The 89,010-nt window shown below is 58.2% G+C and carries 93 protein-coding genes, 1 tRNA gene and 1 riboswitch; of the genes, 35 read left to right on the top strand and 59 right to left on the bottom strand.

Annotated elements, in window-relative coordinates; translation table 11 throughout:
* Positions 1-265: lipid A-modifier LpxR family protein (locus tag Q668_RS10430; protein ID WP_152521777.1), on the top strand; the 265-nt coding region annotated here is incomplete at its 5' end.
* A gap of 227 nt (positions 266-492) precedes the next feature.
* Here the strand turns inward: Q668_RS10430 and Q668_RS10425 are convergent.
* Positions 493-777 (bottom strand): hypothetical protein, encoded by a 285-nt coding sequence (locus Q668_RS10425; protein WP_022989550.1) that lies wholly within the window; start codon positions 775-777, stop codon positions 493-495.
* A gap of 558 nt (positions 778-1,335) precedes the next feature.
* On the opposite strand from Q668_RS10425, the gene dmeF reads away from it, so the two are divergent.
* The 3 genes from dmeF (at position 1,336) to Q668_RS10405 (ending at position 4,664) form a co-directional block, all read left to right on the top strand.
* Complete coding sequence (gene dmeF / locus Q668_RS10420) at positions 1,336-2,301, top strand: CDF family Co(II)/Ni(II) efflux transporter DmeF (protein ID WP_022989549.1); 966 nt, start codon at positions 1,336-1,338, stop codon at positions 2,299-2,301.
* A gap of 51 nt (positions 2,302-2,352) precedes the next feature.
* A riboswitch (yybP-ykoY riboswitch) is annotated at positions 2,353-2,521 on the top strand.
* A gap of 8 nt (positions 2,522-2,529) precedes the next feature.
* A complete protein-coding gene (locus Q668_RS10410; RefSeq protein ID WP_022989547.1) occupies positions 2,530-3,087 on the top strand; it encodes a manganese efflux pump MntP family protein in 558 nt (185 codons plus the stop codon).
* A gap of 887 nt (positions 3,088-3,974) precedes the next feature.
* Positions 3,975-4,664, top strand: coding sequence for a VIT family protein (locus Q668_RS10405; protein WP_022989546.1), 690 nt, complete (start codon positions 3,975-3,977; stop codon positions 4,662-4,664).
* Between the two features lie 1,129 nt (positions 4,665-5,793).
* Here Q668_RS10405 and Q668_RS10400 read toward each other — a convergent pair.
* Complete coding sequence (locus Q668_RS10400) at positions 5,794-6,408, bottom strand: TetR/AcrR family transcriptional regulator (RefSeq protein ID WP_022989544.1); 615 nt, start codon at positions 6,406-6,408, stop codon at positions 5,794-5,796.
* A 143-nt stretch (positions 6,409-6,551) separates the two neighbouring features.
* Here Q668_RS10400 and Q668_RS10395 point away from each other — a divergent pair, with 143 nt between their 5' ends.
* Positions 6,552-6,992 carry a hotdog fold domain-containing protein gene (locus tag Q668_RS10395; protein WP_022989543.1) on the top strand — a complete coding sequence of 147 codons (441 nt, stop codon included), beginning with the start codon at positions 6,552-6,554 and terminating at the stop codon, positions 6,990-6,992.
* A gap of 105 nt (positions 6,993-7,097) precedes the next feature.
* Positions 7,098-7,922 (top strand): MipA/OmpV family protein, encoded by an 825-nt coding sequence (locus Q668_RS10390; RefSeq protein ID WP_022989542.1) that lies wholly within the window; start codon positions 7,098-7,100, stop codon positions 7,920-7,922.
* 107 nt (positions 7,923-8,029) lie between these two features.
* Here Q668_RS10390 and Q668_RS10385 read toward each other — a convergent pair whose 3' ends face one another.
* The 4 genes from Q668_RS10385 to Q668_RS10370 form a co-directional block, all read right to left on the bottom strand.
* Positions 8,030-8,611, bottom strand: coding sequence for a DUF6448 family protein (locus Q668_RS10385; RefSeq protein WP_022989541.1), 582 nt, complete (start codon positions 8,609-8,611; stop codon positions 8,030-8,032).
* Between the two features lie 215 nt (positions 8,612-8,826).
* Entirely contained in the window at positions 8,827-9,966 is a 1,140-nt protein-coding gene (locus Q668_RS10380) for a helix-turn-helix domain-containing protein (protein ID WP_022989540.1), read from the bottom strand.
* Positions 9,957-11,282: an ATP-binding protein gene (locus Q668_RS10375; protein ID WP_011786649.1), complete on the bottom strand. Its 1,326-nt coding sequence runs from the start codon at positions 11,280-11,282 to the stop codon at positions 9,957-9,959. The genes Q668_RS10380 and Q668_RS10375 overlap by 10 nt, the downstream gene beginning before the upstream one ends.
* Positions 11,272-11,937, bottom strand: coding sequence for a response regulator transcription factor (locus tag Q668_RS10370; protein WP_011786648.1), 666 nt, complete (start codon positions 11,935-11,937; stop codon positions 11,272-11,274). Before Q668_RS10370 ends, Q668_RS10375 begins: the two co-directional genes overlap by 11 nt.
* Before the next feature lie 167 nt (positions 11,938-12,104).
* Here Q668_RS10370 and Q668_RS10365 point away from each other — a divergent pair, with 167 nt between their 5' ends.
* From Q668_RS10365 to Q668_RS16880, 6 genes are all read left to right on the top strand, one after another.
* Positions 12,105-13,421, top strand: a complete 1,317-nt coding sequence (locus Q668_RS10365) for a ferric reductase-like transmembrane domain-containing protein (RefSeq protein WP_011784786.1) — start codon at positions 12,105-12,107, stop codon at positions 13,419-13,421.
* A gap of 76 nt (positions 13,422-13,497) precedes the next feature.
* Positions 13,498-13,878: a PepSY domain-containing protein gene (locus Q668_RS10360; RefSeq protein WP_011784787.1), complete on the top strand. Its 381-nt coding sequence runs from the start codon at positions 13,498-13,500 to the stop codon at positions 13,876-13,878.
* A gap of 54 nt (positions 13,879-13,932) precedes the next feature.
* Positions 13,933-14,406 carry a DUF2271 domain-containing protein gene (locus tag Q668_RS10355; protein WP_011784788.1) on the top strand — a complete coding sequence of 158 codons (474 nt, stop codon included), beginning with the start codon at positions 13,933-13,935 and terminating at the stop codon, positions 14,404-14,406.
* 22 nt (positions 14,407-14,428) lie between these two features.
* Positions 14,429-16,645, top strand: a complete 2,217-nt coding sequence (locus Q668_RS10350; protein WP_022989539.1) for a PepSY domain-containing protein — start codon at positions 14,429-14,431, stop codon at positions 16,643-16,645.
* A gap of 75 nt (positions 16,646-16,720) precedes the next feature.
* Complete coding sequence (locus Q668_RS10345; RefSeq protein ID WP_011784790.1) at positions 16,721-17,473, top strand: VIT1/CCC1 transporter family protein; 753 nt, start codon at positions 16,721-16,723, stop codon at positions 17,471-17,473.
* 309 nt (positions 17,474-17,782) lie between these two features.
* Positions 17,783-18,142, top strand: a complete 360-nt coding sequence (locus Q668_RS16880; RefSeq protein ID WP_227498341.1) for a reverse transcriptase domain-containing protein — start codon at positions 17,783-17,785, stop codon at positions 18,140-18,142.
* On the opposite strand, the gene Q668_RS10340 is transcribed toward Q668_RS16880, so the two are convergent.
* Genes Q668_RS10340 through phnC form a run of 5 tightly spaced genes read right to left on the bottom strand, consistent with a single transcriptional unit; the run spans position 18,057 to position 22,477 of the window.
* Complete coding sequence (locus Q668_RS10340; RefSeq protein WP_011783503.1) at positions 18,057-18,917, bottom strand: LysR family transcriptional regulator; 861 nt, start codon at positions 18,915-18,917, stop codon at positions 18,057-18,059. The genes Q668_RS16880 and Q668_RS10340 overlap by 86 nt on opposite strands.
* The gene (locus tag Q668_RS10335; protein ID WP_011783502.1) at positions 18,911-19,921 is read right to left on the bottom strand and encodes a phosphonate dehydrogenase; all 1,011 of its coding nucleotides are present in this window, start codon (positions 19,919-19,921) and stop codon (positions 18,911-18,913) included. The genes Q668_RS10340 and Q668_RS10335 overlap by 7 nt, the downstream gene beginning before the upstream one ends.
* Before the next feature lie 9 nt (positions 19,922-19,930).
* Positions 19,931-20,761, bottom strand: a complete 831-nt coding sequence (gene phnE / locus Q668_RS10330) for a phosphonate ABC transporter, permease protein PhnE (RefSeq protein WP_011784781.1) — start codon at positions 20,759-20,761, stop codon at positions 19,931-19,933.
* A 10-nt stretch (positions 20,762-20,771) separates the two neighbouring features.
* Entirely contained in the window at positions 20,772-21,635 is an 864-nt protein-coding gene (gene phnD / locus Q668_RS10325; protein ID WP_011784780.1) for a phosphate/phosphite/phosphonate ABC transporter substrate-binding protein, read from the bottom strand.
* The gene (phnC, locus tag Q668_RS10320) at positions 21,632-22,477 is read right to left on the bottom strand and encodes a phosphonate ABC transporter ATP-binding protein (RefSeq protein WP_011784779.1); all 846 of its coding nucleotides are present in this window, start codon (positions 22,475-22,477) and stop codon (positions 21,632-21,634) included. Before phnC ends, phnD begins: the two co-directional genes overlap by 4 nt.
* 264 nt (positions 22,478-22,741) lie before the next feature.
* Between phnC and Q668_RS16875 the strand changes: the two genes are divergently transcribed.
* On the top strand, positions 22,742-22,960 hold the full coding sequence (locus Q668_RS16875; protein WP_200861358.1) for a phospholipase D-like domain-containing protein: 219 nt from the start codon (positions 22,742-22,744) through the stop codon (positions 22,958-22,960).
* 173 nt (positions 22,961-23,133) lie between these two features.
* Here Q668_RS16875 and Q668_RS10315 read toward each other — a convergent pair.
* Positions 23,134-23,210: transfer RNA gene (locus Q668_RS10315), tRNA-Arg, on the bottom strand.
* A gap of 90 nt (positions 23,211-23,300) precedes the next feature.
* A complete protein-coding gene (locus tag Q668_RS10310) occupies positions 23,301-23,846 on the bottom strand; it encodes a YaeQ family protein (protein WP_022989537.1) in 546 nt (181 codons plus the stop codon).
* 70 nt (positions 23,847-23,916) lie between these two features.
* On the opposite strand from Q668_RS10310, the gene Q668_RS10305 reads away from it, so the two are divergent.
* The 6 genes from Q668_RS10305 (at position 23,917) to Q668_RS10280 (ending at position 28,543) form a co-directional block, all read left to right on the top strand.
* The gene (locus Q668_RS10305) at positions 23,917-24,282 is read left to right on the top strand and encodes a CidA/LrgA family protein (RefSeq protein WP_022989536.1); all 366 of its coding nucleotides are present in this window, start codon (positions 23,917-23,919) and stop codon (positions 24,280-24,282) included.
* Positions 24,275-24,988, top strand: a complete 714-nt coding sequence (locus Q668_RS10300) for an LrgB family protein (RefSeq protein WP_022989535.1) — start codon at positions 24,275-24,277, stop codon at positions 24,986-24,988. Before Q668_RS10305 ends, Q668_RS10300 begins: the two co-directional genes overlap by 8 nt.
* A 16-nt stretch (positions 24,989-25,004) precedes the next feature.
* Positions 25,005-26,294, top strand: a complete 1,290-nt coding sequence (gene pepQ, locus Q668_RS10295) for a Xaa-Pro dipeptidase (RefSeq protein WP_022989534.1) — start codon at positions 25,005-25,007, stop codon at positions 26,292-26,294.
* Between the two features lie 98 nt (positions 26,295-26,392).
* A complete protein-coding gene (locus tag Q668_RS10290; protein WP_036219702.1) occupies positions 26,393-26,599 on the top strand; it encodes a bacterioferritin-associated ferredoxin in 207 nt (68 codons plus the stop codon).
* 102 nt (positions 26,600-26,701) lie between these two features.
* The gene (bfr, locus tag Q668_RS10285; RefSeq protein WP_022989532.1) at positions 26,702-27,178 is read left to right on the top strand and encodes a bacterioferritin; all 477 of its coding nucleotides are present in this window, start codon (positions 26,702-26,704) and stop codon (positions 27,176-27,178) included.
* Positions 27,179-27,187: 9 nt separating this feature from the next.
* Positions 27,188-28,543, top strand: coding sequence for a phosphomannomutase/phosphoglucomutase (locus tag Q668_RS10280; protein WP_022989531.1), 1,356 nt, complete (start codon positions 27,188-27,190; stop codon positions 28,541-28,543).
* A 219-nt stretch (positions 28,544-28,762) separates the two neighbouring features.
* On the opposite strand, the gene Q668_RS10275 is transcribed toward Q668_RS10280, so the two are convergent.
* Together Q668_RS10275 and Q668_RS10270 are read right to left on the bottom strand one after the other, a co-directional pair.
* Positions 28,763-29,866, bottom strand: a complete 1,104-nt coding sequence (locus Q668_RS10275; RefSeq protein WP_022989530.1) for a phospholipase A — start codon at positions 29,864-29,866, stop codon at positions 28,763-28,765.
* A 9-nt stretch (positions 29,867-29,875) separates the two neighbouring features.
* The gene (locus tag Q668_RS10270) at positions 29,876-30,217 is read right to left on the bottom strand and encodes a hypothetical protein (RefSeq protein WP_022989529.1); all 342 of its coding nucleotides are present in this window, start codon (positions 30,215-30,217) and stop codon (positions 29,876-29,878) included.
* Positions 30,218-30,423: 206 nt separating this feature from the next.
* On the opposite strand from Q668_RS10270, the gene Q668_RS10265 reads away from it, so the two are divergent.
* The gene (locus tag Q668_RS10265; RefSeq protein ID WP_022989528.1) at positions 30,424-30,840 is read left to right on the top strand and encodes a c-type cytochrome; all 417 of its coding nucleotides are present in this window, start codon (positions 30,424-30,426) and stop codon (positions 30,838-30,840) included.
* A gap of 47 nt (positions 30,841-30,887) precedes the next feature.
* Here Q668_RS10265 and rep read toward each other — a convergent pair whose 3' ends face one another.
* Positions 30,888-32,906: a DNA helicase Rep gene (gene rep / locus Q668_RS10260; RefSeq protein WP_022989527.1), complete on the bottom strand. Its 2,019-nt coding sequence runs from the start codon at positions 32,904-32,906 to the stop codon at positions 30,888-30,890.
* 139 nt (positions 32,907-33,045) lie between these two features.
* On the opposite strand from rep, the gene Q668_RS10255 reads away from it, so the two are divergent.
* The 6 genes from Q668_RS10255 to Q668_RS10230 all read left to right on the top strand — a co-directional run bounded on the left by Q668_RS10255 (position 33,046) and on the right by Q668_RS10230 (position 39,588).
* Positions 33,046-35,382 (top strand): Tex family protein, encoded by a 2,337-nt coding sequence (locus Q668_RS10255; RefSeq protein ID WP_022989526.1) that lies wholly within the window; start codon positions 33,046-33,048, stop codon positions 35,380-35,382.
* Positions 35,383-35,446: 64 nt separating this feature from the next.
* Positions 35,447-37,006: a glutamate--cysteine ligase gene (gene gshA / locus Q668_RS10250; RefSeq protein WP_022989525.1), complete on the top strand. Its 1,560-nt coding sequence runs from the start codon at positions 35,447-35,449 to the stop codon at positions 37,004-37,006.
* Between the two features lie 91 nt (positions 37,007-37,097).
* Positions 37,098-37,316 (top strand): ribosome modulation factor, encoded by a 219-nt coding sequence (gene rmf / locus Q668_RS10245; RefSeq protein ID WP_022989524.1) that lies wholly within the window; start codon positions 37,098-37,100, stop codon positions 37,314-37,316.
* A 114-nt stretch (positions 37,317-37,430) separates the two neighbouring features.
* Entirely contained in the window at positions 37,431-37,937 is a 507-nt protein-coding gene (locus Q668_RS10240) for a disulfide bond formation protein B (protein WP_200861357.1), read from the top strand.
* Positions 37,938-38,009: 72 nt separating this feature from the next.
* Positions 38,010-38,489: an Rsd/AlgQ family anti-sigma factor gene (locus tag Q668_RS10235; RefSeq protein WP_022989522.1), complete on the top strand. Its 480-nt coding sequence runs from the start codon at positions 38,010-38,012 to the stop codon at positions 38,487-38,489.
* Between the two features lie 307 nt (positions 38,490-38,796).
* Positions 38,797-39,588, top strand: coding sequence for a hypothetical protein (locus Q668_RS10230; RefSeq protein WP_022989521.1), 792 nt, complete (start codon positions 38,797-38,799; stop codon positions 39,586-39,588).
* Here Q668_RS10230 and Q668_RS10225 read toward each other — a convergent pair.
* The 23 genes from Q668_RS10225 to Q668_RS10115 form a co-directional block, all read right to left on the bottom strand.
* Positions 39,562-39,822, bottom strand: coding sequence for a DUF2274 domain-containing protein (locus Q668_RS10225; RefSeq protein ID WP_022989520.1), 261 nt, complete (start codon positions 39,820-39,822; stop codon positions 39,562-39,564). The two genes, Q668_RS10230 and Q668_RS10225, sit on opposite strands and share 27 nt — an antisense overlap.
* On the bottom strand, positions 39,819-41,108 hold the full coding sequence (locus Q668_RS10220) for a TrbI/VirB10 family protein (RefSeq protein ID WP_036219699.1): 1,290 nt from the start codon (positions 41,106-41,108) through the stop codon (positions 39,819-39,821). Before Q668_RS10220 ends, Q668_RS10225 begins: the two co-directional genes overlap by 4 nt.
* A 2-nt stretch (positions 41,109-41,110) precedes the next feature.
* Positions 41,111-42,103, bottom strand: a complete 993-nt coding sequence (trbG, locus tag Q668_RS10215; protein WP_022989518.1) for a P-type conjugative transfer protein TrbG — start codon at positions 42,101-42,103, stop codon at positions 41,111-41,113.
* Positions 42,100-42,804, bottom strand: coding sequence for a conjugal transfer protein TrbF (gene trbF / locus Q668_RS10210; protein ID WP_022989517.1), 705 nt, complete (start codon positions 42,802-42,804; stop codon positions 42,100-42,102). Before trbF ends, trbG begins: the two co-directional genes overlap by 4 nt.
* 30 nt (positions 42,805-42,834) lie before the next feature.
* Complete coding sequence (gene trbL, locus Q668_RS10205; RefSeq protein WP_022989516.1) at positions 42,835-44,202, bottom strand: P-type conjugative transfer protein TrbL; 1,368 nt, start codon at positions 44,200-44,202, stop codon at positions 42,835-42,837.
* A gap of 12 nt (positions 44,203-44,214) precedes the next feature.
* Positions 44,215-44,958: a P-type conjugative transfer protein TrbJ gene (trbJ, locus tag Q668_RS10200; protein WP_022989515.1), complete on the bottom strand. Its 744-nt coding sequence runs from the start codon at positions 44,956-44,958 to the stop codon at positions 44,215-44,217.
* On the bottom strand, positions 44,955-47,417 hold the full coding sequence (gene trbE, locus Q668_RS10195; protein WP_022989514.1) for a conjugal transfer protein TrbE: 2,463 nt from the start codon (positions 47,415-47,417) through the stop codon (positions 44,955-44,957). Before trbE ends, trbJ begins: the two co-directional genes overlap by 4 nt.
* Positions 47,418-47,429: 12 nt before the next feature.
* Complete coding sequence (locus Q668_RS10190) at positions 47,430-47,714, bottom strand: VirB3 family type IV secretion system protein (protein ID WP_022989513.1); 285 nt, start codon at positions 47,712-47,714, stop codon at positions 47,430-47,432.
* Complete coding sequence (locus tag Q668_RS10185; protein WP_036219698.1) at positions 47,711-48,088, bottom strand: TrbC/VirB2 family protein; 378 nt, start codon at positions 48,086-48,088, stop codon at positions 47,711-47,713. Before Q668_RS10185 ends, Q668_RS10190 begins: the two co-directional genes overlap by 4 nt.
* Entirely contained in the window at positions 48,085-49,101 is a 1,017-nt protein-coding gene (gene trbB, locus Q668_RS10180; RefSeq protein WP_036219696.1) for a P-type conjugative transfer ATPase TrbB, read from the bottom strand. Before trbB ends, Q668_RS10185 begins: the two co-directional genes overlap by 4 nt.
* Positions 49,098-49,574, bottom strand: a complete 477-nt coding sequence (locus tag Q668_RS10175) for a ribbon-helix-helix protein, CopG family (RefSeq protein WP_022989510.1) — start codon at positions 49,572-49,574, stop codon at positions 49,098-49,100. The genes trbB and Q668_RS10175 overlap by 4 nt, the downstream gene beginning before the upstream one ends.
* Positions 49,571-51,580, bottom strand: coding sequence for a conjugal transfer protein TraG (locus Q668_RS10170; RefSeq protein ID WP_022989509.1), 2,010 nt, complete (start codon positions 51,578-51,580; stop codon positions 49,571-49,573). The genes Q668_RS10175 and Q668_RS10170 overlap by 4 nt, the downstream gene beginning before the upstream one ends.
* Positions 51,581-51,811: 231 nt before the next feature.
* Positions 51,812-52,090, bottom strand: coding sequence for a hypothetical protein (locus Q668_RS10165; RefSeq protein WP_036219694.1), 279 nt, complete (start codon positions 52,088-52,090; stop codon positions 51,812-51,814).
* On the bottom strand, positions 52,087-53,031 hold the full coding sequence (locus Q668_RS10160; protein WP_022989507.1) for a LysR family transcriptional regulator: 945 nt from the start codon (positions 53,029-53,031) through the stop codon (positions 52,087-52,089). The genes Q668_RS10165 and Q668_RS10160 overlap by 4 nt, the downstream gene beginning before the upstream one ends.
* A gap of 87 nt (positions 53,032-53,118) precedes the next feature.
* Positions 53,119-54,384 carry a serine hydroxymethyltransferase gene (gene glyA, locus Q668_RS10155; RefSeq protein WP_022989506.1) on the bottom strand — a complete coding sequence of 422 codons (1,266 nt, stop codon included), beginning with the start codon at positions 54,382-54,384 and terminating at the stop codon, positions 53,119-53,121.
* A 10-nt stretch (positions 54,385-54,394) separates the two neighbouring features.
* Positions 54,395-55,252, bottom strand: coding sequence for a tryptophan synthase subunit alpha (trpA, locus tag Q668_RS10150; protein ID WP_022989505.1), 858 nt, complete (start codon positions 55,250-55,252; stop codon positions 54,395-54,397).
* Complete coding sequence (gene trpB, locus Q668_RS10145) at positions 55,249-56,478, bottom strand: tryptophan synthase subunit beta (RefSeq protein ID WP_022989504.1); 1,230 nt, start codon at positions 56,476-56,478, stop codon at positions 55,249-55,251. Before trpB ends, trpA begins: the two co-directional genes overlap by 4 nt.
* A complete protein-coding gene (locus tag Q668_RS10140; protein WP_022989503.1) occupies positions 56,475-57,704 on the bottom strand; it encodes an aspartate aminotransferase family protein in 1,230 nt (409 codons plus the stop codon). Before Q668_RS10140 ends, trpB begins: the two co-directional genes overlap by 4 nt.
* Entirely contained in the window at positions 57,701-58,639 is a 939-nt protein-coding gene (gene pdxK / locus Q668_RS10135; RefSeq protein WP_022989502.1) for a pyridoxine/pyridoxal/pyridoxamine kinase, read from the bottom strand. Before pdxK ends, Q668_RS10140 begins: the two co-directional genes overlap by 4 nt.
* Entirely contained in the window at positions 58,636-59,355 is a 720-nt protein-coding gene (locus tag Q668_RS10130; protein ID WP_022989501.1) for a glutamine amidotransferase, read from the bottom strand. Before Q668_RS10130 ends, pdxK begins: the two co-directional genes overlap by 4 nt.
* Positions 59,352-60,167, bottom strand: a complete 816-nt coding sequence (locus Q668_RS10125) for a YggS family pyridoxal phosphate-dependent enzyme (RefSeq protein WP_022989500.1) — start codon at positions 60,165-60,167, stop codon at positions 59,352-59,354. The genes Q668_RS10130 and Q668_RS10125 overlap by 4 nt, the downstream gene beginning before the upstream one ends.
* Positions 60,167-61,420 (bottom strand): benzoate/H(+) symporter BenE family transporter, encoded by a 1,254-nt coding sequence (locus tag Q668_RS10120; protein WP_022989499.1) that lies wholly within the window; start codon positions 61,418-61,420, stop codon positions 60,167-60,169. The genes Q668_RS10125 and Q668_RS10120 overlap by 1 nt, the downstream gene beginning before the upstream one ends.
* Positions 61,421-61,868: 448 nt before the next feature.
* Positions 61,869-62,612 (bottom strand): sulfite exporter TauE/SafE family protein, encoded by a 744-nt coding sequence (locus Q668_RS10115; protein ID WP_022989498.1) that lies wholly within the window; start codon positions 62,610-62,612, stop codon positions 61,869-61,871.
* Positions 62,613-62,780: 168 nt separating this feature from the next.
* Here Q668_RS10115 and Q668_RS10110 point away from each other — a divergent pair, with 168 nt between their 5' ends.
* From Q668_RS10110 to Q668_RS10095, 4 genes are all read left to right on the top strand, one after another.
* Positions 62,781-64,265 (top strand): PLP-dependent aminotransferase family protein, encoded by a 1,485-nt coding sequence (locus Q668_RS10110; protein WP_022989497.1) that lies wholly within the window; start codon positions 62,781-62,783, stop codon positions 64,263-64,265.
* An 18-nt stretch (positions 64,266-64,283) separates the two neighbouring features.
* The gene (locus tag Q668_RS10105) at positions 64,284-65,483 is read left to right on the top strand and encodes an MFS transporter (protein ID WP_022989496.1); all 1,200 of its coding nucleotides are present in this window, start codon (positions 64,284-64,286) and stop codon (positions 65,481-65,483) included.
* A gap of 31 nt (positions 65,484-65,514) precedes the next feature.
* Positions 65,515-66,348, top strand: coding sequence for an isocitrate lyase/PEP mutase family protein (locus Q668_RS10100; RefSeq protein WP_022989495.1), 834 nt, complete (start codon positions 65,515-65,517; stop codon positions 66,346-66,348).
* Positions 66,349-66,483: 135 nt separating this feature from the next.
* Positions 66,484-66,750, top strand: coding sequence for a hypothetical protein (locus tag Q668_RS10095; protein ID WP_022989494.1), 267 nt, complete (start codon positions 66,484-66,486; stop codon positions 66,748-66,750).
* A gap of 39 nt (positions 66,751-66,789) precedes the next feature.
* Here Q668_RS10095 and Q668_RS10090 read toward each other — a convergent pair whose 3' ends face one another.
* From Q668_RS10090 to Q668_RS10055, 10 genes are all read right to left on the bottom strand, one after another.
* Positions 66,790-67,134 (bottom strand): antibiotic biosynthesis monooxygenase family protein, encoded by a 345-nt coding sequence (locus Q668_RS10090; protein WP_022989493.1) that lies wholly within the window; start codon positions 67,132-67,134, stop codon positions 66,790-66,792.
* Positions 67,135-67,169: 35 nt separating this feature from the next.
* Positions 67,170-67,337, bottom strand: coding sequence for an EamA family transporter (locus Q668_RS17775; protein ID WP_197708354.1), 168 nt, complete (start codon positions 67,335-67,337; stop codon positions 67,170-67,172).
* Positions 67,303-68,022, bottom strand: a complete 720-nt coding sequence (locus Q668_RS10085) for a DMT family transporter (RefSeq protein WP_022989492.1) — start codon at positions 68,020-68,022, stop codon at positions 67,303-67,305. The genes Q668_RS17775 and Q668_RS10085 overlap by 35 nt, the downstream gene beginning before the upstream one ends.
* Positions 68,023-68,100: 78 nt before the next feature.
* Complete coding sequence (locus Q668_RS10080) at positions 68,101-68,547, bottom strand: GNAT family N-acetyltransferase (protein ID WP_022989491.1); 447 nt, start codon at positions 68,545-68,547, stop codon at positions 68,101-68,103.
* Positions 68,548-68,582: 35 nt separating this feature from the next.
* The gene (locus tag Q668_RS10075) at positions 68,583-69,824 is read right to left on the bottom strand and encodes an MFS transporter (protein WP_022989490.1); all 1,242 of its coding nucleotides are present in this window, start codon (positions 69,822-69,824) and stop codon (positions 68,583-68,585) included.
* Between the two features lie 12 nt (positions 69,825-69,836).
* The gene (locus tag Q668_RS10070) at positions 69,837-70,430 is read right to left on the bottom strand and encodes an aminotransferase class I/II-fold pyridoxal phosphate-dependent enzyme (protein WP_022989489.1); all 594 of its coding nucleotides are present in this window, start codon (positions 70,428-70,430) and stop codon (positions 69,837-69,839) included.
* Between the two features lie 2 nt (positions 70,431-70,432).
* A complete protein-coding gene (gene serC, locus Q668_RS10065) occupies positions 70,433-71,554 on the bottom strand; it encodes a 3-phosphoserine/phosphohydroxythreonine transaminase (RefSeq protein ID WP_036219692.1) in 1,122 nt (373 codons plus the stop codon).
* Positions 71,555-71,650: 96 nt separating this feature from the next.
* The gene (locus Q668_RS10060) at positions 71,651-72,370 is read right to left on the bottom strand and encodes a GNAT family N-acetyltransferase (protein ID WP_022989487.1); all 720 of its coding nucleotides are present in this window, start codon (positions 72,368-72,370) and stop codon (positions 71,651-71,653) included.
* 227 nt (positions 72,371-72,597) lie between these two features.
* The gene (locus tag Q668_RS17770) at positions 72,598-72,912 is read right to left on the bottom strand and encodes a DUF1272 domain-containing protein (protein ID WP_081697589.1); all 315 of its coding nucleotides are present in this window, start codon (positions 72,910-72,912) and stop codon (positions 72,598-72,600) included.
* Between the two features lie 73 nt (positions 72,913-72,985).
* A complete protein-coding gene (locus Q668_RS10055) occupies positions 72,986-73,417 on the bottom strand; it encodes a carboxymuconolactone decarboxylase family protein (RefSeq protein WP_022989486.1) in 432 nt (143 codons plus the stop codon).
* A 74-nt stretch (positions 73,418-73,491) separates the two neighbouring features.
* Between Q668_RS10055 and Q668_RS10050 the strand changes: the two genes are divergently transcribed.
* Positions 73,492-74,934: a PLP-dependent aminotransferase family protein gene (locus Q668_RS10050; protein WP_022989485.1), complete on the top strand. Its 1,443-nt coding sequence runs from the start codon at positions 73,492-73,494 to the stop codon at positions 74,932-74,934.
* A gap of 77 nt (positions 74,935-75,011) precedes the next feature.
* Here Q668_RS10050 and Q668_RS10045 read toward each other — a convergent pair whose 3' ends face one another.
* The 9 genes from Q668_RS10045 to Q668_RS10010 all read right to left on the bottom strand — a co-directional run bounded on the left by Q668_RS10045 (position 75,012) and on the right by Q668_RS10010 (position 82,434).
* Positions 75,012-77,003: a relaxase/mobilization nuclease and DUF3363 domain-containing protein gene (locus Q668_RS10045; protein WP_022989484.1), complete on the bottom strand. Its 1,992-nt coding sequence runs from the start codon at positions 77,001-77,003 to the stop codon at positions 75,012-75,014.
* 436 nt (positions 77,004-77,439) lie between these two features.
* Positions 77,440-78,039, bottom strand: a complete 600-nt coding sequence (locus tag Q668_RS16860; protein ID WP_081697587.1) for a S26 family signal peptidase — start codon at positions 78,037-78,039, stop codon at positions 77,440-77,442.
* Entirely contained in the window at positions 78,036-78,569 is a 534-nt protein-coding gene (locus tag Q668_RS10040) for a DUF2840 domain-containing protein (RefSeq protein WP_022989483.1), read from the bottom strand. Before Q668_RS10040 ends, Q668_RS16860 begins: the two co-directional genes overlap by 4 nt.
* Entirely contained in the window at positions 78,566-78,817 is a 252-nt protein-coding gene (locus Q668_RS10035; protein ID WP_022989482.1) for a chromosome partitioning protein ParB, read from the bottom strand. Before Q668_RS10035 ends, Q668_RS10040 begins: the two co-directional genes overlap by 4 nt.
* Entirely contained in the window at positions 78,814-79,452 is a 639-nt protein-coding gene (gene parA / locus Q668_RS10030) for a ParA family partition ATPase (RefSeq protein WP_022989481.1), read from the bottom strand. Before parA ends, Q668_RS10035 begins: the two co-directional genes overlap by 4 nt.
* Before the next feature lie 286 nt (positions 79,453-79,738).
* The gene (locus tag Q668_RS10025; protein ID WP_052009704.1) at positions 79,739-80,593 is read right to left on the bottom strand and encodes a replication initiator protein A; all 855 of its coding nucleotides are present in this window, start codon (positions 80,591-80,593) and stop codon (positions 79,739-79,741) included.
* Positions 80,594-80,619: 26 nt separating this feature from the next.
* On the bottom strand, positions 80,620-80,904 hold the full coding sequence (locus Q668_RS10020) for a helix-turn-helix transcriptional regulator (RefSeq protein ID WP_036219708.1): 285 nt from the start codon (positions 80,902-80,904) through the stop codon (positions 80,620-80,622).
* A gap of 83 nt (positions 80,905-80,987) precedes the next feature.
* Positions 80,988-81,782 carry a DUF7011 domain-containing protein gene (locus Q668_RS10015; RefSeq protein ID WP_022989478.1) on the bottom strand — a complete coding sequence of 265 codons (795 nt, stop codon included), beginning with the start codon at positions 81,780-81,782 and terminating at the stop codon, positions 80,988-80,990.
* 322 nt (positions 81,783-82,104) lie between these two features.
* Positions 82,105-82,434, bottom strand: a complete 330-nt coding sequence (locus Q668_RS10010) for a DUF2958 domain-containing protein (protein ID WP_022989477.1) — start codon at positions 82,432-82,434, stop codon at positions 82,105-82,107.
* 285 nt (positions 82,435-82,719) lie between these two features.
* Between Q668_RS10010 and Q668_RS10005 the strand changes: the two genes are divergently transcribed.
* The 4 genes from Q668_RS10005 (at position 82,720) to Q668_RS09990 (ending at position 87,875) form a co-directional block, all read left to right on the top strand.
* Entirely contained in the window at positions 82,720-83,010 is a 291-nt protein-coding gene (locus tag Q668_RS10005; protein WP_081697592.1) for a helix-turn-helix domain-containing protein, read from the top strand.
* Between the two features lie 100 nt (positions 83,011-83,110).
* Positions 83,111-85,015 carry an ATP-dependent nuclease gene (locus tag Q668_RS10000; RefSeq protein WP_022989475.1) on the top strand — a complete coding sequence of 635 codons (1,905 nt, stop codon included), beginning with the start codon at positions 83,111-83,113 and terminating at the stop codon, positions 85,013-85,015.
* Positions 85,012-86,682, top strand: coding sequence for a UvrD-helicase domain-containing protein (locus tag Q668_RS09995; RefSeq protein ID WP_022989474.1), 1,671 nt, complete (start codon positions 85,012-85,014; stop codon positions 86,680-86,682). The genes Q668_RS10000 and Q668_RS09995 overlap by 4 nt, the downstream gene beginning before the upstream one ends.
* Before the next feature lie 236 nt (positions 86,683-86,918).
* Complete coding sequence (locus Q668_RS09990; protein WP_022989473.1) at positions 86,919-87,875, top strand: hypothetical protein; 957 nt, start codon at positions 86,919-86,921, stop codon at positions 87,873-87,875.
* 168 nt (positions 87,876-88,043) lie between these two features.
* Here Q668_RS09990 and Q668_RS09985 read toward each other — a convergent pair whose 3' ends face one another.
* Entirely contained in the window at positions 88,044-88,358 is a 315-nt protein-coding gene (locus Q668_RS09985) for a DUF736 domain-containing protein (RefSeq protein ID WP_022989472.1), read from the bottom strand.
* Positions 88,359-89,010 lie beyond the last annotated feature (652 nt).

Here is an 89,010-nt window from a genome sequence, read left to right as displayed (position 1 = left end):
GCCGGGCTCGTTCAAGGATTCAGGCAGTAGCTGGTCAGTATATGTGGGGCTGGGCGTGGAGTATGTAGGCTATTCCTACATCGACGACAATGCCGGGGCTTATCGTTTTGACGAAGGGCCGCTGATTGGTCAGCTTGGTCTGGGCTCTGCCTGGCAGTGGGATCACCTGCTGGCCTCGGTCACACTGCGTGCCTCAACCAGTGAAGACGAGCGTCATAAAGACAACTTCAGCTTTGGGACGCTGTCAGTTTCTTGGGCATTGTAGAAAGGTTGGTTTTGACCGTTGCTTACGGGATGTGGTGGCGCTTGTTCCTGCTGTTAAACAAAAGCGAACGTTCGAGTCAGGTCTTTCCTCCGGAGCTTCAAGGCCAATCACAGTCATTTCATCCAGTATGATTGGCGGGCCAACTTCCAGACGCTTATGATTACATGTGGTGTTAACGCGGGGATCTTGTGTCGACCGGTCATCCTAATTGTCGCCGAACACCCCCGCTAACGCTGCCGCACCATCTCGCCCCACGGGCTGTCAAAGTTGCCATTTTCAAGGCGCGTCAGCACCACCCTTCCCTCCGGCGTAACCAACTTAATCTCGTTATCGGCGACCTCATAATCAAATTCGACAGCCTGATCGAAAAAACCAATCATCCGCACAGTTCCATCGCCATCAAAAATGAACTCAAAGCCCGATTGGTCAGCCACATAGGTGCCTTCAATACCCCGCCCGGAATCGCAGCCTGCCAGTAGAAACGCCAGCCCGAGTGTATATAGCGTTCTCATAAATCCCCCTACCCAGAGCCATCATAACTAAATGCCTATGCACCACCCGTGCCTTTTCCGAAAAGCACTTTACAGATCACCGGTTACCGAGGTTCCAGAGGGAGCTTTCCGGGGATAAACGTAAAAAAAGCTGACAATCAAGCAACAAGCCAGTGCCTTGGCAAGCCCCCAAGCCGAGCATCCGCTTTGCGACCGTCCCGTATCCCAGGCTCACTAAACAAAAGCGAACATTCGTACTGCGTCTTTAGATAATTGCTATGTTGCTGGGGAGGTTGGAATTGCTCAGTGTGTTTGTGATGTTTTCGCCGCGTTTTTGGCGCAGTTGGATTGGTGGGATGGCCGGTCTTGCTAACAAATTATGCATGGCCAGCAAGGCGTCGAGTGGCAAAAAAAGTCCGCTTTCCAATATGATTTGATTTCACAGTCGTTTGGTGGGATCACCCGGGCGGTGCCCATTATTTTGTTACCATAGCGTCCGTTTGATATCCCTTTAGGTATAGATCAAAAGACTGCCTCGGCTTTCCCGACCGCCATTCCACGCTCGCCAGGAACACTGCCATGCACCACGAACGACTTGACCATTGGCAACACGACCACATTTTTGGTCAGGACAAAAGACGCTCCGGTGAGGCCCGCACACTTGTTGTCGTAGGCCTCACGCTTGCGATGATGGTGTGGGAAATTCTGGCCGGCATAATTTATGGCTCAATGGCATTGTTGGCAGACGGGCTTCACATGGGGTCGCACGCAGTAGCGCTTGGTATTGCTGCATTCGCCTATGCCTATGCCAGGAAGAATGCAGGCAGCGCACGGTTCTCTTTTGGTACGGGTAAAGTTAATGCGCTTGGTGGTTTTACCGGCGCGATTCTACTGGCAGCCTTCGCCCTCTACATGGTCATCGAGAGCGTGGGACGGTTTATACAGCCAGTCCCCATTTCCTTTGACGGTGCGATTTTTGTTTCCATCATCGGCCTGGTGGTCAACGGCGTATCGGCCTGGATATTGGGGGGTGCAGAGCATGACCATGGACACAGTCACGGCCATGATCACGGGCATCACCACGACCATTCTCACCATGATCATAACCGCCGTGCCGCCTACTTTCATGTGCTTGCGGATGCTCTGACATCGGTTCTGGCCATTGTGGCACTGTTAGCCGGAAAATATGCTGGTTGGAATTGGATGGACCCTATGATGGGTATCATCGGTGCCATTCTGGTCACCCGTTGGTCCTGGCATCTGTTGAAAGACACTTCGAAAGTGCTCCTTGACGAACAGCATCAAGACCTGGAAAAAACTGTCAAACAGGCCGTCGAAAATAACGATGCAAAAGTCGGTGACCTGCACGTCTGGTCGATTGGTCCCAACATTCATGCTGCTATTGTTTCGGTGGTTTCGCACCAGCCCGAATCGCCTTCGGTCTACAAGGATCGCATTCAGGCCCAGTGTCGATCCCTGGTGCATGTAACGGTCGAATTACACCAATGCACCGAACACCACGCTTTCGCACCGGAAACTTGCTGAGCCTGCAATGAAGGCAGGGCAGTTTGCGATCCCTATGGATGATTGCTATATTCGCGCTTCGTTGGGGAGTAGCCTGCTTCCGAAGTTCGGAAGAGTTCGTATCAACATAATTGGCCATATGCCATGGTACGAACACCTCTCGGTTGGCGAGACCATCGATATATCCATGCCCAAGGTCGGGCGTGTGGATATATCGTGGACTCGAAATGCCCGACCGGAGCCAGTTAGATGAACCCGATTACCCTTCTTTTACTTGCCTTTGCCATGTCCACAGATGCCTTTGCCGCTGCAATTGGCAGAGGTGCGACGCTAAAAAGCCCTCGTCTTCCAGAAGCCTTTAAGATAGGTCTCATCTTCGGTTCAATAGAAGCCATTACACCATTGGTAGGATGGCTGATCGGAAAGTCAGCATCTGGTTATGTGGAAGCGTGGGATCACTGGATCGCGTTTGCGCTACTGATGATTCTCGGTCTTCATATGATTTATGAGGGTATGAAACCCGAGGAAGACGGCGTAGAAAAGCCGGCGGAAAAGTCCTTGCTCCGGACCTGCATTACCGCTTTCAGTACCAGTATTGACGCCATGGCGGGGGGCGTGAGCCTGGCATTTATCAACGTCAATATCTGGATTGCTGCGGCTTTAATCGGACTGGCAACAACCCTGATGGTGACTATTGGCATAATGCTGGGCCGCGCTATCGGAGCTGTGATGGGGCACCGAGCAGAAATATTCGGCGGTCTTACGCTGGTTGCGGTGGGCGCCTGGATATTATACGGCCACCTGTAAGTTTCGTTTCTGAGGCTCAGAGTCACTTAGGCCCGGCATTCAAACCGGCGAGCATCGGTGATTTCAGGTATTAAACTGTTGCCTTGACTTCATCGATGGCCTGCCGACCTGGCTGTAGAGGCCAGACAGAATCGTCGAGGAAATGTCCGGATGCGATTGATGCGTATGGGTGATTGCCATGTTAACTCCCACGGTTGACTACAATGATATTTGAAATATCCAGCAATCTTGAAATCAGTCCTGAAGTTGTCTCTGAGCTGTTTACGATGGAAGGGGTCAATAGGGAGCTAAGTCCTCTCATCCGCAGACGGCCCCCTCCGAGTGGTCAAACAAGGCAATCTCCGATTGGCCTACTGGTAGGGTGCTGTTTTCAAGCTGGATACTCCTGTTTGGTATCGTGCCTATCGATCGACACAAGTTCTTTTTCGCTAGCATCGATCGACAAGTGGGATTCGCGGAAGAATCCAGCTCGTTTTGCAATAGGTTGTGGCGCCATCATCGGAACATAGATCGATACGGGACGGCATGCAGGCTAACCGACACTGTCGAATTTCAATGCAGGTTGCCCATGTTCACCTTGTTACTGACACCGGTTTACCGGTTCATTTTCAAGCATCGCCATCAGGTTCTCAGGTCTGCTTATGGTCGATCTTTCGATGCACCGCGTGCTGATTAGCACGCACACTATTCCAGACCGCGTCATTCTTGAATTCCGCGGGATAACGTTGGTTGCTCATGGCACTCTCTGCTATGCTCTAATCATAGGCTAGAAGTTTCTAGTGGACCCGGGTAAGTCCACCCTTTACATTGCGCCTTCGGCTCCATTTCATGGGCGCGCATGCTGCAAACGTTAGTAACTTTCTCTTCCTTTTTAATTGGAACTTGGTATGAGGCATGCTGAAAGGCACAGGACAGAACGGATTGGCTGGCTCCGTGCTGCGGTTCTGGGCGCAAATGATGGAATTGTATCTACCGCTAGTCTGGTTCTTGGGGTTGCGGCGGCAGGGGCGGACTCGAAGGCTGTCTTGGTTGCTGGTGTTGCCGGTCTTGTTGCAGGCGCTATGTCGATGGCAGCGGGTGAGTATGTGTCAGTCAGCTCTCAATCTGATACGGAGCGGGCGGATCTTGCCAGAGAGAGTGGAGAGCTCGTTAGGGAGCCCGAACAAGAACAAGCGGAATTGGCTGAGATCTACGTAAGGCGAGGGTTGGATCCAGAGCTTGCAAGCACAGTAGCAATTCAGCTCATGAAGCATGATGCGCTTGGGGCTCACGCACGCGATGAACTTGGTATTTCAGAGGTATCGACGGCTCGCCCGATTCAGGCCGCGTTTGCGTCGGCAGGTACATTCTCGGTTGGCGCGGCACTTCCCCTGCTCATCGTTTTGTTGTTGCCGAGTCACATACTTATGTGGGCTGTTCCAAGCAGCTCTCTCTTGTTCCTTGCGTTGCTGGGCTCACTAGCAGCAAGAACGGGGGGCGCTCCCGTTCTTGTGGCTGCTTCTCGGGTAACTTTTTGGGGCGCCCTGGCAATGGCCCTGACTGCGGGGATCGGTGCCCTTTTTGGGGTGGCCATTTGATTTGCCTACAGTGCTTTGTATCGCCTAAGAAGGCGCTGCTGCCGGACATATTTTCCACTGCGCTCCAAATTTGCCGTAGAGCGCGGCGTTATTCCAAAACCTGAATGTTCGCTTTGCGACCTTAACGTAACGCCGATTATGCGCAGTGTACTTGGGAGACCACCAGAGCCTGAAGCGGGTTCCAGGGCACGTCCTTGTGCCGACTTCGTTATTTTTTCTTCCGAGACGGTTTACTCTTTTCACCGACGGTTTCCCGCGGGTGTTTCTTGGCAAAGGTCTCGGTTACATAACGGCCTGTTACAGCGCTTCGGTATTTTTTGGACATGCGTCACCTCACATCAATGAAAAGATTCTAGCGATGCCCAGGGATGCCCTCGGCATCATCCTCATTTAGCGGTTTGGCCAACTCCGGAAATGGGCGCAAACACGCTGAAGCGTGCCGTTGACCATTCGGAAGTAGGCTCGAACGTAGACAGCGGGTCTGATGACCATGGCTGATCTCCTGTACGAGATAGCCAGTGAGGTGACGGTAAGAGGCGTTACGATCACGGGACGATAGATCCAAAGGGTATTGGCATACAAGCGTCTCGTTTTGTACTATTCTCAACCCATCAGTCTTACTGGCTGTGTGGATATAGGTAGGGGGTTATTCTTGGCGGAAGGCCCCTACCGCTTGGTAAAACCTCAGGGCTTCGGTCCTGGGGTTTTTTATCGCCTAAAGAAAGGCGATGGACTGATGATACTTGCCTTTGGCCACTTCGTCAGCCTACTTACCAAACAGACTCACAATATTGTGTTATCCAATATTTTCATTAAAAAACATATGGTTATATTGATTTTTCTAATTTCTATTTAAAAAATCAATGAGTACTGCCAAGTACAATAGGATGAATGATTGGGCGGCAAGTTTTTCTGCCGTTTCAGACCGGTCTTCGATGATGTGAGGGTGCTCCTTTAATGCGACTAGGAGGGGTCAGACATCGGCAGATCCTGATACGGTAATGAGAAGCATCGGCCAGAAAGGCCGGAGAATAGTCAGGGCAGGATTCAAGCCTTTCGTCGGTCGCAGGCTACTGAGCATGTATATAAGGGCGGGGTACTGCCCGACTCCAACGCCATTATCAGGCCCTTACCTATGAATGGACCGCCAGGCCGATTCCGCAAACTGTTCCCGATACTCGAGGGGTGACGTCTGGATCCGCCCGGAAAGCCAGGCCCTGCAAAAGTTCTCCGCCGGCCCGATGATCAGAGATGGAAGTAATTCCTGGCATTGAATAATCTCATTCGCGCCGGAATCCAGCCTGAATAACAGCTCCCTCAGCTCACGGTAGTTTTCAATATTGCGCTCTCTGAGTTGCTGCTGATGTGGCCCTTTAGCCACAGCGGATCGAGCCTGAAAAAGGAAACGAGCCCACTCCGGGTAACTCGTTACCCAGTCCACATAACTTTTAACGATGAGGTGGACAGCTTCTTTCAGTGTTTTCGCCGTCTCCAGAGCTGATGTCAGTTTCGCTCTCTGATTATCCTGCGCACAGAAGAATAGGGCGCTCAGAATGCCTTCTTTGTTTCCGAAATGATGGTAGATAGCACCAACACTGGCGCCACACCGAACCTTGATGGTGTCGATGGTCGTGGCTTCCACGCCAAGCTCATTGAAGCAAGCCAGGGCGTTCTCAAGAATGTTCCGCTTCAGCGCAGATCTGCGCCCTGGGAACGGCTTTTCGAGAATATCGTCGTCAGGCATAAAGGGCTCTTGCTCATTCCTGTATCGATTAATACGGCAGTTTACTCCTTGACAGCCCCTCCATAAACAGAACATTATTCTTTTGCAGAATATTATTCTGTTTAGTAACTTGTCGCTACCAAATATCATGGAGATCACGATTTATGAGCCAAGCACTCGCAGCATTCAACGCCTTTGGTGCCGAAAGTTTTTCCAGCATGATGTGTCAGCAAGCGCCTTACTTCAGCACTATCCAGCCAACGCTTGTCGAATTGAAGCAAGGCTACGCCGAGGCGAAGGTGCCATTCAGGAAGGAAATCACAAACCACCTGGGAACGGTCCACGCCATTGCCATGTGCAACGCCGCCGAGTTAGTCGCTGGCCTGATGACTGATGCGACAATTCCGAGCGGTGCCCGATGGATTCCTCAGTCAATGAGCGTGAATTACCTGGCCAAAGCGAAAACCGACCTGCGCGCGATCGCAAACGGAGAAGGAATTGACTGGGATAGTGCGGGACAAAAAATCGTTCCGGTTTCTGTCATCGACGAAGACGGGCAAACGGTATTCACTGCAGAAATCACCATGAACGTAAAACTGGGGTAATAGATATTTGAATGCCGGGTTTATGGCCCGGCAGCCTCTCTAAAATATGCATCCATAATGAAGCGTACGCCGTATAACCCCTCACGATTTGATGGGGGAAAAACCATGATAAAAGCAGTTCTGCAAACCGCCACATTTCTTGGCGCAATTTCTTGTTTTGGGTTGGTAAATGCGACGGAGACGAGAACCCCTCTGGTTCCGCTTCCCTCTGTCGTTGATTTTACCGATGGCGATGGCTGGGGTGTTGGGCTTGGCCTGGGCGTTGAGTATGAGACGGCTTATGAGGGTTCAGACGAGTTCGAGCTTGAGGTCGATCCGGCTGGGGGTGTTCAGTGGCGAACGGGTGACCACCTTTTTTTCTGGGCAGGTGAGGCCATTGGGTGGCGAACACTGGCCAGGGATGCGTGGTTGATTCAAGCCTCGGTAGGCTACGAAGAAGGCCGGGAAGAGGGTGATTCCGAGGATGGCAGACTGGATGGCCTGGGTGAATCAAGTTCTGGAGCGGCAGTGTTGCTTGAGGTGCGTTACGCTCTTGCAGAAAACTGGCGTTACTTCCTGGATGGTCGTGTTTCAGCGGGAGAGATCGGTACGTTGGGGGTTTTCGGCGCAGGAACCTGCCTGGCTTGCCAGCCTGATGGCACTGGATGGGAAATTGGCGCGGCTGCAACGTTCCACGATGGCAAGTTAGCCAACCGGGACTTTGGTGTGAACACCCGGCAATCGATAGATTCAGGTCTTCCAGAAACCGACGTTGATAGCGGGTATCGTTCGACGGGGGTCAATGTTAATTACCGGAACTACCTGAACAAGAACTGGCAGATCTTCGGCGAAGCTCTTTACGAAGTTTATGGGAGTGACGTCTCAGATAGCCCGATATCCCGGAATGATTATGAAGCGGAGATTGGTGTTGGCTTCATTTATGTTTTTTGATGCGCCTTAATAGAATGATGGTACCAATTCAGCCGAAGGCGAAACTGGAAATGAATACAACGCAAAGCAGGCCGTCAGCCTGCTTTGCGTCTGCGTGAAGATAGGAATTAGTGCCCCTGCCCTCCAGCAGCGCCATGCACGCCCTCTATATAGTGAATGTAATTGACGTAGTCAGCGACAAAGGCACGCCCCTTATCGCCGCTTTGATCAGCCATGGCCCTTGCACGCTGAGCCTCATGATAACGCTCACGAATACCGTTCTCGATCTTGCGGGTTATATTTGCCACGAGGCGATCAATTTGCCCGTTTTCCAACGCCGCATCCGCCGCCATTAAACCCGGATCAATCTGTCCGGAAGGCTTGATGCCGGTAAAGGGTGCGCCTTCGGAGGCACGATGAACCTCAACGAGCGTCGAGAACAGATGCTGATCGGCAATGTTTTTCGCAGTTTCGCTTTGCCCGCGGACTTGGCGCACATCGGCGAATACCCTTTTGATTTCGGCCTCATCCTTTGCCGGCACCCATTTGAGCAAGGGCTTAACATTGCCTGACTCCAGTGCCGCACGGGCTTCGGTAATCACGGGACCGTCCAGAGCATCACAATGAGCTTGGGCGCTACCGGCAAACATCAGGCTGAAGATTGCTGCGGCCACTGCGGGAACAGCGGTTTTGCGTAATTTGGTTTTCATACATGACCTCTTCATATTGCGTTGAGCTTCACGAGCACCGGGTTTGGTGGCGTTTCGCAATCAGAGTACGGAAGGGAGGCCAAAGAATCGTTCGCAAGTACGAAACCGAACCGATTCCATGGTTTGGAAATAAAATATATAATTCAAAAGGATAGAGGTTTCAGTATCGGGTGAGAGCGTACTCGAACGCCGGGTAGCCAGGTTCAGGATCGTGGCTAGGGTCGGATATCGCCCTGCAGGGCTCGTCGGCGATATTCACTGGGGGTAAATCCTGTCTCTTTCTTGAAAGCAGTGTTGAATACGGACTTCGAGTTGAAGCCAGAGTCATACATAGTTTGCAGAATATTTGCCTGATTGGCTGCATCGGCCAGGCGCGATTTCGCCTCGTCGATGCGATAGCGACTGACGAACTCAAAGAAATTGCAGCCAAAGCCTTGGTTAATGGCCCGTGAAACCTCTCTTGAAGGGGCGCCCAATTTCCGTGAAAGTTGTTCCAGGGTCAGGTTGGGGTGCAAGTGGGGCTTTTCCTGGTGCATTAACTGTTGGAGCCTGACCTTTAAAGTTTGATCAAACTGCGGCGTGGGCTCTTCTTCCAGCAAGGCGGCCTGGTCTGCTGCCAATCCAGAGAAAACAACGGGTTGGCGAAGAGAGTTTATCATCAGAAAATTGATGAAAATGAAGCCCGTTACAGCGCCAGCGCCGGCCACCCACTCGGTTCCAGGCACGCTTCTAAACACATGCGCCGCAAGGCAGTAAAACATGCTTACGGTCCAGGCCACTGCATAGCCGATCAGAAGCGTCCGTAACCACGCAAGTTGTTTGTTTTCAATACTCGAGAAAATCTGTCGAATACCAAGGCCGAAACGGTTGATCGCACGAATCGTCGTGCACAGGTAGCCCAGAAAGACCGCGTGAATAGCGACTGCAAGAAGGGGAGAGGTAAGTACGCCCGGGTGGTCCCGTTCAAGCAGAATCTGAATTTTGGTCTCGCTCGGCTGCAAATAATACTCAACCAGAAAAATTGCGCCGACCACCCAGAAGAGCAACGTGTGCACGAGATGCTTCCCGCGTAACCGGAAGTTCTGATACATCAGCGATTGCGCATATAGATAGAGCGTGCCTGCTTGCAGAAGCCCGATGAGTGTCCCGAGGTAGGCGAAGTTTGGGTGCTGGAACGCAAGCCCGCTGCCATAGAGGAAGATCTCTCCCAACCCGGCGGCGAAGAACACCAGAGTGGCAACCAGGAGTCGGTTAGATATGAGCCCACTGTTGGATGGAAGTAGGAGAAAAACGGCAAGAGCCAGCGATTGAATGATGCTCGTCAGCAGCACAATGTCGGTGAGTGTCAGATACATGCCAGATTCAGCTCCGCTTCAAAACCATCCTGCCGTCCTGTTGCCGGCGATCTGAGATGCAGGGTCATGCCGGCACCTTTAGCAATCGCATCGGCAATCGCGAGGCCCAGGCCAGAACCTGCAGCGTCCGTTTTGGCGCGTGCAAACCGGTTTCTTAAAAGAGCGAGCTGTTCCGGTGGCACTCTTGCACCGCCATTGCAGACCCTTAAAACCCCATTATCGTTCAGGTTGATCTTCACCGGCTCGCTACGGGAACCATGCTTAAGGGCATTCTCGATCAGGTTACGCACCAGGATGGCGAAGGCATCGGGATCAAGAAAGGAGTTCACTTCGCGCTCCGGCAGGGATAAAACAACTCGCCCGGGTGCCTGGGCCTCAAAATCCCGGGCAATCATCGCGAGGATGGGCACAAGATCCTGCTGGCTTTGTGAGAGTGCACCGCCACCTTCTGCTTTTGCCAACTCGAGCAGTTTTCCGGACAGCACCGAGAGACTGCGTAACGCTTCTTCAATTTCTGCAACATCATTCTTGAGATAATCATCGGGCATTCTGGTTTTCAGTCGCTGCACTTTGGCAAGCGCTGTTGCCAGGGGAGTTCGCAATTCATGGGCACTGTTGGCGGTAAAGCTGCGTTCTGATTCGAGAGCACGATGCAAACGCTCAAGCAGCCGGTTGATGGCACCGGCGATTGGTTCAAATTCACGGGGTAACTGCTCTTCTACAACAGGGGACAGATCTCCCGCGCCGCGGGATTCAATGTCTTGCTGAAAATCGACCACCTTACGAAGGGAAAGCCGGACAATCCACCAGACACCCAACAGGCTGACCGGAATCAGCACCAGTAAAGGCAACAGTAAGGCTAATCCCGCCTCCAGAGCGGATTCACGCCGGTGCGCCAAGGGTTCGGCCACTTCAAGATAGATGGTATTGCTGACTGCAGATACGCCATATAGCCGGTGGGTCAGAGTATCTGAAAACCCTTCCGCGGGGGTCCTGCTAAACACGCCAGGGTCGGCATCGTGGGACTGGAGCAGAATATTTCCAGCTTCGTCCCGTACCAGATAGGTCAGGTATTCGTCATGGTCTTTCAGGGCTGGGGCCTTTTGATTGCCCGCGCCGTTCTCACGGTTCAGGATGTCGGTGACCGCCAGTGGCAGTATGCGCTGGGCGGTTTCTTCCAGGGCACTGTCGAAGACCTCGTTCATTTCATGCTGTGCCACCAGTCCCGAAGCGGTCACGCCCAACAGCCAGAGTAGGGTGACACCGAGTGTCAGGCCGATACCGAGTGTTTTTTGCAGGCTGGTTCTAGTGGTCATGTGTTTCCAGGCGATAGCCCATTCCCCTGACGGTTACGATAGCGTCCCGCCCCAGCTTTTTACGCAGACGGCTGACATAAACTTCGATGGTGTTACTTTCGATTTCGGCCCCGAAAGCGTATAGACGATCCTCCAGTTGCGATCGCGATAACAGCATTCCGGGTCGCTGGATAAAGCCCTCAAACAATGCCCACTCCCGTGCCGTAAGTTCTACCGGCAGGCCGTTGCGACTGATGCGGTGATCGCCAAGATCAATCATCAGCTCGCCCACTTGTATGATCGGGCTTGGATTGCCGCGATATCGGCGAGCCACCGCGGCCACGCGGGCCGACAACTCCGAAAGATCAAAGGGTTTGACCAGGTAGTCGTCAGCACCGGCATTCAATCCTTCAATCCGGTCAGACACCTGATCCCTGGCGGTCAGAATGATCACCGGTGTTGTTATTCCGGTAGCCCGGATCGTTCGCAAAAAGCCGAAGCCATGGCCGTCGGGCAGCATCAGGTCCAGCAGAATCAGGTCGTAGGCTGTGGTCCTGATACTCGCCTCAGCAAAGCGCAGAGTTTGCACCCAGTCCACGGCGTGGCCGTCGTCCGCAATCTGATCCCGGACCGCCTCGCCCAATCCCGCCGTATCCTCCACCAAAAGAACCCGCATTGTTCACCTCTGACCCAGCCCTGAAATCAAGATACTACAGCTCGAACCTGACAACAGCCTGAATGGTCAATAACGCTTCGATCTCTCTTCACCGACCTTCAGCTGGCTGTCAGGTTTGGGCGCTAGCCTTCGGGGGAATATTCCAGGTACCGATCGCAGGAGATGTGATGATGCGGATGATTTTTCCTTTCGTTGTGTTGGTTTTGGGCCTATGGGCCTGGAACCTCTTTGCAGGTCCTGGGGCCGGTTCTCCCTGGGCAGTCTATGACCAGAGCCTGCTGCTCAGTGGGCTGTTATCCATTGCTCTGATGTCACTAGCCATGATGTTGGCACTGCGCCCAGCCTGGTTGGAGAGACCGCTGGGCGGGTTGGATCAGATCTATCGCACCCACAAATGGGCGGGCATTCTGGCAGTGGTATTCGCCGCCGCCCATTGGCTGATTGAAATGGGTGACGATGTAATAGAGTCGGTGTTCGGAAAAGCCGGCAAGCTGCACGATCAGGATTATTCCGGGTTCATCGACACCATGCGCGATGCGGCGGAAGAGGTAGGGGAGTTCGCCATCTATCTGCTGTTCGCCATGCTGCTGATCACCTTGTTGCGCAAGTTCCCCTACAAATACTGGCGCTATTTGCATCGCGGCATGCCGGTGCTTTATCTGTTGCTCGCTTTCCACGCGGCGTGGCTTACTCCGCTGCAATGGTGGCAGCAGCCAATCGGTGTGCTGATGGCCATTTTGCTCTTTGGCGGCAGCATCGCCAGCGGGCTATCCCTGACCGGCAGAGTTGGTCGTCGTCGCCAGGTTCGCGGCATGGTCACCGCGATCAAAACACCAGACCGGGACGTCACCGAAGTTACCTGCCACATGGGGCCGGCATGGCCCGGTCACCGTGCGGGGCAATTCGCCTTTGTGACCTTCGACCGACTAGAGGGCGCGCACCCGTTCACGATTGCCAGTGCCGATAGGGAAAATGGCACGGTTACGTTCATCATTAAATCGCTCGGCGACTTCACCCGCAATCTGAGCCAAAAAATCAGCGTGGGGCAAACCGTAAATATAGAAGGCCCTTACGGCTGTTTTAACTTCGATCGCCGCAACCGCAAATCCCACCAGATCTGGATAGCCGGTGGCATCGGGATCACGCCGTTTCTGGCCTGGCTCGAAGCTCTAAGCAGCGCCACCGACGCCACCGTGCCTGAAGCCGATCTGCATTACTGCACGCGCAACGCCGGCCAGGATCCCATGGTGGATCGACTTCGGGCGCTTTGCGATGGCTTTCCCGGGATACACCTCGAGATTCATGACAGCAGCAAGGGGCAGAGGTTGTCTGCCGAGACGTTGTCTACCAACGGACGCTCGGCAGCAGGCGCAGAGGTCTGGTTCTGCGGCCCGGCAGGGCTGGGGGAAGCCATTAGAAACGGCTTGCGGGCAGCACCCTTCCGCCTGACTCGCTTCCATAAAGAAGCTTTTCAGTTCCGCTGAAATGGCCTCGTTTGTTCAGGTCGTTGTCAGGTTAGCGCCTTAGAGTGGATTTAACACAACCAGCAGGAGAGACACCATGAAGACCAAACCCATTATTCTGAGCCTGTCTTTGTTACTTCTGAGCGGTACCGCAGTGGCCGATGACGACTGCGATGATCCGGTGGCGAGTTGGCAGCCCCGTGAAAATCTGCGTGAAAAGCTGGAAGCCGAAGGCTGGACAGTTCACCGAATAAAGGTTGACGACGGTTGTTATGAAGTCCGGGGCCTCGATGCCGATGGGGTCAGGGCAGAAGCCTCTTTCGCGCCCGCTTCATTGACCATGATGAAATGGGAGCGTGAAGACAGTGACGATGAGGAGAGGGACCGCGGCAACAGGAAAAATGGACAGGACAATCCCAAAAGTCAGGCGCCACGCAACGGCATCGTCAAGGGGCGTCCCACGGTTACCGTTGAGTAACTGAGCGAATTTGCCCTGTTCCTTTAACGTTCATCAGGTTTTTGGAGACCATTTATGAAAACGTTTGTTCTCACTTGCAGCCTTTTCGCCGCCTTGGCTTTACCGGTATTCGCCCAGGCCCGTGACGTGACCTTCACTACGGAACTACAGAATTACGGCGGCGATGGAGCCTATCTGGCGCTGTATCTTACCGATGCCGCCGGAGAGTATCAGGGTACCCTTTGGGTTTCCGGGAAGAAATCTAAATACTACAAACACCTGGGAGGCTGGGCCCGGGGCAGTGGGCTTGATCCTGCAGAGTATGACGGCTTGACTGGCGCCAGTGTTACCAGTGGCCGCACGCTGAAAGTGACTCTGAACCTCGATGATTCGCTGATCGACAACGGCTATGAGGTTCGAGTCGACTCTGCTGTTGAAGATATGCGCGATATCAGAGCCGATGTGATAGCCCCCCTGACCACCGAAGGGTCCGGAAAGCCGGTTTCAGGACGTGGTTACGTGCGCGCTCTGACCTACGAGCTTCAATAATTCACCAGGAGCATCGGCTATTATGTTGCGCAAGTTCCACAGTTTACCGGGTTTGCTTGCAGGCGTGTTCCTGATCGTTCTCTCGGTCACGGGAGCTGTGTTGGCTTTGGCTCCGACGCTGGATAGAGTGTCAGCGGTCATTCCGGCTTCCGGTGAAGTCAGTATTGCCGAGCTGGCAGACCGGGTCGTTGCTCACTATCCCGGGACTGAGCAGATCGTGCGAGAGCCTTCTGGCAAGGTCATTGTCTATTACAGCCGTGACGGCCAGGCCGGTGCGGATCTGGTGAATCCGGTAACAGGTGAGGGCACGCCCTACGAACCTTCCGCATTCTTTGGCTGGATCAAGGATCTGCATCGTGCGTTTATGCTGGATGATGCCGGTAGAGCGCTGGCCGGCGTATTGGCTGTTTTGATGGTGCTTCTGTGTCTTTCGGGAATATTTTTGATAGCCCGGCGTACCGGGGGTTGGAAGAATATATTAAGACCGCTTTCCGGCTCAGGCGGGAAACGAATCCATGCCGAGCTGGCCCGGTTTGCCGTGCTCGGCCTACTGTTATCCGCTCTGACCGGTAGCTATATGTCGGCACAGCGCTTTGGTTTGCTGCCGGAAGCGCCTGACACAGGGCCAGGGTTTCCGGCTGAGGTCTCGGGCGGGCAACCATCGCCTGTGGGCACCTTAAAAGCGCTAGGCAATTTCGATCTTGGCGAACTCCGGGAACTGGTGTTTCCCTATCCCGGTGATCCGCAGGACGTCTATTCGCTGTCAACCGCCGGCGGCTCCGGATTCGTGGACCAGGCTACGGGCGAGTTGCTGCAGTTCCAGCCGCGCTCTGACAGCGGCGTATTGCAGGACTGGATTGTACGTTTGCACACCGGTGAAGGCCTATGGTGGCTTGGCCTGATTCTTGGCGCTGCGGCACTGACTGTGCCAGCTCTCTCGATAACAGGTGCAACCATCTGGTGGCAGCGTCGCCGGTCTTCAGGGCAGCTTCCTGACAACGCCGATGCCGCTCAGGCGGATACAATTATTCTGGTCGGCTCCGAAGGTAATGCCACCTGGGGATTTGCCCGGGAACTCCATAGCAGCCTGAATAAGGCCGGTTTCCGCGTGCATTGCAGCGAGATGAATGCCCTGGCTAAGCAGTATCCGCAGGCTTCCAGGCTGTTCGTGCTGACTTCGACATACGGCGATGGTGATGCACCCGCATCGGCCCGGCAGTTTATGGCCAGGCTCAAAGAATTCCGGGCTGAGAAGAACCTGCGATACACGGTACTGGGTTTTGGTGACCGGCAGTTTCCGAACTTCTGTCAGTTTGCCTTGTCGGTGGATACTGCGCTCGCCGGTAAAGGCGTCAGCCGTTTGCACGCCATTGAACTGATTGATCGGTGTTCTGCCTCGCAATTCAGTGAGTGGGGAAACCGGGTTGGTGAGGTTATCGGTACTCCGCTTTTCTTGAACTACTGTGCATTGCAGCCAGCAACGGTCAAACTGGAACTGGTAGAAAGGGCGGATTACGGGATTGCGGTTCAGGCGCCCACCAGTATCTTCCGGTTCAAACCGGCGGAGCAGGGCGGATGGCTAACGGCTTCTCCAAGAAGATTTAAAGCGCTGCCACCGTTCGAGGCGGGAGACCTTTTGGGGGTTATTCCCCCACACGGTCAACCCCCGCGGTTCTACTCGCTCGCGTCCTCGGCAAATGACGAAATTGTTGAGATATGCGTCCGTAAGCAGGCCGGCGGTCTTTGCTCCGGTTATTTGCATGACCTCAAGCCGGGTGATTGTATCGATGGCTTCATCCGCCCCAATCCAGGCTTTCGGCCAGCTACAGGTAGCCAGCCAGTTATCCTAATCGGTGCAGGTGCCGGCATTGGTCCGTTAACCGGTTTCATCAGAAACAATACCAGTTGCAACCCTATGTATCTGTACTGGGGCGGTCGCGATGCCAGGTCAGATTTTCTCTACCAACCTGAGCTTGGGCGCTATCTTGAGGATCATCGACTGAGCGGGCTGAACACAGCCTTCTCAAGAACAGACGAGCGCGCCTACGTGCAGGATAAGCTCAAACAGGATGAATTAGCCGTGCGACAGATGGTTAACACCGGTGCGCAGATACTGGTCTGTGGTGGCCGGGATATGGCGGCGGCTGTGCGGCAGGTTATAGAAGACATTCTCAAACCCTTGCACATCGATATTGAAACTCTGAGAGGCCAGGGACGTTATCTTGAAGATGTATATTGACAGATAAAGTGACAAGGTCGAACTGAGCCTATAATCCCAAAGCACCAAATCGCGTCCTGAACAGGAAGCTGAAAGATGCCATCCACAGAAAATGAAAGACTGCTCAGCGAGCACCAGCCTAATGCCGTTCGTGCACGGCTTGCTGGTCCCGTTAAGGCCTCGACGCTACCAGATGCTGTGCTTGGCGGCATCGATGGCTGCGTTACAACGTTTGCGGTTGTATCGGGTGCGTTCGGCGCAGGTTTCTCGCCACAGGTTGCGTTGGTACTCGGCTTTGCAAACCTGATTGCAGACGGCTTCAGCATGGCGGTAAGTAATTACGAAGCGGGCCAGGCGCAGTTGAATCAGATCAAATTTGCTGAACGCACAGAACGTGAACATATCCGTGCTGTGCCAGAAGGTGAACGTGAGGAAATTCGCCAGCTGTTTCAGGCGAAGGGATTCGACGGCGAATTGCTGGAGCAAGTAGTGGAGGCTATCAGTCGTAATCCCGATGTGTGGGTAGCAACCATGTTGCGAGAAGAGTACGGACTCTCGGGTGCCGGACTCAGCCCACGCCGAGCCGCGTTGACTACCTTCGCCGCATTTTTGTCGGTTGGTGCTTTACCTTTACTGCCTTATGCCATCCCGGGTATGGAGAGTCAGATTCAGTTCCTGACGAGTCTTGGTTTGGCAGGCGTCGTCTTCTTGGGTATCGGAATGCTTAAAAGTATCGTCTATGGCTTACCAGCAATGCGATCAGGACTCCGGACTTTGATCATGGGTACGGCCGCAGCGGGGCTGGCGTTTGCTACTGGGCATTTTGCGCAGGGGTTATTGGGGGGTTAGTTCTTCAGCGGTGAATAGACAATTTAACATAATATTCCCCTAAGAGCTGATATTCATTCGCGTACCCGCTATTGGAATTAACGGCGGATTTCTCGCTCTGTTCGCCCAATGAGTGTAGTTGCAGAATTGAATTTTTAAAGCACAACTCATGCTGAAATGAAAATTATTTAGCAAGGGCCAGTCGTCGACTAATTACTGCGCAACTTTATGAATTGTGGAAAAAATGGTGTCGATATCATTGATGCCAAAGGCTTAGCGTACAATTTTTTCCGTTTCGTGAACTGACCCCACCATTGCTCTGAATCCTGGGTGCTGCTGTATGTGAGGCGCTGGCTAACGGCACCGATGCAGACGAAAGATGGTAAGCAGGAACGACGGAACGTTGGCACACCACAAGGTGGCCCGTTATCGCCAGTTCTGGCAAACCTGTTTCTGCATTATGCATTGGATCGTTGGCTGACCGTTCGTCATCCGGATATCCCATTCTGCCGATATGCAGATGACGGAATACTGCGTTGTCGAAGTGAGCGTGAGGCTCAGTATCTGCATTCCCAGCTAGATATGCGTGAGGTGGACCCAATAGCTATTCACAGAGATGCCCAACAAACGAGTATACTGGCCTGTGTTTGTCCAGGCTGCTCGGATAAATCACCATCAGCTCCTTGCTAAGGCCAGGCTCACTCACGGGAATAGCCACCAGACTTCCATTTTGGACCTCCTCCCGTACAGAACTTTCAAGCACCAACGATGCGCCAAGTCCGACCTTAACCGCTTGCTTGACGGCTTCGGTGCTACCCAGCTGCATAGATACCGTCGGAAATGGCCCATGCTCACCGAAGTAGGTCGCCAAAAGCCGGCCAGTGCCGGTGCCGGGTTCGCCGCCGATCAGAGCCATGTTAGACAGCGTATCGCGGTCGATATCGGTTCGACGGGCTAACGGGTGACCAGGCGGAACGATTAGAACAACGGGCTCGTTACGCCACGCCTGAGCATGGAATCCGGGTAGATCATGCCACCACTCCATAATCGCCACGTCCAGCTCACCGTCCGATAAATGCCGTGCAATAGTCGGATTGGAATCTATTACCACATCCACCTCGGGCCCTACGCCCAGCTCCTTGTAACGACGGATGTAGGGCTGGAGCATATAAATCCCAATATTGGAGCTCGCCCCAACGCGAAGTCGAGCCTCCATAATGGAAGATCTCGCCTGCTCCTCCAGCCGGAGCAGACTTCGGGCAAAAGGCAACAAGGTTAAGGCAGCCCGGGTTGGCTCACAGCCAGAGCGCCCCCTGTGGACCAATAAAACGCCAAGTTGGTTTTCGAGTTTTTGAAGGTGCTGGGACAGTGTGGGTTGTGCGATGTCCAACTGGCGGGCTGCGGCCTGAAACCCGTTGTGGTCCAGCACCGCCACGAAACTCTTCAGCCAGACAAGATTCAGCATGGGCCGCTCTCGCGGCCACTGGGATCATTGATCGCATCACCCGGCCGCTCACCCCGAAGCACTTGCAGAATGTTCCGAGCAGCGCGTTGCTCGATAGCCAGACGCACCTGGCTGACTGCCGATCCGATGTGAGCAGTAAACAGCGTGTTGGGGTGGGCCCTGAGCCCCTGGGCGATCTCCCTCGGACGATCTTCTCTCGCCCAATCTTCCATCTCAAACACATCAGCGGCGTACCCCCCCAACTGACCGGATTGAAGCGCTTGCAGAACACTACCCTCATCCACCACAGATCCACGGCAGGGATTGATAAGGAATGCGCCCGGTTTCATTCCTGTTAGCGTTTCGCGATTAATGGTGTGGAGGGTTTGCTCATTGAGCGCCAGTGCCAGGATCACAATATCTGACTGGGCCAGCAGCATCTTGAGGGGAGTATGGGACAAACCCAGTGCCTGCTCATGCTGCACGGGTAAACGTTCCGGCTGGGAATAGATTAAATCCGCTCCCCATCCGTTCAGGCGCTGCGCCACCGCTTGGCCGATGGCCCCCATACCCACAATACCAATCCGTGAGCCTTCGATCCCCTGCCCATAGAAGCGTGGTGTCCAGCCAGTAAATTCACCGGATCGAACGAAGTGGTCCGCCGCCTTGACTTGTCGGGTGAGACTGATCGTCAGCCCGACCGTTAGCTCTGCAGTAGGCACGGTTAGCAAATCCGGTACAAATGTCAGCCAAACCCCATGACGCGTGCAGGCATCCACATCAAAGTTGTCATAGCCTTTCAGGGCTGCACCAATCACCTTCAAGCGCGGACACCCCTGTAGGAACTCCACTCCAACTCGGTCTGGCATGAACGCCATCATCGCATCAGCGTCTGCAACGCGCGCAGCCACTTCCTCCTGGGGCAACGTGGCGCCGGATTGGTTGGTGACCAGCTCGCAATCTTGGGCAAGTTCATCCAGAACACTGTCATGGATCTTATGGGTTATCACAACCTTGGGTTTCATCGACGTTCCTTATTTGAATTTCTTACGAAGGCGGCCACTGAGACTGTCCACGACGGTGACCATCAACAAGATGACAATGAGAATGGCGCTGACTTCCTGATACTGCATGATTCTCAGCGAGCCCATCAATTCGAAGCCAATACCACCGGCACCCACCATGCCCATTACGGTCGAGGCACGGAAATTGTATTCCCAGCGATAAATGGACACGTCCGCGAATTGAGGAAGTGCTTGTGGCAGCACGGCGTGATAGAGCACCTGCAAGCGAGTAGCGCCGGCAGCATCGGCCGCTTCCACTGGCGCCTCATCTACATGCTCAATCGCTTCGGCAAAAAACTTTCCAACCATGCCAATGGAGTGAAGACCGAGCGCCAGTACGCCAGGCAACGCCCCAAAACCAACAGCAGCCACGAAGATGATGCCCATGATCAGTTCCGGGACTGAACGCAAACCGTTTAAAAGGGTTCGAGTTACTTGGAACACCACCGGATGTGGAGAGGTGTTGCGCGCAGCCAGGAATGCCAGTGGCACAGACAAGGTTACTGCAATGGCAGTACCGGCAATGCTCATCGCAAGCGTGTCGATTAACGGCGACACCCAGCTGGCCACATTGGTGAAGTCAGGTGGAAGAGATTCGCCAATGAGTGTGCCTATGGCTGGCACGCCATTGGCAAGTGTATTGAAATTGAGCAGCCCTACGTACCAACTTGCGACAAAAATGATGAGCAGCACTAACAGCGACTGTCCGAGTTTTTTCCGCCAGCCTTTCGCGTGCTCATCCAGCACGGAGGCCGACGGGGCCGGCGACAGAGTCGCCGGTTCCGTCGTTGTATAGTTCATGGGGCACTCCTCACATTTTTGCGAAATCAAGATTGAGCAGGCCACCCATAGCGCGGATGACATCGTAATCTTCGTCGGTAATTGCCGCGAATCCCTCAGCCTTCAGGTTGTCGAGAATCTCCGGGTCATCGATCTGCAGAAAGGCTTTCTGAATGTTGCTCTTCAGCTCAGGGGCCAGGTTCGAACGCATGGCCCAGGGGTATTGAGGAAAGTCACCGCTGTAGCCCAGCACTTTGACCTTGCTCCGATCAATCAAACCGCGGTCCATCACATGCTCGAAGATAACTTCGGACAACCCTCCGGCGTCGGCATTGCCATTGGCGACGTTAACCGCAACAGCGTCATGGCTACCGACGAAATGAGCCTCATAGTCCTTTCCGGCTTCGAGCTCTGCCTTCTCAAGGAGTACGGTCTTGGGGATCAGGTGGCTGGAAGTGGATGCGCGGTCACCGTAGGCCATTTTCTTGCCTTTGATATCCGCGAAGGAGCCAACGCCAGAGTCCGCATTGGCAATAATGATGGAGCGATAAGTCGGCTTCCCGTCTACCACCATGGCGGCAAAGGGTTCAATGTCACTCTTACTCTTGGCCATCACATAGGACAACGGACCAAAGTAAGCCAGGTCAATTCGGCCAAAACGCATGGCTTCGATCATGGAGGAGTAATCGGTGGTAACAATCAGTTCTACTTCCTTACCAAGAGTGGTTTCCAGGTAATCCTTCAAAGGTTGGTTTCGCTTGATCAGTTCTGACGCGTTCTCATCCGGCAGCAAGGCAACTTTCAAAAGATCAGGGTCTGTATCTGCGGCATGGGCTGACCAATGGATGCCGAGCATCATTATCAGAGCCAGCAAAGAGTGAATCATTGTCTTCATTGTGCTATCTCCAGTACGTCTGTCGTTATCGGGGTGGTCTTAGGTTTATGGATGGCTGGTTTGCCTTCCGCAGCTACCACGCTGGGTGAACGGTGGTAAATCTCGTCCAGGTGTTTCGATTTCAGGTTTTCAGGAGCATCGTCAAAAACGATATGAGCGTTCGAAAGGCCGATGATCCGGTCTGCAAAACGCTGGGCGTATTCCAATTGGTGCAAGGAAATAACCGCGGTGATTCCATCTTCCTGACAAATATCGCGCAGTAGGCCGAGTACCTTTTCAGAAGTGGCCGGATCCAGGCTGGCAACGGGCTCATCGGCAAGAATCATGGATGGTTGCTGCACCAATGCTCTGGCGATTCCAACCCGCTGCTGCTGGCCGCCGGACAACTGATCTACTCGGGAAAGCGCTTTGTCAGCCAGACCTACGCGGTCGAGGCATTGCAGAGCCAACTCCAGGTCCTGCCGGGGCAGGGGAAGCAGGCTTCGCCAAGTACCGTGATACGCAAGTCTGCCTGTCAGCACATTCTGTAACGCGGTGTATCGTTCGATCAGCTGGTGATGCTGGAACACCATGGCGGTGCGGCTGCGGTGCTGTCGCAGGATTCTACGGTTGGTCAGTTCACCAAACTCGCCAGACACAACCTTCCCGGTTGTGGGCTTAACCAGGTGATTCAGTGAACGAAGCAGAGTGGATTTACCCGCGCCTGAAAGTCCCAGTAGCACGGTGAATTCGCCCTTGTGAAAGTGAACGTTGGTGGGTTTGAGCGCGAGGACGTTTCCCGGGTAGGTTACGCCCATACTCTCGACTCGAAGCATCACATTGGTTGATTGAGTTGGCGCCACAGGATCACCTTTTGCAATAAATAAGCTCGCCGTATTGCGAGTTACAATTGAACGGTAAAGCTGAGAGATGACACTGTCGTGTCACTGACGTGACAGGTTGATGAAGTGCTTTTGGTTCGCAAGGATTTTCCGAAGGGCTCTGTGAAATACATGGAGCTCAGCCAAAGTGGAACGAGCCACCCAGGAGCTTAAGCAACAAAAATTGCGTTCCACCGTCAGTCGGCGAATCTCACGGTACAGTTCGTCCGTGCTGAGTTCATCGAATTGCTTACCGACTATACTCTTGCCTTCGAGGAGGTCGGACGCGCAAAAGTTGCCGTTGCTGATGGAAGAATATGCTTTATAACCAGTGCTAATCTAACCGGCCACGCAATGGAAAAAAACATGGAGGCGGGCGTAATAATCCAAGGGGGAAGTATCCCGGAAACCCTAGAGAAGCATCTTGAGGCGTTGTTTAGCACTCAAATATTAAGGCGACTGTAGTCGAAATTATCGATCGATATTCGTGCCTAATTCGTCTGGCTTGCCAAACCGGGCAAAGGTCAGGAAAAAGATCGGAAGCTAATCTATGAAAAAGGCGTGGGCACTGTCAGGGCACCATTTGGGCACAAGCCAAAAAAAAGGACCTGCGCTTTCACGCAAGTCCTTGATATTCATGGCGCGCCCGAGAGGATTCGAACCTCTGACCTCTGCCTCCGGAGGGCAGCGCTCTATCCAGCTGAGCTACGGGCGCATTCGAAACCGCGAATTACTCGTCAATTTCGAGTGCGCAATCTTACGTGCGCGGGGGGCGTCTGTCCAGCCCCAGAGCTCAACTCATCCCTCAGATTTTCGGCATTTTCTGTTCGGGAGTAATGCTCACCAGATTGCTGTCGTTGCTGAGGGTCACTTCTCCGTCCTGTACGGATACCTGAAAGGTCATGGAGCGTTCTGCCAGGGCGGCCAGCTGGCTGGTTTGTTCGGCGGCCAGGTCGACAATGGTCAGGTTGCCAAATCGCTCCAGCTTGTTATGGTGCTTGTCCCACCACACAGGCACGCCGCGCCCGCCGTAGGTGTACAGGATCACCCTTTGTGAGCGGTTGCAGGCTTTGCGAATGCGGTCTTCTTCCGGCAGGCCCAGGTCTATCCAGAGTTCGATTTCATCGCTCAGGGATTTCTGCCACAGCTCCGGTTCGTCATCGGTGCTCAGGCCTTTGGTAAACTCCAGGGTGTCGCTGGCGTTCAGCGCGAAGGCCAACAGGCGTATCATCATGCGTTCATCGGTTTCTGACGGGTGGCGTGCCACGGTCAGGTGGTGGTCGGCATAATAGTGCCTGTCCATATTGGCAATATGGAGCGTGGCTTTGAAGATGGTGGCTTTCAGTGCCATTGAGCGTCCTGTGGTTTTGGTGGGCAGGGCATTAGTGTAAAGCAATTTCAGCGAGGCGGTGCATAGCGGTATGGTGTTGTTGCGGGGTTTTCTGGTTCTGGTGGTGTTCTTCCTGCTGGGTGAGGCGCTGCGGGTGCTGGCGGGTTTGCCGGTCAGTGGCGGGGTGCTGGGGATGGTGATGGCCACCTTTACCCTGATGCTGCGTGGCCAGGTCAGTGATGAGCTGGCAGAGGCCAGTCGGGGTCTGATTTCGGTGCTGGTACTGCTCATTACACCGGGGGTGGTGGGTGTATTTTTTATTGTCGACCAGTTCTACGGCCACTGGACAACGGTCATTGTCGCCCTGATTGCCGGTACGCTGCTGAGTGTACTGACCACCTTATGGCTGATGAAGAAGGTGTCGGAGAGCAGTGCGGGGGAGAAAAGCCATGAATAATGCCTTTGCCGAACTGCTCTCGGTCTGGACGGCGGGCCCGATGCTTTCCATCGCGCTTACGCTGGCGGCGTTCCTGGTGGCGAATTGGTTGTTTGCCCGCTTCCGTCGGCCGCTGTGGATGCCGCCGGTGCTGATTGCTGCGCTGTTGCTGGCCACCGTGGTGGCCCTCAGTGGCATCGGCTTTGAAGAGTACGAGCAGGGCGCCCGCTGGCTCACGGTGTTGCTGGGCCCGGCCACCGTGGCGCTTGGGGTGCCCCTGTATCAGCAAATGCACCACATTCGTGCGCTCTGGAAGCCCATCCTGGTGACCTTGCCCCTGGCGGCCACGCTGGCTGCAGTCTATGCCCTGGGGATTGCCTGGTTGATGGGGGCGTCGCCCCTGGTGTTGTCTTCCCTTGCGCCGAAGTCGGTGACAGCACCCATTGCTATGGGCATTGCCGAGCAGCTGGGTGGCTCTGTGTCGCTCACCCTGGGCGGCTTGCTGATTACCGGCGTACTGGCCTCGGTGTTTGTAGACTGGTGTGTCCGCTGGCTCAATATCAAGGACGACCGGATTATCGGTTTCGCACTCGGCCTGAATGGCCATGCTATTGGCACCGCCCGGGCGTTTGAAATCAGCCCGACAGCCGGCGCTTTTTCGTCTTTGGGGATGGGGTTGACCGGGGTGTTTACCGCCTTGTTCCTGCCGTTTACCTTTCCGTTCTAGGAGTTCTGCTTCCTTTATGCCAAACCAAGACATCCTCGACCTGCAGCCCACCCATATCCAGGAGCTGCAGAACCGGTACGAACAGGCACTGGCTGAGCACGGATACGACAGCCTGCTGATTGCCTCCGGCGCTGCCCCCTACCGGTACCGGGATGATCAAACATACGTGTTTCAGGGCTTCGGGCCGTTTCTGCACTGGACCGGTCTGGCCGGCCAGGAGCACAGCTGGCTGCTGATTCGCCCCGGCCACAAACCAGTGCTCTGGCTGTACCAGCCGGTGGATTTCTGGCATGCCAACCCGGCGATGCCTGAAGAACCCTGGCAAGAGGTTGTTGAAGTGCGCAGCCGGCAGCAGTCCGGCACCCCGGAGCTGGACAACCCGGGCCGGCTGGCGGTGATCGGCGATCCCCTGGTGCTTGAAGGCGTGCCGGGAGAGCATAACCCGGCGGCACTGGTGGCGGCTGTGGAAGAAACCCGGGTGCGCAAAACATCCTACGAAATCGAATGCCTGGCCCATGCCAACCGGATTGCCCTGGCTGGCCATAATGCCGCCCGGGATGCCTTCCTGGCTGGCGACAGCGAATTCGGGATCAGCCTCGCCTACCAACAGGCCACCGGCCAGCGGGAAGCCGAAGCGCCTTACCACAGCATCATCGGCCTGAACGAACACGCGGGCACCCTGCATTACCAGTATTACGATGTTCAGCCGCCGCGCAGGCCCCGCAGCCTGCTGATCGACGCGGGTGCGCGTTACCGGGGCTACTGTTCCGACATTACCCGCACCACGGCAGGGCCCGGGGAGCCGAGGTTCGCGGCACTGGTTCACGGCCTGGAAAAACTGCAGCTGCGGCTGTGCGAGATGGTGGCTCCCGGCGTGGATTATCTGGATATTCACCGCAAGTCCCATCAGGGCATCGCGGCCTTGCTGTCTGCGTCCGGCCTTGTTTCCGGGTTGAGTGACGAGGCGATCGTAGAGCAGGGCATCAGCCGGGCGTTCTTCCCCCACGGCATCGGTCATTTTCTGGGCATCCAGGTGCACGATGTGGCCGGCAAGCCGACGCCGCCACCGGAAGATGCGCCGTTCCTGCGCCTGACCCGCACCCTGGAAGAGGGCATGGTGGTCACCATCGAACCCGGCCTCTATTTTATTCCGTCACTGCTGGAGCCTGTGCTGAACGGGCCGCAGGCAAAGTACCTGAACCGGAGCCTGCTTGATGAACTGCAAGGCTGTGGGGGCATTCGTATTGAGGACAACGTGGCGGTCACGGCCTCCGGCACCCGCAACCTGACCCGGGAGTGGGTGTAGTCACTTTCTGCTACAAAATGTTTCGCAAAAGGGTTGCAATGTCGTTTGGTAATGACAATAATTATCACTAACTTTAACGCGGTTAGTGAGAGCGCCCTATGTACGTTTGCCTGTGTTTCGGCGTAACAGACAGAGAAATCCGCCAGGCCGCCGATAACGGAGTGTCGTCCATGCGCCAGCTGGGCAAAGAGCTCGGTGTCGGCCGGCAGTGTGGTCGCTGCGCCTGCATGGCCCGGGAAATCCTTCGGGAGTCCCGTACTCCGGACTACCTGGCCCTCGCCAATATGCTCGCCCAGCCGGCCTGAACCGGCGCCGCTGGGCAGAGTCTTTCCTCTCGGCAATTTTTTATCGGCCCCAAACCGTCTATCCTTGTAGCCTGAGACATTCGTTAAACAAGGACTCCGGTTATGAAAGGCGATAAGAAGGTCATCCAGTATCTCAACAAGGTTCTTGCCAACGAGCTGACCGCCATCAACCAGTATTTCCTGCATTCCCGCATGTACAAGGACTGGGGCATCAGCAAGCTGGCTGCCAAGGAATACGAAGAATCCATCGACGAAATGAAGCATGCCGACATGCTGATCGAACGGATCCTGTTCCTCGAAGGCCTGCCCAACCTGCAGGATCTCAACAAACTGCTGATCGGCGAGAATGTGGAAGAAATGATCCAGTGCGACCTGAAACTGGAAGAAATCGCCCACACCGACCTGAAAGAAGCCGTCATCTACTGTGAGCAGGTACAGGATTTCACCAGTCGTGAGCTGTTCCGCACTATCCTCGACAGCGAAGAAGAGCACATCGACTGGCTCGAAACCCAGCTCGAAATGATCTCCCAGATGGGCATCCAGAACTACATCCAGCTGCAATCCTCGGCTGCGGAGTAAGCATCGACAATGGATCTTTCCTGCTTCAAAGCCTATGACCTCCGGGGCCGGGTTCCAGACCAACTGAACCCGCCCCTGGCAGAAAAAATCGGCCGGGCCTATGTGGAAATCACCGGTGCAAAAAAAGTCATCGTCGGCTATGACATCCGCCTGTCCAGCCCGGAAATCTCCGAGGCGCTCAGCTCCGGCCTGATGGCGGCCGGTGCCGACGTTTACGACATCGGCCTGTGTGGCACCGAACAGGTGTACTTTGCCACCAGCCACTACGGCATGGACGGCGGCATCATGGTCACCGCCAGCCACAACCCGAAAGACCACAACGGCATGAAAATGGTCGGCCCCCAGTCCCGGCCCATCAGCTCCGATAACGGCCTGAACGACATCCGGGACCGCGTGCGCGAACCCTTTTTTGATGCGCCGGAGCAGGGCAGGTACGAAACCCTGGAAGTGATGGCCGCCTACACAGACCACCTATTGGGCTACATCGACGCCAGCTCCCTCAAGCCCATGACCATCGTCTGCAACGCCGGCAACGGCGGCGCTGGTCTGGTGATTGATGAACTGGAACAACACCTGCCGTTCGAATTTATCAAAGTGCACCACCAGCCGGACGGACACTTCCCCAACGGCGTACCCAACCCCATCCTGCCGGAAAACCGCACCGCCACGGCAGATGCCGTCATCGAACACGGCGCCGCCATGGGCATCGCCTGGGACGGCGACTACGACCGCTGCTTCTTCTTCGACGAAACCGGCCGCTTCATCGAAGGCTACTACATCGTCGGCCTACTGGCGGACCAGTTCCTCAGAAAAACCGGCGGTGGAAAAGTCATCCACGACCCCCGCCTCACCTGGAACACCCAGGACGTGGTTGAAGCCGCCGGCGGCGAAGCCATAGAAAGCAAAACCGGCCACGCCTTCATCAAACAAAGAATGCGCGACGAAGACGCCGTCTACGGTGGCGAAATGAGCGCCCACCACTACTTCCGCGACTTCGCCTACTGCGACAGCGGTATGATCCCCTGGCTGCTCATCGCCGAACGCCTGTGCCAGAGCGGCCAAACCCTGTCGTCCCTCATCGACGCCAGAATAAAAGCCTACCCGGCCAGCGGCGAAATCAACCGCACCATAGCCGACCCCGCCAAAGTCCTCGCCGCGATGGAAGCCCTCTACAGCCCCGGCGCCAAAAACGTCAGCTACGTAGACGGCCTGAGCGTAGAGTTCGACAACTGGCGCTTCAACCTGCGCATGTCCAACACCGAACCGGTGGTTCGCCTGAACGTGGAAGCACGGGCGGACAAGGCCTTGATGGAAAAGAAAACGGAAGAACTACTGGCGGAAATGGAGAGATTAAACAGAGGCTGACGCCGGGCGAAACCTTAAACAGGACGGGATTGTCTGTTGGACGGCTGGAATGCTGTTCGGGGGCTGGGTGAGGGTGCCCCTTTCTGAAACTGTGCGGAGCCATGGATGGCGGAGCCCAAGCGCCACAGGGACGTGCCGCAAGGAGCGTGTTTCAGAAAGGGGTGCCCTCACCCAGACCTTGCAACCCAAGCCTAGCGTGACAAAGGCTTTGCACCCCACTCAAAGCCAGTCATTCAGCATAATGCCGATACCAAACCGCTCAATCCGCTCATTGTAGTCAATCAAACTCTCCCCATACCCGTTGTAATACTGGAAAAACCCCTTCAACGTCTCCCCGATAGGAAAGCTGTACCCAAACTCCACCGACGTCCGGTTATCCGACCGCAAATTATTCAGCAACTTCAGCGAAAACGTCCGATCCTCCGTCAGCTTGTACACCGCGTTATAACTTGCGTGCCCAAGATACCGCTCGATATCCGCATTATCATTCTCGCTGGAACTCTCCGGCAGCCGGTACCACGGCTCCACCTGGAACAGCCATCGGTCATAGCTGTAGGCGGCGGACGCCTTAATCCGGTTCCAGCTCCGGGACCGGGGGTCCGCCTGGCCGTTGGACTGGTGGTTGAAGCCGATGGTGATCCCGTTCAGGGTACCCGGCCCGATATCCCAGTCCAGCTGGTGCCGGAAAAACAGCTCGGGCTCGTAATTGGTCTCTCGGAAAGGCGCTGATTCGTCCTGGTTGTACACCTGCCAGAACGACTTCTGGGTATAGCCGAACCAGAACGTGGTGCGCTTATCAAAGAAGCCGGTCAGCAACGGTACCTTGAAACTGATCTGGTACTTCGCTTCCTCATTCTCCAGGAAGTAGTCGTAGCCAGTGGTGCCCAGCCGCGGGCTGACCGGGTTCGGGTTGGGGTGGTCTACCCAGGTCAGCGGAAGGATGTAGTTGGGCTTGTGGGTTACCAGGCTACCGGCAAAGGAAAACACCGCCTGCTCGGCCGCCAGGTAATTATTCACCAGTGACTTCATGACCCCTTCGTCCGGGTCATCCTCCAGGGCGTTGCCGACAATCTCCGCGCGGGTCTCCTTGTCGGCAGCCAGTTGTTCCGCCTGTGCTTCAGAGGTTTCCAGTGCCTCTTCGCTGGCGTTATCCCGGGCTGTCTGGGGATCATTCCGGGCGTCGTAGCAGGCCAGCCGCTGCACGCCGTCCCGGATCAGGGCGCAGTTTACGGAGCTGTCGCCGGTATCCTGGGCGAAACTCACCGGGCTTGCCGTCAGCGCAAATACAACGAAGGTAAGGGGAAAACGGGCGGTCAGGTGCATGGTGTGTCCTTACTGGCTGGCGGTCAGGCTGAGCCAGGTGTTGGCAATGCCATACACCCAGACGCCCAGCAGGGTTAAGGTCAGAAGCGCAAAAATAATCCGGTGCCGGGTGCGGCGGTCATCGCTGACCGAGGCTACCCAGCGCAGGTACATCAGGCCGATAAAGCTGAGAAAAACACCCAGGCTGGCCACCGCAGGAACCAGCAGCCAGGCCGGATGCACCGGGTTGCCGGCGCTGGACAGGTTGCTGAACCAGCCCATGGACACCAACAGGACAGCCAGGCTGGAGAATTCCAGGATCAGCAGGGATTTGCGTCGTTTATCCGGGCGTGGGGCGGGCGTCTGTGGCATGGTCGGGCTCTAGGTACCTGGTGGAGGAATGTCGGATGGCTATGGTAACCGGAAACGGTAACAGTTCAGATACACCCTACGAAACTGTCACTAAAATGGTTGAAATCAATTTCTGATTCTGCCATTTGGTTTTTTTGCCGGGGCACAGTCGCTATAATGCGGCGACCGAAAGATTATAACGCTCAAATGCGAGGTGCATTGTGAAGATGAAGAGAGTCCTGGCTGTAGTTCTGCTTGGTTTTGGCCTGGCCGCCGGCGCCGCAGTAGCAAGTGTTGAAGACGAAATCCGTGACCGCATCAAGCCCGTTGGTGAAGTGTGCCTGCAAGGTGAAGAGTGTGGTGAGGCGGTTGCCGCCCCTGCCCAGGCTGCCAGCTCAGGCCCGCGTTCCGGCAGCGACGTTTATAACTCCGCCTGTACTGCTTGTCACGCCACCGGTGCTGCCGGTGCGCCGATTGTGGGCAATGCCGACCAGTGGGCGCCCCGCATCGAGCAGGGCCTGGAAACCCTGATCAGCCATGCCATCAACGGCTTTAACGCCATGCCGCCGAAAGGTGCCTGTGCCAGCTGTTCTGATGAAGAAATTGTTGCCGCCGTTGAACACATGGTGGAATCAAGTCAGTAATCCCTGGCTTGTGACACAAAACCCCGCTCGTGCGGGGTTTTGTCGTTTTACAGGCCCAGGTCGCCAATCAGGGCGCTGAGAGTGGCCTTGCCCTTTTTCTGGTTGGCCTGCTGGTCTGATTCGCCCAGCCCCTCCCATTTCACATCGTCTTCCGGCAGTTCATCCAGGAACCGGCTGGGAATGGTCTCCAGTTTTTCCCCGTATTGCTTGCGTGAGGCAGCATAGGTCAGCGCCAGGGTTTCCCGGGCCCGGGTGATGCCTACATACATCAGGCGCCGTTCTTCCTCTACATTGCCTTCCTCTATGCTGCTCCGATGCGGCAGGATCTCCTCTTCCAGGCCCATAATGAATACGTGGGGGAACTCCAGGCCCTTGGAAGCATGCAGGGTCAGCAGCTGAACCTTGTCGCTGTCGTCTTCCTCTTCCCGCTGCTCCATCATGTCGCGCAGCACCAGCTTGGCGATGGCATCCTCGATGCCGATCTCGTCGGCCGTGCCTTTGCCGTCGTCCAGCATGCGCTGGATGGACTCCACCAGGTACCAGATGTTCTCCATGCGCCGTTCGGCCTGTTTCGGGCTGCCGGAATGCTGGTGCAGCCACTCTTCGTATTCGATGTCGGTGAACAGCTGCTTGATCACCGGAATCGGGTCTTCCGAGAACAGGCGCTCGCAGGTCTTGTCTACCCAGTGGGCGAACCGGCGCAGCCGGTCCAGGCCTTTCTCGGTTACGTGAGTTTCCGCACCCATATCCCCCAGCGCCTTGAACAGGCTGACGTTGCGGGAGCGGGCATAGTGGCTGAGTTGCTCCAGGGTGCGCGGGCCGATTTCCCGGCGCGGCACGTTCACCACCCGCAGGAAGGCGGCATCGTCGTCCGGGTTGATCATCAGCCGCAGGTACGACATCGCATCCTTGATCTCGTTCTTGGAGAAGAACGACTGGCCGCCGGAGATGCGGTAGGGAATCTGGTAGGCCTGCAGCTTCATCTCCAGCAGTCGGGCCTGGTGATTGCCCCGGTAAAGAACGGCGAAATCCTTGAAATCCAGGCCGTTCTTCAGCTTCTGGTCGAGAATTTCGGTGGCCACCCGCTCGGTCTCGGCGTCTTCGTTGCGGCAACGTATGATGCGGATTTCGTCACCCACGGTGTGGTCGCTCCACAGGGCTTTCTCGAACACGTGGGGATTGTTGGCAATCACCGTGTTGGCGCAGCGCAGGATCCGGCTGGTGGAACGGTAGTTCTGCTCCAGTTTGACGATTTTCAGGCTCGGGAAGTCTTCCTTCAGCTGGGCCAGGTTTTCCGGCCGGGCGCCGCGCCAGGCGTAGATGGACTGGTCATCATCGCCCACCACGGTAAACGCGGCCCGCTCGGCCACCAGTTGTTTCACCAGCTCGTACTGGCACACGTTGGTGTCCTGGTACTCATCCACCAGCATGTAGCGGATTTTCCGGCGCCACTTGGCCAGCACCTCCGGGTTGTCCCGGAACAGCTGCACCGGCAGCAGGATCAGGTCGTCAAAATCTACCGCGTTGTAGGCTTTCAGGTATTCGTTGTAGTGCCTGTAAACGATGGCAATGCGCTGCTCACGCTCGTCTGCCGCCTTGCTGTAGGCCTCGGAGGGGCTGCGCATGGCATTCTTCCAGGACGAGATGGTCATCTGCACATCGTTCAGCTCGTCACCGGCCTCGGCGCTGGCTTCGCGCAGCATCAGGTCTTGCAGCAGGGCCTTGGCATCTTCGGCATCGAAGATGGAGAAGCCGGGGTGATAACCCAGGTGGGCATGCTCCTCCCGGATCATGTTCAGGCCCAGGTTGTGGAAGGTGGAGACAATCAGCCCCCGGGTTTTGCCCCGGTCCACAATGCGCCCGACCCGCTCTTTCATTTCCCGGGCGGCCTTGTTGGTAAAGGTGACGGCGGCAATGTGCCGGCCCGGAATGCCCAGTTCTTCAATCAGGTAGGCGATCTTGCGGGTGATCACGCTGGTCTTGCCACTGCCGGCGCCCGCCAGCACCAGCAGGGGGCCGTCGGCGTAGCGAACCGCTTCGCGCTGTCTGGGGTTGAGCTTGTTCACGATAAAGACGCCAGAGAATAAACCGGGGTGAGTGTTGCGTCCGGCTATTCTACACCACCACGCCGCATCCAGCTTGCCTGCAACACCAAGCCGCTGTACCTTTGCCCATTAATTTTGTAAGCAAGATAACAGAGGTCGCATGAACAGTATCTCCCGGCGCATTGCTGATGAACTCGGCGTACGTGAGCAGCAGGTAAACGCCACAGTCGCCCTGCTGGATGAAGGTGCCACCGTTCCGTTTATTGCCCGTTACCGGAAAGAAATCACCGGCTCCCTGGACGACAGCCAGCTGCGTACCCTGGAAGAGCGGCTGCGTTACCTGCGGGAGCTGGAAGACCGCCGGGGCACTATCCTCAACAGCATCGAGGAGCAGGGCAAGCTGACCGACGAGCTGCGCACGGCCATCGAGGCGGCAGACACCAAGAACCGCCTGGAAGACCTGTACCTGCCCTACAAGCCCAAGCGGCGCACCAAGGCCCAGATTGCCAAGGAGGCGGGGCTGGAACCGCTGGCGGACGCCCTGTTTGATGACCCCACACTGGACCCGGAAGCCACCGCTGCCGGCTACCTGAATACCGAAGCCGGCATTGACGACACCAAGGCTGCGCTTGATGGCGCCCGCTACATCCTGATGGAGCGCTTTGCCGAAGATGCCGAGCTGCTGGGCGCGCTGCGGGATTTCGTGTGGCAGGAAGGCCAGCTGAAGGTCAGCGTGGTGGAAGGCAAGGAAAACGAAGGTGCGAAATTCCGCGATTACTTCGACCACATCGAGCCGCTGAAGAAGGTTCCTTCGCACCGGGCCCTGGCCATTCTGCGTGGCCGCAATGAAGGCATCCTGGCCTACAGCCTTGTGATGGGTGATGCCGAAGACGACCGCCGCCAGCCCCATCCGGCGGAGCAGCGCATCGCCGCCCACTGGCGCATTCGCGACAACGGCCGTGCCGCCGACAAATGGCTGGGCGAGGTGGTGCGCTGGACCTGGCGGGTGAAGCTCTCTACCCAGATTGAAACCGACCTGATGTCCCAGGTACGCGAAGCCGCTGAAGCCGAAGCCATCAACGTGTTTGCCGCCAACCTGAAAGACCTGCTGTTACTGGCTCCTGCCGGCCCGCGCCCGACCCTGGGCCTGGACCCCGGCCTGCGTACCGGTGTGAAAGTGGCGGTGATTGATGGCACCGGCCAGGTGGTCGACCACGGCGCGATTTACCCCCATGCGCCCAAAAATCAGTGGGAGCCCTCCATTGCCCAGCTGGCGGCCTGGTGCCAGAAGTACAAGATTGAGTTGGTAGCCATCGGTAACGGCACTGCGTCCCGGGAAACCGAGAAGCTGGTGGGCGACCTTTGCAAGCGTTACCCGGAACTGAAGCTGGCCCGCATTGTGGTGAATGAATCCGGTGCGTCGATTTACTCGGCTTCCGAATTTGCCTCCAGGGAGCTGCCGGACCTGGACGTCACCATCCGGGGTGCAGTGTCCATTGCCCGCCGTTTGCAGGACCCGCTGGCAGAGCTGGTGAAAATTGAGCCCAAGTCCATCGGCGTGGGCCAGTACCAGCATGATGTGTCCCAGGTTCAGTTATCCCGCAGCCTGGATGCGGTGGTGGAAGACTGTGTAAACGGGGTAGGGGTAGACCTGAACACCGCGTCTGTGCCGTTGCTCACCCGGGTGTCCGGCCTGAATCAGAGCATTGCCCAGAACATCGTCGATTTCCGCAACCAGAACGGCAAGTTCGTCAGCCGCAAGCAGCTGATGAAAGTCTCCCGGCTGGGTGAGCGCACCTTCGAACAGGCTGCCGGCTTCCTGCGCATTGCCGGTGGCGATAACCCGCTGGACCGCTCGTCTGTGCACCCGGAAGCCTATGGCGTGGTGGAAGCCATTGCCCAGCGCAACGGCAAGAAAGTGGACGACATTATTGGCGACTCTGCGTTCCTGCGCAGCCTCAACCCGCAGGATTACGTGACCGAGCAGTTCGGCCTGCCCACAGTGAAAGATATCATCTCCGAGCTGGAAAAGCCGGGCCGGGACCCGCGTCCGGAATTCCGTTTCGCCCACTTCGAGGAAGGGGTGGAAACCCTGAACGACCTGAAGCCGGGCATGGTACTGGAAGGGTCTGTCACCAACGTGACCAACTTCGGCGCCTTTGTCGACATCGGTGTGCACCAGGACGGTCTGGTACATATCTCCGCTCTGTCCCATACTTTCGTCAAAGACCCGCGTGAAGTGGTAAAAGCGGGTGATATCGTTAAGGTCAAAGTGATGGAAGTGGACATTCCCCGTAAACGGATTGCCCTGTCCATGCGTATGGATGACCAGCCCGGTGCCGAGACGTCTTCAAAGCCGGCCCGTGGCGCCGATCGCAGTGGTGGCCGCGGTAACGACCGCAAGCCTCGTGGCGGTCAGGGTTCGCAGCCCGCGCAGGGTGCCATGGCTGGCGCGCTGGCACAGGCACTGGCCTCTGCCCGTAAAGGCGGCCGTTAAACCACTTCCTTGAATCAATGGCGGTTGCCCCATGCAAGTGTAGCCGCTTCAACAGGAGCCAATCATGGCAGATTCCCGCCATTCCCTGCTTCAGCAATTTGCCGCCAGTGACTGGAGCGGTTTTCTGAAAGGTGTCGAGAAAGAAGGCCTGAGGGTGGATGCCAACGGCTTCATCGCCCAGACCCCCCACCCGGAGGCGCTGGGCTCTGCCCTGACTCACGGCCGGATAACCACCGACTACTCCGAAGCCCTGCTGGAGCTGATTACCCCGGTGTTCAGCAGCACCGGTGCCATGCTGGAGTCGCTGCGCGACACCCACCGGTATGTGCAGCAAAACCTGGGTGATGAAGTGTTCTGGGCAGCCAGCATGCCCTGTGAAATCGATGGCGACGAGAGTATTCCCATTGCCGAATACGGTCGTTCCAACATTGGTCAGCTCAAGCACGTGTATCGCCGGGGCCTGGCGGTGCGCTATGGCCGGGTGATGCAGAGCATTGCCGGTGCCCACTACAACCTGTCGCTGCCCGACAGCTTCTGGCATAAGTGGCAGGCAGTCACGGGCAATAGCGATTCCCTGCAGGATTTCAAATCTGACCAGTACTTCTGGCTGATCCGCAACTTCCGTCGCCGCAGTTGGCTGCTGATGCTGCTGTTCGGGGCGTCTCCGGCGTTGGATGCCAGCTTTGTGGCCAACATGAAGCACGATCTCAGCCGCTTCGACGACCGCACATGGTACGGCCAGTATGCCACCTCCCTGCGCATGGGAGACCTCGGCTACCACAACAATGCCCAGGCTTCCCTGAACATCTGTTTCAACGAACTGGCTACCTACACCCGCACCCTGGACCGCGCCATCCACACCAACTGGCCGGCCTATGAGGCCATCGGCACCCAGCGCGACGGCGAGTTCATCCAGATCAACACCAGCGTCCTGCAGATTGAGAACGAGTATTACAGCGCGGTGCGCCCGAAGCGCACCACCCGGCGCGGCGAGAAGCCGATACAGGCACTGGATGCCCGGGGCGTGGAGTACATCGAAGTGCGTTGCCTGGACCTCGATCCTTTCTCGCCGGTCGGCGTGAACCAGGCCCAGGTTGATTTCCTGGACCTGTTCCTGCTCGATTGCCTGCTGACCGACTCGCCGCGCATTGGCGACGAAGAATGCGAGCGGCTGGATGACAACTACAAGGATGTCGTGGCTTCCGGCCGCTGGCAGGAACTGGCCCTGTGCCGGGCAAACGGCGAACGGGTGCCTGTCGGCAACGCCGCCCGGGAACTGCTGGACCGGCTGCAGCCGCTGGCGGAACAACTGGACAGCTGGGAGCAGGGTGAGACCTACCGCAACGCCCTGGCCGCACAGCGCGACAAGCTGCAGGGCTCAGACTGGGCGGTACCTTCCGCCCGGGTGCTCGATGCTATGAGTGCGTCCGGCCTTGGCCATCGGGAGTGGACCCTGGAAATGTCCCGCCAGCATCAGCAAACCCTCCGTAATGAGGCTCTGGCGCCGGATGTGCTGTCGGCTTACCAGGCCATGGCCCGGGAATCGCTGGCGGAGCAGCAGGCGATGGAAGCGGCCGATACCCAGCCGTTCTCCGAATTCCTGGCAGACTACCTGAAAGCCTGAAAGCGACCTGACTCACAGAAAGTGTTTTTGCCGCTTGCCGCCTCCCTTACCTGTTGTTACGTTTATTAGCATCAGGTAAGGAGACTGTGCCGTGGCGAGAGACATCAAACTCGGATGGGATGTGGAGGCCTTGAACAAGGCATACCGGCAGGGCTACATGGCCGGCTCCATGGGTATGGACAAAACCCGCTGCCCCTATCGCGGTGACGTGGTGATTGCGGCCTGGGAGGCTGGCTGGGACGACGCTGGTGAAGCCGTGCAGGCCGGTGGCCAACAGGGCGACGACGATCTGTTTGCCCGCATCGCCTGATTTTCCGCTTTTTCTTTCCCTTTTGTTTTAACCGCTTATGCTCTGCCCGCGTCATGGGGTAGGATTGCTCACTGAGTTTTCGTGCAGTCCTTAACGGTGATGCGGGGTAGTGTTTTGACGAGCAGATGGATTTTCGGTCTTGTATTTCTGGTGTGCGCCGGGCTGCTTGCGGTGGCCTTTTATATGGAGCACGTGATGGGGCTGGAACCCTGTCCCTTGTGCTGGTTACAGCGCTTCGGCTTTATGGGCGCCGGATTGGTCAGCCTGCTGGCATTCCTGCATGGTCCCAAAGGTTTCGGTAACCGGATATACGGCTTCCTGATGGTGCTCAGTGCCGGTGCCGGGCTTGGCGTAGCCGGACGGCAGTTATGGCTGCAAAGCCTGCCGGAAGACCAGGTGCCTGCCTGCGGCCCCTCGGTGGACTACATGCTCGAAGTCCTGCCCTGGTTTGAAGTGCTGCAGACCGCCCTCAAAGGCACCGGAGACTGTGCAGCCGTGGTCTGGCGCTTCATGGGCCTGAGCATTCCGGGCTGGACCGTGGTGTTCTTCAGCCTGGTGATTTTGGTTGGCCTGTTTGTCATGTTCCGGAGCTACCAACCCAAAAACTGGGTGAATAGCTGAAACAGTTGCGGCAGGCTGCAGCCATGGGGTAACTTGGTTGCCTGACGGAAAGACTGAGGGGAGACAGGCGACATGTTGGAGAATTGCCGGAATGCCAGGGAGCGTTGGGGTGGCGTCAGCGAGCTGATCGACCGTTGGCTGAAAGAGCGCCAGGAACTGCTGGTTCATTACTGTGAGCTGTCAGCGCTGACGGATTACTCGCAAACCGACATGCTCCGGGAAAAGTTTATTCGCCTGTGCGAAGTGCTGGTGGACTATGTGTCTGTCGGGCACTTTGAAATCTACGAACAGCTGACACGTGAAGCCCGGGAATTCAACGACGGTGGCGAAGAGCTGGCGGCGAAGGTTTACCCCCGCATCCAGGAAACCACGGAAGTGGCGCTGAATTTCAACGACCATGTGGACGGCCGGATTCTGACCGAGCAGGACGTGAGCTTCCTGTTTGCGGAACTCTCGAAGCTTGGTGAAGTACTGGAAAGCCGGTTCGAGCTGGAAGATTTCCTGATCGAGCACCTGCACAACGCCCACGCCGGGAAACTGGCGTCTGCCTGAACCGTGTGAATACGACAAGCGGACCATAAAAAAAGACTCATGTCAAGTCCCTTAGCGTAGCCAGCCAAGGGGCGAATTCATATATAGGACATGGAGTTAGCTCTACTTTGGCCTGCTTTGTGAAGCTACTGCTTTGCGAGTCAGGAGCCATATAAGAGCGTTGAAAGATCAAGCCAGAGCAAGCTCTATCGTTAAGGGTGAGCGACCACGGAGCCTTAGCCATAATAACATGTACCCTGAGTCCACAGATGACTCACCGCGTATTGGGGCGAGTTCGTGGGACGAATAAATATCGACGGGGAAATATATGGCCAGAGTCAGCAATGCAATTCCATGGGGGCCTATACGCTCAACACTGACAGAGAAATTCAGCTTTGGTGACATTAAGCAAATCGTCGGTTATGGCGATTTGGATATGTCACGGCTTGCTCACCTCGAACAAAAACCTCAGAACGGCGCATCGAAGTCCCAGCTTCTCAGCGAAATTGACAAACAGGTTGGGATGATGAATGAAAATAATCGCAGCGCATTTGCATCGATCTGCTGCGAGGAAATGATGCGTCGTAAACCCGACGTCATCAGTGAATTAGAACGAGTTCTATCCAGAGTGGGTTGGAAGTTCTCCGGCACTGTACTTATCCCTATTGAGATTTTTGATATCTCGGAACTCATCAATATTCCCGATGCGGCGCATACGGATATTCAGAAGGCGGCGAGTCGTCTGCGCGATGGGGATTTGAGTGGGGCATTATCGGCCGCCTGTGGTGCTCTGGACACTGTGACCAGTGATATTTACAGCCGATATAATTTGGGCGATGCTGGCAAAGCATCGTTCCAAGAACGTATCAAAAAGTCTATTGGCGCCTTGAACGTAACAGACAGTCTGATAAACGAACTGTCTGAGATTGGATGGCCTGAATCTGACTACAAACCGCTGTCTGCAAATCTGGAGGGATCATTAAACCAAGCAGCCTTTGTGATGCAAAAGCTACGGTCTGACATGGGCGATGTACACGGTACCAAGCCAGCCATCAGCGCATTGGTTTATGACTCTATCAAATGGTCATCTCTGTTACTCAGAGTCTTGGCGATCCGTTAACGAGCGCGTATGCGTGTTGCTCCTGTTGCGACGAAAACCCCGATCCCTCGCCATGAACGCCTCCAGCATGTGCGGTATCAACGTCACGGCATCGACTGCCTCGCCGTAGATCTGTGCGTGTAACGCGGCGTAGCGCTCCAGGTCAGCCTTCAGGCTGGCCGGACAGGCGAAGGTCAGCTTGGTGGTTTCAGTCCTGGGCAACGGGCCAAGACGTAATTTTCGGGTGGTAGTCATTGTGACGCTCCCTGATTGATGAACAGTGGTTGATAAGGACGAAGTACCAAGTCGCGGTTGACGATGATGCGAACCGGCAAGCCGGGCCGCTCCGTCAAGGTGGGTTGAATGTTCAGGTTGCGTCGGGTCACCTCCTGGCCCACCTGGTTGATGCTGTCCTGCGCGCTGTCGCGACCCGCAATAATGACGCGATCACCATCCTGCCGGTTTTCCGGCGCGGCCAGTTCAGCGCCGACACCCAGCAGCGTTGTCAGCACCGCACCGGCAAAGACACGATCCCAATGCCAATCGACGCCATCTTCCAGACCGGCGTAACCCGCCGGATCGGTGCCGACCAGGTTGTCCAACGTCAGCGAGGAAGTATCCGGCAGGATGATGCGGTTCCAGACAACCTGAACGCGGCTCTGCCCGTAGCTGACCTGGCTGTTGTAACGTCCCAGAATGCGGGAGCCCTGCGGGATCAGGAGATGTTGGCCCGTTGCCGTGTCGTAGACTGGCTCCGTGACCGTGGCGATCACATCGCCAGGCAGGTCGGATTGGATACCGGTCACCAAAGCCCCGGCGATCACTGTACCGGCCATGACCTGATAGGGTGAACTTGGCAATTGCAGATGACCGGTATTACGAGTTTCCGTAGAACCGGATTGCAGGAATGCTTCTTTCTGGTCTTGCCGGTTCTGCACAGCCGTCGAATCAGCCGGTTGTGCCACCGTCGACGCCGGGCTGCCGGCCAGTGCATCAAAAGCCCCCAGGGTGTTGCTCCCATCTGGCATAGAAGACGGCGACGATGCTGCGGTTATCGTGGAGGCCTGGCCTCGGTTGCCGGTCTGAAAGAACAGCGACGAAGCCGCCGCCGCTTCCGACTCTTCGCGTAGCGCGGCGGCGGGATCATGGCCGGGAGCCGAATAGCTGGCCACCGCTGGCTGTTGCGCATTCACAATGGCTGGCCCCAAATCCCCCGGTAACGGTGGCCCCAATACTGGCACCTCGGGCGGCATGTCAGGTGGCAGCATGGAATAGTCGGTGGGTAACTGTGCTAGCGCATCGGAGCGTGACACTCGCTCCACGTTGTACAACTCCGTTTGCTCTGTGCTCCTTCTCTGTGGCGGCTGCAATGACCAGAATGTGGCGCCAAGCACAGCGACTGCCAGGCCTCCGGTCAGGATCGCCAGGGTACGACGGTTCAGTCGCGTCACCGGGCGCGGTTGGGCACGCAGGGTCACGGTGTCGGGGGCGACTTTATCCACTGGCGTCGTGCTCCGGCCAGCAGTTTCGTCCTGATTCATATTCAATCCCTCCGTGCCACGCCATCCGTGCGCTCGATGCGCACTACGTCGCTCTTGTCACCGCCCAGGCGCAGTTCCGCCGCGCCGAACAGCCGATCGACGATGTAATACGGCGAGCGGAACCGGTAGTTCACCAGTTGTCCATCCCCTTCGGCGCCGATCACGAACAGCGGTGGCAGTTCGCCTTGGGCAATCCCCGCCGGGAACTGGATATAGACCTTCCGGCCATCATCGAAAGCGCGTAACGGTTTCCAGGGCGGTTGACTGCCACTGATTGCATAGCGAAAGCGCAGGTTCTCCAGTGCCAGGCCAGTATCAATGGGTACGGTCGCCTGCGCAGTTTGATTGCGGCGCTGTAAGGCCAGCATCTGGTCACGCGGGTAGTCCCAGGACACCGACGCCATCCACGCCTGGTCGGTCGAGGTCAGTTCCAACAGGTAGGTACGCCGACTGGTGGTGATGACCAGGTTGGTGTTCAGGTCCGAACGGATCGGCTTGACCAGTACATTGACCCGTAGCTCGTCACCAGCACCGCTGGACGTGTCACCCACGACCCAACGCACGGTATCCCCAGCCGCCACCGTCACCAGTTCCTCACCCGGTTGGAGCGCAATCACTGTCACGCGTCCGACTGCCGAATAGACCTGATACAGCGCCCCCTCGGTGAAGGGCCAGACCTGGATGGCATTGACGTAGCCCTCACGCGTCGGTGCCATACGCGCTTCTTCGTTGGCCCTGGACACGCGCACGGTTTCATCGGCAGTCTCAGGTGCGGAGTCCGCTTCTTCGACCTCCAGCAGCGGTTTCATCTGCCCCGGCATCGGCAGCACTTCAGGCACCGCCACCACTTCCACCGGCAGGGGCGCCTCGGGCAAGGGATGAGCCAACACGGGTTCGTCAAGCGAGATGGCGGGTGGCGGTTTGCCTTGCGTGGCGCAGCCCGACAGAACCAACAGGGTGAGTGGGAAAGCGTAAAAACGGAAAGACGGTTTCATGGCTGGGCTCCTTCGGACGTATCCAGTTCACGGCTCCACGACAGACCATTGACGTAGATGCCCAGGGGATTTTTGCGCAGGCGATCTTCGGTGCGCGGGGTTTGCAGCACGATGGACACGACGGCGGTCCAGCTCGCCTGTCCGGCGGCAGCGCCATTGACGTAGCGGCGTTCGGTCCAGCGGACATTGAACGACGACTCGCTGGCACGCACGACGCTGGTGATCTGCACCGTTACCGACTCCTTGCCAATGCGTGCAAAGGGGTCGTTGGTACGCGCGTAATCATTGAGCACCGCCGCGCCCTTGTCAGTGGTGTAGTCATAGGCGTCGAGCCAGTTCTGCCGCACCACAATGGGATCGATGGACAGCCCGCGCACCCGTGTCACAAAACCCGCCAGGTGGTGCGCAATCTGCGCGTCAGTGGGCCGGTACTGCGTAGCGGCTTCGCCCACGGCGCGTATCTGTCCCGCCTCATCCACCTCCACCACGTAGGGGGTAACGATGGACTGTGCCGAACGCCACACCAGACCGCCCGCCATCAGCAAGGCCAGCATCAGGCAGCCGAAGGCCATCAAGCGCCAGTTCTTCGCCTGCACACGGGCCGAGCCGATACGCTCGTCCCACACCTGGGCGGCGGATTGGTACGGGGTGGCCGGTTGCGGCGATTCCGCATAGCGCACCCTCGGTCGTTTGAATCGCATAAGCCTTCTCCTTGAGGGTCAGGTATCGCCTCATTCATCTTGATTACGCAAACTTGGGCCAGAACCCGCACCGCCACTGTCGCCACCGCGCAGGGTATGTGCCGACGTCGTGGCGGCCTGGGTGATCTGCTGGCGGCGGTGCAAGCGTTTGGCCCAAGCGGGTTGTTGTTGGGCTGGGGATGCGGCGGTCTGGCTCATGCCAGTGATGCTGCCGCCCGAACTATCATCAGGCGACGAGCCGTTCCAGCCCGCCCGAAAAGGAGCCGTCATACGCTGCCCGGCAGCGGAAGCACGAGAGACCGTACTTCGCCCGGCAGCCTGAGCGCCGGACCTGGCAACATTGCCAAGGCCCGCTGCTGTCCCCTTGAGACCACCACCGGTGGCAGCCGAACCGGACTGGAATGCAGAACGGGCGCTGCCAAGGGTCGAGGTAGCCGTCCGTGCGCCGGAACCGGCCAATCGGGCAGCAGCCGGAGCCATCCGAGCCCCGGCCAGTACTGCGCCACCCACGCCTGTGGCAGCAGCACCCACGGCCATGGCGGTTCCAGCAGCACCGATGGTGGCACCCGCCATAGCCCCGGCACCCAGTTGCGGCCCACCAGAAATCAGCCCGGTGGCGATGCCTGGTCCGAAGATGCCCAACGCCAGCAACGCGAGCGATGCCAACATCAGAACCAGTGCATGGTCGATGGACGGCTCGTCCGGGTGCACCTGGAATTCCGCGAACAGGCCCGTGCCAATACCAACGATCACGGCCAGCACCAGCACCTTGACGCCGGAAGACACCACGTTGCCCAGCACCTTCTCGGCAAGAAACGCGGTCTTGTTCCACAGGGCAAACGGCACCAGCACAAAACCCGCCAGCGTGGTCAACTTGAACTCGATGAGGGTGATGAAGAGCTGGATCGCCATGATGAAGAAGCACAGGATCACCACCAACCAGGCGAGGAACATCACCACGATGGGATCGAGATTGACGAAGACCTCGGGGAAGCCTGCCATCTCGCCAATTTGTTCCAGAATTGGCGCTGCTGCGTCGATGCCTGTCTTGGCCAGTCGCCCCGGTTGCAGGAAATGCTCCATCGTTAATGACGAGCCAGTGGCCGTCAGACCAAGACCTGCAAAAGAACGAAACACGATCCCTGCCAACCCGTTGAAGTTGCCAATGATGTAGGCGAAGGCACCGACATAAAGCACCTTGCGCAGCAACCTGGCGATCACGTCTTCGCCCTGACCGGTGGCGTGGCTCATCGCCCAGTACAAACCGGCGAGAGTCATATCGATGATGATCAGTGTGGCAGTCAGGAACGCGACCTCGCCCTGCAACAACCCAAACCCCGAGTCGATGTAGGTAGAGAAGGTATTCAGGAAGCGGTCGATGACCGTCACGTCGTTCATATCCCGGCCCTATCAGTTGGAATAGAAATCCACGCGTTGCGGCGTATAGGGTGTGCCGGTACCAAGAAAGCGTCGCCGCACTTCACGGGCTCGCTCGGTGGCGGCTGCCTGGCGCGCCAACTCCAATGCGGCGGCCCGCTCCTGGGTGATCTGAAGCTGTTGCGCCTGGATCGACTGCTTGGCCTGCAAGGCCAGAAGCTGATTGGTCGCCTGCATGGCTTGCAAGGCGCCTTCTGCCGCCTGGCTCTCATTCACCAGGTCAGCCAACGCGCTTTCGTCATGTGCCAGATTCTGCGACGCCTGCGCTTGTACCCTCATCGCGGTGTGCACCCCGTCAAGGGTGTGCCGCCAGCGTTGCTGGGCATCCTGATACATCTGATCGCCACTGACCGTCGCGGCGTATTCTTCCGGGTAGAGTTGTGCAAACTCGCGGTCGAGGTTCTGCACGTCATAGGCCAACCCTTGCGCCTCGGCGATTAGGCGTTCGGTGGTGGCCAGCGTCGAGCGCAGCCGGCTGACGACGTTGAAATCCAGCCCCGCCAGATTGCGGGCCTGGTTCGTCAGCATCCGTGCTTCGTTCTGAAGCTGATTGATCTGGTTATTGATCTGCTCCAGCGTGCGAATGGCCGTCAGGGTGTTCTGCACAAAGTTCGAGGGATCGAACACGGTGAAGGCGGCGGCAGGCTGTACTACCAAGAGCGCTATCGACAACACTGCTGCCAACGGCACTGACAATAAACGATGTTGAATCTTCATGATGGAACCTCCGGTGGTTGGGTGTTGGAACTGAAATCAATCACTGGCGGACAACCCGGAAACGACGGCAGCAGATCAGCGCCCCAGTCGAGACCGCGATGACGCAGCCAGGCACCGGCGAACCCCGGCTCGCCAGCATCCAGCAGCACACGGTCGATGGCGCGTTGGTCCTGCGGTGTGGAAGCTCCTGCAAACGCCAGTGCAACCGCTCCCAAATCGAGGTCAAACAGGCGATTGCCCAGCCGCGACTGGTAGTAGTAATCGCGCTTGGGCTGCGCGGTAGCGACGATCTCGATTTGCCGGCTGTTGAGACCAAACCCCTCGTAAATGGTACGGATCTGCGGCTCGGTGGCCTGCGGGTTGGGCAGGAAGATGCGGCTGGCGCAGCTTTCGATAATGGCCGGCGCAATGCTGGAATCCTTGATGTCGGCCAGCGACTGCGTGGCGAAGATAACGCTGACATTCTTTTTGCGCAGCGTCTTCAGCCACTGGCGGATGCGCGCGGCAAACACCGGGTCATCGAGGAACAGCCAGGACTCATCAAGAATCAATAACGAGGGGGCACCATCAAAGCGTTCGTCAAAACGCGCGAACAGATAGCCCAGTACAGCCAGCACCGCCGCCTTACTGTGCATCAGCTCTTCCATCTCGAAACCCTGCACCTCGGCGCTGCCGAGCCGATCGTGGTCAGCATCCAGCAGCTTGCCGTGGGCTCCACCCAACGCATAGGGTGCGAGCGCCTGACGCAGGGCGTTGGATTGCAACAGCACGGACAGACCGGTCATCGTGCGTTGCTCCACTGGCGCCCCTGCGAGACTCTCCAGCGCCGACCAGATGGCCGCCTTCTCGTCAGGGCCAATGGCAACACCCTCGTGCAGCAAGCGACCTTCCACCCACTCGGCGGCCCAGGTGCGGTAGCTGGCCAGCTCGATTTGTGCGAGCGGCTGGAAGGCAATGCCGCCATCGGCTCCCAGGTCGTAATGTTCGCCGCCCAGGCCCAGAATGGTGGCGCGCATCGAGCGGCCCATATCAAACGCAAAGATGCGCGAACCGGGATAACGGCGGAACTGCATCGCCAGTGTGGCCAGCAACACCGACTTGCCCATGCCGGTCGGCCCCACGACGAGGGTGTGCCCCACGTCGTCGATGTGCGTTACCAGTCGGAACGGTGTAGCACCATCGGTACGGGTAACGATCAGCGGCGGGCCATCCAGGTGATCGTTCCTCTCCGGCCCCGCCCATACCGCCGACACCGGCATCAGGTGCGCCAGGTTCAGCGTCGAGACGAGGGGTTGGCGCACATTCGCGTAGGCATTACCGGGAATGGAAGATAACCAGGCGTCCACCGCGTTGAGCGTTTCGGGAATGGTGACAAAACCACGGCCCTGAATCACACGCTCGACCATGCGCCGCTTCTCGTCGGCCAGGTCGGCATCCGTGTCCATCACGGTGACCGTGGCCGTCAGGTAGCCGAAAGCGACTAGATCGCTACCCAATTCCTGCAAGGCGGCATCGGCGTCCGCCGCCTTGTTGTTGGCGTCGGTATCCACCAATGGGCTTTCCTGCTGGAAAATGGTTTCGCGCAGTAGCGCCACCACGTTCTTGCGCTTGGCGAACCACTGGCGGCGCAAGCGACCCAGTGCCTTTTCCGCCTCGGCCTTGTCGAGGCAGAGAAAGCGCGTGCTCCAGCGGTAGGCGAAGCCCAAGCGGTTGAGGTCATCCAGAATGCCCGGCCAGGTCGAGGTCGGGAAGCCGCGCACCGATACCACGCGCAGGTGGTGATCGCCGAGTGTCGGCGCCAACCCGCCGACCAGTGGGCAGTCTGTCAGCAGCGCATCCAGGTGAAACGGCACCTCGGGAACACCGATCTCGTAGCGGTGTGTCGAGATTGTCCCGTGCAGGTAGGTCAGTGTCTGGCTGTCATCCAGCCAGGCAATGGCTGGCATCACTCCATCGAGCAGATCAAACACGCGATCAGTTTCCGCCACGAAGGCATCCAGCCGACCCCGCCAATCCACACCCTCGCCGGGGGCGTTTTCGTACAGCATCCTGGCGGCGCGGGCATGGGATTCTTCCGGCGGTAGGTATTGCAGTGTGAGGTGGTAGTTGCTTTCAAAGTGCTGGCCCGCTTCCTCGAAGGCCGCGCGACGCTCTTCATCCACCAACCAGGACAGCGCCTCAGGAAAATCAGACTGCGGGTAGTCCGCCGCTGGCTGGCGTTCGGCCTCAATGAACAGCGCCCAACCCGATCCCAACCGTCGCAGCGCGTTGTTGAGCCGTGCGGTGGTGGCAATCATTTCGCCTTGTGTTGCACTATCAAGATCCGGACCACGAAACCGCGCCGTGCGCTGAAAACTGCTGTCTTTGTTCAACACAACACCGGGGGCCACCAGTCCGGCCCAGGGCAACCAGTCGGCCAGCAGCACGGGACGCTGGCGATATTCGGTGAGGTTCAGCATCTCGGCATCTCCTTACACGTCCAGTAGCGGCTTGTGTTTGATGTGCCGGGCGAAGACCTGCATGAACTGGGCATCAATTCGTGCACCCCACACCGCCAGCGAATGACCGACGATCCACAGCACCAGCCCTGGAATCCACAATTGCAGGCCCAGCCCCACTGCAGCAGCCAGGGTTCCGTTGGCGATGGCCACGGTGCGCGGTGCACCGCCCAGCAGAATCGGCTCGGTCAGCGAACGGTGCAGCGGAATCTCAAAGCCGGGGGCAAACCCTGTTGCATGGTCGTTGGCAGTGCTCATACCACCGCCCCGCCCGAGAAGCTGAAGAACGACAGAAAGAATGACGAAGCGGCGAAGGCAATGGAGAGTCCGAACACGATTTGGATCAGTTTGCGGGCGCCCCCGCTGGAATCGCCAAAGGCCAGCGCCAGCCCCGTGGCAATGATGATGATCACCGCGACAATGCGTGCCACCGGCCCCTGGATAGAATCCAGAATGGATTGCAGCGGCCCTTCCCAGGGCATGGAGGAGCCGGCAGCCTGTGCTGTGCTGGTCAGCAGGAGCATCAACACTGCCAGCAACAGCCCTTGTCCAGCAAGGGCGGCCAATGGGCGCAATCGCGCCAGGACAGACAATGGGTGATCAGAAATACGTAAAGTAACAAGTACGGTCATAGCGGCTCTCCTGTTTGATCAGTGGACGGGGTGGGATCGGAAGATGTCGGCACGATAGGCAGTACGTCCGTGAGGCAGTAACCCGTTGAATCGAAGCCTATTACACGGGCAATACTTGCAATACGGCGCTTGCGGCCACGTCCAGCGATATGAATCACGACATTGACTGCTTCGGCGATCAGAGGACGCGGTGGATTCACCACCACTTCAAGAATCAGTTGCTCCAGACGCAGAAGCGCGCCAAGCGCAGAGCCTGCGTGAATGGTGGCAATGCCACCGGGATGACCCGTACCCCAGACTTTGACCAGATCCAGTGCTTCGCCACCGCGTACCTCGCCGACCACCACACGATCGGGGCGCAGCCGCATGGTGGCGCGCACCAGTTCGCTCATGCTCACCACTCCGGCACGGGTACGCAAAGGCACGTGATCGCGGGCGGCGCATTGCAGCTCGATGGTGTCTTCGAGCACCAAAACGCGGTCGCCAGTGGTGGCGATCTCCGCTAACAAGGCGTTGGCCAGCGTGGTCTTGCCCGTGCTGGTGCCACCGGCAATCAAAATGTTCTGGCGCTCACCTACCGCACAACGCAGAAACTCGGCCTGTTGCGCGGTCATCATGCCGTCGGCGATGTAGCGCGCCAGCGGAATCACGCCCACAGCGCGTTTGCGTAAGGCGAAGGCCGGCCCCGGCGCAGCGGGCGGCAGGATGCCTTCAAAGCGTTCGCCGGTTTCCGGAAGCTCGGCGGATAACAGAGGCTGACCGCGATGTACTTCTGCACCCACATGGGCGGCCACCAACCGTATGATGCGTTCACCGTCTTCGGTGGACAGTTCCGCTCCCATTGGTGCACGACCGGTGGACAGGCGGTCCACCCATAGTGTGTGGTCGGGGTTAAGCATGATTTCCACCACGTCCGGGTCTTCCAGCGCGGCGGCAATCAACGGCCCCATCGCCGTGCGTAGCATCTGGATGCGCCGATCCAATGATGCCGTGGACGCGGACGAGGCGTTCATGACAGAGGCTCCCCCGTGTGTTCCGCTGATTCATAGGGCGCTGAGGTGTCATCCATACGCACGGGCTCGGGGTGCAACTCCTCCACCACATCACGGACCAGGCTGCGCCCCCGCAGCAGATGTCGACCAAGCTGTTCAACGAATTGCTCAAAGCGAGCTTTGCCCTGGGCGCGGGCCGCATCCTGATGCGCTTCTGGCACTGGTGTGCTCACCGTCAGGAAGTAGCGCACGAACAGCGCCAGGGTCTCTATCTCAATGTTCTGATCGCGCTCCAGCTTTTCGAACTGGCGTGACAGCCGATCCAGCCGCTTGGCGATGGCAGCCTCGCGCTGGTCGGCGGCGTCCGGTGACAACCAGGACGCCAGGGCTGCCGCGACAATGCTGGATTTCGAGACACCTTTCTTGGCGGCCAGCTCATCTAAGCGCCTGGCGTGTTCGGGTTGGATAAAGAGATTCAGGCGGTATCGGCTCATAGCAGGATTCCATCATCCGGGTCGAGGGACGCCAGCCGCGCCGCGCGCTGCATGGCCGGGTCAAGTTGCTGAGGAAGCACTGGCGCCGGGTCGTCGTCATCCAATAGCGTCAGGTCACTGATTGCCGGCTCCTGCTCAGGGTCGTAGGCGACACTGTCGGACAACTCAGGCTGACGACGAGGCCCGCCGTCGTCCTCGCTACCCAAACCGTCAGTGGATGCTTCAACCGATGCTGCGGGTGTGGTTGGAATCTCCAACTCGCTCCAGTCATCTGGCCGCAAGGGAGGTGCATCGGCATAACGCTCGACCTGGGACGCATCGGCCAGATCAGGCGGTGGCAGTACACGTTGCTTAAAATTGGCGTCCGCGTAATAGCGCAGCTTTTGGGCTTTGATCGGTGCCACGCTGGATACCATCACCACGGCCTCGTTTGGCGGAAGCTGCATCACCTCTCCAGGCGTCAGCAGCGGTCGGGCTGTTTCCTGGCGCGACACCATCAGATGGCCCAGCCAGGGGGCAAGCCGGTGGCCGGCGTAGTTGCGCTGGGCGCGCAGTTCAGTGGCGGTCCCCAATGTCTCGGAAATACGCTTGGCAGTGCGTTCATCATTGGTGGCGAAGGTCACCCGCACATGGCAGTTGTCCAGAATCGAATGGTTCTGACCGTAAGCTTTGTCGATCTGGTTAAGCGACTGCGCAATCAGGAAGCTGCGAATGCCGTAGCCAGCCATGAAGGCCAAGGCGGTCTCGAAGAAATCCAGTCGACCCAGCGCCGGAAACTCATCCAGCATCAACAACAGCTTGTGGCGGCGCTCGATACCGTCTGAGCCGTCAAGGGATTCGGTGAGTCGTCGCCCGATCTGATTGAGGATCAATCGGATCAGCGGCTTGGTGCGGCTGATGTCCGATGGTGGCACCACCAGGTACAGCGAGACCGGATGTTCAGCGGCGATGAGGTCAGCGATGCGCCAGTCGCAGCGCGATGTAACCTCCGCCACCGTGGGATCGCGGTACAGCCCCAGGAACGACATGGCGGTGGAGAGCACGCCGGAGCGTTCGTTGTCCGCCTTGTTGAGCACCTCGCGTGCGGCGGAAGCCACGACAGGGTGTGGTGCGTCACCCAAATGCTTGGTGGTCATCATCCGGTGCAGGGTCAGCTCGAACGGGCACGCCGGATCGGAGAGGAAATTGGCAACGCCCCGCAGGGTCTTGTCCTCACCAGCATATAGCACATGCAGAATGGCACCCACCAAGAGCGCATGGCTAGTTTTCTCCCAGTGATTACGCCGCTCCAGCGCGCCTTCGGGATCGACCAGGATGTCGGCAATGTTCTGCACGTCGCGCACTTCATGGGCACCACGCCGGACTTCCAGCAGCGGGTTGTAACCCGCCGAGTTGGAATCCGTGGGATTGAAAAGAAGGCAATGTGAAAAGCGTGAACGCCAGCCCGCGGTAAGCTGCCAGTTCTCGCCCTTGATGTCGTGGATGACCACCGACGCCGGCGAGCTCAATAAGGTGGGTACCACCAGACCGACGCCCTTGCCCGAGCGGGTCGGTGCAAAGGCCAATACATGTTCAGGGCCTTCATGGCGCAGGTACTGGTCATTGTGCAGGCCCAGGAACACACCCACCGGCTGCGAGAGTCCCGCCTTGCGGATATCGGTGTCATTGGCCCAGCGCGCCGAACCGTAGGTGGTGACCTGTTTGGATTGCCTGGATCGCCATACCGACATGGCGATAGCCACCACAACGGCCACCAGGCCACTGCCGCCCGCAATAGCACCGCCGGTGTCGAACACCTCCGGCGCGTAGGCGCCGAAGAAGAACCACCATTCAAACAGTTTCCAGGGAAGGTAGATCGGCGTGCCGAAGAGGTCGAACCAGGGTAAGCCAAGGCGGGGCTGATAGCCCAGGGCGGCAGCGGTCCACTGAGTGGCACTCCACACACCGGCGTTCACGATACCGAAAACGGCTGCGATCTGTCCGAATAATACGCCCTGAGTCTGCATTGAATGGCTCCCGATACCTTTGTGATACCTCGTTTAATTAGGACACAAGGATGTGCCGCATAAGACGAGGATCGGTGCCGGGCCAGTGCCGGTCAAAGACCGTTATCGACAGATAGGTGATGCAAAAAACATCGTTTCAGGCAGGAGAATGAGCCATATAAGCACGGCAGGCGCGGGCGCGCTGCGGCGTGTCAGCTAGAAAAAGCAGAATTTTTTGTAAATGGCAGACAATCAGAATGACGGCGAATCTTCCGGCGGTGTATAGGGGGTATCACCATCACCGTAGAAGCGCTTGCGCGTGGCCTCGGCTACCCGGTTACACAATACGTCGCCCAGCGTTGGCCGGTCGGTCTTGCACTGCTGGCGCAGTGCCTTCAGTCGATCAGGGTCGGCAACCAACTCATCCACGTTGGGGATGTTAGCAGTCCCAGTTGTCTCCTGAGTAGGAGGCTCCGAGGGATTGCAGGCGCTCAGCGTGATTACCAGCGACAAAAGAATAGCGTGTTTCATGGCTCAACCTCCTCTTCGGGATCAGATTCACTTGGGTGAACAGGTATTGCGGCATCCGGGAACTCGATGGCCTGTACCCGTTTGACGAAACGGGACAGAACCTCCGACGTCTCCGCTTCCCGGTGCAGCAAATAGGTCGTCAGCATCGGCGAACGTCCCGACAGAGGCCGGGCGACCACGCCCGACTCACGGCTGGCGGTAATATGTGCTGCGCCCGCCAACCCCAAGGCAAACCCCGCCGACACCAGCGCCATCATCAAGTCACACGACGCGACGCGCTCGGCAATCATGGGCTCTTGTTCCACCCGTCGCAGCAGCCGGTCAATCTGGCGCGCATGGCCCTCACAGGCTTGTGGATCGCACAGCACCAAGGGGTAACGCAGCACTTCCTCCAATGGAATGCGCTTGTGGGTCAACAAGGGATGGCGGGACGGCACGGCAACCATGATGGGATCGGTCCAGACCGCCTCAACCACAATGCCTTCACCCACTTCATCGGATTGAGCAAACCCGACATCGTACAGGTCATCCTGCAATCCCTTGAGTTGCTGGGACAGAGGTACCTCGAACAGGCGTATTTCCACCTCCGGTTCCTCCTGACGACACATCGCCAACAGGGTCGGCAGTCGCGAAGGCGTCACGCCATCCGACAGCGCAATTCTTAATTGCCCGTGAAAACCGTTGGCCGCCGCTTTTACACTATCTCGCGCCTGTTCCAGAGCGGTGAAAACACGCGGGACATGCTCCAGGAACAATTTGCCTGCACGCGTCAGCCGGGTGCTGCGGCTGGTGCGCACAAACAACTGTTCGCCCAGATCTTCTTCCAGCTCTTTGATGGCGCGCGACAGCGGCGATTGCTCGATGTGCAGCTTTTCCGCTGCACGGGCGAAGTGGAGTTCCTCGGCGACAGCCAGGAAACAACGAAGGTGGCGTAATTCCATTGGTCCAGTTCCTCCACAACTATGAATGCGCTACATCGCTCTGGTCGATCCCGTTTTTGCGGCAATTTTTCAAGGTGCGTGCGTTGTTTATTCGTACACAGGAAAGCGGCGGCACAGCGCCACGATCTTGTCGCGCACCTGCTGCGTGACCTGGTCGCAAGTGCCGCTTTCCAACCCGTCGAGCACATCGCATAGCCACCCGGCAAGTTCTTCACACTCGGGGACACCAAAACCGCGAGTAGTCACCGCGGGCGTGCCGATGCGCACGCCCGAGGTCACGAAAGGCGAGCGCGGGTCGTTGGGAACCGAGTTCTTGTTTGCCGTCATGTAGGCATTGCTCAGGGCCGCATCCGCATCCTTGCCGGTGTAAGGCTTGTCGGACAGGTCGATCAACATCAAGTGGTTGTCGGTACCGCCCGAGACGATCTTGTAGCCGCGCTGCTGGAGCACCGCAGCCATGGCCCTGGCGTTCGTCACGACCTGCTTCTGGTAGGTCTTGAACGCAGGAGACAGCGCTTCCTTGAACGCCACCGCCTTCGCGGCGATGACGTGCATCAGCGGGCCGCCCTGGATTCCAGGGAACACGGCCGAGTTGAGCTTCTTGTAGAAGTCCTCGCTCTGTCCTTTGGCCAGGATGAGGCCACCGCGCGGCCCGCGCAGCGTCTTGTGGGTGGTGCTGGTCACCACATGGGCGTGGGGCAGCGGATTCGGGTATTCACCAGCGGCCACCAGGCCTGCCACGTGCGCCATGTCCACCCAGAAGATCGCGCCGACTTTGTCGGCGATGGCACGCATGCGTGCCCAGTCCTTGTGCCGCGAATACGCCGAGAAGCCACCGATCAGCATCTTGGGCCGGGTTTCCAGCGCGATGCGCTCCATTTCGTCGTAGTCGATGAGGCCCGTTTCGGGGTCCAGACCATAGGGCACGATCTTGTAGTGCCGGCCGGAGAAATTGGAAGGATTCCCGTGGGTCAGGTGCCCGCCCTGAGCCAAATTCATCCCCATCACGGTATCGCCCGGGTTGGTCAGCGCCAGGTACACCGCAGCGTTGGCCTGCGCACCGGCGTGAGGCTGTACGTTGGCGTAGTCGCAGTCGAACAGTTGCTTTGCCCGCTCGATCGCCAGCCGTTCGGCGACGTCCACGTTTTCGCAACCACTGTAGTAGCGCTTGTCGGGATAGCCTTCGGCGTATTTGTTGGTGAACACCGAATCTTGAATTGCCATCACCAACGGGCTGGCGTAGTTCTCCGAGGCGATCAGCTCGACGTGGTCTTCCTGGCGTCGTTCTTCTTTCTGGACGGCTTGATCCAGTTCGGGATCGAATTGGGTGAGAGTCAGGGATGAGTCATACATGGCAATACTCCTATGGTTTGGCGTTCTTGGTTTTAGGGCCGGACGTCTGCTCGGGGACGTCCAGTTCCAGTTGTCTGCGGACAGAGCGGATCAGGTCGCTGGCGGCCGCCAGGGCATCCGCCGCTGGCTTGCCGTCCAGTCTTTCGATCAGCCAGGAGCCGATCACGACGGCATCGGCGACCTGGGCGATCTGGCGTGCGGTGTGGGCATCGCGGATACCGAAGCCGACACCGACAGGAATCCGCACGTGCTGGCGAATCCGAGCCAGCGTTGCCTTGACCTGGTCGATGTCCAAGGTCTTGGCCCCGGTGACGCCTTTGATCGACACGCAATACACATAGCCGCTCGCACGTTCGGCAACCTGCCGAATGCGCCGCTCGGTCGAGGTCTGTGCCAACAGGAAAATCAAGTCGATGCCGTGCTGGCGCAGTTGTGCGCCAAGGCCACCCGCCACCTCCGGCGGGTAATCCACCACGAGCACGCCATCGACACCTGCGGCAGCGGCATCTGCGGCGAAAGCGCCTGATTGGCGAATCTGGTCGTAGCGTTCGATGGGATTGGCATATCCCATCAGGACCACGGGCGTGGTGGTATCGGACTGGCGGAACTGCCGCACCTGTTCAAGCACCTGCGGCAGACCGATGCCCTGCTGCAAGGCGCGTTCAGAGGCTGCCTGAATCGTTGGGCCATCCGCAGACGGGTCGGAGAACGGCACGCCCAGCTCGATGACGTCAGCGCCGGCCTCGACCAGCACGTGCATCAACGCGGGGGTGATGTCCGCATAGGGATAGCCGGCCGTGGCATAGGGAATGAGGGCCTTGCGCCCTTCCTGCTGCAGACGCTTGAAGGTGGCCTGGAGCCTGCTCATCGTTTGTCTCTCCCGGTTTGGGCCATCACCGTGTCCATATCCTTGTCACCGCGTCCTGACAGGTTCACCAGAATGACCTGCTCCTGCGGCAGCGTTGCCGCGAGCTTGACGGCGTGGGCAACGGCGTGGCTGGCCTCCAGCGCGGGAATGATCCCCTCCACACGGCTCAGTAGATGAAAGGCATGCAGGGCTTCATCGTCGGTGGCACCGACGTATTCGACGCGGCCGATCTCATGGAGCCAGGCATGTTCTGGCCCGACACCGGGGTAATCGAGGCCGGCGCTGATGCTGTGGGTGTGTTGCACCTGTCCGTGATCGTCCTGCAGCACGAGGGACCGGCTGCCGTGCAGCACGCCTGCGCTGCCGCGCTGGATTGACGCGGCGTGCTGGCCGGTCTCCAAACCGAGACCCGCCGCTTCGACACCGACCAGGCGCACGGCCTCGTGCTCGATGTAGGGGTGAAAAATGCCGATGGCGTTGCTGCCGCCGCCGACGCAGGCGACCACCACGTCAGGGTGTTCCTTCGCCATGCCAAGGCGCTTGAACAGCGCCGGCATCTGCAACAGACACTCCTTGCCGATCACCGTCTGGAAATCCCGCACCATCGTCGGGTACGGGTGCATGCCAGCCACCGAGCCAATCAGATAGAAGGTGTCATCGACGTTGGTGACCCAATCGCGGATCGCGTCGTTCATGGCGTCCTTCAACGTGCGGCTGCCACTCTCGACCGGCACCACGGTCGCGCCCAGCAGCTCCATGCGCTGGACGTTGGGGCTTTGCCGGCGGATATCCTCACTGCCCATGTAGATCACGCATTCCAGGCCATAGCGCGCGCAGATCGTTGCAGTGGCAACGCCGTGCTGGCCCGCGCCTGTCTCGGCGATGATGCGTCGCTTGCCCATGCGCTGGGCAAGCATGGCCTGCCCGATCACGTTGTTGATCTTGTGCGCGCCGGTGTGGTTGAGGTCTTCCCGCTTGAGGAAGATGCGCGCACCGCCCGTTTGTTCGCTGAGACGCCGGGCGTAGTACACCGGAGAGGGACGGCCAACGTAGTCAGCCAGTTCCTCCTGAAACCCGACGACAAAATGAGGGTCATCGCGGTAGAACAGATAGGCCTGCTGCAGCTCTTCCACCGCTTGAGCCAGGGTCTCGCTGATGAAGCTCCCCCCGTAGCGGCCGAAGAATCCGTCGGCGTCCGGTTGGTTGTAGATCGACTCGGGTTTCATGTTGTCGGCTCCATGTGTTCGGCCAGCGCAGCAGTGCCCGGATACGTGGGCGCTTCCGGCGACAACAGAGCCGCAACGCGCGCGACGATGTCGTCGATCTGCGCGTCGTCGCAGATCAGGGCGGGCAGCAGCCGGATGGTGGAGTTCCGGGTCACCGTGATAAGCAGGTGCTGCTCGTTCAAGGCACGGCCGACCAGCTCCTTGCAGTCCCGGTTCAGTTCGATTCCCACCATCAGGCCCAGGCCCCGGATCGTGACGACCTCGGGGTGGCCGGACAGCGCGTCGCGCAGACCGGAAAGCAAGCGATCTCCCAGGGTCGCGGCTCGCTTGGGCAAGTCGTCCCGCGCCATGATGTCGAGTACGGTGCAACCCACGCGGCAGGCCAACGGATTGCCGCCGAAAGTCGTGCCGTGCTGGCCGGGTGACAGCAGGTCGGCCACTTCTCCGCGTGCCAGGCAGGCGCCGATGGGAAAGCCATTGCCCAGTGCTTTGGCCACCGTCATGACGTCGGGGACAATGCCGGTGTGCTGATGCGCGAACCACGCGCCGGTGCGGCCCATGCCGCACTGGATTTCATCGAGCATGAGCAGCCACCCCTGCTGATCGCACAGCGTGCGCAAGGCCTGCAGGTACGCCGCGTCGGCCACACGAATGCCGCCTTCGCCTTGTACGGGTTCGATCAGTACCGCCACGATGTCGGGCGACTGCTCGGCCACCCGGCGCACCGCGTCGATATCGTTGAAGGGCACGCGCAGAAACCCGGGCAGCAACGGCTCGAAGCCTTGCTGCTTGGCTGGGTTGTCGGTCGCGGTAAGCGTGGCGATGGTGCGGCCATGGAAGGCGTTCTCCATCACCAGGATCTGCGGCTGAGCCACTTGCTTGCGGTGGCCGTACAGCCGTGCCAGCTTCAACGCGGCCTCGTTCGCCTCCGCGCCGGAGTTGCAGAAGAAGGCCTTCTCCATTCCCGTCAATGCGCACAGACGCTCGCCCAGTTGCTCCTGCCAGTCAATGCGAAACACGTTGGAGGTGTGCAGCAGCGTGCTGGCCTGCTCGGCGATGACCTGGGCGATTTCTGTGTTCGCATGCCCGAGGCTGGTCACGGCGACGCCGGCAATGGCATCCAGGTATTCGACGCCCTGCTGGTCCCAGAGGCGCGCGCCGCTCCCCCGCGTGAAGGAGACAGGTTGGCGAGCATAGGCCCGCATCAAGTAAGAGGGGTTGGTCATGATGGTTCCTTGGGCTCAGCGAAAGCGCACGTCAGGTGCCTGAAGTCCGCCGTGATGTCGTGGATGAAGATTTCCTCTGGCTCCGGCTCGAAAGACCATCGCGGGAGCACAAGCTCCTTGGCTTGTGCCAGCTCGGTGATACGCAAGGCGCGAACGACATGCTCACAAGCCATTGCAGCGGCGGCTTCCAACGCCACTCCGTTTAGCCAGTGCCCGCTCAAGCAGGCGCTGAACAGGTCGCCTGTACCGGCCAGTGCAACAGCGACACGCGGATGCCTGATCAAATGCACTTGCCCTTCGGTCACCACGACGATCCACATCTCATCCGGCGTCCAGGCATCTGGAACTGCGCTGGTCACAGCGACCCATTCGGTACGTCCGGCAAGCAAAGACCTTGCTGCGAACACCACGCTCTGGAGATCATCCACAGGCATGCCCGTCAGGCAGGCCAGTTCAAAAGCGTTGGGCGTCAAGCCGTTTGCCAGTGCGGTGAACCCGCCTCTGTAAACGTCAGCGATCCCCTCGGCGCTGTAGATTCCGTGCTCCTGATCGCCGATCACGGGGTCGATGACAACGCGCAGGTGGGGCCGATTCGCGAGCAGGGTCTCGATCCAGGCGCGCAGCGCTACCGCCTGGCCGGCGTTTCCGAGATACCCCACTTGGACGGCACGCAGCGCATTCAACGCACCACGCGCGGTCAAGTCCTGCAAGTAGCCGTCGAACCATTCGACAGGGAGTGCGCCGCCGTGGATCGAGGGATAGCTCGGGATGTTGCTCAGCACCACGGTCGGCACGGCAGCCACGGTCAAGCCAAGGGCTTCCAGCGTGGGCACGGCAGCATTGTTTCCAACGCGCCCATAAACCACTTGCGATTGCACTGAAACAACGTCGATCTTAAGCGGCTGTCTTTCTTCGGAAAATGACGCCGCTCTCATGGTCGGCCTCGTTGGGGATCTGGTTCAGCCGCATCAAGCCAACGAGAGAGCACCGCAGAAGCGGCGGCCGGCAACTGGGTCTGCAGCGCATGGGCTCGGGCGCGAAGTCCGAGCACGTCGATCCCCGATTGCGCGAGTTCACAGCTATGGCCGACCAGCCAGCGTTCGATCCGCCGCGCATCGGCTTCCAGATGGAACTGAAGCCCGAGGACATGATGCCCAAGCGCAAATGCCTGGTTGGAGCAGACGTCCGTAGCCGCCAGGCGCACTGCACCCGCCGGGATGTCGAACTGGTCGCCATGCCAGTGCAGCACAGGTACATCGCCGAGCGCTCCCAGCGGCGAGTCCTGTCCTTCCGCAGTCAGCTTCAAGGGGGCATAGCCGATTTCCTTGACGCCCATTGGGGCGACATGAGCGCCCAGCGCGCGCGCTATCAACTGCGCCCCCAGGCAAATGCCCAACAGCGCTTTCCGGCTCTCCAGTCGCTTGTGCAACAAGTTCAACTCGTCGGCGATGAACGGATAAAGTGCCTCATCGAAGGCACCGATCGGGCCGCCGAGCACGACCAGCAAATCCGGGGTCACCACATCGAGCGTGCGCAGGTCATCGACCGTGGCATCCACATAGCGGATGGCGTAGCCCCGGGCTTCGAGCAAAGGCTCCAGCGTACCCAGGTCCTCGAAGCAAACGTGGTGAATGGCGATGACGGTCTTCATGACGGTGGTTCCTCAGTGGTTGAGCCCGCAGGCCAGTAGTGGCTGTCAGGGGTACTGCGGGCACCAAAAATGGCCTGGCCGACGCGCACGACGGTGGCGCCTTCCTCAATGGCGATCTCGAAGTCGCCTGACATCCCCATGGACAGTTCTTCCAGCCCAATGCCCGCTGGTGCGCCTTCGCGCAACTGATCGCGCAGGTTTCGCAGCAGGATGAAGCACTGCCGCACTCGCTCGGCTTCGCTGGAGAACAACGCCAGCGTCATCAAGCCCCGCACACGCAAAGCTGTGAATGCCGGCAGTTCTTTGACGAACGACAACACCTCTTGCGGCTGCAACCCGTACTTGCTGGCCTCGCCGGACGTGTTGACCTGAACGAAAACGTCCAGCGAACGCCCCTCAACCTGCAGGCGGCGGTCCAACGCCTCGGCGACACGCAAGCTGTCGAGCGCCTGGAACTCCGTTGCAAAGGCGGCCACCAGTTTGGCCTTGTTGGTCTGCAGGTGGCCGATGACCGACCACTGAAGGTCAGCCAGGTCTGCCATAGCAGTCCACTTGCGGTGGGCTTCCTGCACTTTGTTCTCGCCGAGCTGGCGGCAACCGGCGGCGTAGGCCAGGCGGATGTGCGCCTCATCAAAGGTCTTGCTGACAGGCAGCAGACGCACGTTCGCAGGGTCGCGGCCGGCGCGGCGAGAGGCTATGTCGATGCGTTCGCGCACCTTCACCAGATTCCGGCGGAAGTCCTCGACCGTAATCGCCTGCGGGTACAGGCCGTGCTGGTCGTGACTGGTCTGCGTGACGGCCGAGGTTTGCATCAGTCGGCCGCTCCTTTGCTCGCTGTCGGTACAGAAGTGGGGGCCGCCTCGATCTGCGGCTTGGGACGCGACCACCGACCGTTGAGCACGGCGTAGGCCACCAGTCCGATCAGCAGACCCCAGAAGGCACCGCCAATGCCCAGCATCGTGATGTTGGCCGCAGCGGCCAGAAAGGTGATCAGCGAGGCTTCCCGGGTCTTGGCATCGGCCATGGCGCTGGCCAGGCTACCGCCGATGGTGCCCAGCAGCGCGAGGCCCGCCAGGGTGGTGATGAACGTTGCCGGGAACGCCATGAAAACGGCGGCCAGCGTCACACCGAACACGCCGACGAGGATGTAGAACACGCCCGCTGCGATACCGGCGATCCAGCGCTTGGACGGATCTTCATGTGCCTCGCGCCCCGTGCAGATTGCCGCCGTGATCGCAGCGATATTGAAGGCGTGCGAGCCGAACGGTGCCATCAGCAGCGAGCCTAGCCCGGTGACCGTCACGATGGGATTGGCACTGGTCTTGAACCCATCATTGCGCAGCACCAGCATGCCGGGCATGTATTGGCCGGTCAGGGTGATGAGAAACAGCGGCAACGCCACGCTCAGCAAGGCGTTGAGCGAGAACGATGGCATGGTGAAAACCGGTGCCGCGAACTTCAACGCCAGGCCGGACAGATCGACACGGTCCTGGATCAGCAGGAAAGCCAGTCCCAGCACCAAAATGCCGACCACCGCATAGCGTGCCGTGAACCGTTTCAACACGACGTAGGCGACGATCAGCAGGCCTGCCAGTAGTGGATCAACGCTCATGCCGCCGAAGGCACCAATCCCGAACTGCAGCAGGATGCCCGCCAGCAGCCCGGCGGCCACACCGGGCGGAATCAGCCGGATGACCTTCTCGAAGTAGCCCGACAGGCCGAGCAGAACGAAAGCCGCTGCGGAAATCAGGTACGCACCGACCGCCTCCGTATAGGGCGTGGTGGCCAGCGCCGTGACCAGGAACGCCGCTGCTGGCGTGGACCAGGCCGTGATGATCGGCTCGCGGGCGATCCAGCTCAGCATGATCCCCGTCACCCCAACACCGATCGAAATCGACCACACCCACGAGGCCGTCAGCTCCGGGCTGAGGCCGGCCACTTTGGCAGCCTGGAACACCAGAATGAACGTGCCGCCGTAATTGACGATGACCGAAATCAGGCCGGCGACGATCGGGTGGATAAGATCACGTAGCCTTATAGATGAAGGTGGGGTTGCGGATGACATGGTTTTTTCATAACTCCTGCGGACTCGGTTCCAGGAACCTTTATTAGGAATTATATTTTAATCTGAAAATGGCCTGCTGCGCCCATCCACTTTTTTTGTGTTGTACATACCAATTGGCGATTGCTCGGGGTCAACCCAGGCTTGCCCGCCATGTGCGCGCTGGGCGGTAAGGAGTGCATGGCCGATGCGCAAGTCACGCCTGCGGCGGGACACTGAAACCTTGCCGGCGTTGCTGTGTTAGTCATCCCGAGCGCGGCTACAGGTTGATCGCAGCGATTGGCATGCCCCGGAGTGCCGCAGAAAAAAGAAGAACGACCTCCCCATGAATAGGCTCTGCTGTACCAGCAAAGGCATGCAAGCGGAACAAAGTCCGTTCGCACTCATGGCTAAACCATCTGATCAGGTCGCTGGAGATGACGCGGTGCCCATTGAAATCTGTCGCAGCGAATCAAGCGAGTTCGCGCAGTGCCAAAAGCGCACCCGCACTGAACAGCAGCCAGATCAGCAGGCGTCTGAACTGTTGGTCGGAAAGCCTGCGAAAAACGGCAATGCCAATCTGAGACGAGACGATCGTGGCGGGTAATGCAATAGCCATTAGAATCAATGTGTCCCGCGTGTAATACCCCTGCCAGGAAAAAATCCCGACCGCGATCCCGAGGATCACCACGTTGTAAGGACGCAGTACTGCGCTCGTCTCCCCTTTGGTCCAGGGTTGCATGGCGCACCACATGGTCGGTAACGCGCCCGAAAGCGAAGCCGCCCCCCCAAGGAAGCCACCGCAGAAGCCAACCAGAGCGTCTGTCTTCGGCATGGGGCGCGCCAGATGAGGCAGTGATCGGCGAAATGCGAAGAAGGCCCCGTAGAGCAGCATGAAGCCGGCGATCACCAATTTCAGCAATGGCGCGCTGATGAATTCCAGGGTTGCAGCGCCGAGCGGTATGCCAATCAAAGCGGGCAACAGAAAGCGCGGGAGACGCAGGGTACCGCTTCCCAACTCGCCTCGGATAAACCACAGGCTTTGAACACCACTGACGACGGACATGGCTGCCACGATGGAGACGGCCTGCCAGGGCGGCATGACCTGCAGCCATATGCCGAGAGACAACAAGGCAGTGCCGAACCCGGCGAGGCCATTGACGAAGCCGCCAGCAGCCGCGCCAGCCAGTAGGGAAAGAACGAGTTCGAGCGGCATATCAACGCTCCATCGCTAAAAATGATTTGGGGAACACGCGCGCCGAGCGGACGCAGGAGATAAAAAATGGCATGACCTGTCGATGTCTCCTAAGCCTTGTTGACAGCCAATTTTAGCCTTAAAATGGTAGGAATAATCATGCCAATTTCACGATGAGATACCTGCCAATTGTTCAAGCACGCTCAACTCGAATCTGTCAAAGCCTGGATAGGTGACCCCGCTCACGGCGCCCTGTCGCTGCACGCCCGCATTCAGCGTGCGATCCGGCAATTGATCCTGGACGGCGCGCTGGATGTCGGTCGGCCCTTGCCCGCTTCGCGGGCGCTGGCGCAGTCACTGGGCGTTTCGCGGGACACGGTCGAAGCTGCGTACAGCCAATTGCATGCGGAGGGGTTTATCGACCGGCGAGTGGGTAGTGGCAGCTTCGTTTCGGAACGGGCACAGGTGCCTCCGAGGCGAGGCACGAGCCAGCGGGCAAAGCTGTACCGTGAATCACCACGTCTCAGCCAGCGTGGGGCCGCAATCTTCCAGAACGGCGGTGTACGCGAGGCCCTGACACCGCGCCCCTTCGCGCCGGGGGTGCCGGAGACGCGAAGCTTCCCGTTGCAAACGTGGGAGCGGCTGCAGCGTCAGGTGTTGAAGGAACATGGAACGCTGGCCCTGACACACAGCCATCCGCAGGGTGTGGAGGCACTGCGACGGGCTATTGCGGATTACGTCAACCTCGAACGCGGAGCCTGTGCCACACCTGACCGCATATTGGTGTTAACCAGTTCGCAACAGGCGCTGTCGCTGTGCGCCACTGTGCTGCTCGATGCAGGGGACCGGGTCTTTATCGAAGATCCCGCCTATCACGGCGCTCGTCGTGCATTCGATGCAGCGGGCCTCGAATCCGTGCCGGTTCCTCTGGATGCCCAGGGCATTCGGATCGAGTCATTGCAGAACGCTGCGCAACCCGCAAAAGCGATTTTTCTGACCCCATCGCACCAGTTCCCGACTGGAGCCACGCTTGCGCTTGACCGACGGCTTGCGATCATCGAGTGGGCACATAGGAACCAAGCCTGGATCATCGAGGACGACTACGACAGCGAGTTCCACTATGCCGGCAAGCCGACCGCATGCGTGCAAGGCCTCGATGCGCACGACCGGACCATTTACATTGGAACATTCACCAAATCCATGTTTCCGGGCCTGCGAATCGGCTACATGGTGCTGCCATCGCAGCTCGTCGCTCCAATGACAGTGGCTCGCACGCTGCAGGACGGCCATAGCGCCTCCATTCCGCAGTTGACGCTGGCGCGGTTCATGGAGGGCGGACACTTCGGTTCGCATGTTCGGGCCATGCGCAGCGTTTATGCCGAACGACGCGATGCCCTGGAACGGCTTGTCTGCAAGCACTTGGCCGACTTCGTGGAGCCGAGGGTGCCCGATGGCGGCATGCAAATGCCATGCGTCTTCGTGCGCGACATCCCGGAGCGGGAGGCCATTGATACCGCACGCCGTGCCGGCATTGACTTGCTGGGACTGACACCCCTGCATGCGTCGAGCAAGCACAAGGCCGGCTTTCTCATGGGGTTTGCCGCCTACGCCCCGAAGGAACTAGAGATCGCAGTCAAGAAGCTCGCCAATGTGCTTCGCGCACTGGATCGGTGACCCACAAGGATGTCCAACATGACTTCGTCATCAAACGGGCTGTTGGCCCAGGTCTCAACCGCCCACCTGGTCAGTCACCTGCACATCATGGCGGTGCCCGCCATGTTGCCGTTGCTGCCGACCGCGATGCAGGTCAGCTTCGTCGAGCTGGGGATCGCAATCGGGGTGTTCAACATCGTGTCTGCCGTGGTGCAGGCCCCGCTCGGGTTTCTCGTCGATCGCGCTGGGGCGCGACGGATGCTGCTGGCAGCGCTGGCGCTCGGTTCGCTGAGCTTCGCACTGTTGGCCATCTTCCCGACCTATCTTTGCCTGCTTGTAGCGATGGGGCTCGCTGGGGTGGCCAACGGCGTTTATCACCCCGCCGATTACTCATTGCTGTCGCGGGGCATCGTTCCCGAAAGAATGGGGCGGGCCTTCTCCGTTCACACCTTCGCAGGTTTTCTAGGAGCGGCTCTCGCACCGCCGCTGATGGTGGGCGTTGCGCTAGCCTGGGAGCCGCGTTGGTCGTTTGCCATCGCTGCCGTGGCCGGGCTGATCGGGCTGTTCGTTGTGGGACTCGGCTCGCCAGAACCGGCGAAGGTGGCAAGCCCGACGGCCACAGAAAAGGCCAAGGTGAGAGCTAGGCCGTTGACCACACCGCTGGGAACTCTGGCTGTCCTGACGCTGCTGTTCGCCATGCTCAGCCTCAGCACCGGCGCCATCGAGAAATTCTCTGTCTCCGCACTGGTCCAGGGGTTCGACGTCACGCTACCGGCTGCCAACATGGCGTTGACCGTCTTCATGTTCGCCAGCGCCTTCGGCGTGCTGGCAGGCGGCATACTTGCAGACCGAACAAAAAAGCACGGCTATCTGGCTGCTGGTGCATTCGCGTTGGCGGCGGTCTTCGTTGTGATCGTCATTGGCATACCGCTGCCACCCGTGCTGTTGGCCCTAGCGCTGGGGGCGATCGGCTTCCTGACGGGAATCGTGGCACCGTCGCGTGACATGCTGGTGCGTGCCGCTTCGCCGGCCGGCGCAGAGGGCAAGACGTTCGGCATCGTCTCCACTGGATTCAATGTCGGGGGTGTGATCGGGCCGGTTCTGTTCGGTTTCCTGCTCGACCGCGGGTTAGCCAGTGGCGTGCTCTGGGCTTCTGTCTGCTTCATGGTCATCACCACGGTGATCGTGCTCTTCCAGGAGCGGCGCAGTGCCGCTAAACCCGTTCTGGCTGTCCACTAGCAGCCACCCCAAATAATCAAAGGAGATATTCATGAGCCGTCCGAGCATTGCCCAAAAACGCGCGGCATTCCGCGCATTACATCAATCCGGCTGCTTTGTGCTGCCGAACCCGTGGGATGCCGGCAGCGCCAGTGCGCTGGCTAGTCTCGGTTTCAAGGCACTGGCGACAACCAGCTCGGGCTACGCCTGGTCTTGTGCGCGGGCGGACGGACAGCTTTCCCGTGACGAAACCCTGGCGCACATGCGCTATATGGTCGAGGCCTCCGACCTGCCGATCAATGCCGATTTCGAGAGCGGCTTTGCCGACACACCCGAGGGCGTGGCCGAGAGCGTACGTATGGCGGTCGAAACCGGCGTGGCAGGCATCTCCATCGAAGACTCGACAGGCGACGCGCAGGCACCGCTGCGCAGCCTGGCTGAATCGGTCGAGCGGATGCGTGCGGCACGCGCTGCGATTGACGCCACGGGCGGCGAGGCCCTGCTGATCGGTCGGGCGGAGAACTTCTTTGTAGGCCGCCCCGATCTTGACGACGCCATCCTGCGCCTGAAGGCTTACGCAGATGCCGGAGCGGATTGTCTGTACGCGCCCGGCATCAAGACACGCGAACAGATCAGCGCGGTGGTCGCGGCAGTTGCACCCAAGCCAGTGAATGTACTCATCGGCTGGGAAAGCGATCTGACTCTGCAGGACCTTGCCGACCTCGGCGTTCGGCGCGTCAGCGTCGGTGGCGCGCTGGCCCGCGCAGCTTGGGGCGGTTTCTTGAATGCGGCCCGCCTGATCGCCGAGCAAGGCCGGTTTGACGGTTTCGCCGGTGCCCCCTCCGGCGCGGAGCTTAACGCGCTACTTGGCAAGCAGGCGACTTGATATTCCGTCAGAAGCGGGACGCCCCAGGCGGTTCAGCGCGAAGCAGGACAACACTCCCGGCCTGTGTCGTGGCCGGGAGACGTTCTGAGTGCTGGTGGCAGGCCTGCTAATACGGAAAAAATTTGTGAGGCCAATATGGACACAGACCTCGACACGATGACGCGGGAACAGCTCATCGACGAAGTGAAAAAGTTACGCACCGGCATTCGTACCCACCGGGACACGTCTGGCCATGATCTGCGCTGGTATCACCCGCACCTGTGGGCCTTGCTTCCCGAAAGGGCCGGGCACGTTCCCGCAGTGCCCGACTGGCCCCAGTTCATGCGTGGTTGCGTGCAGTACCGCGCATCGCTGGATGTTCAATGTCCCCAGGCTCCCGGCGTTCAACAGGAACTTGAGTAATGAATCGTTGGGTGCATCCATGACTGGAAGTCAGGGGTGTCATCCATTTACATCTCGGCTGTCTTTCGGCGCTTCGTCGCGCTCATTCAGTCCGTAGTCCCGAATCACTGTCGCGACTCGCAGACGACAGTCGGCGAAGACCTCTTTTCGGCCAGACACCTGAGCTCTCCGATGTTGGTCAAGGTTACGCCATTGTTGAACAGCCTGTTCATCGCGCCAGAACGAAAGCGAGAGATACTTTCCCTTGGAGGTCACGCTTTCAAATCGCTCGACCGAAATGAACCCTTCGATTCGTTCAAGATCGTCTTTTAAAGACGCTGCAATGTCGAAGTATTTTTCGGCCCCCCCACGAGAGGGAAAAACCTCAAAGATCACCGCTATCACTGCCACCTCCCATCATGATTTATATCGTGCTCGATCTAGTCCCGGTTGATGAGCCATAGCGCCAAGCAGATCAAGAGCCCGCCAGCAGCCTGTGTCCAGGAAACTGAAGAATCCAAGACGAAATAGGCAAGAATGACCGTGAACAGCGGGGCCAGAAACAGGAATCCACTAGCCCTTGCCGCTCCACCTTTGCTCAGGGCCACAAACCACAGCCCGAAAAGATCCCGTCGATGCCGGGATTGCAAGCCACAGGAACCAACCCCACTGGACCGCTGTCACTGAGTCCGGCCACCGCAGGCCGTTGCTGTAAGCAAGGATCAGGATGGCCAGCGCTCCGATCATCATTTGCCAAAAGCTCAACGCCCACGAGTTGAACGGCAAAGCGGCACGTTTGTTGACGAGCGTTGCGATTGCCCAGCATAGCGCCGAGGCAAGGCCGATGATCTCGCCGGTCAAACTTGTTCCGTGAGAAAAAATGGCTGGACTGATGCCAAGTGCAAGTGCAAGCGCGACGCCCATAAAACCGAGAAGCAGCCCCGCGAGTCTCGCACTGCGAAGCGGCTCGCCATGGAGCACCCGTCCGAACAGCACTACCCAGATCGGATGGGTAAAATGCAGGATCGCGGCGGTCGAGGCAGAGACATGCTTCATCGCCCAGAACAGCAACTCCATGACGGCTGCCGTTTGAAGCAGCCCGATCAGGATCATCAAAGAGGCGTCGCGCAATCCGGCTTGCGGAGTGAACAACGCGGCACCGAGCTGTCTGGAATGCAGAAGAACCAGTGGCAGTGTTGCAAGGGCTGCGACGAAAAAGCGCCAGCCAACCAGGATCATGGGCGAAAAACCTTGCTGAAGCAGAATTTTCCCCGCAATGAAGCTGGACCCCATCAAAAAGTGGAGACGACAATTGAGATGAAAAAACCATCTCTTGAAGACACTGGTGATGGCTGAATGCGCGACATCGGCTCAGAATTGCAGTCGATAGCGTACAAACTGATCTGCGGCGACAAATTCGTCGTACAGCTTGCGTGCCGGGTTGTCGTCCCGGGTATGCCAGTAAAGCCTGGCCCACCCGTTTGTCTGGGCCAAGGACACCAGATCCTCAATTAACTTCCGTCCGATGCCTTTGCCCCGACAAGCGGGGTCCACGAACAAATCTTCCAGATAGCAGCCTGGTGCAGCGGTCCAGGTACTGTCATGCAAAACGCTGGCGCTGAAACCGATCACCCGGCCATCGACTTCGGCTATCCTGCAGAACGTCGATGAGTTGGGGTCAAGAATGCGCTGCCAAGTCCGGGCGGTGGTGGCGGGCGGCACGCTGGCTTCATAGAACGTGTTGTAGCCAGTCCAAAGCCGAAGCCAATCGTCATGGTCAGCCGGCAAGGCATCGCGAATTACGGTTTTATCGCTCATTGCGGATCTCCTAGGTTCGTCAAATTACGGTGTCGTTACTGCAAGTGAATGGGCCTCTTCTGCGGCATCAAGACGACCACAGCGGCAACCGTCAGCAAGGCGGCACACAGAAATACCGGCCCGGAGTAACTACCGGATGTGTCGCGCAGCAGGCCGATCAGCCCAGGCCCGAAGGCGTAGGTCACTTGGCCGATGGCGGTCGATAGTCCGACGATCAGCGCAAAAGCTCCCGCGTCAAATTCCTTCTGAACGATGAGTGCCGGAAGCGTAATCACGTTGCCTACAGAAAGCCCGAAGAGCGCGCAGGCGGAAAGAAGCACGAGCCGGTCATCGAATAGGCCAATCAGCAGCAAGGCCACAGCCTGCGACGCCATAGACAGCGTGCTGGCCAGCCGCATGTCCAGGCGGTCGATGACGAAGCCCAGGCCCACCCGACCAACGACGGCCGTGACGGAAACGATGGAGATGGCAAGGCCGGCCGAGGCCCTGCCTATCGTCGGCTCCAGAATAGCGACAAGGTGGACAAGAAAGCCGACCTGCGCGAACAACGCCAAGGCAAAGGGACCGGACAGCGACCAGAACGCCGGGCTATGCAGTGCCCGTATCCGCGTCCATGGCATGCCCGAATCACTGTCGCTGGTCGCGTGTGAAACGCTTGCATTCGTCCGTGGCGAAGACTTGGAGAGTGGCGGCCGGCTGCCCCATGCAAGAATCATCGGGACAAGAACGACGAGCATGATGGCCGAGCCTGCCAGCGAAGCGACTTCCAGCCCGACGTGTCCGATGGCGGCCAAAAGGATAGGTGCCCAGGCTATGCCGCCAAAGCTCGCCCCATTGAGCGCCAGGCTAATCGCGAGACCGCGCTTGGTGTCGAACCAGAGGGCGATCAAGGTGGTGATCGCGACGACATTCATGGCCGACCAGCCTATTGCCATCAGCAGGTAGGCAGGATAAATCTGCCATGACGCCCGTGCCTGCCCGATGAGCACTACGGCGAGTGCAAGGCAGCTTACGCCGCCAAGCAGGAAGCGTCGCGGTCCCCATCGGTTAATGGCCTCGCCAGTGAAAAGCACCAGGAAGGCACCAGCAAGATAGGACATCGTGCTCGCCGTAGAAACGGTGAAAGACGACCAGCCATGCAGGAGTTGCAGTTCAGCGAGATAGACGCTTTGGCCGTAGAAGGCGAATCCCCAGGAGAATACAGCCACTGTGAAGCACAAAACAACGATCCGCCATCCCCGATAGCTTGGAGACATTTCATCTGTTTTTGTTGTCATCTCGGAAAGCTTTCAGCAACTTGATACCGACGGAAATTGGAAAAGGTGAAAACCAGCTCTGGCCTCCAAATATATGTAGGTTCGTCTCGACCCCAAGTCCGCCACCGGCGTACTAGATGCCGTCATAAGGGGGTGTCGGTGGGAGTTACAGGTGTGGTAACCGGCCAGAATTTTTCGGAATGTCTTCGACTGCAGTACCAGGGCCTCATCAACTGGAATCAACTCATAGGTAATACTATAGAGTTGGCAATAAACCTCGTAGAAGCTGTAGGTGACATCGGCGAAGAGCAAAGGCCTATTTTCCTGCTGAAAGAATGCGCAGAACGCGAGGGCCAGTACCTCGTCTGACCCATTCCCTACGAACACCTTGTCATCCGAAAGTCCGTAGTAGGAAGCAACATTCTCACGCACCAACCCAGCATTTGGATCGAGATACAGCTCCAAGCCGCTCTTCACGGCCTCCATCATTGCCGCCACAGCCAGTGGCGAAGGTGGGTACGGGTTCTCGTTCGCATTTAGCTTGACCAACCTCTCGCCACCCGATTGTTCGCCGGGTGTGTACGGCTTGAGGTTGCGGAGGCGCGGGCTGTCGAAGGTCCCACTCATGGTTAACCCCTCGTTCTCTCGAAGTCCTTCAGGAAATCGACCAACGAATCGACACCTTCCTCGGTCATTGCATTGTAAAGACTGGCACGCATTCCGCCGACGCTCTTATGTCCCTTGAGCTGAAGCAGATTGTTCTCCTTAGCGGCGGATAGAAAGGCGGCGTCTAGTTTGCTGTCTGCCAAAAGAAACGGCACATTCATGTCAGAGCGGAATTGGTGCGCGACGTTGTTGTGATAAAAGCTGCTTTCGTCTATGGCACGATAAATTTTCTCAGCTTTACGTTTGTTGCGGACCTCTATAGCTCTTACTCCTGTCAGTTCACCCTCCCGCTGCGTCTGCGCCCATCCGAGCACCAATTCAGCCACATAGATCGCCCACGTAGGCGGAGTGTTGTACATCGACTCGTTTGCGTCGACGACTGAGTAATCGAAAGCGCTGGGACAGATCGGTAGGGCGCGCCCAATCAAATCTTCCCTTACCACCACGATCGTGAGACCAGCGATTCCGAGGTTTTTCTGTGCAGCCGCAAAGACAAGACCTGCCCGACTCCAATCGACAGAACGCGATCCTAGGTCAGATGAACAGTCCACAACCAGCGGCGCTTGCGATCCCAGTATTGAGATGTCTGGAAGCTCTTGAAACTGGACGCCTTGTACCGTTTCGTTGCTGCAAATGTGAATGTAGTCTGCTGCCGGGTTGAGTTTCCAGCCGGATATCGTTGGAATTTCAGTGTAGCCGGTGAGTTTCGATGAGGCCGCCACACGAATATCATTAGCGTACCTTCCAGCTTCTTCGTATGATTTTTGACTCCAGTTGCCTGTCACCAAAAAATCAATGCAACCTCTTCGAGCTAGATTCATCGGCACGATAGCGTTTTGTGCAATGCCGCCGCCTTGCATGAAAAGAATTTTAAAATTCTTCGGTATCTGCAAGTAGTGTCGAAATTTTTCCTGCGCCGACTGATAGATGGAGATGAATTCTTTGCTCCGATGACTCATTTCCATGACGCCTACACCAATACCATGCCATCCGAAAATTTCCTCTTGGATGGTTTCGAGCACTTCTTCGGGAATGGTTCCTGGTCCTGCGCTGAAATTAATGGGGCGCCTCGGGGAGAATTTCATCAACAGTTCCTAATGAATCGGGTTTTTTTTTCCACCTATTTGCTTATAAAAAACAGATGGAAATATTTAAAGTTGTATCTGTACGCAATACCCAGCTCACGCTTTTGTGGCGCTTCTGACCGAGCTTAAACTTTGCCTTTGCTGACCTTGGGCGTCGAAGTTAGCCTTCGAAAGCCAAGCGAGGAATGCCACCTTAAGCGATGGCCATTCCTTGTCGATGATCGAGAACCAAGCGGTATCGCGCGAGCGTCCCTTGTAAATCACCGCTTGGCGGAAGATGCCCTCGAAGCTGAAGCCGAGCCGGTCCGCCGCCTTCCGAGACGGCGCGTTCAGGCTGTCGCACTTCCATTCGTAACGGCGGTACCGCAGTTCATCGAACACATACTGCATGAGCAGGAACTGTGCTTCGGTAGAGGCTGGCTTTTGCTTCATCAGCGGGGAAAACGCGACATTGCCCACCTCGATGGCGCCATTGCCAGGATCGACCCGCATCAGGGATAGCGTGCCGACGGCTTTTCCCAGCTTGGTGTCGATGACGGCATAGTGTTTGGGGTCAGTGCTGCGCGCTGTGGTTTCGGCGTAGCTGCGGTACTCGTCCGCGCTATTGAATGGGCCAGCGAACATGTAGGTCCAGTCGCGCCCGTCAGGGGCGGAACTGTATGCCGCGTACAGATCGCCGGCGTGGCGCTCCGCATTCAGCGGCTCAAGGCGACAGAAGGTCCCCTCCAGCGTCACATTGCCGGGGAGCGGACGAGCCGACCAATTCGCCAGGGCTTCTCCGATCGGTTGTCCAAATTGATTGCAATTCTGGTTCATGCTGTTCCTTACCTTTCCAGTTTTTGAGATGGTTTTGATTGGGTTGCCCGAGTGGTGTTTGCACCACAGGAAAGCCCGCTTTCAGCGATTGACACGTCTCCATCAAATACCGCAGCCACTGGCGCCTGCGAGACTCTCGCGTTCCTTCGGCGTTGTCGTGGCGACGGTCACTGATCACCCCAGTGCCCGGCTGTCGTGCGCTTTGACGAGAGGTCGAATCCGTTTCACTATCTGTCCGGGGGTGCAATATCTTTGATTCGCTGGACATGAGCCGTGATCTCGTCGGTAGTGAACTTGCAATGCTTGCGCGCGGTGCCGGCCGGGTAATTGGCAAGCCCTAAATTCAGCTCTGGTCGCCAGGATCGGCGCGGTCGGATTGGCCTGGGGGCGAACCCACCTCCGCAGGTGGGACACACGTTGTGCAGTACCCCGGTCGCGCAGTCAGCGCAGAACGTGCATTCGTAACTGCAAATGCGCGCATCAAGGCTGTCGGCTGGCAAATCCTTGTCGCACAACTCGCAGTTGGGTCTGATTTCAAGCATGCGTCGTCTCCTTTTTCATCCGGGCAGCGCCCTTATCCTTGGCTAATCACTGCGCCAATGTCAGGCGGATGGGTTATTGACGGGCTCCAATCGCCAGACGGTTGAACGCACTCATCAGTGCGACGGCGAAACACAGGTCGGAAATCTCTGCATCGCTGAAGTGCGTTTTCAGGGGCGTGAAATCTTCATCGGGAGCATGGGTGTCCGCGACATTTACCAGGGACTCGGCCCAGGCAAGCGCGGCCCGCTCGCGTTCGCTGAAGTGGGAACTGACCCGCCAGCCTGCCAGGCTATCGAGCTTGACCTGTGGCGTGCCACCCGCACGAAGCGCCGTTGTGTGCATTTCCAGGCAGTACGCGCAGCCGTTGATCTGGGATACCCGCAGGTACACCAGCTCGGCCAGCTCCTTACCCAGATTGCTCTTTTCGAGCGCTTGGCTGGTGGCGATGAGACCTTGGTAGGCCTCGGGAGAAAGAGTTCTGTAAGGCAGGCGTAGTTCGCTCATCTTCGATTTCCTTGTCATATGTTAGGGATTTTAGGAAAATTACGTCCTACCTTACAGGTGCAAGAATTGGAAAAATGACTGGGACATCGAATTTGGATTTGCGGCAGCTCAAGCCGAGTCGGAACTCGGACGCACCGATCTATTTGCAGTTGTATCGGCGCTTTCGGGAGGCGATCGCCGCCGGCAAGCTGCGGCCGGGCGACCGCGTGCCATCGGTGCGTAGCCTCGCCAGCGAACTCAGTCTTGCGCGAGGCACCGTAGAACTGGCTTATCAGATGTTGGCCGGCGAGGGTTATTTCCTGGCACGTGGCCCCGCCGGTACGGTCGTATCCCCGCGCCTGGACACCCTGGGCGAGTCCAGGCGAGCGGCTCCGTCCAAGCCTCATGTACAGCCGCCAGTGCGCCAGCAGACAGCGTCCGATGAGCCTCAACCCTTCCAGTTCGGCCTGCCTGCTCTGGATGCGTTCCCCCGCAAGACGTGGACCCGTCTCGCTGGCCGCAGTTTGCGTGTTCTCGACGCGGCAGCCATGAACTATCCAGACCCCGCCGGCTATGAACCGCTGCGGCACGCCATCGCCACTTACCTGGGCATATCACGTGGCATCGTCTGCTCCCACGAGCAGGTCTTCATCACGGCTGGCTACCGAGGGGCACTGGAACTGGTATGCCGCACTGTGCTGAAAAACGGTGACGAGGGTTGGTACGAAGACCCGGGTTACGTCTATGCCCGGGACTTTCTGCTGCGCATCGGGATGCGCCTGGTCCCGATTCCGGTGGATGAAGAAGGGCTGAGCGTAAGTACCGCGCAGCGACGCGCCGCCCAAGCGCGATTTGCCGTGGTCACGCCCACCCACCAGTGCCCCATGGGCGTTGCGCTGTCCTTGCCTCGGCGACTGGAGCTGCTGAAATGGGCGAGGCAGCGGCAGGCGTGGATCATCGAGGACGACTACGACAGTGAGTTTCGCTACCACGGCCGACCATTGCCCGCCCTGAAAAGCCTGGATCGGGACGAGCGTGTGCTCTACAGCAGTACCTTCAGCAAAGTGTTGTTTCCAGGCCTGCGTCTGGGTTATCTGGTTGTCCCCGAGTCGCACATCGGGCGGTTTCGAGAGTCGGCGAACCATCTGCCCGGCCCAGGTTCGATCTTGCCGCAGGCAACGGTGGCCGAATTCATGGAGCAAGGCCATTTTGCCCGTCACCTCCGCAAAATGCGTTCGCTCTATGCGGAGCGACGGGGCTACCTGGTTGATGCGCTGACTCAGGTGTTCGGAGCGGATCTCAGTATTGCAACGCAAGCAGGCGGAACCCACGTGCTCGCGATGCTGAATGGGCAACGTAGCGACCGCGACTTTGCTGGCGCGGCGCAGGCCCACGGTTTGGCGGTTCAGGCATTGAGCCACTGGCGTATCCGAAAGTCCGCCAAAGGAGGGGTATTGATGGGGTTTGCCAACATTTCCGGGCCGGATAATGCAATGGTGCTTGCTCGCCGCTTGCTAGAGACCACCAAGACTGTATGAGAGCAGTTGATCGGAGCCATGCAATGCGCCGTAAGCGCAGATTCCGGTTAAGGGTCGAAGCTCGATTCCAATAACTTTCAAGCGATGCTTGGGCCGCGCTGCCGCCCGACCTCCCAAGACACACCACCTGCACGCACCGTCGCGGCGATCTGTTGGCCCAATCGCTGTTCAATTACCGGCCGCCACGGCACCAGGCTGAATCCCCTACCGTCATCCAGCATCGCATAGCGCCCGCTGGCGAGCATAATACTGCGTCGGTAAATACCTACCACACGCTGCCCATCGGCCACGGGCCGATGCTCCAGGCCGGTTTCGGCGGCAATGTCTTTTGCAGCCTGCGTCAACTCTCTATTCCGTAAAGTTTTCAGCAGGTTTCGGGCAAGGACTACACGTTTGCCGTGCTTTTCGGCAAGCCCTTGTTCGACCAGAAAATCCGCGCGTTCCCGCATGGCGTGCTTGGCTTCGCTGCCAAAGCCCAAGTCACCCAAGTCGTTACCACCCTTAATCAATTGCTGATCCAGCCAGGTAGCCCCGATCACGCGAGCCTGTCTCTCAATGGGCAGGTGGGATTTTAGTTCCACCGTCACGCCACCCAGGCGCTGCGCGTCGTACTGGCGGCCACGCTCGGGCAAGTCGCCCGGCACCTTCCAGAGCCCTTCGGCCACGCGCTCGACGATACCGGCGCGGCGTAGCGCTTCCAGTCGGCGAACATGGGATGCCACAACGTCTTGCGGGTCGCGTCCCGTGTTGCCCCGGCCTTGTTCGATCACCAGATGATGGTCGGTGCGGTACAGACCATCGTTGGCCAACGCTGCAATGTTGCGGTCAGCCGTGCGCTGCTCAACGGAGCCGCGTACTTCCACCACCGCGCCGGTGGGATAGCTCGCCAACTCATCGCGCGCATTCAGCGCAACGTAATGGGCTTTGCCGTCCACACCATCGACCACCAGGTAGCCGCGATCATGCAGTTCATCCGCCAGCCCCTTGCTGGCGACACGGCCAACAATGGTACGCCCGTGTCTATGATCGTTCTGCCCCGGCTCAAAGACGGCCAGTTCTCGTGACTGGCCACGCATGGCGCGTTGCAGGGTGCGGATGATATCGCCACGTTCACCCAAGGAGCGCAAGGTCTTCTCGGCGTCGGCGTGGATGTCCCAGGTTCCGGGCTGCACCTCGTCCGCCAGGCCCAGGCGCTGCAAGTGTTGCAAACGGCCTATGAGCAGTTGTCTGTGGTGCCTTAGCTGCGAGTCGTTAAAGCGTGCGATCTTTACTTGGTGGTCGTCTCCTGCTTCTCGTTGCAGTGTACGATCCAGGCCCGTCCACCGTTCCTGTTCCACCTCGCGCTGCATGCTCTGCTGGATCTCCAGTTCTGTGCGTGGCCCCAGCCATTCCGTCGCCAGTTCAGCGGCTCGATGGCGGAGGCCATGGGCGATGTAGTCGCCAGCGATGATGAGGTCTTTGCCGGTGTCGTCACGTCCACGCACCGCCAGATGCGTGTGGGGGTTGTCTGTGTTCCAGTGATCCACCGCCACCCAATCTAGCCGCGTACCCAGGTCGGCCTCCACCCGGCTCATCAGGTGACGTGTGTAAGTACGCAAATCATCCAGCTCAACCCCGTCTTCGGGCGAGAGGATAAAGCGGAAATGATGCCGGTCGCCTTGGCAGCGCTCCTTGAAAGCATCGAGATCAGCTTCGTCAATCTGCGACCCGTAGGCTCGGCCTGGCTCACCCTCACGGCCCGCACCATCGCGCTCGATATAGCGCAGGTGTTTCGCCAGCGACTGCGGGCTAGCCCGGCGCTGATTGACCAGCAGGGTTTTGATGGTGACGCGGCGAGAGAACGGCGTCAGGGATTTTCCCGTAAATTGAGCCGCCGTATGGCCACGGCCCAAACGCGAACCGGGGCGCAGGCCGGTGTTGCCCACCGATGTCTGACCCCGTGCCGAGGATTTGCCACCACTGGTCTTCCCCGTCTGCTTGAGGACTTTGGAAACGAAACTCTGACCCTTGCCTCGCTGCTTCGGCGCGCCGGGGTGGAGCCGAAAGTCATCATCACGCTGGTCACTCATAACCACGCCCCTAGCAGAGGGTGGCGTGCTTTGTCGTATGAAGCACGCCGGTATCTCAGCGTTGACGCAGGCTTCATGCATCTCACGGCACGGCGGCGAAGCCGCATCGTGCCGCATCCCCCCCACGTGCAGACTGACGTTGCGGGCCGCCAGGTGCCGCTCCCTTTTGTCTTGCCTTCCGCCTTTGCCCTTCGCTGACGCTCAGGGCGTCGGCGGCCCGGCGGCGCTGCGCTGCTGGCAGCCAGCCCGCTGGGGAACACGCCAATGGCCGTAGGCCGGGCGTGTTCGAGGCAAGACGTCTGCACGTGGGAAGGCAGCGCTAAGTGCGGTGCTCGATACGTAGGATCGGCGCTAGCACTGCACACGCAACGACGTGGTGACGGCCAGTGAATCGACACGCCGGATGGCATGATGAAGCGCAGCGACTCGGCGGCCATCATCGGCGTGTCTCCAACCAAAGCGGATGCGCGATGCCGATCACGTCGGATACATTGACCGGCCCGAAATAGCGACTGTCGAACGACGCCGGATTGGTGATGCTCAACAAGAAGAGTTCACCGGGCTGAAGCTGCCGACAGGCTGACCAGGATGACAGCGGACGGCCTAGCCGATCGGCTGACAATGTTTTCCCGACTGATGCACCGTCGATACGCACCTGGCCTGCGACAATGCAAACGTGCTGTGGTGCGACTGCACCCACACGTTTCAGCAATGGAATGTGGTTTGGCAGGTATCCGCGTTGCGCCGCCAAGATGGCGGCGTCCGGCGGCAAAGTGGTCAGAACGACGCTGCCGACCTCCAGCCGGAGTGGCGACGAACCAGATTGATGTTGCAGCGGATCAAGGCGATACCAGCCTACTGCCACACTGTTGGATGGGTTGTAGATCAGGCGCGGTAGTGGCTGCACAAAAGACGCCCAGGCCAGTGCGGCAAGGCCACAGGCGGACAGAACCGCCAAAACGATGCAGACGCGGTGGCGCGAGCGAGAATGCGGCGCTGCTTGAGGGGAGCCTGACTCGGTGATATGGAGCGTCATGACAATGCCCTCCCGGCCAGCCAGGCGGCATGCCGCTCGGCAGTGTATTCAGGCAGCGGCAAACCCGCAGCGAGTCGGTTGGCTAGCGTACGCCAGTACGCAGGCGACATCGTGGCCGGTGCAATCCCCAAGGCTTCAATAGCGTCGATGCATGCCAGCACCGTGCGCACAGCATGGTCGCCTTCAGTATGCAGCAACAGTCGCGCGCCGGGCTGCACGCCGGGGATGCGCTGCATGACATCCCGTGGCAGACCAGCCTGCATTACCATCAGTTGCCAACGCACCGTGCCGTAGTCGTTCGTCTGCCAGCGAATGCGGCAGAATATGGCACCCGGCAGGAACACCGCCACGCGTCGCCACCGGTCGAACCGAACGACGCGCGCGGGTTCACCAAAGCGTAGGTAAAGCTTGAAGCGGGATTCGAAATAGGCCAGAAAGACGCGCGTCAACGGTGCGCCATCGTTCTGACCGGAGAACGTGGCAAGCGGTGGCGGCAATGCTGTCGTCGTCGCCGAAGACTGTGTGTTCATGATGGATTCTCCGGGAACTCGCGTTCCAGCAACGCGCGCAGCAACTCGGCCACGGTCACGCCCTGCGTGAAGGCCAACACTTTGATGCGTGCCCGCATGGCGGGTGTGATGTCGAGGGTCAATCGGGCGGTGTAGAGGTCGCCTTTGTTGACAGCATCGGCGTCGCCCTGGCGAATCCATGCCTCCGCCTGTGGATTGGCGGGCGGACGCGCACCGATGCCGATGCGTTTGCTGTGTGTCTTGCTCATAACGGCCACCGCAACAGTTCATCCACCAACGCCGTGATTTCACGAGCAGCGAGGCTGTCTGGTGCTATTTCACGTGCCAGGCGACCAGCGGCCACGCTATCGGCAAAGACGATGCGCTGGCGTACCTCGGCGCGCAGTGCGGGCAGCGGTTGTTCCACGAGGGCCTGACGGGCTTCACGCCCGATCACGGTGGTACTGACCCGCCGGTTGATGGCGAACGCCGCCATGAGCTGCGGGCGGAACACCTGGGCCTCGCGAACCAGCGCCACCATCTCAGCACTGGCCCACAGATCGTAGGGACTGGGTTGTACCGGAATCAGTACACGCTCAGCGGCCAACAGTGCGGAGCGCGCCAGAGCGGCGATCCTGGGTGGCCCGTCGATGATGACGTGATCGGCCCTTCGGGCGAGTTCTGGGGCCTCCTGGTGCAGGGTTTCGCGGGCGAGCCCGACGGCACTGAACAGCCGGGGCAAGCCTTGTTGGCTTCGGCGCTGCGTCCAGTCCAGCGACGAGCCCTGCGGGTCTGCATCCAGCAAGATGACGTTCTGACCACGCAGTGCGAGTTCGCCGGCAATGTGAGTGGCCAGCGTGGTCTTGCCCACGCCGCCTTTTTGATTGAGTAACGCGACAATCATGGCATCACCCTCCCTGACGGAAAGTGACCCCATGAGCGGCCTGGAAAACGCACTAACTGTTGCGGACTGGCGGTTATCCACCGCCGTAATAGCTGTTTATTATTATTGGTTAGATAAGATTTTAAGTTAGATATTAAGTTAAGAGCCGGAAAAAACCTTCCTGTTCTTGGGCTTATCTGCGATTTGCGCGCCTGATAGCACGATACCGCTGCGCCTGATAGCACGAGTCTCAGCGCGCCCGATAGCACGAGCCCATTCACAGCTTGTTCTGCCACTATCCTCTGACTTATCCCCGTGCCGTTTGCGGCACGGGCCGAAAGAAAAGCATCTCCGGTTCGCCGGGCCAACGTGCGATGGACAACTCGTAACCGGGCAGTGACTGCTTCACCACCAGCCTGCGCAGATCGCGGGCAAAATCGCGCGGCTGCGCCAGGCTGCCGGACTTGCGATACAGGTAAGGAATATCGAACTGCCAACCGTTTGCCTGACGACCGCCATGCTTGCGCACCAGCCGGTACAGCCAGCGCTCGATGCCGCCGGTGAGCCGGAAATACGTCGGGTCTATAGTGAGCACCAGGGCAGCATCCATGACACCCGCATAGAACCAGTCCGGCAGGATCAGCTCGATGCCCAGCGGCTTGCCGTTGGCATCGGCCAGTTCTTTCCACTCGTTGATCCAGGAAAATCGGTGCAGGCGCCGCCCGGTGCTCTCGCGAATGGAGGTGGCCACCGTGGTCGATTGCAGCCGGTCGAGTGCGGCCTTGAGGCGCTGGTAGTCGCGCAATGAGGTACCGCGCCGGATGAAACGCAGGATCTCGTAGGGCGTGGCCTGCATCCGGCGTGACGGCTGGATGCCCGCATCGCGGGCTTCCACGATCTGGCTGGCGGCCCAGATCAGAATGTCGGCGTCCCAAATGGTGGCGATGCCGTGTTCCTGGGTGCCTTCGACGCGAAGGGTGATATTGCCACTGCGAAAGTCGATCGGCGCGATACGACGCGACTTGGCCAATGAGAAGAACGGATAGGCCATCAGGTCCTGAGCATCGCGCGGCGCCATGTCCTCGCCCGGCAGTGCGCGGAACAGATCGAGCTGTTCCCGCTGCGCAGGCTGCTGCCGAGACGGCAGCGATGAGTTGGGCATGACGATGGCCACCGACACACTGCCGATCAGCGGCCATCACGGTAGTCACCCGCGTGGCGTTCGGCGTATTCGGGATCGGACGTGGCCTCATAACTGCGCGCATCGGCCCAGGCATCGAGATCAGCCACGGCGTACATGACGCGACGGCCGAACTTGCGAAACTTGGGGCCACCACCAATCACGCGCTGTTTTTCCAGTGTGCGCGGCGACAAGCGTAGATACTCGGCGGCTTCGTCATTGGTCAGGTAGCGTTGGGGCTGCGCGGGCGTATCAGTTGCGGCGGCAGCGGGCCGCGAGGGAGCAGGTCGCATGGTGGGCACCTCCATCGGTTGCAAACGTCCGGCCACACCGCGTGACCGGATGGAGGCAGTCTCAGATAAGGCAGGACGTTTGCTCAGGGACGTTTTACAGACACCGCCGCGCGTCCCTGCTCAACAGGTGGAAGTTGTGCTAGGTGGCGATAGCCGCTCTGCATCAACCTATTGCCCCGGCGAACCAGACGGCGCACGCGGGCACGCAAGGCGCTGTCGGCGTGCCAGTCGGCCGCGACTGCATCAGTACCGAACAGCCCTTCGGCCACTTCGCGCAAGGACGCACCCGCCAGGGTCGCGTCGAGCGCCTGCAAGGTATGCAGTTCCAATAAGCTCGTGAGAGAGGGCCGTGGTCGAGCCACCGCCACAAGGGACGTGCCGGTGGCAGTGGCCAACTGCTTCAGGGAAGCCGACAGCGCCTGACAATGTGCCTGGGAGGCGTCGCTTGCCCGCACGGCATATGCGTAAGCCATGCCATCGGCCAGATCTGGTGCCAACGCGAAGCGCAGGCAGCCACCCGCCCAGCGGCTGACCAACAACAAACGCTGGCCATCGTGGATCAAGTGCTTGCGGCCAGGAAGCTGCCACAACGTGAAGGCCACCGCCTTCGGTGGCGGATCGGCATCTGGGTGGAGTTGCAGCACGGCATCATGGTCGGGAAACCACACGGGGTGCGCGTCGCGCGCATCCAGGGTCGGGTTTTCCAGCAGGCGCAGCCCCCAGCGTTGTGCCGCGTCAGATCGACGGCGACGGCGCCAGTCCCGGCGGTAATCCGGGTGTCGGCGCAGATACTCCCAGGCCAGCGCCGGGTCATCCAGGTGCAGGACGTAGAGATAGGCCGCCGTCGGATACCAAGACGGGGCGCAGGGATCAGCCATGGCGCAACCTCCCTCGGCTTGAGGTACGTCGCCACGGCCAAAAGGTACGCTATGGAGCGATCATCGAATCGTCATGGATGAAACGGTATCATTGTCAGCGTCAAGACCGATTGGCTCCGGTGCGTTGCGGTTTTCGTCCGAATGCGACAGCGGCTCGCCCCAAAATGGCGTGCCGTATTGGCCAGCCTGCCAAAATCCGCGTCGCGCATCATGACTGTTTCGAGCAGCTATGCACTGCGTCGGTGCATGGTTGCTTATCCAGACCCTGTCGGTCTGAAGTCAGACCTAAAAAGACACAGTGGGCCGCCACTAACGTGGCGGTTCAGTCGGTCATTGACCCATTTTCCTCGGCCAGCCGCAGGTATTCCGATAGTCGCCGCACCGGCTGAAAGTAACGATCACGCATCACAGGCTGTCCCTGCGGCCCGACGATGGACGCCAGATCGGACAATTTCACCATCCCCAACTCAGGCATACCGATGCCCAGGTCGATCAGGCCGTGGGCGGTGTCGCCATCGGCAGGGTCGAGCGAGGCCAGCAGCCAGGTGGCGTGCGCATCCGGGGTGAATAAGCGCACAACGGGCACCGGGTCGGCCTCCTGATTGTTGGCAAGCAGTTGCGCCCGCTCCGCATCAGTGACGAGTGCAGTCATGGCCGCGCATCCACCACAAAGGCACTGAACCGCAGAACTGCATCAGCGTTTGTGTACAAACATACGCAAGCGCACTCCCTCAATTCCACGAAAACGTAGAAGTGTGAAAGCGCATTGGCGTCTATCAGCAAAGGCACGAATACGGCTCTCCGGATGGCACATGATCCGCAAAAGCGGATTTCCGTAAAGGCACGAAAACACAGAGCAATACCAAATGAACACTATAGATTGTAGCCCTATAGGGCGCAATAGGCTGTCATCTTGGTTTTTGAGGGGAAACCATTGGTGGCAAAACAGTACTCATTGGCGAAGGCATTGAAGGCCGTCAGAAAGGCGCGTGGCTTGAGCCAGGAAGCCTTCTCTGACGTGTCCAGCCGTACCTACATGAGTACTCTGGAGCGCGATCTGAAAAGCCCGACCCTCAGCAAGCTGGCAGAGCTGTGTGAGGTGATGGAGGTGCATCCGCTTACGTTGTTGACGTTGGCCTACAGTGGTGACAATCCGCATAAGGTTGATCAACTTCTCCAGCAGATACAGCTCGAACTGCGTGAAATCATTAACGATGCAAAAAGTTAGCTTCAAACAGGCTAATGATGAGCCATAACTTGGTTGTTGTCTGTTACTTAGTGATCGCTGTCGTGAAATGCCATATAAAAACAGAGGAATAACGCGTCACATGAAACTACAGAGCATCCGGCTATTCAGCTTTCAGTCGTTTGGGCCGGAGCCCACTGAACTGACCCTCAACGACATCACCTATCTGATCGGCCCGAACGGTTCAGGCAAGACGGCAGCACTTCAGGCGCTGTGCCGCTTGTTTGCCTTCGATCCCTCGCTACGGCGCATCCGGCGGTCAGATTTCCACGTTCCCTATGACGAAGAGGACGTTCCTGAAGAACGGCAGCTTTGGATCGAAGCCGACTTTATCTTTCCCGAACTTGAAGATGACGATGATGTCGCAACGATAGCTCCTCATTTCGGCCATATGCGGCTGGACTCCGCCGATGGTCCACCCCGTGTCCGATATCGCCTGGACGCCACGATGGGCGTGGATGGTGACATCGAGGAAACCCTGGTTCATGTATTGGATCTCGATGCCGATGGTTCTCCTCTCACGACAGCACAAGTTACGCGAGCGGAACGCAATCATGTGCAGGTTCACTACTTACCTGCAAGACGAGATCCCGCTGATCACATCGCCTACAGCGCCAATGCTCTGCTTGGCCGCATGCTGCGTGCCGTAAACTGGGAGAATGAGCGAGAAGAAATCAAAGGCTTCACAGACAAAATCAGTGAAAGCCTCGCGGGCAACCCATCAATCGCAACTCTGAGCGAGAGCCTGCAGACAACCTGGAGCACCTTGCATAAAGGCAGCTTCTTCGCCGACCCTCAAATCACCTTCGTCGCATCCGAGATCGAAGCCTTATTACGGCACCTGTCCGTTTCGTTTTCTCCTGGGCATGACGAAGAATTGGTCGATTTTTCCAGGCTGAGTGATGGCCAGAAGTCCATGCTCTATCTGTCACTGGTGCTTTCGGCTCAATCAATCGGGCGTGCGGTGCTTGCCGGTGACGATGATACCTTCGACCCGGATAAGTTGCGTCCCCCGGTGTTTACGATCGTCGCCCTTGAAGAGCCTGAGAACAGTCTCTCACCTCACTATTTGGGAAGAATCGTGAATGCTCTGGCCACTATGACGAGTAACGAAGATGCCCAAGCCCTGATCGCCACCCATGCACCTTCCATGCTTCGGCGAGTCAATCCTAGGCACATACGCTATTTGCGGCTCACCAGTGAGCGAACTACCAAGACCACACGCATTCGCTTGCCAAAAAGGACAGATGAAGCCCACAAGTTTGTCCGCGAAGCCGTTCAAGCATATCCCGAAATCTACTTTTCCCGGTTGGTCATCCTTGGAGAAGGTGATAGCGAGGAAATCGTTCTGCCTCGTATCCTGCGCGCCAAAGGTATTCCAGTCGATGAGTCTGCTGTGACCGTTGCGCCCCTGGGCGGTCGCCATGTCAATCACTTCTGGTGCCTGCTCTCGGCCCTTGAAATCCCCTATCTCACATTGCTCGATTTGGATGTCGCCCGACATCAAGGAGGATGGGGGCGGTTCAAATATGCCAATGATCAGCTATTGGCATACCACCCCGAAGATGTTCTGCCTAAAGATCACAATATTCCCGCTTGGAACTCAGATAAATATAGGGTTCGAGAGTACCCTGGCTATATCGAAGCCTTTGAAGAGCGTGGCGTCTTCTTCTCCTATCCGATGGACCTCGACTTCGCGATGTTACTCTCGTTTCCCGATGAGTACGGTGTCGAGCCTAATCCGCCGAGTGAGGCCACGGTCAAAGCCGTTCTCGGCAATAGCCATTTCGACGCGGCACAGTACGATGACGATGAGCGCGCACTTTTCAAGACCTATCACAAGCGTTTCAAGCTAGGCAGCAAGCCAGCGGCCCATATCGATGCACTGGCCCAATTGAGTGACGAGGAACTTCGCGACGACATGCCTGAATCACTAGCGCGACTGGCGAATGCGGTAATCGCCAAGCTGGAGGAATTGCCTGAATGATCGCCGTAGGTGATTGGCAACCGGCGGATGGGCTGACGCTCGAACCCAATGCCTTGCGTGCCGCACGGGAAACAGAGCGTTGTCTTGCGCTGACAGCCGGGCCAGGTGCAGGCAAAACAGAAATGCTTGCACAGCGCGCCGACTTTCTGTTGCGCACAGGAACCTGTCGCTACCCGAAACGGATACTGGCCATCTCATTCAAGGTCGATGCCAGCAAAAACCTGAAGGAGCGCGTGCAACGCCGTTGTGGTTCCGATCTGGCAGCACGTTTCGACAGCTACACCTTCCATGCTTTCGCCAAGCGGATCATCGACCGTTTCCGGCCGGTGCTGACCGGACGGGATGCCCTCGACGTCAACTACCAAATCGGCGACCGGAGAGTGACACGACGGCAGATCGAATTCAGCGACCTGGTGCCCCTGGCCATCCAGATACTCAATACATCCGTCGTGGCCCGCAACGCCGTCCGTCAGACCTACAGCGATGTCTTTCTGGACGAATTCCAGGATTGCACCGACCAGCAATACGCGCTGGTGAAACTCGCGTTCCAGGGCACGGCTATCCGTCTGACGGCAGTCGGCGACACCAAGCAAAAGATCATGGGATGGGCAGGTGCGCTTGATGGCATCTTCCAAACCTTCGCAGCGGACTTTGCTGCTGAACCACTCAATATGTATCGCAACTTCCGCTCTAAGCCTCGCCTGCTGCGTATGCAGAACGAAATCATTAAGGTGATGGACCCCACCTCCGTCATGCCTGATGAACAACTCGCAGGTGAGGAAGGTCAGATATTCGCATGGCAATTTCCAAATAGTCAGGAAGAAGCCGAGTATCTGGCAGACTCAATCAATACATGGATCAACCATGAGCAGCTTCCACCTTCGGAAATCGCAATCCTGATCGTCCGGCAACCTGACCTCTATGGCGACCACCTAATTCAAGCGTTGGAGCAGCGGCGCATTCCCTTTCGCAATGAGCAACAACTCCAAGATATCTCTGTCGAGCCAGCCGCAAGGCTTATCGTCGATTATCTGTCCATTCTATATGGGCAGCGAGAACCAAAAGCCTGGATTCGATTGATGGCACAACTCATCCCTTTCGCTGACGATGATGCACAGTCCAGCGTGCGAAGAGATTTCCAGAACTTTATTGCTGGTCAGAGGAAAAGTGTCGTACAGAGCGTACTATTAGGTGAACCATTTGCGGACTGGTGGGATTTTGTTCGCGCCTTCTTAAGCAAAGTGGGCATCGAGACTCTGTCTGCACTTTCCCATGATTACGAGTCAAAAGCGAGACTAGTGCAAGTCGTCAACGACACCAAGACCCGCGTAGATGAACTATTAAAGTCGGAACCCAATTTGCCCAAGGCACTGGAGCGTTTTTCCGACGATCAGGCTGTGCGTCTTTTGACCATCCACAAGAGCAAGGGGCTCGAATTCGATACGGTTGTCATTCTTGGCGTTGAAAATCAGTCTTTCTGGGGGGAGGAAGATGCGGAGCGTTGTGCTTTTTTTGTTGGCGTTTCCCGGGCCAAGAAACGGTTGATGTTGACCGTTAGTGATCGTCGAGACACCCCACCATCCAACCCTCGCAGATGGAAGGAAAACAGGACGTCTCACTCTGAATTTTTAGGCTATGCCATGCCTTTTCTCAGCCTTGGTCGGTAGTCTCGGAATACTACAGAGTACGCTGATAGCGCTGGCGTATACCGGCAATGGCGAGCGCAAGGCCGATCAGTTGCTGGAACAGGCTAGGCAAGCATTGGAAGCGATTGCCAGAAATAATTTTGATTGACTGCACACGAACAGAAGCGGACTGTCATGGTTCGCAGAAACCACTGAGTAGTTGATGTTGTTTTGTGTAGTGCGATACAAGGGCGCCCAAAAAGACAGGATATATCAATATGAATGTGGTGGAAATTCTGCAAAATCTGCAAGTTCTGTGTAACCAGTTCAGCGGCCATCATAATGACTGGGTACACCTTAAGAGTCAAAGTGAGTTCGTGTTTGACGTGAACCACAGTTCACCAATAAGAGACATGTATGCGGAGGGCGGCGGTTGCGCCCTTTACTTAAAGGGGAGTCTCGATACCTCACATGTAAACAAGTCAATGCTTATAGATGAGTATGTGTCGAACGTAAGGAAATCAATTCCTCCAGAGCAGGATTACAACTCCATAGGCCAGGCTGCTCAGCAAGATTTCGAAGAAAACTACCAGGAGAATTACACCGTCCGCTGTATGCTCAGGCTGTATTGGGAGCAATGGGAAACTATTAAGCGTGTAGAGCAATTTTTAAGCGTATTGATAGCCACCTCAGCATACCAACCTCTAGTTAGGTCATCACCCATTCAGGCGATCCAGCAATATATCAAGAACTGGGAGCAAAACGCGCAGCTCCATAAGGGGCTTGATGAGAATGCATTGCGCTCGCAGCTCGTGGTGGCACTTCAACGTGCAGGTTTTCAAGCTGGCGCTGAAACGCATGCGTATCAAGGACATGCGGATATCGTGGTGAGCAAGCCATTAGCCATGGGTTTTGCCAATAACGGCTATCAGTTAGTAGCCGAATGCAAGATTTGGAGAGGCCCAGCCGCACTTTTTGATGCGTTGTCGCAGCTATGCCAATATGTCACACCCAATGACAGTCATGCGGCCCTGATTGTCTTTGTAAATGATGGCTCGTTCATTGATATATGCAGCAAAGCTGCACAGCAGCTCAGTGAGCATCCATCATGCAGTGCATATTCAACTGGATTGGACTGTATAGAGTATTCTTTGAAGCCGGTTCAAAACCCAGCATCGGAAATCCCAGCAACGTTGCTGTTGTGCAACCTCACAACACCTCGATACTCACGTTGAAGTAAAAACCATTCACAAAATGGTTGGCCAGAACGATTTTCATCTTTCTCTAATGTACTGAGTCGGATACGTAGACTCTCAAAGAGTCCGCTCCGAATCGTGAACACTTGCAACCCTGTCCCAGCCATAGGGCGCCCCGCCACCAAGGCGGGGCGATGGAGGCGGCGGTCACGCCGTCTGTGGCTTGCTGCGCGACCAGATCAGGTCGTGCGTGCCGTCCTCGCTCTCGATCAGGCGAGCGTAAACCGGAGCCGGGAACGAAGGGTCGTCGACGGTAACGGACAGGTAGTCCCGCCCGGCCTCGCTGGTTTTCTTCCACGCCGCGCCGATGTCGTGCCCAGCGGCCTGGAGGCGAAAGTCTGGAGCATTCTCGCTGTCGCCCTTGTCGTTGGGCACCAGCTTGACCTTGACGTTGAGCGTCAGGGTGCGAAGAGTGCCGGTGAAACCGTCTTTGTCTGCGGTAAAAGAGCCGATGTTGGCCATGGTGTTTCTCCTTTCGGGTTAAACAAGGTTCGCGCCCATCGCGTCCTTGTTGTGATCCGAGCGGCGGGGGACGGGCTGGCTGCACCGCTTGCGGTCGCAACGTAGTGAAGAACCGGAAGGCGCAAACAATTTGCCGCGCGAGGAATGCGCCCAGCGCAGGGGAAATTGTTTGCGCCGCACGGTTGCAGTCATAAAGCCCGAGGCGCAGCCGGGCCATCGCCAGGATTCACAACGACACAAGGACGCCTTGGGCCGAACCGCTCCGAAAGGAGACCTGGACAATTCGGCATTTCCGCGTGACGCCTGCACCGGCTTGCGCCCTGACGCGAACCAGGTCAAAGCCCCGACGATAAGGTCAGAGCGTCCCTCCTGCAGCTCGCGGCCACATGCTTGAGGAGTGGTGTGGAAGCTCCATAGAAGCGAGGCCGGGCGGCGTGTCGGTGAACTGCCTTTCGTGACGTGATTGCGCTGAACCGCCAGCGTCGGGGACGGCACGCTTCCGCACAACCTGCCACAGCAAGCCGGGGCGTAGTCGGTGCATTGCCATTGCGGTAACGGACCTCGGAGCAAGATAGGCAAGCGGAGCGCGCAGCGCCGCAGGTGCGAAGACGTGAGGGATTGACGCCGAATGGTAAGCGTCCGCCCATCACAC

Origin of the sequence: Marinobacter sp. ES-1, assembly GCF_000475255.1 — a bacterium.
In the GTDB taxonomy this organism is placed as follows: Bacteria; Pseudomonadota; Gammaproteobacteria; order Pseudomonadales; family Oleiphilaceae; genus Marinobacter; species Marinobacter vinifirmus.
Note: the sequence above shows the minus strand (reverse complement) of the source record. Positions and strands in the feature narration are given on the sequence as shown.

Bases quoted from the DNA above. Each gene is read 5' to 3' on its own strand.
- Q668_RS10400 (WP_022989544.1), bottom strand. From the start codon at position 6,408: ATGCCTGACGACGATATTCTCGAAAAGCCGTTCCCAGGGCGCAGATCT.
- parA (WP_022989481.1), bottom strand. From the start codon at position 79,452: ATGATTGTCGCGTTACTCAATCAAAAAGGCGGCGTGGGCAAGACCACG.
- Q668_RS10010 (WP_022989477.1), bottom strand. From the start codon at position 82,434: ATGACTGCACTCGTCACTGATGCGGAGCGGGCGCAACTGCTTGCCAAC.
- Q668_RS10305 (WP_022989536.1), top strand. From the start codon at position 23,917: ATGGTGTTGTTGCGGGGTTTTCTGGTTCTGGTGGTGTTCTTCCTGCTG.
- Q668_RS10185 (WP_036219698.1), bottom strand. From the start codon at position 48,088: ATGACCGTACTTGTTACTTTACGTATTTCTGATCACCCATTGTCTGTC.
- gshA (WP_022989525.1), top strand. From the start codon at position 35,447: ATGGCAGATTCCCGCCATTCCCTGCTTCAGCAATTTGCCGCCAGTGAC.
- pdxK (WP_022989502.1), bottom strand. From the start codon at position 58,639: ATGAGAGCGGCGTCATTTTCCGAAGAAAGACAGCCGCTTAAGATCGAC.
- Q668_RS10075 (WP_022989490.1), bottom strand. From the start codon at position 69,824: ATGACAACAAAAACAGATGAAATGTCTCCAAGCTATCGGGGATGGCGG.
- phnD (WP_011784780.1), bottom strand. From the start codon at position 21,635: ATGAAGACAATGATTCACTCTTTGCTGGCTCTGATAATGATGCTCGGC.
- Q668_RS10095 (WP_022989494.1), top strand. From the start codon at position 66,484: ATGGACACAGACCTCGACACGATGACGCGGGAACAGCTCATCGACGAA.
- Q668_RS10230 (WP_022989521.1), top strand. From the start codon at position 38,797: ATGGCCAGAGTCAGCAATGCAATTCCATGGGGGCCTATACGCTCAACA.
- Q668_RS10160 (WP_022989507.1), bottom strand. From the start codon at position 53,031: ATGGAATTACGCCACCTTCGTTGTTTCCTGGCTGTCGCCGAGGAACTC.
- Q668_RS10055 (WP_022989486.1), bottom strand. From the start codon at position 73,417: ATGAGCGAACTACGCCTGCCTTACAGAACTCTTTCTCCCGAGGCCTAC.
- Q668_RS10365 (WP_011784786.1), top strand. From the start codon at position 12,105: ATGATGCGGATGATTTTTCCTTTCGTTGTGTTGGTTTTGGGCCTATGG.
- trbE (WP_022989514.1), bottom strand. From the start codon at position 47,417: ATGCTGAACCTCACCGAATATCGCCAGCGTCCCGTGCTGCTGGCCGAC.
- trbG (WP_022989518.1), bottom strand. From the start codon at position 42,103: ATGAAACCGTCTTTCCGTTTTTACGCTTTCCCACTCACCCTGTTGGTT.
- Q668_RS10270 (WP_022989529.1), bottom strand. From the start codon at position 30,217: ATGCCACAGACGCCCGCCCCACGCCCGGATAAACGACGCAAATCCCTG.
- Q668_RS10355 (WP_011784788.1), top strand. From the start codon at position 13,933: ATGAAAACGTTTGTTCTCACTTGCAGCCTTTTCGCCGCCTTGGCTTTA.
- Q668_RS10035 (WP_022989482.1), bottom strand. From the start codon at position 78,817: ATGAGCAAGACACACAGCAAACGCATCGGCATCGGTGCGCGTCCGCCC.
- Q668_RS10165 (WP_036219694.1), bottom strand. From the start codon at position 52,090: ATGAAACACGCTATTCTTTTGTCGCTGGTAATCACGCTGAGCGCCTGC.
- Q668_RS10085 (WP_022989492.1), bottom strand. From the start codon at position 68,022: ATGGGGTCCAGCTTCATTGCGGGGAAAATTCTGCTTCAGCAAGGTTTT.
- Q668_RS10220 (WP_036219699.1), bottom strand. From the start codon at position 41,108: ATGAATCAGGACGAAACTGCTGGCCGGAGCACGACGCCAGTGGATAAA.
- Q668_RS10175 (WP_022989510.1), bottom strand. From the start codon at position 49,574: ATGAGCCGATACCGCCTGAATCTCTTTATCCAACCCGAACACGCCAGG.
- Q668_RS10120 (WP_022989499.1), bottom strand. From the start codon at position 61,420: ATGTCATCCGCAACCCCACCTTCATCTATAAGGCTACGTGATCTTATC.
- dmeF (WP_022989549.1), top strand. From the start codon at position 1,336: ATGCACCACGAACGACTTGACCATTGGCAACACGACCACATTTTTGGT.
- Q668_RS10235 (WP_022989522.1), top strand. From the start codon at position 38,010: ATGTTGGAGAATTGCCGGAATGCCAGGGAGCGTTGGGGTGGCGTCAGC.
- Q668_RS10170 (WP_022989509.1), bottom strand. From the start codon at position 51,580: ATGCAGACTCAGGGCGTATTATTCGGACAGATCGCAGCCGTTTTCGGT.
- Q668_RS10395 (WP_022989543.1), top strand. From the start codon at position 6,552: ATGAGCCAAGCACTCGCAGCATTCAACGCCTTTGGTGCCGAAAGTTTT.
- Q668_RS10050 (WP_022989485.1), top strand. From the start codon at position 73,492: ATGACTGGGACATCGAATTTGGATTTGCGGCAGCTCAAGCCGAGTCGG.
- Q668_RS10360 (WP_011784787.1), top strand. From the start codon at position 13,498: ATGAAGACCAAACCCATTATTCTGAGCCTGTCTTTGTTACTTCTGAGC.
- Q668_RS09990 (WP_022989473.1), top strand. From the start codon at position 86,919: ATGAATGTGGTGGAAATTCTGCAAAATCTGCAAGTTCTGTGTAACCAG.
- Q668_RS16860 (WP_081697587.1), bottom strand. From the start codon at position 78,039: ATGACGCTCCATATCACCGAGTCAGGCTCCCCTCAAGCAGCGCCGCAT.
- Q668_RS10080 (WP_022989491.1), bottom strand. From the start codon at position 68,547: ATGAGCGATAAAACCGTAATTCGCGATGCCTTGCCGGCTGACCATGAC.
- Q668_RS10130 (WP_022989501.1), bottom strand. From the start codon at position 59,355: ATGAAGACCGTCATCGCCATTCACCACGTTTGCTTCGAGGACCTGGGT.
- Q668_RS17770 (WP_081697589.1), bottom strand. From the start codon at position 72,912: ATGCTTGAAATCAGACCCAACTGCGAGTTGTGCGACAAGGATTTGCCA.
- Q668_RS10125 (WP_022989500.1), bottom strand. From the start codon at position 60,167: ATGCAAACCTCGGCCGTCACGCAGACCAGTCACGACCAGCACGGCCTG.
- Q668_RS10280 (WP_022989531.1), top strand. From the start codon at position 27,188: ATGGATCTTTCCTGCTTCAAAGCCTATGACCTCCGGGGCCGGGTTCCA.
- Q668_RS10045 (WP_022989484.1), bottom strand. From the start codon at position 77,003: ATGAGTGACCAGCGTGATGATGACTTTCGGCTCCACCCCGGCGCGCCG.
- trbL (WP_022989516.1), bottom strand. From the start codon at position 44,202: ATGAACGACGTGACGGTCATCGACCGCTTCCTGAATACCTTCTCTACC.
- trpB (WP_022989504.1), bottom strand. From the start codon at position 56,478: ATGAAACCCGAGTCGATCTACAACCAACCGGACGCCGACGGATTCTTC.
- Q668_RS09985 (WP_022989472.1), bottom strand. From the start codon at position 88,358: ATGGCCAACATCGGCTCTTTTACCGCAGACAAAGACGGTTTCACCGGC.
- Q668_RS10425 (WP_022989550.1), bottom strand. From the start codon at position 777: ATGAGAACGCTATATACACTCGGGCTGGCGTTTCTACTGGCAGGCTGC.
- Q668_RS10060 (WP_022989487.1), bottom strand. From the start codon at position 72,370: ATGAACCAGAATTGCAATCAATTTGGACAACCGATCGGAGAAGCCCTG.
- Q668_RS10405 (WP_022989546.1), top strand. From the start codon at position 3,975: ATGAGGCATGCTGAAAGGCACAGGACAGAACGGATTGGCTGGCTCCGT.
- Q668_RS09995 (WP_022989474.1), top strand. From the start codon at position 85,012: ATGATCGCCGTAGGTGATTGGCAACCGGCGGATGGGCTGACGCTCGAA.
- Q668_RS10290 (WP_036219702.1), top strand. From the start codon at position 26,393: ATGTACGTTTGCCTGTGTTTCGGCGTAACAGACAGAGAAATCCGCCAG.
- Q668_RS10020 (WP_036219708.1), bottom strand. From the start codon at position 80,904: ATGCGACCTGCTCCCTCGCGGCCCGCTGCCGCCGCAACTGATACGCCC.
- phnE (WP_011784781.1), bottom strand. From the start codon at position 20,761: ATGAACTATACAACGACGGAACCGGCGACTCTGTCGCCGGCCCCGTCG.
- Q668_RS10340 (WP_011783503.1), bottom strand. From the start codon at position 18,917: ATGCTGAATCTTGTCTGGCTGAAGAGTTTCGTGGCGGTGCTGGACCAC.
- serC (WP_036219692.1), bottom strand. From the start codon at position 71,554: ATGAAATTCTCCCCGAGGCGCCCCATTAATTTCAGCGCAGGACCAGGA.
- Q668_RS10385 (WP_022989541.1), bottom strand. From the start codon at position 8,611: ATGAAAACCAAATTACGCAAAACCGCTGTTCCCGCAGTGGCCGCAGCA.
- Q668_RS10255 (WP_022989526.1), top strand. From the start codon at position 33,046: ATGAACAGTATCTCCCGGCGCATTGCTGATGAACTCGGCGTACGTGAG.
- Q668_RS10350 (WP_022989539.1), top strand. From the start codon at position 14,429: ATGTTGCGCAAGTTCCACAGTTTACCGGGTTTGCTTGCAGGCGTGTTC.
- Q668_RS10225 (WP_022989520.1), bottom strand. From the start codon at position 39,822: ATGACTACCACCCGAAAATTACGTCTTGGCCCGTTGCCCAGGACTGAA.
- Q668_RS10115 (WP_022989498.1), bottom strand. From the start codon at position 62,612: ATGCCGCTCGAACTCGTTCTTTCCCTACTGGCTGGCGCGGCTGCTGGC.
- Q668_RS10025 (WP_052009704.1), bottom strand. From the start codon at position 80,593: ATGCCCAACTCATCGCTGCCGTCTCGGCAGCAGCCTGCGCAGCGGGAA.
- Q668_RS10275 (WP_022989530.1), bottom strand. From the start codon at position 29,866: ATGCACCTGACCGCCCGTTTTCCCCTTACCTTCGTTGTATTTGCGCTG.
- Q668_RS10410 (WP_022989547.1), top strand. From the start codon at position 2,530: ATGAACCCGATTACCCTTCTTTTACTTGCCTTTGCCATGTCCACAGAT.
- Q668_RS10265 (WP_022989528.1), top strand. From the start codon at position 30,424: ATGAAGAGAGTCCTGGCTGTAGTTCTGCTTGGTTTTGGCCTGGCCGCC.
- trbB (WP_036219696.1), bottom strand. From the start codon at position 49,101: ATGAACGCCTCGTCCGCGTCCACGGCATCATTGGATCGGCGCATCCAG.
- Q668_RS10000 (WP_022989475.1), top strand. From the start codon at position 83,111: ATGAAACTACAGAGCATCCGGCTATTCAGCTTTCAGTCGTTTGGGCCG.
- trbF (WP_022989517.1), bottom strand. From the start codon at position 42,804: ATGCGATTCAAACGACCGAGGGTGCGCTATGCGGAATCGCCGCAACCG.
- Q668_RS10380 (WP_022989540.1), bottom strand. From the start codon at position 9,966: ATGTATCTGACACTCACCGACATTGTGCTGCTGACGAGCATCATTCAA.
- Q668_RS10300 (WP_022989535.1), top strand. From the start codon at position 24,275: ATGAATAATGCCTTTGCCGAACTGCTCTCGGTCTGGACGGCGGGCCCG.
- Q668_RS10335 (WP_011783502.1), bottom strand. From the start codon at position 19,921: ATGAAACCCAAGGTTGTGATAACCCATAAGATCCATGACAGTGTTCTG.
- Q668_RS10100 (WP_022989495.1), top strand. From the start codon at position 65,515: ATGAGCCGTCCGAGCATTGCCCAAAAACGCGCGGCATTCCGCGCATTA.
- glyA (WP_022989506.1), bottom strand. From the start codon at position 54,384: ATGTATGACTCATCCCTGACTCTCACCCAATTCGATCCCGAACTGGAT.
- Q668_RS10370 (WP_011786648.1), bottom strand. From the start codon at position 11,937: ATGCGGGTTCTTTTGGTGGAGGATACGGCGGGATTGGGCGAGGCGGTC.
- Q668_RS10040 (WP_022989483.1), bottom strand. From the start codon at position 78,569: ATGAACACACAGTCTTCGGCGACGACGACAGCATTGCCGCCACCGCTT.
- Q668_RS10105 (WP_022989496.1), top strand. From the start codon at position 64,284: ATGACTTCGTCATCAAACGGGCTGTTGGCCCAGGTCTCAACCGCCCAC.
- Q668_RS10345 (WP_011784790.1), top strand. From the start codon at position 16,721: ATGCCATCCACAGAAAATGAAAGACTGCTCAGCGAGCACCAGCCTAAT.
- pepQ (WP_022989534.1), top strand. From the start codon at position 25,005: ATGCCAAACCAAGACATCCTCGACCTGCAGCCCACCCATATCCAGGAG.
- Q668_RS10390 (WP_022989542.1), top strand. From the start codon at position 7,098: ATGATAAAAGCAGTTCTGCAAACCGCCACATTTCTTGGCGCAATTTCT.
- Q668_RS10070 (WP_022989489.1), bottom strand. From the start codon at position 70,430: ATGAGTGGGACCTTCGACAGCCCGCGCCTCCGCAACCTCAAGCCGTAC.
- Q668_RS10015 (WP_022989478.1), bottom strand. From the start codon at position 81,782: ATGGCTGATCCCTGCGCCCCGTCTTGGTATCCGACGGCGGCCTATCTC.
- Q668_RS10375 (WP_011786649.1), bottom strand. From the start codon at position 11,282: ATGACCACTAGAACCAGCCTGCAAAAAACACTCGGTATCGGCCTGACA.
- trpA (WP_022989505.1), bottom strand. From the start codon at position 55,252: ATGAGCAGGCTCCAGGCCACCTTCAAGCGTCTGCAGCAGGAAGGGCGC.
- bfr (WP_022989532.1), top strand. From the start codon at position 26,702: ATGAAAGGCGATAAGAAGGTCATCCAGTATCTCAACAAGGTTCTTGCC.
- Q668_RS10310 (WP_022989537.1), bottom strand. From the start codon at position 23,846: ATGGCACTGAAAGCCACCATCTTCAAAGCCACGCTCCATATTGCCAAT.
- Q668_RS10190 (WP_022989513.1), bottom strand. From the start codon at position 47,714: ATGAGCACTGCCAACGACCATGCAACAGGGTTTGCCCCCGGCTTTGAG.
- trbJ (WP_022989515.1), bottom strand. From the start codon at position 44,958: ATGAAGATTCAACATCGTTTATTGTCAGTGCCGTTGGCAGCAGTGTTG.
- Q668_RS10140 (WP_022989503.1), bottom strand. From the start codon at position 57,704: ATGACCAACCCCTCTTACTTGATGCGGGCCTATGCTCGCCAACCTGTC.